General features: G+C 45.1%; 93 protein-coding genes, 3 tRNA genes, 1 other RNA gene and 2 pseudogenes (2 of these 99 cut by a window edge). 71 read left to right on the top strand and 28 right to left on the bottom strand.

The window, feature by feature from the left end; all coding sequences use genetic code 11:
* The 18 genes from prfB to AC6RGY_RS08430 form a co-directional block, all read left to right on the top strand.
* Positions 1 to 431 (top strand): peptide chain release factor 2 gene (gene prfB, locus AC6RGY_RS08515; protein WP_499861788.1); it begins 677 nt to the left of the window's first position. Within the gene, positions 1 to 431 belong to an annotated coding region that runs on past the window's edge; the region does not span the whole gene.
* A gap of 33 nt (positions 432 to 464) precedes the next feature.
* Positions 465 to 1,250, top strand: a complete 786-nt coding sequence (locus tag AC6RGY_RS08510; RefSeq protein ID WP_499861786.1) for an enoyl-CoA hydratase-related protein — start codon at positions 465 to 467, stop codon at positions 1,248 to 1,250.
* Positions 1,251 to 1,608: 358 nt separating this feature from the next.
* Positions 1,609 to 1,935 carry a c-type cytochrome gene (locus AC6RGY_RS08505; RefSeq protein WP_499861783.1) on the top strand — a complete coding sequence of 109 codons (327 nt, stop codon included), beginning with the start codon at positions 1,609 to 1,611 and terminating at the stop codon, positions 1,933 to 1,935.
* 548 nt (positions 1,936 to 2,483) lie between these two features.
* Positions 2,484 to 3,170, top strand: a complete 687-nt coding sequence (gene ftsE, locus AC6RGY_RS08500; protein ID WP_499861781.1) for a cell division ATP-binding protein FtsE — start codon at positions 2,484 to 2,486, stop codon at positions 3,168 to 3,170.
* Entirely contained in the window at positions 3,160 to 4,062 is a 903-nt protein-coding gene (ftsX, locus tag AC6RGY_RS08495; RefSeq protein WP_499861779.1) for a permease-like cell division protein FtsX, read from the top strand. Before ftsE ends, ftsX begins: the two co-directional genes overlap by 11 nt.
* 89 nt (positions 4,063 to 4,151) lie before the next feature.
* Positions 4,152 to 5,264, top strand: coding sequence for a murein hydrolase activator EnvC family protein (locus AC6RGY_RS08490; RefSeq protein WP_499861777.1), 1,113 nt, complete (start codon positions 4,152 to 4,154; stop codon positions 5,262 to 5,264).
* Positions 5,265 to 5,454: 190 nt separating this feature from the next.
* Entirely contained in the window at positions 5,455 to 6,897 is a 1,443-nt protein-coding gene (locus tag AC6RGY_RS08485) for a S41 family peptidase (protein ID WP_499861774.1), read from the top strand.
* A 668-nt stretch (positions 6,898 to 7,565) separates the two neighbouring features.
* Entirely contained in the window at positions 7,566 to 9,545 is a 1,980-nt protein-coding gene (gene uvrB / locus AC6RGY_RS08480; RefSeq protein WP_499861772.1) for an excinuclease ABC subunit UvrB, read from the top strand.
* A gap of 4 nt (positions 9,546 to 9,549) precedes the next feature.
* The gene (uvrA, locus tag AC6RGY_RS08475) at positions 9,550 to 12,420 is read left to right on the top strand and encodes an excinuclease ABC subunit UvrA (protein WP_499861770.1); all 2,871 of its coding nucleotides are present in this window, start codon (positions 9,550 to 9,552) and stop codon (positions 12,418 to 12,420) included.
* Between the two features lie 56 nt (positions 12,421 to 12,476).
* Positions 12,477 to 12,827 (top strand): phage holin family protein, encoded by a 351-nt coding sequence (locus AC6RGY_RS08470; protein WP_499861767.1) that lies wholly within the window; start codon positions 12,477 to 12,479, stop codon positions 12,825 to 12,827.
* 72 nt (positions 12,828 to 12,899) lie between these two features.
* Positions 12,900 to 13,835 carry an HPr(Ser) kinase/phosphatase gene (hprK, locus tag AC6RGY_RS08465; RefSeq protein WP_499861765.1) on the top strand — a complete coding sequence of 312 codons (936 nt, stop codon included), beginning with the start codon at positions 12,900 to 12,902 and terminating at the stop codon, positions 13,833 to 13,835.
* 76 nt (positions 13,836 to 13,911) lie between these two features.
* Entirely contained in the window at positions 13,912 to 14,838 is a 927-nt protein-coding gene (lgt, locus tag AC6RGY_RS08460; RefSeq protein WP_499861762.1) for a prolipoprotein diacylglyceryl transferase, read from the top strand.
* A gap of 17 nt (positions 14,839 to 14,855) precedes the next feature.
* Positions 14,856 to 15,503, top strand: a complete 648-nt coding sequence (gene ppaX, locus AC6RGY_RS08455) for a pyrophosphatase PpaX (RefSeq protein ID WP_499861759.1) — start codon at positions 14,856 to 14,858, stop codon at positions 15,501 to 15,503.
* On the top strand, positions 15,500 to 15,994 hold the full coding sequence (locus AC6RGY_RS08450) for an acyltransferase (protein WP_499861757.1): 495 nt from the start codon (positions 15,500 to 15,502) through the stop codon (positions 15,992 to 15,994). The genes ppaX and AC6RGY_RS08450 overlap by 4 nt, the downstream gene beginning before the upstream one ends.
* A gap of 114 nt (positions 15,995 to 16,108) precedes the next feature.
* Positions 16,109 to 16,729, top strand: coding sequence for a TetR/AcrR family transcriptional regulator (locus AC6RGY_RS08445; RefSeq protein ID WP_499861755.1), 621 nt, complete (start codon positions 16,109 to 16,111; stop codon positions 16,727 to 16,729).
* Positions 16,730 to 16,889: 160 nt separating this feature from the next.
* The gene (locus AC6RGY_RS08440) at positions 16,890 to 18,734 is read left to right on the top strand and encodes a tetratricopeptide repeat-containing glycosyltransferase family 2 protein (RefSeq protein WP_499861753.1); all 1,845 of its coding nucleotides are present in this window, start codon (positions 16,890 to 16,892) and stop codon (positions 18,732 to 18,734) included.
* A gap of 92 nt (positions 18,735 to 18,826) precedes the next feature.
* The gene (locus AC6RGY_RS08435; RefSeq protein WP_499861752.1) at positions 18,827 to 20,668 is read left to right on the top strand and encodes a glycosyltransferase family 2 protein; all 1,842 of its coding nucleotides are present in this window, start codon (positions 18,827 to 18,829) and stop codon (positions 20,666 to 20,668) included.
* 94 nt (positions 20,669 to 20,762) lie between these two features.
* Complete coding sequence (locus tag AC6RGY_RS08430; RefSeq protein ID WP_499861751.1) at positions 20,763 to 21,473, top strand: class I SAM-dependent methyltransferase; 711 nt, start codon at positions 20,763 to 20,765, stop codon at positions 21,471 to 21,473.
* 42 nt (positions 21,474 to 21,515) lie between these two features.
* Here AC6RGY_RS08430 and AC6RGY_RS08425 read toward each other — a convergent pair whose 3' ends face one another.
* Entirely contained in the window at positions 21,516 to 22,601 is a 1,086-nt protein-coding gene (locus tag AC6RGY_RS08425; RefSeq protein ID WP_499861749.1) for a quinone-dependent dihydroorotate dehydrogenase, read from the bottom strand.
* A 60-nt stretch (positions 22,602 to 22,661) separates the two neighbouring features.
* A complete protein-coding gene (locus AC6RGY_RS08420) occupies positions 22,662 to 22,796 on the bottom strand; it encodes a hypothetical protein (protein ID WP_499861747.1) in 135 nt (44 codons plus the stop codon).
* 172 nt (positions 22,797 to 22,968) lie between these two features.
* Between AC6RGY_RS08420 and AC6RGY_RS08415 the strand changes: the two genes are divergently transcribed.
* The 12 genes from AC6RGY_RS08415 to AC6RGY_RS08360 all read left to right on the top strand — a co-directional run bounded on the left by AC6RGY_RS08415 (position 22,969) and on the right by AC6RGY_RS08360 (position 35,441).
* Positions 22,969 to 23,547 carry a non-canonical purine NTP pyrophosphatase gene (locus AC6RGY_RS08415; RefSeq protein WP_499861745.1) on the top strand — a complete coding sequence of 193 codons (579 nt, stop codon included), beginning with the start codon at positions 22,969 to 22,971 and terminating at the stop codon, positions 23,545 to 23,547.
* Positions 23,548 to 23,643: 96 nt separating this feature from the next.
* Positions 23,644 to 24,594 (top strand): ribose-phosphate diphosphokinase, encoded by a 951-nt coding sequence (locus tag AC6RGY_RS08410; RefSeq protein ID WP_499861743.1) that lies wholly within the window; start codon positions 23,644 to 23,646, stop codon positions 24,592 to 24,594.
* Between the two features lie 64 nt (positions 24,595 to 24,658).
* On the top strand, positions 24,659 to 26,350 hold the full coding sequence (locus AC6RGY_RS08405; protein WP_499861741.1) for a tetratricopeptide repeat protein: 1,692 nt from the start codon (positions 24,659 to 24,661) through the stop codon (positions 26,348 to 26,350).
* A 14-nt stretch (positions 26,351 to 26,364) separates the two neighbouring features.
* Positions 26,365 to 26,685: a thioredoxin family protein gene (locus AC6RGY_RS08400; protein ID WP_499861740.1), complete on the top strand. Its 321-nt coding sequence runs from the start codon at positions 26,365 to 26,367 to the stop codon at positions 26,683 to 26,685.
* 133 nt (positions 26,686 to 26,818) lie between these two features.
* On the top strand, positions 26,819 to 27,784 hold the full coding sequence (trxB, locus tag AC6RGY_RS08395; protein ID WP_499861738.1) for a thioredoxin-disulfide reductase: 966 nt from the start codon (positions 26,819 to 26,821) through the stop codon (positions 27,782 to 27,784).
* Between the two features lie 57 nt (positions 27,785 to 27,841).
* Positions 27,842 to 28,327, top strand: coding sequence for a CBS domain-containing protein (locus AC6RGY_RS08390; protein ID WP_499861736.1), 486 nt, complete (start codon positions 27,842 to 27,844; stop codon positions 28,325 to 28,327).
* 85 nt (positions 28,328 to 28,412) lie between these two features.
* A complete protein-coding gene (gene rapZ, locus AC6RGY_RS08385; RefSeq protein WP_499861734.1) occupies positions 28,413 to 29,285 on the top strand; it encodes an RNase adapter RapZ in 873 nt (290 codons plus the stop codon).
* A gap of 33 nt (positions 29,286 to 29,318) precedes the next feature.
* Positions 29,319 to 30,281 (top strand): gluconeogenesis morphogenetic factor MgfK, encoded by a 963-nt coding sequence (gene mgfK, locus AC6RGY_RS08380; protein WP_499861730.1) that lies wholly within the window; start codon positions 29,319 to 29,321, stop codon positions 30,279 to 30,281.
* A gap of 33 nt (positions 30,282 to 30,314) precedes the next feature.
* The gene (gene whiA, locus AC6RGY_RS08375) at positions 30,315 to 31,289 is read left to right on the top strand and encodes a DNA-binding protein WhiA (protein WP_499861726.1); all 975 of its coding nucleotides are present in this window, start codon (positions 30,315 to 30,317) and stop codon (positions 31,287 to 31,289) included.
* A 17-nt stretch (positions 31,290 to 31,306) separates the two neighbouring features.
* Positions 31,307 to 31,570, top strand: a complete 264-nt coding sequence (locus AC6RGY_RS08370; protein ID WP_499861724.1) for an HPr family phosphocarrier protein — start codon at positions 31,307 to 31,309, stop codon at positions 31,568 to 31,570.
* A gap of 157 nt (positions 31,571 to 31,727) precedes the next feature.
* On the top strand, positions 31,728 to 33,560 hold the full coding sequence (locus AC6RGY_RS08365; RefSeq protein WP_499861721.1) for a monovalent cation:proton antiporter family protein: 1,833 nt from the start codon (positions 31,728 to 31,730) through the stop codon (positions 33,558 to 33,560).
* A gap of 231 nt (positions 33,561 to 33,791) precedes the next feature.
* Positions 33,792 to 35,441, top strand: coding sequence for an NTTRR-F1 domain (locus tag AC6RGY_RS08360; protein ID WP_499861719.1), 1,650 nt, complete (start codon positions 33,792 to 33,794; stop codon positions 35,439 to 35,441).
* Between the two features lie 158 nt (positions 35,442 to 35,599).
* On the opposite strand, the gene clpP is transcribed toward AC6RGY_RS08360, so the two are convergent.
* Together clpP and AC6RGY_RS08350 are read right to left on the bottom strand one after the other, a co-directional pair.
* Positions 35,600 to 36,196 carry an ATP-dependent Clp endopeptidase proteolytic subunit ClpP gene (gene clpP / locus AC6RGY_RS08355; protein ID WP_499861717.1) on the bottom strand — a complete coding sequence of 199 codons (597 nt, stop codon included), beginning with the start codon at positions 36,194 to 36,196 and terminating at the stop codon, positions 35,600 to 35,602.
* A 168-nt stretch (positions 36,197 to 36,364) separates the two neighbouring features.
* Positions 36,365 to 36,439 (bottom strand) — tRNA-Arg (locus AC6RGY_RS08350).
* A 245-nt stretch (positions 36,440 to 36,684) separates the two neighbouring features.
* Here AC6RGY_RS08350 and rpoN point away from each other — a divergent pair.
* The 7 genes from rpoN to eno all read left to right on the top strand — a co-directional run bounded on the left by rpoN (position 36,685) and on the right by eno (position 45,342).
* Positions 36,685 to 38,046, top strand: a complete 1,362-nt coding sequence (rpoN, locus tag AC6RGY_RS08345) for an RNA polymerase factor sigma-54 (protein WP_499861715.1) — start codon at positions 36,685 to 36,687, stop codon at positions 38,044 to 38,046.
* A 113-nt stretch (positions 38,047 to 38,159) separates the two neighbouring features.
* Entirely contained in the window at positions 38,160 to 39,191 is a 1,032-nt protein-coding gene (locus AC6RGY_RS08340) for a sugar-binding transcriptional regulator (RefSeq protein WP_499861713.1), read from the top strand.
* A gap of 42 nt (positions 39,192 to 39,233) precedes the next feature.
* Complete coding sequence (gene gap, locus AC6RGY_RS08335; RefSeq protein WP_499861710.1) at positions 39,234 to 40,244, top strand: type I glyceraldehyde-3-phosphate dehydrogenase; 1,011 nt, start codon at positions 39,234 to 39,236, stop codon at positions 40,242 to 40,244.
* 281 nt (positions 40,245 to 40,525) lie between these two features.
* Complete coding sequence (locus AC6RGY_RS08330; RefSeq protein ID WP_499861707.1) at positions 40,526 to 41,713, top strand: phosphoglycerate kinase; 1,188 nt, start codon at positions 40,526 to 40,528, stop codon at positions 41,711 to 41,713.
* An 18-nt stretch (positions 41,714 to 41,731) separates the two neighbouring features.
* A complete protein-coding gene (gene tpiA, locus AC6RGY_RS08325) occupies positions 41,732 to 42,499 on the top strand; it encodes a triose-phosphate isomerase (RefSeq protein ID WP_499861703.1) in 768 nt (255 codons plus the stop codon).
* Positions 42,496 to 44,040: a 2,3-bisphosphoglycerate-independent phosphoglycerate mutase gene (gene gpmI, locus AC6RGY_RS08320; protein WP_499861700.1), complete on the top strand. Its 1,545-nt coding sequence runs from the start codon at positions 42,496 to 42,498 to the stop codon at positions 44,038 to 44,040. The genes tpiA and gpmI overlap by 4 nt, the downstream gene beginning before the upstream one ends.
* 12 nt (positions 44,041 to 44,052) lie before the next feature.
* A complete protein-coding gene (gene eno, locus AC6RGY_RS08315; protein ID WP_499861698.1) occupies positions 44,053 to 45,342 on the top strand; it encodes a phosphopyruvate hydratase in 1,290 nt (429 codons plus the stop codon).
* Between the two features lie 132 nt (positions 45,343 to 45,474).
* Here eno and AC6RGY_RS08310 read toward each other — a convergent pair whose 3' ends face one another.
* Positions 45,475 to 48,603 carry an efflux RND transporter permease subunit gene (locus AC6RGY_RS08310; protein ID WP_499861696.1) on the bottom strand — a complete coding sequence of 1,043 codons (3,129 nt, stop codon included), beginning with the start codon at positions 48,601 to 48,603 and terminating at the stop codon, positions 45,475 to 45,477.
* Positions 48,604 to 48,954: 351 nt separating this feature from the next.
* Between AC6RGY_RS08310 and AC6RGY_RS08305 the strand changes: the two genes are divergently transcribed.
* The 7 genes from AC6RGY_RS08305 to AC6RGY_RS08275 all read left to right on the top strand — a co-directional run bounded on the left by AC6RGY_RS08305 (position 48,955) and on the right by AC6RGY_RS08275 (position 54,638).
* Positions 48,955 to 49,854, top strand: coding sequence for a TetR/AcrR family transcriptional regulator (locus AC6RGY_RS08305; RefSeq protein ID WP_499861694.1), 900 nt, complete (start codon positions 48,955 to 48,957; stop codon positions 49,852 to 49,854).
* Between the two features lie 132 nt (positions 49,855 to 49,986).
* Positions 49,987 to 50,217 (top strand): preprotein translocase subunit SecG, encoded by a 231-nt coding sequence (gene secG / locus AC6RGY_RS08300; protein WP_499861691.1) that lies wholly within the window; start codon positions 49,987 to 49,989, stop codon positions 50,215 to 50,217.
* 98 nt (positions 50,218 to 50,315) lie between these two features.
* Positions 50,316 to 51,110, top strand: a complete 795-nt coding sequence (locus AC6RGY_RS08295) for an alpha/beta hydrolase (RefSeq protein ID WP_499861687.1) — start codon at positions 50,316 to 50,318, stop codon at positions 51,108 to 51,110.
* Complete coding sequence (rnr, locus tag AC6RGY_RS08290; protein ID WP_499861682.1) at positions 51,110 to 53,464, top strand: ribonuclease R; 2,355 nt, start codon at positions 51,110 to 51,112, stop codon at positions 53,462 to 53,464. The genes AC6RGY_RS08295 and rnr overlap by 1 nt, the downstream gene beginning before the upstream one ends.
* Before the next feature lie 65 nt (positions 53,465 to 53,529).
* Positions 53,530 to 53,997, top strand: a complete 468-nt coding sequence (smpB, locus tag AC6RGY_RS08285; RefSeq protein WP_499861676.1) for an SsrA-binding protein SmpB — start codon at positions 53,530 to 53,532, stop codon at positions 53,995 to 53,997.
* Positions 53,998 to 54,168: 171 nt separating this feature from the next.
* Positions 54,169 to 54,536: a transfer-messenger RNA gene (gene ssrA, locus AC6RGY_RS08280) on the top strand.
* A gap of 26 nt (positions 54,537 to 54,562) precedes the next feature.
* Positions 54,563 to 54,638 (top strand) — tRNA-Thr (locus AC6RGY_RS08275).
* Between the two features lie 217 nt (positions 54,639 to 54,855).
* On the opposite strand, the gene asnB is transcribed toward AC6RGY_RS08275, so the two are convergent.
* Complete coding sequence (gene asnB, locus AC6RGY_RS08270) at positions 54,856 to 56,751, bottom strand: asparagine synthase (glutamine-hydrolyzing) (protein ID WP_499861672.1); 1,896 nt, start codon at positions 56,749 to 56,751, stop codon at positions 54,856 to 54,858.
* 831 nt (positions 56,752 to 57,582) lie between these two features.
* Here asnB and AC6RGY_RS08265 point away from each other — a divergent pair.
* The gene (locus tag AC6RGY_RS08265) at positions 57,583 to 58,026 is read left to right on the top strand and encodes a DUF2834 domain-containing protein (protein ID WP_499861669.1); all 444 of its coding nucleotides are present in this window, start codon (positions 57,583 to 57,585) and stop codon (positions 58,024 to 58,026) included.
* Between the two features lie 361 nt (positions 58,027 to 58,387).
* Positions 58,388 to 58,463: transfer RNA gene (locus AC6RGY_RS08260), tRNA-Ala, on the top strand.
* A 291-nt stretch (positions 58,464 to 58,754) separates the two neighbouring features.
* On the opposite strand, the gene AC6RGY_RS08255 is transcribed toward AC6RGY_RS08260, so the two are convergent.
* The gene (locus tag AC6RGY_RS08255; protein ID WP_499861664.1) at positions 58,755 to 59,081 is read right to left on the bottom strand and encodes a hypothetical protein; all 327 of its coding nucleotides are present in this window, start codon (positions 59,079 to 59,081) and stop codon (positions 58,755 to 58,757) included.
* Between the two features lie 506 nt (positions 59,082 to 59,587).
* Here AC6RGY_RS08255 and AC6RGY_RS08250 point away from each other — a divergent pair.
* The 5 genes from AC6RGY_RS08250 (at position 59,588) to AC6RGY_RS08230 (ending at position 66,665) form a co-directional block, all read left to right on the top strand.
* Entirely contained in the window at positions 59,588 to 61,705 is a 2,118-nt protein-coding gene (locus AC6RGY_RS08250; protein WP_499861660.1) for an SBBP repeat-containing protein, read from the top strand.
* A 186-nt stretch (positions 61,706 to 61,891) separates the two neighbouring features.
* The gene (locus AC6RGY_RS08245; protein WP_499861657.1) at positions 61,892 to 63,382 is read left to right on the top strand and encodes a spore germination protein; all 1,491 of its coding nucleotides are present in this window, start codon (positions 61,892 to 61,894) and stop codon (positions 63,380 to 63,382) included.
* A 16-nt stretch (positions 63,383 to 63,398) separates the two neighbouring features.
* Positions 63,399 to 64,496: a GerAB/ArcD/ProY family transporter gene (locus tag AC6RGY_RS08240; protein WP_499861654.1), complete on the top strand. Its 1,098-nt coding sequence runs from the start codon at positions 63,399 to 63,401 to the stop codon at positions 64,494 to 64,496.
* Positions 64,493 to 65,584, top strand: a complete 1,092-nt coding sequence (locus AC6RGY_RS08235) for a Ger(x)C family spore germination protein (RefSeq protein ID WP_499861652.1) — start codon at positions 64,493 to 64,495, stop codon at positions 65,582 to 65,584. The genes AC6RGY_RS08240 and AC6RGY_RS08235 overlap by 4 nt, the downstream gene beginning before the upstream one ends.
* A 109-nt stretch (positions 65,585 to 65,693) precedes the next feature.
* Positions 65,694 to 66,665, top strand: a complete 972-nt coding sequence (locus tag AC6RGY_RS08230; RefSeq protein ID WP_499861649.1) for an NlpC/P60 family protein — start codon at positions 65,694 to 65,696, stop codon at positions 66,663 to 66,665.
* A 65-nt stretch (positions 66,666 to 66,730) separates the two neighbouring features.
* Here AC6RGY_RS08230 and AC6RGY_RS08225 read toward each other — a convergent pair whose 3' ends face one another.
* Positions 66,731 to 67,342: a hypothetical protein gene (locus AC6RGY_RS08225; protein WP_499861646.1), complete on the bottom strand. Its 612-nt coding sequence runs from the start codon at positions 67,340 to 67,342 to the stop codon at positions 66,731 to 66,733.
* A 194-nt stretch (positions 67,343 to 67,536) separates the two neighbouring features.
* On the opposite strand from AC6RGY_RS08225, the gene AC6RGY_RS08220 reads away from it, so the two are divergent.
* Positions 67,537 to 68,505, top strand: coding sequence for a 4-hydroxy-3-methylbut-2-enyl diphosphate reductase (locus AC6RGY_RS08220; protein WP_499861644.1), 969 nt, complete (start codon positions 67,537 to 67,539; stop codon positions 68,503 to 68,505).
* Positions 68,506 to 68,618: 113 nt separating this feature from the next.
* On the opposite strand, the gene AC6RGY_RS08215 is transcribed toward AC6RGY_RS08220, so the two are convergent.
* The gene (locus AC6RGY_RS08215) at positions 68,619 to 68,789 is read right to left on the bottom strand and encodes a hypothetical protein (protein WP_499861642.1); all 171 of its coding nucleotides are present in this window, start codon (positions 68,787 to 68,789) and stop codon (positions 68,619 to 68,621) included.
* A gap of 165 nt (positions 68,790 to 68,954) precedes the next feature.
* Positions 68,955 to 69,266: a DUF1811 family protein gene (locus AC6RGY_RS08210; RefSeq protein WP_499861640.1), complete on the bottom strand. Its 312-nt coding sequence runs from the start codon at positions 69,264 to 69,266 to the stop codon at positions 68,955 to 68,957.
* A 151-nt stretch (positions 69,267 to 69,417) separates the two neighbouring features.
* Between AC6RGY_RS08210 and AC6RGY_RS08205 the strand changes: the two genes are divergently transcribed.
* The 4 genes from AC6RGY_RS08205 (at position 69,418) to speD (ending at position 71,999) form a co-directional block, all read left to right on the top strand.
* Complete coding sequence (locus tag AC6RGY_RS08205; RefSeq protein WP_499861637.1) at positions 69,418 to 69,807, top strand: hypothetical protein; 390 nt, start codon at positions 69,418 to 69,420, stop codon at positions 69,805 to 69,807.
* A gap of 138 nt (positions 69,808 to 69,945) precedes the next feature.
* Complete coding sequence (locus tag AC6RGY_RS08200) at positions 69,946 to 70,311, top strand: DUF2512 family protein (RefSeq protein ID WP_499861633.1); 366 nt, start codon at positions 69,946 to 69,948, stop codon at positions 70,309 to 70,311.
* A 76-nt stretch (positions 70,312 to 70,387) separates the two neighbouring features.
* Positions 70,388 to 71,158, top strand: a complete 771-nt coding sequence (gene fabI / locus AC6RGY_RS08195; protein ID WP_499861628.1) for an enoyl-ACP reductase FabI — start codon at positions 70,388 to 70,390, stop codon at positions 71,156 to 71,158.
* Positions 71,159 to 71,585: 427 nt separating this feature from the next.
* Positions 71,586 to 71,999 carry an adenosylmethionine decarboxylase gene (gene speD / locus AC6RGY_RS08190; protein WP_499861624.1) on the top strand — a complete coding sequence of 138 codons (414 nt, stop codon included), beginning with the start codon at positions 71,586 to 71,588 and terminating at the stop codon, positions 71,997 to 71,999.
* A gap of 97 nt (positions 72,000 to 72,096) precedes the next feature.
* On the opposite strand, the gene AC6RGY_RS08185 is transcribed toward speD, so the two are convergent.
* Positions 72,097 to 73,467, bottom strand: a complete 1,371-nt coding sequence (locus AC6RGY_RS08185) for a DUF1254 domain-containing protein (RefSeq protein ID WP_499861620.1) — start codon at positions 73,465 to 73,467, stop codon at positions 72,097 to 72,099.
* Positions 73,468 to 73,669: 202 nt separating this feature from the next.
* Between AC6RGY_RS08185 and AC6RGY_RS08180 the strand changes: the two genes are divergently transcribed.
* Complete coding sequence (locus AC6RGY_RS08180) at positions 73,670 to 74,203, top strand: hypothetical protein (protein WP_499861617.1); 534 nt, start codon at positions 73,670 to 73,672, stop codon at positions 74,201 to 74,203.
* A 188-nt stretch (positions 74,204 to 74,391) separates the two neighbouring features.
* Here the strand turns inward: AC6RGY_RS08180 and AC6RGY_RS08175 are convergent, their stop codons facing one another.
* Positions 74,392 to 76,239 carry a M14 family metallopeptidase gene (locus AC6RGY_RS08175; protein WP_499861613.1) on the bottom strand — a complete coding sequence of 616 codons (1,848 nt, stop codon included), beginning with the start codon at positions 76,237 to 76,239 and terminating at the stop codon, positions 74,392 to 74,394.
* 506 nt (positions 76,240 to 76,745) lie between these two features.
* Here AC6RGY_RS08175 and AC6RGY_RS08170 point away from each other — a divergent pair.
* The 4 genes from AC6RGY_RS08170 to AC6RGY_RS08155 all read left to right on the top strand — a co-directional run bounded on the left by AC6RGY_RS08170 (position 76,746) and on the right by AC6RGY_RS08155 (position 83,402).
* Positions 76,746 to 77,465: a response regulator transcription factor gene (locus tag AC6RGY_RS08170; RefSeq protein ID WP_499861609.1), complete on the top strand. Its 720-nt coding sequence runs from the start codon at positions 76,746 to 76,748 to the stop codon at positions 77,463 to 77,465.
* On the top strand, positions 77,462 to 78,802 hold the full coding sequence (locus AC6RGY_RS08165) for a sensor histidine kinase (protein WP_499861606.1): 1,341 nt from the start codon (positions 77,462 to 77,464) through the stop codon (positions 78,800 to 78,802). The genes AC6RGY_RS08170 and AC6RGY_RS08165 overlap by 4 nt, the downstream gene beginning before the upstream one ends.
* A 253-nt stretch (positions 78,803 to 79,055) precedes the next feature.
* On the top strand, positions 79,056 to 82,091 hold the full coding sequence (locus tag AC6RGY_RS08160) for an MMPL family transporter (protein WP_499861604.1): 3,036 nt from the start codon (positions 79,056 to 79,058) through the stop codon (positions 82,089 to 82,091).
* A gap of 216 nt (positions 82,092 to 82,307) precedes the next feature.
* Positions 82,308 to 83,402 carry an SDR family oxidoreductase gene (locus AC6RGY_RS08155; RefSeq protein WP_499861602.1) on the top strand — a complete coding sequence of 365 codons (1,095 nt, stop codon included), beginning with the start codon at positions 82,308 to 82,310 and terminating at the stop codon, positions 83,400 to 83,402.
* A 68-nt stretch (positions 83,403 to 83,470) separates the two neighbouring features.
* Here AC6RGY_RS08155 and AC6RGY_RS08150 read toward each other — a convergent pair whose 3' ends face one another.
* The 9 genes from AC6RGY_RS08150 to AC6RGY_RS08110 all read right to left on the bottom strand — a co-directional run bounded on the left by AC6RGY_RS08150 (position 83,471) and on the right by AC6RGY_RS08110 (position 98,743).
* On the bottom strand, positions 83,471 to 85,570 hold the full coding sequence (locus tag AC6RGY_RS08150; RefSeq protein WP_499861597.1) for an SBBP repeat-containing protein: 2,100 nt from the start codon (positions 85,568 to 85,570) through the stop codon (positions 83,471 to 83,473).
* A 291-nt stretch (positions 85,571 to 85,861) separates the two neighbouring features.
* Entirely contained in the window at positions 85,862 to 87,994 is a 2,133-nt protein-coding gene (locus tag AC6RGY_RS08145) for an SBBP repeat-containing protein (RefSeq protein ID WP_499861594.1), read from the bottom strand.
* A gap of 87 nt (positions 87,995 to 88,081) precedes the next feature.
* Positions 88,082 to 90,130 (bottom strand): SBBP repeat-containing protein, encoded by a 2,049-nt coding sequence (locus tag AC6RGY_RS08140; RefSeq protein ID WP_499861590.1) that lies wholly within the window; start codon positions 90,128 to 90,130, stop codon positions 88,082 to 88,084.
* 70 nt (positions 90,131 to 90,200) lie between these two features.
* Positions 90,201 to 92,252, bottom strand: coding sequence for an SBBP repeat-containing protein (locus AC6RGY_RS08135; RefSeq protein ID WP_499861585.1), 2,052 nt, complete (start codon positions 92,250 to 92,252; stop codon positions 90,201 to 90,203).
* A 76-nt stretch (positions 92,253 to 92,328) separates the two neighbouring features.
* Positions 92,329 to 94,440, bottom strand: a complete 2,112-nt coding sequence (locus tag AC6RGY_RS08130) for an SBBP repeat-containing protein (protein ID WP_499861581.1) — start codon at positions 94,438 to 94,440, stop codon at positions 92,329 to 92,331.
* Positions 94,441 to 94,484: 44 nt separating this feature from the next.
* On the bottom strand, positions 94,485 to 95,987 hold the full coding sequence (locus AC6RGY_RS08125) for an SBBP repeat-containing protein (RefSeq protein ID WP_499861577.1): 1,503 nt from the start codon (positions 95,985 to 95,987) through the stop codon (positions 94,485 to 94,487).
* 178 nt (positions 95,988 to 96,165) lie between these two features.
* Positions 96,166 to 97,752 (bottom strand): GMC family oxidoreductase, encoded by a 1,587-nt coding sequence (locus AC6RGY_RS08120; protein ID WP_499861573.1) that lies wholly within the window; start codon positions 97,750 to 97,752, stop codon positions 96,166 to 96,168.
* Positions 97,749 to 98,345, bottom strand: a complete 597-nt coding sequence (locus tag AC6RGY_RS08115) for a gluconate 2-dehydrogenase subunit 3 family protein (protein ID WP_499861568.1) — start codon at positions 98,343 to 98,345, stop codon at positions 97,749 to 97,751. Before AC6RGY_RS08115 ends, AC6RGY_RS08120 begins: the two co-directional genes overlap by 4 nt.
* Positions 98,346 to 98,350: 5 nt before the next feature.
* The gene (locus AC6RGY_RS08110; protein WP_499861564.1) at positions 98,351 to 98,743 is read right to left on the bottom strand and encodes a hypothetical protein; all 393 of its coding nucleotides are present in this window, start codon (positions 98,741 to 98,743) and stop codon (positions 98,351 to 98,353) included.
* Positions 98,744 to 99,029: 286 nt separating this feature from the next.
* Between AC6RGY_RS08110 and AC6RGY_RS08105 the strand changes: the two genes are divergently transcribed.
* Entirely contained in the window at positions 99,030 to 100,151 is a 1,122-nt protein-coding gene (locus AC6RGY_RS08105) for a mandelate racemase/muconate lactonizing enzyme family protein (RefSeq protein WP_499861558.1), read from the top strand.
* Positions 100,152 to 100,200: 49 nt separating this feature from the next.
* Here AC6RGY_RS08105 and AC6RGY_RS08100 read toward each other — a convergent pair whose 3' ends face one another.
* The 3 genes and pseudogenes from AC6RGY_RS08100 to AC6RGY_RS08090 all read right to left on the bottom strand — a co-directional run.
* Entirely contained in the window at positions 100,201 to 100,572 is a 372-nt protein-coding gene (locus AC6RGY_RS08100; protein ID WP_499861554.1) for a DUF423 domain-containing protein, read from the bottom strand.
* Positions 100,573 to 100,864: 292 nt separating this feature from the next.
* Positions 100,865 to 101,614, bottom strand: a pseudogene (locus AC6RGY_RS08095) (sulfotransferase family protein); the annotation flags it as partial.
* Positions 101,615 to 101,689: 75 nt separating this feature from the next.
* Positions 101,690 to 102,766 (bottom strand): annotated as a pseudogene (locus AC6RGY_RS08090) (glycosyltransferase family 2 protein); the annotation flags it as partial.
* Positions 102,767 to 102,946: 180 nt separating this feature from the next.
* Here AC6RGY_RS08090 and AC6RGY_RS08085 point away from each other — a divergent pair.
* The 4 genes from AC6RGY_RS08085 to AC6RGY_RS08070 all read left to right on the top strand — a co-directional run bounded on the left by AC6RGY_RS08085 (position 102,947) and on the right by AC6RGY_RS08070 (position 107,063).
* Entirely contained in the window at positions 102,947 to 103,582 is a 636-nt protein-coding gene (locus AC6RGY_RS08085; protein ID WP_499861551.1) for an ArsR/SmtB family transcription factor, read from the top strand.
* 100 nt (positions 103,583 to 103,682) lie between these two features.
* A complete protein-coding gene (locus AC6RGY_RS08080) occupies positions 103,683 to 104,948 on the top strand; it encodes an MFS transporter (RefSeq protein WP_499861548.1) in 1,266 nt (421 codons plus the stop codon).
* Positions 104,949 to 105,214: 266 nt separating this feature from the next.
* The gene (locus tag AC6RGY_RS08075) at positions 105,215 to 106,483 is read left to right on the top strand and encodes an MFS transporter (RefSeq protein WP_499861545.1); all 1,269 of its coding nucleotides are present in this window, start codon (positions 105,215 to 105,217) and stop codon (positions 106,481 to 106,483) included.
* 115 nt (positions 106,484 to 106,598) lie between these two features.
* The gene (locus tag AC6RGY_RS08070) at positions 106,599 to 107,063 is read left to right on the top strand and encodes a CBO0543 family protein (RefSeq protein WP_499861544.1); all 465 of its coding nucleotides are present in this window, start codon (positions 106,599 to 106,601) and stop codon (positions 107,061 to 107,063) included.
* A gap of 57 nt (positions 107,064 to 107,120) precedes the next feature.
* On the opposite strand, the gene AC6RGY_RS08065 is transcribed toward AC6RGY_RS08070, so the two are convergent.
* From AC6RGY_RS08065 to AC6RGY_RS08050, 4 genes are all read right to left on the bottom strand, one after another.
* The gene (locus AC6RGY_RS08065) at positions 107,121 to 107,576 is read right to left on the bottom strand and encodes a hypothetical protein (RefSeq protein ID WP_499861543.1); all 456 of its coding nucleotides are present in this window, start codon (positions 107,574 to 107,576) and stop codon (positions 107,121 to 107,123) included.
* Between the two features lie 27 nt (positions 107,577 to 107,603).
* Positions 107,604 to 107,891 (bottom strand): antibiotic biosynthesis monooxygenase family protein, encoded by a 288-nt coding sequence (locus AC6RGY_RS08060; protein ID WP_499861542.1) that lies wholly within the window; start codon positions 107,889 to 107,891, stop codon positions 107,604 to 107,606.
* A 139-nt stretch (positions 107,892 to 108,030) separates the two neighbouring features.
* On the bottom strand, positions 108,031 to 108,867 hold the full coding sequence (locus AC6RGY_RS08055) for a cupin domain-containing protein (RefSeq protein ID WP_499861541.1): 837 nt from the start codon (positions 108,865 to 108,867) through the stop codon (positions 108,031 to 108,033).
* Positions 108,868 to 109,127: 260 nt separating this feature from the next.
* Positions 109,128 to 109,715: a hypothetical protein gene (locus AC6RGY_RS08050; RefSeq protein WP_499861540.1), complete on the bottom strand. Its 588-nt coding sequence runs from the start codon at positions 109,713 to 109,715 to the stop codon at positions 109,128 to 109,130.
* Positions 109,716 to 110,230: 515 nt separating this feature from the next.
* Between AC6RGY_RS08050 and AC6RGY_RS08045 the strand changes: the two genes are divergently transcribed.
* From AC6RGY_RS08045 to AC6RGY_RS08025, 5 genes are all read left to right on the top strand, one after another.
* Positions 110,231 to 111,145, top strand: coding sequence for an ABC transporter ATP-binding protein (locus AC6RGY_RS08045; RefSeq protein WP_499861539.1), 915 nt, complete (start codon positions 110,231 to 110,233; stop codon positions 111,143 to 111,145).
* Entirely contained in the window at positions 111,142 to 112,260 is a 1,119-nt protein-coding gene (locus AC6RGY_RS08040) for an ABC transporter permease (RefSeq protein WP_499861538.1), read from the top strand. The genes AC6RGY_RS08045 and AC6RGY_RS08040 overlap by 4 nt, the downstream gene beginning before the upstream one ends.
* A 160-nt stretch (positions 112,261 to 112,420) precedes the next feature.
* Positions 112,421 to 112,801, top strand: coding sequence for a holo-ACP synthase (acpS, locus tag AC6RGY_RS08035; protein ID WP_499861537.1), 381 nt, complete (start codon positions 112,421 to 112,423; stop codon positions 112,799 to 112,801).
* A gap of 106 nt (positions 112,802 to 112,907) precedes the next feature.
* Entirely contained in the window at positions 112,908 to 114,491 is a 1,584-nt protein-coding gene (locus AC6RGY_RS08030; protein ID WP_499861536.1) for an NAD(P)H-hydrate dehydratase, read from the top strand.
* 16 nt (positions 114,492 to 114,507) lie between these two features.
* On the top strand, positions 114,508 to 115,343 hold the 5' portion of the coding sequence (locus AC6RGY_RS08025; protein WP_499861535.1) for an outer membrane lipoprotein-sorting protein. The gene runs 178 nt beyond the window's last position; the window shows 836 of its 1,014 coding nt (coding positions 1-836); it begins with the start codon at positions 114,508 to 114,510; its stop codon lies beyond the right edge, outside the window.

Here is a 115,343-nt window from a genome sequence, read left to right as displayed (position 1 = left end):
CGGATGATGTTGGCGTGGAAATCAAGTCAGACGATTTGAAGGTGGATACGTACCGTTCCAGTGGTGCAGGCGGTCAGCACGTGAACACGACGGATTCTGCGGTTCGTATTACTCATTTGCCGACCAATATTGTGGTGACATGCCAATCGGAACGGTCGCAAATCAAAAACAGAGAGAGGGCCATGAAGATCTTAAAAGCACGTATTCTAGAAAAACAATTGGAAGAACGCCAGAAAAAATTGGCCGAAATCCAAGGAGAACAGGCTGAGATTGGCTGGGGGAGTCAAATCCGTTCCTATGTGTTTCACCCCTATTCGTTAGCAAAAGATCATCGTACAAACCAAGAGGTGGGCAATATTCAAGCCGTAATGGATGGGGAGATTAATTCATTTATCGATGCCTATCTTCGCTGGAAAATGAACCAGAAATAAAAAGGAAAAAACCATTTTCGAGGAGGACTTACCATGAAGGGCAACTGTGTTCATGTTGAGAAGAAAGATGAGTTTGCACTACTGACGATTTCCCGCCCCCAAGCATTAAACGCTTTGAACCAGGAAACACTTTCGGAACTGGATCGAGCCATTGACTGGATCGAGCAAGCCGATGATGTGCGTGCTTTGGTCGTCACCGGTGCGGGTGAAAAAGCATTTGTAGCGGGGGCAGATATTAAAGAGATGCGTGACCTGGCTTCTGCTGGGGCAGCGGAACGTTTAGCAGGAAGAGGGCAAAAATTGTTCTCTCGCTTGGAAGAGCTACCGATTCCCGTAATCATGGCGGTAAATGGTTTTGCACTGGGTGGCGGATGTGAGCTTGCCATGAGTGGTGATATTATCCTCGCATCCAACCAAGCAAAATTTGGGCAACCAGAAGTAAACCTAGGGATCATCCCTGGCTATGGAGGTACGCAACGCCTAACACGACGTGTGGGGGCAGGACGAGCCAAGTTGTTGTGTCTAACAGGTGAGGTTATTGAAGCGGAGCAAGCGTTAGCCATTGGATTGGTGGAAAAGGTGGTCCCTCATGCAGACTTGCTGGATGAAGCAGCAAAGTTAGCGCGCATCTTGACGAAAAAAGCTCCTATTGCGATGAACTATATTAAAAAAGCGGTTAATCAAGGGGCGGAAACAGACCTGAATCACGCTCTCCAATTAGAAGCTTCCTATTTTGGTCTTGCCTTTGACACCAAAGATCGGGTCGAAGGAATGGGAGCGTTTGTCGAAAAGCGGAAACCTCACTTCCGCGGAGAATAAAGGTACAATAGATCGACAAAATAAAGAACGAAAAAAGCGTCGGTAGATACCGGCGCTTTTTATTTAAGAAGAATGTGTCGTTTCCCGGGAAATAATGATCGGGGAAATCGAATGAAGGCAGTTAATCCTGGATAAGGTCGACAGAAACAAAAAATGATCAACCCTTGACAAATTGTCTTATCTCTTGCGAGTGGGTTACTCGTTAAGGTAAAGTATGGAGGAAGTGAGAGAAGGGATGTTCTGCGAGCGTGGATGTAGCTAAACAGAATAAAACCAGATTACTACGTCCAGGTTGACATGGACACCATCCATGGCTTGATTTATAGAATAGGGTTGATCGAAAGGGTCGGTGATTGGAATGCGTAAGGGTTGGAGTGGATTACTGGGGTTTGTCTTGTTGGTTTCTTTGCTCGCAGGATGTGGCAGTGAAACAGCATCTGAAAATGGAGACAAAGAAGCGGTGGATCCAGCTAAGGAAGTTTACTTAAATAATTGTGCCTCTTGTCATGGGAGAAGTTTCGGTGGTGGATTTGGACCGAGCTTACAGAATGTAGGATTAACCTATAACGAAGAGGATGTAATCAAAGTGATAGAAGAGGGAATTGGGCAGATGCCAGCACAGAAGCAGGTGAATGCTTCTGATCGCGAATTGCTGGCGAAATGGCTTGTTGAAGAAACAAAGTAATGAAATAGAGAGAGGGACAACCCTGCAAGTGGCTAGATAACTTTCAGAGCTGTCCCTCTTTTGATGCGAGACAGGATTGCCGCTATCGATTGGTTTTCTTTTTTGTTCTTAACATTTATCATTTATTTAAGGGGGCTACGTTCAGGAAGTGATCGTCACCTGGGATGTGGAATTACATGAAACTCGACATGCTTTATTCTCGTTGAATAGTTACAACTAGGCCTCCTACACCGATAGGGATTTGAGGATGGAGAACGGCGAAAAGCAGGAAACATTAGAGGGACTTGGATAGGGGCAAGAATCGTCCAGGGATGAAGCGTTGTATCGGAAAGAATGTAGCTACCTGTCAGATTATCGACATTTTCCGTTAATTATATTGGGAAATCCACTTTTGACATGATATAATAGTAATGCAAGTTTGGCAATGTTTTATACTATGCTCTTCCTGATGTGAGGTATGAGCTTCACGATATCTATTTTGCTATGAAAGAGGTTCCTTTTTCATATCTTTTACTATAAATATAGTTGGACGGGTGGAGGTTGATGATATGATTGAGATGCACGATGTAAGTAAAGTGTATAACAATGGTGTGGAAGCGCTACGAAGCGTGGATGTTAAAATTGAACAAGGCGAATTTGTGTATGTTGTTGGCCCGAGTGGGGCGGGAAAAAGTACGTTTATTAAATTGATGTACCGAGAGGAGAAGCCAACGAGTGGCATTATCCTAATCAATGGTGTAAACGTGAAGCGTGTACGAGATTGGAAGATTCCTTATTTACGACGGACAATCGGTATCATCTTTCAGGATTATAAATTATTACCCAATATGACTGCGTATGAGAATGTTGCGTTTGCCATGGAGGCAATTGAAGAAACACCCCGCAAAATTCAGCGTCGTGTCCAGGAGGTACTGGAACTAGTGGGACTTCATGATCGGATGCATTCCTATCCGCGTCAGCTCTCCGGTGGTGAGCAACAGCGCGTGTCCATTGCACGTGCGATTGTAAATAACCCAAACTTCATCATCGCGGACGAGCCTACGGGAAACTTAGACCCTGAAAACTCGTGGGATATTATGTACCTGCTTGAAGAGATCAACGCGCGTGGGACAACAGTTGTGATGGCGACGCATGATAAAGAGATCGTGAACAATATGAGAAAACGAGTCCTTCAAGTGGAGCGTGGGACGATCGTGCGCGATCAAGAGCAGGGGGAATATCTCTATGAAAATTAATGTCATCTCTCGCCATTTTAAAGAGGCATTTAAGAGTTTAAAACGGAACACATGGATGTCATTTGCTGCAACGAGCGCAGTAGGTGTCACTCTTCTTATATTTGGTATTTTCCTCTTATTTGGATTTAACATTCTTTATTTAGCAGAAGAATTGGATGAACAGATGTCTATTCGTGTGGCTTTACGTGCAGAAGCAACCGATGATGCGATCGAAGACATGCAGAAGCAACTCAAGGAAAGATCGGATATAGAAGAGGTTATTTTCACCTCAAAGGAAGAAGGATTGAGAGAATTTAAAGGAAAACTGGGCGGAGAAGATTCTGAGCTCTTAGAGGGACTGGAGGAAGGAGAGAATCCTTTACCGGATCTCTTTCAAATTGTGCCGAAGGACCCACAAAAAACTCCTGAGCTAGCGAAAGAGCTAGAAACCTTCCCGTTAGCAGATGGAGTCGAGTATGGGCAGGGAGTTTCGGACCAAATCTTGAAATTCTCTTCATGGATGTCCGTCGTCGTTCTATTCTTTGGTATCGGCTTGGCGGTGCTAGCAGCCTTCCTTATTTCCAATACGATTAAATTGACCGTATTTGCTCGGCGGAGTGAAATTGAAATCATGCGTTTAGTAGGGGCAAGTAACTGGTTTATTCGCTGGCCGTTCTTAATCGAAGGTGCCGTCATCGGACTGGTTGGTGCCATCTTCCCATTGGCGATTGTGCTAATCAGTTACGCGGCAGTGATCGATATCTTGGATGTAGGCTCATCCTCGTTTAGCTTATTTAAACTCTTAGGTATGTGGCCCTTGGCACTTTATGTATCCTCCATCACGTTGTTGTTGGGAGCGTTCATTGGAGTGTGGGGAAGTGTCATGTCTATCCGTCGTTTCTTGCGCGTGTAAATCTATAAGAGGTTGATAGAGGGGTGGAAGAGCCCCTCCAACCCTCTTAACATAAAGATAAAGAAAAAACACTTGAGGAGGAGCGATTTGTGATCAAGAGAAACTCGGTGGTTTTATTTCTCACAACAGTACTTATGCTTTCGCTGATGGGCCCTCTTCCCCAGATCCAGGCGGAAGGGACAGTGGATGAAAAGAAAGAAGATATTAAAAATCGGGATAAAGATATTCAAGAAAAGGAAAAAGCAGAAGAAGCGGCGAAAGAAGAGCTAGACGATGTAAAGAAAGATTTGGAAGCAAAAAAGGTGGAACTGTCAAAACTAGAAGAAACCATTCACAAGCAGTCAGAAGAAATTGAGAAGAAGCAAGAAAAGAAAGAGCTATTGGAATCTTCTCTTCTTAAAAAGAAAGAGGCTTACAAAAACCGTATCCAGCGGCTTTATCAAAAAGGGGATATGTTTTACTTACGTACGCTCTTGCAATCAGACAGTCTCAATGAATTTTTTGCTATATTAGAAGGAGTGCAGGCTCTTTCGCAGAGTGACAAGAAATTAATTGAAGGATACCAAGCTGATCAAGAAGAGCTGACGACGGTAATCGAAGAACTGAAACCTCAGTTGAAAGCCAATAAGGAAAAGAAAGAAGAATCGGATAAGAAATATAAAGATCTAACGTCTCTCTATCAAGAGCATGAAAAAGAACTGAACGAAATCAAAGAAGAAAAAGAACATCTAGAAGAGCTGAACGAAAAAGAACAAGAAGAGATTCAGGCGATTATTGATCGAGAGACGGCAAAAGATGATTACCAGGGGACTCCTTCCGCTAGCGGTTGGGTATGGCCCGTGCCGGGGGAAGAGATCAATTCCAACTATCGTACGCCAACACGTCCCAATCATGAGGGCCTTGACATTGATGGGGAGGTTGGAAGTCCCATCTTGGCAGCGAAGTCAGGCAAAGTGATTGCTACGAAACCGATGTCTGGTTACGGTTATGTCGTTATTCTCTCACACGGGGGTGGTTTGACCACACTTTACGCTCATATGTGGTCCAATACCGTTACTGTCAACGTAGGGGATACGGTAAATGCGGGACAGCAGATTGCTCAAGTGGGGATGAATGGTAGAACGAGTGGCCCACACTTACATTTCGAAGTCTCAAAAAACGGGGTACCCGTCAATCCTTTAGGTTATGTAAAACCTGACTAAGAAAAGAGGTCGAAAGGGACTATCCCTCGCTGTGGATTCCCTTTCGGCGTTTCTTTTTATTCCAGTGGCATGGTCACCGTCCCTTGTGTTTCGGTTGTCCATTTGCTAGAGTGTGCTTAAGGAAAAAGAAGACTATCTAGCGAAAGCCTGTCATATATATGATGAACAGTTGGTGAAGGTGGTGTCGAAGATGTATATACGTGGACGAACAGTTTCCCTAATCGTTGTCGTCGCTGTTTTATTTAGCAGTCTCACGACAGCCGTGCTGGCTGGAGATCAAGGTCTCATTGCCCGAGTAGCCGATGTGGCGACAGGACAAGAAGCAGATGTGGAACTTTCTAAGCAGCAGAAGTTTAACGAAGCTTACTCGATGATTCAATCCCAGTACATTGGTGAAGTGAGTCAAGAGCAGCTGATCGATGGAGCGATCCAAGGGATGGTGGATTCACTTGAAGATCCCTTTTCTGCGTATATGAACAAAGAAGCAGCGGAGCAATTTCACTCCAGTTTGGACTCCTCTTTTGAGGGGATAGGCGCGGAAGTAACGATGAAGAACGGACTGGTTACCATCGTTTCTCCGATTAAGGACTCCCCAGCAGAAAAAGCGGGCTTGCGGCCAGAAGATCAAATTTTAAAAGTGAATGGTGAGAGTCTGGAAGGATTAGACTTGCGGGAATCCGTGGAAAAAATCCGTGGTCCGAAGGGGAGCGAAGCGAAGCTGGCGATTATGCGCCCGGGACAGTCGGAATTGATGGAAGTTACGGTTGTCCGAGATGAAATCCCGATTGAGACAATACACTCAGAGATGATGTCTGGTCAAGTGGGTCGAATCGAAATTACTCAGTTTGCTCATGAGACGGGAACGGACTTTACCAAATCACTTAAGGAGTTGGAGAGCCAAGGCCTTAAAGGATTGGTGATTGATGTTCGAGGAAACCCAGGTGGCTTGCTCAATGTCGTGGAGGAGATTGCTAGCCAATTGATACCTGAGGAAGAGACCATTGTTATTAAACAAGACAAGACAGGAGCATCGCAAAAGAGCGTTTCTAGTCTTAGTGGGAAGAAAGAATACCCGATTGCGATCTTGACGGATAAGGGAAGCGCGAGCGCATCCGAGATTTTAGCAGCCGCCATGCAGGAGTCAGGTGGATACCCTGTTGTTGGTGAAAAGTCTTATGGAAAAGGGACCGTACAAACTGCGAAGGACTTCCAAGATGGCAGTAATTTGAAACTGACGATTGCGAAGTGGCTAACACCGAACGGGAACTGGATTCATGAAAAGGGAGTGGAGCCGGATATTAAAGTGGAGCGACCGGACTACTACCAAGCGGTGCCTCCACAGGCGGAAAAACCACTAAAGAAAGATATGGCTTCTACCGAAGTGAAGAACTTGCAAATGATTTTAAAAGCTCTTGGATTCTCCCCAGATCGAGTGGATGGGTACTTTAGTGAGCAGACCGAAACAGCGGTCAAAGCATTCCAAAAGCTACATGACCTTGATATGACAGGTGTGGTAGATGATCAAACTGCAGCCAAGATCCAAGAGAAGTTCATCGAACATCTGAAGGAACCAAAGAACGATGTACAGTTACAAACAGCAATTGAAACCTTGAAAAAACAAGCAAAAGAATGACCTGCATAGATGCAAGACAACCCCCTTTCTCAACTGAGAAAGGGGGTTGTCTTTATTTCGAAGTGGCGAGAGAACCTGATGCTCTTATGTAGTCTGTTTTTATCCGTTGACATATGGTGCAGACCATGGCATGGCAGATTACTAGGAAAGTCCCCACTTGGTGAAACAGTAATTCGCTCACCCTAAGAATGGTTGGAAGATGGGCGAGCGGTTTCTCCTTGAGAGACTCTGAGCCGTGGATCAGGCAGCGATAGGAGATGCCGCCGCCATCAACCAGGCTACGAGGGAACCTGACGTTCCCATGCAGTATATTATCACCTGATGGTTTATGATGTAGATCTTGCAAATTAACACGCAAGTCCCTATTTGAAGTAACAAAAATTTTTTAGGTGTGATCATAATCCTGCTGGTGGCTGAGGTGCCTTCGAAGGCATTATTTTTGATAAAAGGAGTAGAAGAGAGAATATAAGGAGAAAAAGAAGGTAAGGACGATGAATAGGCAATCATGATCATTAGATTATTCTTTTGACATAAAAGGCTTTCGAATGAGCAATATCGAGAGAAAAGAAGAAAGAGAAATTTAGTAGACTAGAAAACAAGTGTTCGTTTTCCGCATTTGCCTGTGTTATAATCAATAAGAAGATCGAAGAAGCGTGGGGTGATCACGAATGGATCGATTTCATTTAGTGTCGGAATATCAACCGCAAGGGGATCAGCCAAAAGCAATTACCCAATTGGTGGAAGGAATTGAATCAGGCAAGCGTATGCAGACGTTGCTTGGAGCTACGGGTACGGGCAAAACCTTTACCATTGCTCAAACGATTTCCAAAGTGAAAAAACCAACTTTGGTTATTGCCCCAAACAAAACGTTGGCAGCGCAATTATGTGGAGAGCTAAAAGAGTTTTTTCCAGAAAACGCTGTGGAATACTTTGTGAGTTACTATGATTATTATCAGCCAGAGGCGTATTTGCCTCAGTCAGATACTTTTATCGAGAAAGATGCTTCGATCAATGATGAGATTGATAAGCTACGTCACTCTGCTACGAGTGCGTTGTTTGAACGCGAAGACGTGATTGTGGTTGCAAGTGTCTCTTGTATTTATGGATTGGGTTCACCCAATGAATATCGTGATTTAGTGTTATCCCTGCGTGTGGGAATGGAGAAAGAGCGAAATGAGATCTTGCGTAAATTGGTGGATATCCAATATGAACGCAATGATATTAACTTTGTGCGCGGAACCTTTCGCGTACGTGGCGACGTCGTCGAGATTTTCCCAGTATCACGCAGTGAACAGGCGGTACGGGTAGAGTTCTTTGGTGACGAGATTGAGCGGATTCGTGAGATCGATACCGTTACAGGAGAGATCTTAGGCGACCGAGACCATGTAGCTGTCTTTCCTGCTTCTCACTATGTGACGCGTGAGTCCGTACTACAACGGGCGCTAAAAGATATCGAAACCGAACTGCAGGAACGATTGGCGGAACTGAATGCGGAGAACAAATTGGTAGAAGCGCAGCGCTTAGAACAGCGCACACGTTATGACATGGAGATGATGCGCGAGGTTGGTTTCTGTTCGGGCATTGAAAACTACTCTCGTCATTTGGTAGGCAACAAAGAAGGGGACCCTCCCTTTACATTGATTGACTATTTTCCTGATGATTTTATCATGGTAGTAGATGAATCACACATTACCATTCCTCAGATAGGTGCCATGTATAATGGGGATCGCGCTCGTAAAAATGTTCTGGTTGAACACGGTTTTCGTCTGCCATCGGCGAAGGACAATCGGCCATTAAAATTTGAAGAGTTTGAAGAGCGGGTTTCTCAGCTGATTGCCGTATCCGCTACCCCGGGTCCATATGAAATCGAGCATGCGCCTGATGTGGTAGAACAAATTATTCGTCCCACAGGCTTAATTGACCCCAAAATTTCTGTGCGTCCCATCCAAGGACAGATTGATGATCTTATTGGAGAGATCAATGAACGGATTACGCGTGATGAGCGGGTGTTGGTGACCACACTAACAAAAAAGATGTCAGAAGACTTGACGGACTACCTAAAAGAAGTGGGTATTCGTGTTCGTTATCTGCATTCTGATATTAAGACGTTCGAACGGATGCAGATTCTGCGTGATTTACGCTTGGGTGAGTTTGATGTGTTGATCGGGATCAACCTGTTACGTGAAGGCTTAGACTTACCGGAAGTTTCATTAGTAGCCATACTGGATGCGGATAAAGAAGGCTTTTTACGTGCGGAACGATCGCTTGTACAAACCATTGGTCGTGCGGCCCGTAATGCCCGCGGTGAAGTCGTCATGTACGCTGATAACATGACGAAGTCGATGCAGAAGGCGATCGACGAAACGGAACGGCGCCGAGCCATCCAGGTGGCGTACAATGAAAAGCATGGAATTGTTCCGCAAACGGTGAAAAAAGCAGTGCGTGAAGTGATTGAAGCAACCAAAGTAGCGGAAGAAGCAGAAGCATATGGAGTGAAAGAAGATGTGAAGGCGATGGGGGCAAAAGAACGCAAAGCCTTTATTGCCAAGATGGAAAAAGAGATGAAAGAGGCAGCCAAGGAATTGGATTTCGAACGAGCGGCACAATTACGCGATATGATTATCGAGCTGAAAGCAGAAGGAGCCTAATGATATGTCGCAAAATCATATTGTCATTCGAGGAGCACGTGTTCATAATCTGAAAGAAATAGACGTCACCATTCCCCGTGACCAATTTGTCGTTCTCACGGGACTCTCTGGTTCAGGGAAATCTTCATTGGCGTTTGATACGATCTATGCGGAGGGACAAAGGCGATATGTGGAATCTCTGTCTGCCTACGCTCGTCAGTTCCTCGGTCAAATGGATAAGCCAGATGTCGATAGTATCGATGGCTTATCGCCGGCTATTTCGATCGATCAGAAGACGACGAGTCGCAATCCACGCTCCACTGTTGGAACCGTGACGGAGATTTATGATTATCTTCGTTTGTTGTATGCACGAGTGGGGCAGGCATATTGTCCGACACACGGTATTGAGATCGCAGCACAAACGGTTCAGCAGATGACGGATCATCTATTGCAACTACCCGAACGGACGAGGATTCAAGTGTTGGCCCCACTGGTTCGTGGGCGGAAGGGGACGCATGCGAAGACCCTGGCGGAAATTCATCAGCAAGGGTATGTGCGTGTACGCATCGATGGCGAAATGCAGGAGCTTGGCGATGAGATTCAATTGGAGAAGAATAAGAAGCATACCATTGAAGTGATTGTGGATCGTTTGGTGGTAAAGGAGGGAATGGAAGCACGTCTGACGGACTCGCTGGAAACGGCACTCTCACTTGCAGATGGAAACGTCCTCATTGATGTCATCGGTAAGGAAGAATTATTGTTTAGCCAGAACTTGGCTTGTCCTGAATGTGGCTTTAGCATCGATGAACTTTCTCCACGGATGTTTTCGTTTAACAGTCCGTTTGGTGCTTGTCCCTCCTGTGATGGCTTGGGAAGTCGGCAGGAAGTAGATCCGCAACTGGTTGTTCCGGATCAATCCCGTAGTTTGCGAGAAGGAGCGATCGAGCCTTGGTCGAGTGCGACCTCCAATTACTACAGGCAATTACTAGAATCTGTTTGTTCCCACTTTGGTATCGATCAGGATGTGCCTTTTCAGAAGTTGACCAAGAAAGAGCAAGATAGTCTGCTGTTTGGAAGTAAGGAGCGTATTCCTTTCCGTTACACAAGTGATTTGGGCCATGTACGGGAGACCCTCACACAATATGGGGGTGTCGTCAATAACTTGGCGCGGCGCTATCATGAGACCACTTCGGATGCGGTGCGCGATCAAATTGAGTCGTATATGACGACAAAGGCTTGTCCGAAATGTAAAGGAGCTCGTCTACGAGAAGAGTGCCTTCACGTGAAAGTAAGTGGCAATAACATTGACCATGTAACGCGGCTTTCCATTCGGGAAGCATTGGCGTTGTTTGAGGGAATGCAACTGAGTAAAAAGGATATGACCATCGCGAGTCAGGTGTTAAAAGAAATTCGTGAGCGTCTCGGTTTTCTAGTTAATGTTGGTTTGGACTATCTTACGTTAAACCGTTCTGCAGGAACGTTATCGGGTGGCGAAGCGCAACGGATTCGATTGGCCACACAAGTGGGCTCTAGTTTGATGGGCGTCTTATATATCTTAGATGAACCCAGTATTGGGCTTCATCAGCGAGATAATAATCGGCTGATTGAAACCTTGAAGCGCATGCGCAATCTGGGTAATACGCTCATCGTGGTTGAGCACGATGAGGATACGATGTTGGCTGCCGACTACTTGATCGACATCGGACCAGGAGCAGGAATTCACGGTGGTGAGATTGTGGCAGCGGGTACCCCTGCGGCAATTATGAAAGATGAGCATTCACTTACAGGTCAATATTTGAGTGGCCGCAAAATGATCCCCCTTCCCACAGAGCGACGAGCACCAAATGAACATTGGCTCAAGTTGAAGGGTGCAGACGAGAATAATCTGCAAAAGTTGAATGTAGAGATTCCCTTAGGTGTATTAACCTGCGTGACGGGTGTTTCCGGGTCTGGGAAAAGTACCTTGGTTAATGAAGTACTACACAAAGCATTGGCGCGCGAATTAAATAAAAGTAAAGTAGTGCCAGGTTCCCATCAAAGTTTAACTGGGACGGACAGCTTGAAAAAAGTGATTGATATCGATCAATCCCCAATCGGGCGTACGCCACGGTCCAATCCTGCTACGTATACAGGTGTGTTTGACGATATTCGTGATGTGTTTGCTACCGTCCCTGAAGCCAAAGTGCGCGGATACAAGAAAGGACGCTTTAGCTTTAATGTGAAAGGAGGGCGTTGTGAAGCGTGTCGCGGGGACGGTATCATCAAAATCGAGATGCATTTCCTTCCCGATGTATATGTTCCGTGTGAAGAGTGTGAGGGCAAGCGGTATAATCGTGAAACCTTGGAGATTCAGTACAAAGGAAAAACCATCTCGGATATATTGGAAATGACAGTGGAAGATGGGTGTACCTTCTTTAAGAACATTCCCCGGATTAAGCGAAAGCTAGATACCCTCTATGACGTTGGTTTGGGATATGTACGCTTGGGACAACCTGCCACTACCTTGTCAGGTGGGGAAGCGCAACGAGTGAAGCTAGCTTCCGAACTGTACAAAAGGAGTCGAGGACGTACCCTTTATATCTTGGATGAACCGACGACTGGTTTACACATGGAAGATGTAGCGCGTCTCCTACGTGTGCTCACTCGATTGGTGGATAATGGTGACTCTGTTTTGGTGATCGAGCATAATTTAGATGTCATTAAAACATCGGATTACATTGTTGATCTTGGCCCTGAAGGGGGCGATGGTGGTGGTTCTTTGGTTGCTAGTGGAACGCCTGAAGAAGTGGCAACCGTTGAAGAATCACATACCGGCTATTTCCTGCAACAGGTGCTGCAACGTGATCGAAAGCGAATGGACAAATGGTTGAATCAGGTGGAGCAAGTGGTAGAATAGAAAGGAATGTTTCACTTTTATACGATTTATATTTAGAGAGGAAGGGAGAGGGAAATATGCTCGGTTGGATAGTAAAGCTACTTTTGTATGGACTTTCTGTTTTGTTGGCATCAACGTTGATTCCTGGAATCGAAGTGGAAGGGTATGGTACAGCTATTTTGGTGGCTATTGTTTTGGGTTTAATTAACGTCTTCATTCGCCCGATCATCAAGTTGCTTACTTTACCCATTACCATTCTGACGCTTGGACTCTTTTCATTAGTGATCAATGCTTTACTCTTTTGGTTAACAGGGGCATTGGTAAGCGGTTTTGAAGTGGATGGCTTCTTTGCTGCCCTGCTAGGGTCTATTGTGGTTAGCTTGATCGCATGGTTGTTGGAAGGCATTTGGAGTCGGATTGCTGATTAATGTTTACCGTGAAATTTTCACAAGGGCGACCGCGAAGTCGCCTTTTTTTCATCATCGAGTGGAGGGGTGAGCATGAACCCACAGGTAACGGTGAAGGAACTCGTGCATCAGTTTGATTTGGAGATTGTACGAGGTCATGCAGGGTTGGAGCGTGAATTAACGGTAAGTGACCTATATCGACCAGCCATAGAGATGTCAGGATTTTTTACTTATTATCCCTCGGAGCGATTGCAGATGATGGGGCGAACGGAACTCACATATGCAAGTCAATTGTCCGCAGGCGTTCGTCGGGAGCGCCTGGAACGATTATGTCAAGAGAAGACTCCTTGTATTTGCATAACACGTGGATTGGATGTTCCGATAGAATTGTTGGATGCGGTAGAGGAGAAAGGGATTCCTCTTTTACGAACTCCTCTTGCATCCACTAAATTTGGTAGCAAGGTAACCAACTTTTTAGAAAAACGTTTAGCGCCACGTACTACCATGCATGGTGTATTGGTGGATATCTATGGAGTAGGGGTCTTAATTTTTGGCGCAAGTGGGATCGGTAAGAGTGAAACCGCGCTGGAATTAGTGAAACGAGGGCATCGATTAATCGCTGATGATGCCGTCGAGTTAAGGCAAACCGAGGAAGAAACGTTGATTGGGAGTGCGCCTGAGCTCATCCGTCATCTTCTGGAAATTCGTGGTGTAGGGATCATCAACGTGATGACCCTATTTGGGGCGGGGGCCGTGCGGGATCACAAAAAAGTCTCGTTGGCGATGCGACTCGAACTATGGGAAGAAAAGCGATCCTATGATCGGCTTGGCTTGGATGAAGAACGTATCCCCATTATTGATACAACGTTGCCACAACTCACGATACCAGTAAGACCCGGCCGTAACCTGGCGGTCATTATTGAAGTGGCAGCCATGAATTTTCGTTTGAAACGGATGGGCTTTGATGCTGCCCATGATTTCACTTCGAAATTAGGAGAAGCGTTAGATGATCATGACGATTGGGACTAGTAATGGTCGAACGTTTCTTTTCACCCTCTGATCATGTAAGATGAAAGAATAAAAAGTGAGAATGGAGGCGAATTTATTGTACTATTTACTAGCGCTGGACCCCGTCGCTTTTTCGCTGGGGCCGATTCAAGTTCACTGGTACGGTATTATCTTAGGAACAGCGGCTCTCGTCGGGTTATGGTTAGCGACACGTGAGGGTAGAAAGCATGGTATTGAATCCGATCTTTTTCTCGATATGATGATTTGGGTACTCCCAGCCGCCATTGTGGGAGCACGTCTTTATTATGTTCTTTTCCAGTGGGAGTGGTACGCACAAGAACCTTGGAAGATCATTGCTGTCTGGGAAGGAGGTTTGGCCATTCATGGAGGATTGATTGGAGCTGTGCTCGCTGGTTATTGGTTTGTGCGCCGGAAGGGCATTCCTTTCTTGCAGGTGGCTGATATTGTTGCTCCTAGTATTATTTTGGGACAAGCCATTGGACGTTGGGGCAATTTTATGAACCAAGAGGCCCATGGTTCCGAAGTGAGTCGCTCTTTCTTGGAGGGCCTTCACTTACCAGGCTGGATTATAGAGCAGATGAATATTCAGGGGACCTACTTTCACCCAACCTTTTTATATGAATCTCTCTGGAACCTTCTTGGGTTTGTGCTTTTGCTCGCTATTCGCTATTATAACCCAAAACGTGGAGAAATCTTTCTCAGCTACATCATCTGGTATTCGTTGGGTCGTTTCTTTATCGAAGGCTTGCGGACAGACAGTTTGGCTTTTACGGGGCCAGATTGGCTGGAAAAAGGAATGGAAGTATTATGGCTCCCGATGAAAGCCCTCTTTGAAGCTGGAGCAGTATCAGGAGGCAATATTCGCATTGCGCAATTGATGAGTCTCATGCTTGTCATCACCGGTTTGGTGATCATTATCGTGAGAAGATGGAAGGGAAAAGAAGTGGCTTCCTATCGAGAGAAAGAGGCTCAGCCATCATCAGAGGAAAGCACTCAAGGTTAAATTGAGGAGGAAAAGGATTGTTAGTAGAGGCCATATTATTCGACTTGGATGGAACATTAATTAATACCAATGATCTTATTCTCTCTTCTTTTCGTTATACATTAGCCAAGCACGGCCTGGATGACATAAAGGAAGAGGAAATTCTCGCTCATATGGGAGAGCCCCTGTATGAGCAGATGAACCGCTTTGATGAGAGTCAAGCCGACGCCATGGTGGAGACATACCGAGCCTATAACTTGGATCGTCATGATGAGATGGTGACCCTCTTTCCTCACATGGAAGAAGTGGTATCTACACTGGTGCAACAAGGGATTCAATTGGCCGTGGTAACAAACAAACACCGTACTTCCGCTGAAAAGGGAATTCGCCTATTTAATCTGGATCAACATTTTACTACAGCGGTTTATCTGGGAGATGCGGAGTGGGCGAAGCCAGATCCAGCACCCCTTCATTTGGCACTTGAGCGCTTAGGAGTGGAGCCACAACGAGCCATCATGGTTGGAGATAGTCGGGCGGATATTGAGGCCGCAAAGCGAGCAGGTGTACAAGCTGTCGGAGTATCCTGGAGCTTACATGACATCAAGGCTTATCAGCCCGATTTCGTTATCGATGACGCACGAGAGTTAGTTCAGATCGTGGATACTTTGAGGGGGGAGTCGGAGTGAGAAACACCGAGCGTTATCCTGTAGAGAATAGTAACTCCTTATGGCAAATGTATCGATTGTTTCCCTTCTGGAAATTGTTTCGAAATGTATTGGTCAACTTGATCGCTCGTTTCACTCCATCTCTTCGCTTGAAAAACACGCTGTATCGAAAGTTTTTAGGCATGCAGATAGGCGATCAGACTGCGGTGGCCTTGATGGTGATGATGGATGTGCTCTACCCTGAGCGCATTTCGATTGGCAAGAATACGGTTATTGGTTATCAAACAACGATTTTAACGCATGAATATCTCATTGATGAGTACCGCCTTGGCGATGTTGTAATTGGTGATGAAGTGATGATTGGTGCCAATAGTACCATCTTACCAGGCGTCACAATTGGTGATCATGCGGTGATTGGAGCGGGCTCACTTGTCAATCGTGATGTCCCTCCGCATACATTTGTTGCAGGAAACCCCATTCGTGTGATACGGAAAAACAAGCCTCAGCAGTAGTTTTTGTGTCACGCGCGCAAGCAGTCGCTAGGCGGCATTTGATTCTGAAGTAGGTTAAATATAAAATGAGAGATAAAAAGGTTATACAGGAAACCATGGAAAGGTGGGGAAGGGATGCCTCGGTCACCAGAGCAAAATAAAAAGATACGCTCGAACAGAAAGGTTCAGATCCTAGAGGCGGCCATGCGTGTGTATCGCGAGTGGGGATTTTCTAATACCGAGATGGGTAAGATCGCGGAGGAAGCGGGTCTGGGTCGTGGCTTGATTTACTATTACTTTAAAAACAAACAAAACTTATTCTTGGAGCTAGTAGACTACCGCATCGCCTTATGGAAGGAGCGCTCCCTCCCTATATTAGAGATGAACGGTTCGGTCGCCGATAAATTAGGTGCCTATTTACGTGAAATAGGGCAGATGGCTGTCGAACATCCAGATGTTGTTCACTTCCATCAAACGATTTCGCAAGACTTAGGACGGCTTTTTCCCGACAGAGAAGACTGGGTAACACAAAAGTATGATCAAGGGATGTGGGAACCTGTACGAAGATTGATTCATCAGGGAATCGAATCTGGAGAATTGCGACCCATGAACCCTGAAATAGCAGAAAACCTGTATATTAGTGTCTTGCTTGGCTCACTTGGCATGGAAAAAGAGTATCTGATTCACCATATGGATCAGCTTGTTGATGGTGTGCTTTATGGATTGGTGAAAGAGGGGAATGGAATCTCCAAGTAAAGGAAGCCCTCTAAGAAAAAACGCTGTGAGTGCTTTTCTTGCGCTGTGGGTAACGGGGCAAGGGATTTCTTTTTTTCGATGAATGCATTGCATACCTCCACTTGTTCCCTCATACAATGGGGCATTGAAACCCTGTTGGATGAAGGGAGGAAGAATAACGATGCAGACAAAAGTATTAATTGCTGCAGTGGTGCGTCAACAAGCGGAAGTCTTGCAGGAGTATTTGCAATCATTGTTTGAATTGGAGAAGGCAGGATTGATGTGCGAATACCTTTTCATCGATGATAATATTGAACTGGATGCACAACGTGTCTTGAAAATGAGTGAACGAAAAGCGGATTGCCCTCTTCAACTAATACAACCGGTCCCCCTTTCATACGGTCGTCTCCTCTACACCCATATAAGTCAGAGAGAAGAACGAAAAAGAACGGCTCGTCTAAAAGATCGTTTGCTCCAATATGCTCGCGTAGAAGGGTTTGATTATCTTTTCCTCTCTCACACCAATTTTATTTTTCCAACACAGCTCTTAATCGAATTAATCGGAACAGGAAAAAAAATCATCTCCCCCCTCTTTTGGATCGAAAGCGACTTGTCCTCCTTACCCATTGCTCAGGCGTGGTTGAAAGGTCAAAACCAGCTTCATGAAGCAGATGATTTGCTCAAACGACCTGGGATTTATGAAGCGACAGAGGTGAAGGGATGCTTTTTACTCCAGCGAGAAGTACTTGAAGCAAAAGTCTGTTTTTATCATGAGAGGGCAGAATGGCAACAGGGAGAAGAGTCCCTCTTTTGCTTGCATGCTCAAAGTCTTCATTTTTCCCTCCATGTGGATACGCGCCTCCCCTTACTCCACTTGCAACGACTAGCGCAATTACAACAAATCCCTTCTTTTAAACAAGAAAACCAACAACCAACAGTCATCCATAAACGCTCCGTTACGATTAGTTTGTGTATGATTGTTAAAAATGAAGAGCAGGTTTTAAAGCGATGCCTTCAATCACTAATGGGAATACCAGATGAATGGATTATTGTAGATACGGGTTCAACGGATCGCACGAAAGAAATTGCGCGCCAATTTACGGATAAAGTATACGACTTTGAATGGATCGATGATTTTTCTGCCGCACGCAATGCTGCTTTTCAAAAAGCGACCCAAGAGTACATCCTATGGGTAGATGCAGATGATGTTTTAACGGAGGACGGTCGCAAACGTCTCTTAACCTTAAAAGAGGAGATGGACCCGACAATTGATAGTGTCAGCATGCTCTATCGCTCGACACCCTACACCGTGATTCGACGCAATCGTCTATTGCGACGTGCGAAAGGGTTTTATTGGGAAGGTTATGTTCATGAATACGTACGCGTCAACGGAAAGTGTATTCACAGTGACATTATGATTGTGCATGAAAAAGAAAAAGAGATGAGTAAACGAAATCTGGGAATCTATCAGAAACAGCTAGCCAAGAGGGGCAGTCTTCCACAAAGAGATTGGTATTACTATGGGAACGAATTAAAATCACATCACCATTATGAAGAAGCGATAAGTGCATTTAAACACTATTTAAGTTTGTATGGTCCAGAAGAAGATAGCATTGCCGCCTGCCTCCGATTGGCGGAGTGTTATGGTCGTTTGCATGAATGGGAAGCAGTGAGACACTATGTGGTGAGATCCTTTTCATACGATCGGCCACGGGCAGAAGCATGTTGCTACCTTGGGGAATTAGCTATGGATAACGAAGAAAATGAGCAAGCACTCTTTTGGTTTCAAACCGCTTTGCAGGTACCGCGTCCTGCCAATCCGTATGCCAATGTGGAGGAGAATTTATGGACATGGTATCCGGCTCTACAGCTAGGGATTCTCCATTATAAACAAGGGAATGTAGAGTTGGCTAAATCTTATTTTGATCGCGCTTACGAATGGAATCCGGATCATCCACAAATTAAGAATAATAAAAAAGCGCTAGAGAAAGCAGGCATATCTTCACATGTACCTCCCTCCTGCTAGAACCTCTTCTTACCTAACAGGTGCACCTATACATATTTGGAGTCAATCATTCATACGATGGTGGTTGAGACTGCAGTGATGGGGGAGTGAAAATGAAAACACCGCATATCATCGTAGCCAGTCCAATCGATCAACAGGTGGATGTGACACGTGAGTTCTTATTGTCTTTAATGGAATTGGATCAGTCCGGAATGAAAGTGGAGTACCTTTTCTATGATCACAATCGAGATCGGGAAGCGAGTCAACTACTTTGGGAGTTCTATAAAAAGCATGGGAATCGTGTGCGAATCCTTAAGGATTCTTTTCCACTAGTAGAGCAAAATTTACTGGGAAGCAGGAAGAGCAAGGAAGAACAGATAGTAACGATAGCCAAAATGAAAAACGATTTAATGGATGTGGCACGTACAGACCAGGTGGAGTACTTGTTGCTGGTCAATCCCAACTTGATCCTTCATCCGAAGACATTAGAACAACTGGTTGCTACTGACAAGGAGATTGTTTCACCCGTCTTTTGGATCGATTGGAATTTGGGGGCTGAGCGTGTCCCGCAAGTATGGCGAGACACACCTGCTTCAGATTTTCATGCACAATTGCACACAGCGGGTCTCTATGAAGTAGATGGAATAGGAGGCTGTTTATTAATCCGTCGTGACGCATTGGAGAAGGGAGTGAAGTTCCCTGAGGATGGGAGCGTCTCCCAAGGAGAAGACCTCGCTTTTAGTCGGATGGCGAAAGCATTGGGCTTTTCCCTCTATGTAGATACAACTTATCCGTTGTACCACATCCATCGTCTCACGGATCTACATGGAATTTTAGATTATAAGCGCAAGAGCAGGATGACCGATCGAGCAGAACAAGAACAGATTTCGATCAGCCTCTGCATGATTGTCAAAAATGAAGAGGAAGTCTTGGCGCGTTGTCTTTCTTCTGTTGCAGGAATTGTGGATGAGATCAATATTGTGGATACCGGTTCTACTGACCGTACCAAAGAGGTTGCAGCACAGTTTACCGACCGTATTTTCGATTTTGAATGGATCGATGATTTTGCGGCCGCTCGTAATGAATCGTTTCGCCATGCTACCAAGGAATACATTATGTGGATGGATGCTGATGATGTTTTACGCGAGGAAGACCTTGAAAAGTTTATGCAACTGAAGAAGAATCTCGATCGATCTGTGGACAGTGTCAGCATGGCGTATCATCTTTACTTCGATGATCATGGACAAGTGAACACCATTCTAAGACGCAATCGATTGGTAAGGCGTTCGTGTGGGTTTCAATGGGAAGGCCTGGTTCACGAAAATTTATTGGTAGCAGGAAATGTTTACCACAGTGATATTGCACTCGTGCATAAAAAAGAGAAAGAGCGAACAGATCGGAACCTAAACATTTTTCACATACAGATGGAGAAGGGGAAAGATTTATCTGCTCGTGATCTGTTCTTCTATGCGAATGAACTGCGAGACAAGGAGCGCTATGAAGAAGCCGTAACGTGTTACAAACGCTATCTAAGCTATAAGGATGGTGATCGCTCCAATCAAGTTTATGCTTGCTTGCGCATGGCTGAAAGCTATTACCTCATGCATGAGCGCGATCAGGCTCTCTATTATGCACTCAAAACGCTGGAATATGATCTACCTCAAGGGGAAGCTTGCAGTCGTATCGCTCATTTCTTCTTTGTTGAAGGTCGCTTTGCGGAAGCTGCTTATTGGTATGAAATGGTTACAGAACTACCGAAACCAGAAGACAGCTATGCGAACGTTGAGATTGACCTTTGGACTTGGTACCCTCATCTTCAATTGTGCTGTTGTTACGAACGACTAGGTGATCTACAAAAAGCGAAGTACCATAATGATCAAGCCTTTTCCTATCATCCGAATCACCCTTCTATCCAACAAAACAAGGCGGCGTTTGACAGACTGGGTATACAATAATTTTGCCAGCGAAGATATACGGAGTTGTCTGTGAGACAGAGTGGAATAAACTCTCTGTTTTTGCAAATCCATAGAAAGGGAAGGTGTTCGCAAGATGTTAATTAAAGAAATTGAGCCCATTATCAGTCGTTTTGAACAACTGAATTGGGCCAAAGATGACTCCCAACTGAGCCAAAGTGCGCTTGTGCATATCTGTCGGAGGTTAGAAAAGGAGCGCGAGGCACCGTACCAACTCCTTGAATTGGGTGGAGGAGCCTCTACGCTTTTTTGGAAGACATTTTGCGAAGAGAAAGTCATCCCTCTTTCCATCACTACCGTGGATCATCGACCGGATTGGTCTAACTTACTTTCGCAAAATACGGAGTATTTGCAAGAGATGAACTTGCATTGTTGCTCATTAAAACAAGTGAGTCAAGAGGAGTGGGAAGCGCTCTTTACGAAGCCGAGAGAGGCTTACTCTTATTGGAAGGAATGTGGGAAGCCTCTCCCTGCCTCGAGGTCTGATTTTATTACTATTTCGCACACCTTTTATGATCAGCTCGATTGCTTACAACTAGAAGAAGAGTCGATTGATATCTTGGTGGTAGACGGTCCGCACGGCAATGGCCGTTCTCTTGCTTTTCCACTGTTTTACAAACATTTGAAGCCCGATGGGCTCATTCTGATCGATGACTTTGATCGATATTCTCACTTAGAGGATCTCAGTCGCTTGTTTACTTACGAAGAGCTTTATCGCGATGTACGTCGTTTTCACCGCTGGATCCTTCTTCGCTTAACAGGTCGAAAGGAGAAGCTTCTTTCCTAAAGACGTCCTATAAAAAAGCCATCCACATCGATGTGGATGGCTTTACTTGATATCGGCGCCTACAGCGGCAGTGATCGAAGAGAAGCCGTCTCGTTCTAGAAGTGAGAGCAACTCTTGGTTGATCGAACGAGCGATGAGAGGTCCGCGATAGATCATTCCTGTGTACACTTGAATGAGCCTGGCACCTGCTCGGATCTTCTCATAGGCATCTACACCAGAAAAGACGCCACCGACTCCAATGATTGGTACTTTCCCTTTACTGAGGGTAGCTATCGTACGAATCATATCTGTGGATCGAGCGGTGAGAGGTGAACCGCTTAGTCCTCCTGCTTCGTCCTTGTGGATGCCCGTTAGTCCACGGCGATCCAAAGTGGTATTGGTAGCGATAAAACCATCTAACCCGAGTGTGAGGGTGGTATCGATGATGGCTTCCAAGTGCTCTTGCGCAATGTCGGGAGACAATTTCAACAAGATGGGCCGTTTCTCTCCACAGGTTTCCATTAAATGTTCGCGTTCCTTAACGACTGCAGAGAGCAATTGCTCCAATGCCTCCGCCTGTTGTAGATCCCTGAGCCCCTTTGTATTGGGTGAACTGATGTTGATCACAAAATAATCGCCATAACGGTAGAGAGTACGGAGGCCAAGGCAATAATCCTGAGCTGCCTCTTCGTTAGGAGTATCTTTGTTTTTTCCCAGGTTGATACCAATAGGAACATTGGGTCGAGGGAGTTGTTCGAAGGAGGTGACAGCTTGCTCTACACCATGATTATTAAACCCCATTCGGTTGATGATTGCCTGATCTTCTACTAGCCGAAACAGACGAGGAGTGGGATTACCACTTTGTGGTCGCGGGGTTAAGGTTCCCACTTCGACAAACCCAAACCCCATGGCGGCAAGAGCTGGATAGATGGCTGCATGTTTGTCAAAGCCAGCAGCTAGACCGACAGGGTTAGGAAACGACTGATTAAAACACGATGTTTCTAGACGTGCGTCCTCTAGCGATAAGGTGCGGTGCATAGAAGAAAGCGCGAACGAAGAAGCTTGTAAACGCGTGAGATTTTTAACGGTCCAATGATGAGCTTGTTCTGGATCAAGCCGAAACAACCATTTTTTTAAAGATGCATACACCAATTTAGATTCCTTTCGTGAATCATTCAAGTTCATTCTTAGTAAGTAGCATACCACAATTTACAGTAAAAAGCCGACAAGGAGGCAAAGTGTACCGAGTACGGTGCATTCGATAACTCCGCTTCTTTTGCGGATTACCAGCAAAAGGGAAAAGAAAAAGAAGAGAGCACCTACGGTGAGAAAAAGTTTGTCCATGCCTGTCCCTCCTCGAACGTCGTCAGGGGAAGCCCTCTATTCAGCTAAAGTTTTGTTGGGTTACTCGTCCGTGCTCATGAACATCATATCATGCGCTCCTAGTGGAGACGAGAGGGGAAGGACGTTTTTACTTAAGCGGGTAGTGCTATAATGAGAAGAGGGAGGATTAGCCATGAAAATTCCATTTGTTACACAAAATGAAGGGAAATTAGAAGAGGCAACAACCGTATTAGAAAACTACGGATGGGAAGTGATTCCTTACTCTCTTCCATTAGCCGAGCCGGATCTAGAGACAGTTGAAGCGGTTGCAAAGGAGAAGTTGCGGCAAATTCGCGCGGAAGGTTTTACGCGTGCCATTGTGGATGATGCAGGTATTTTCTTTGTCGCCTATCACCAGTTTCCAGGTGTTTTAACCAAACGTATCTTTCAGCGAATCGGCTATAAGGGCGTAATGAAACTTTTACAGGGAGAAACACGTAAGGCCTACTTTTTAGGGACGATTGCCGCTGTATGGGACAATGATACGGCGATTTTTACAGCAAAAACACCGGGGACTGTGATTGAGGCAAAACCAGAGGAGATTACACCTGTACCAGGGCTTCCTTTTGATCCGATCTTTGTACCGGAAGGGGAAGAAAAGGTTTTTGCGGATTTGGATCCGAAAAGGCGCTTTGCCCATTCTTATCGTCGCAAAGCACTGGACTGCTTTGCCGAATGGATGATAGAGAAAGAGAGGGGGGCACAAAGCTGAGAACTCCGCTCTATGCTTAGAATTGAAGAAAAGGGAAGACAAGGATGCGCCATTAATGATAAAATGTTATAAATATTTGGTTTCGGAGGGTTCATCATGGATGGTCATCGGGCAATGATATTTACGGGAACCTCTCATCCTGAACTGGCGCGTAACATTGCCGATCAACTAGGAACAAGATTAGGAAGTGCTCGTGTCGATCGCTTCCAGAGTGGGGAAGTGTATGTCCATTATGAAGAAAGTGTTCGAAATGCGGATGTATACCTGATTCAGACGATGTCCCATCCCATTAATGATATCTTGATGGAATTATTAATAATGGCAGATGCAGCGAGGCGTGCATCTGCCGGAAGCGTGAACGCTGTTATTCCCTACTTTGGTTATGCACGCCAGGAAAAAAAAGATGCTCCGCGCGAACCGATTTCTGCTAAGGTTGTGGCTGATCTTTTACAGACTGTGGGTATTAATCGTGTGATTACCATCGACCTCCATGCGCCAGCTATCCAAGGCTTCTTTCATATTCCAGTCGATCATTTAACTGCATTGGATCGGATAACGGAGTACTTACGCAAGCAGGATATTCAGCATCCCGTGGTCGTCTCTCCAGATGCGGGCAGAGTGAAGATGGCGGAAAAGTTAGCAACTTATTTGGATGCTCCCTTTGCGGTCATGTTAAAGAAGCGTCCGAACCGTCATGTAGCCAGTATTACGCATATCGTAGGAGAAGTAAGCGGACATACTCCGATCATTATTGAAGATATGATCGATACGGGAGGGACGATTATCAATGTGGTGGATCATCTGCGGGAGAAAGGGGCCAATAAAGCATACATATGTGCTACTCACCCTATCTTTTCGGGTCCTGCTCTGCAGCGACTAGAGCACGATTGGATCGAACGTGTATTGATTACTGACACTTTGCCCCTGCAAAAACCACTCTCTCAACCTTCTTATGAAGTGTTGCCCATCGCCCCGCTTTTAAGCGAAGCCATCCGTTTAATTCAAACAGGTGGTTCCATCAGTACGATGTTCCGTTCTGGGATGTGATTCAAAAAAAAGTGTGGTATACTTTTGCAAAGTACTTTACCACCGATAGGGTGGGATGATGAATATGAAGAGACAATCCATTACATGGGAAGAAGATAAAACGAATGTGGTACGTCTACGTTTGGATGCGGCCTTCTTTTTTGAAAGAGCTGTGCGTTCTCTAGACAAACACCATTACGATAAAGCACTCAAATACTTTCGGATTGCAGCAGAGAAAGAGCCACAAAATGCTGTGAATCACTGCAATTTAGCAGGAATACTTTCCGAAATGGGCAGATACGAAGAATCGAACGAGGTTCTCCATACGGTGATTACCGAGGTAGACTCTTCTCTTTACGAGTGCCATTTTTATATGGCGAACAATGCTGCCAACATGGAGGATTTTGAACAAGCAGAAGCTTTTCTCCTTCTTTATCTACAGGATGATCCTGATGGGGAATTTGCAGATGAAGCAGAAGAGATGCTGGAGATGTTGGCCTTTGAATTAGGACGTGAGGTGCGCAAACCTGCTGAGCGAGAGGACTGGTTGCGTCGGCATGAAGAGGCGCGAACGGATCTAGAAGAGAACCGCTTTGGCAAAGCCATCTCTGTATTAAGTGAAATTATTGCCGATTATCCTGATTTTTTGGCTGCACGAAATAACTTATCATTAGCATATTATTATATAGGGAAGTTAGAAAAGGCGATCGAAACAGTACGAGAAGTATTAGAACGTGACCCTTCCAACCTGCATGCACTTTGCAATTTAACGGTTTTTTATGAGCAGACGAAGGAGTATACGAAAAAAGCAACATTAGTAGCCGTTTTGAAGAAGGTTGTGCCTCTTCAACCGGAGCATATGTATAAATTGGCGACGACGATGGGGGTATTGGGAGAGCATGAAGTGGCTTATCGTGAATTTTCTCGCCTAGTGATATTGGAGAGTGACCCTGAACCGAGTTTGTATCACTATGCAGCTGTGGCCTCTCTTCATGTGGGGAGATTCCAAAAAGCTCGCCATTATTGGGCACATCTTCATTCGCTTGATAAGAGAGACAAGGTAGCTTCTTTTTATCTCGATCTCCTTCCGATCTTGATTAGGAAGGATAAAGACGCGCGAATCGAGATTGACTATCATTACCAGCTTCCTTATATGGATTTATTGCATAAGCCGTTTGATGCCCTACCACTCTTCATTGGTCAGGTACCGCTTTTCCGTGCAATGCTGGATTGGCTCCTTTATCACGGAGAAGAAGCCGATCGCCTGCGCGTCATTCGTCTATGGGGATGGATAGCAGATGAAGAGGCTGAAGCGCAACTACGTGCATTTCTCGTGGTTAAGGAAGAGATGATGTTGCTCAAACAAGCGGCACTGTTGGCACTCTGCCAGATGGAAGCAACCCCTCCTTATCGATTGTGGTTTCAGGGGAAAGAGCAAGAGCTGGACTCGCTTCCATTAGGAAAAGCATCTGATCAGTGGCAACGTGTCCTTCACTGCTGTTTAGAACGAATGCAGCAGGATTACTCAAAAAAACAAATAAGGGACGCTCAAGCAATCTGGTTTTCCTTTATTCAACAGCCAGATCCACTTCCTCCGCTACGTAAAGAAGAAGGATGGGCGGCTGCGATTGAGTATATGGTTGCCAAGAAACACGGTATTCCCGTGACGCAAATTCATCTGGCACAAAAGTACCGCATTTCAACCTCCACCATTCGGAGTAAGATTCAAGTCATTGAAACGAAGATCTCAGCCAACAATGGAGGGGTATTCACTTAAGAGGGATGTGGCGAATGATGAAAAAACTAGATGGACAAACGATGGCAAGTTTCATCGCATCGGAAGCAGTCGTCGTAGAATTTCAAGCGGATTGGTGCGTAGATTGTAAGCGGGTTGCTTCGGCGGTAGAGAGTGCAGAGAAAGATTTTCGAGCGGACTATCAGTTTGGCGTGATTGATGTGGATGAATCGCGTCAAATAGCAGAAAAATACCAAGTGAAAGGCATACCTACCTTTATTCTTTTTCGAGCTGGAGAAGAGGTAGGGAGGCTCCCTAGCCGTGAGGCGAAAACACAGGAACAGATCGAAAATTTCTTAGGAAAATATCGAAAATAAAAGGGGAGCCTTGCGCTTCCTTTTATTTTCGTGAGGGTAGATAGACAGGATTGAATAACTTTTTATTGGGGAAGAAAGAAAGAGGGCAACTTTGCCTTAAGAAACGAACGATTGTGGAAAGGTGACTGATACCATGACGGAAGAACAAATTTACGATTGTATTATTATTGGTGCAGGCCCTGCTGGCATGACAGCCGCTGTATACACTGCCCGCGCTAATTTGCATACGATGATGTTGGAACGAGGAGTACCAGGGGGACAGATGGCCAATACCGAAGATATTGAGAACTACCCTGGCTTTGATCATATACTGGGTCCAGACCTTTCGAATAAGATGATGGAGCATGCGAAGAAGTTTGGTGCGAAGTATCAATACGGTGCAGTCTCAGGCATTGAGGAAGAAGGTCCTTATAAACGAGTGCACGCGGGGAAGAAAAGTTATTTAACGAAGGCGGTTATTATTAGTTCCGGGGCCGAACACAAAAAATTGGGCGTGGAGGGCGAAGACCGGCTATCTGGTAGAGGGGTTTCCTACTGTGCTGTCTGTGATGGTGCCTTTTTCAAGGATAAGAAGGTTTACGTAATCGGTGGCGGTGATTCTGCTGTTGAAGAAGGATCTTTCCTCACGAAATTTGCTTCCAGCGTTACGGTTATCCATCGCCGTGGCGAATTACGTGCACAACAAATCCTTCAGGAACGCGCTTTCCAGAATGAGAAAATGGACTTTATCTGGGATACCGCTTTGGAAGAGATCCAAGGAGAAGACAAAGTAGAATCAATTAAAATACGCAATCGCAAGACGGATGAAGTAAAGGAACTGTCCGCAGATGGCGTCTTTATCTATATTGGGATGGACCCGCTAACGGATTGGGCAAGTGACCTCGGAATCACCAATGAAGCAGGTTACATTGAAACAAATGAACGTATGCATACGCGCATGAAAGGTGTTTTTGCCGCTGGGGATGTGCGAGAAAAAACCTTGCGTCAAGTCGTGACGGCAACCGGGGACGGTAGTATCGCTGCGATGGAACTGCAACAATATGTGGAAGAGCTTGAAGAGCAATTGAAAGAGGGGTCTCATTCTACATCTAAAAGTTAGATAATAACCCAAAGAGTAAAGGCCTCCATTTGCTCGTAAGAAAAGGGGTATGAGAACATGTTGGAAGATGCGCGTTACTTATTTTCTCAAGAAATTGCTCCTCTGATCACAAACAAAGAAAAGGCAGTTACGGTTAGACCAGAGTGGAGCCTAGATCGTGCGCTTTTGGTATTGACGCGTAAAGGATACTCTTCTGTTCCAGTCATTAGTGAAACAAGTGTGGTAGAAGGCATCATCAGTAAGACGGATATTCTGGATTATATGATGACGAGTCACGAAATTGACTTCTCTCAATTAAAACAACATCAAGTACGTGATGCGATGGATGAGAATCATGGCGCCATCTTGCCTAATTCCATTTTCTCCTTTGCGTTTGAGGTGTTGACTGATCGCTCCTATATTCCTGTGGTGGATTTGCAACATCAGTTTATTGGGGTGCTCACCCGAAAAGCAGTAATGCAGCAGGTTACGAAGTATTTCCAGCAGGAGTTTATGCAAGCGATAACACAAGAAAGACAAGAGAAAGTAACGGGATCGCTTTGACCATAATCGAACGAATCTACTGGGAATGAAGCATCGAATCAACGACACTTCTGATGGAGTGCGAAAAGGGGGGATAGATGGAAATATGAAAGAAAAACAGCGTGAAATTCAATTAGTCGTTATCACAGGAATGTCAGGAGCAGGGAAAACCGTTGCTGTGCAAAGCCTGGAAGACCTTGGTTTTTTCTGTATTGACAACTTACCATCCGTTTTGCTACCCAAGTTTGTGGATCTGATTGAACAATCGGGAGGACAACTAAGAAGAGCCGCCCTTGTGATCGATATAAGGGGACGTGATTTCTTCTCTTCCCTCGTCAGCACCTTAGATAAATTGGGAGATCATGGGATAAAATATCAAATCCTTTTTCTTGATGCAGATGATGCAACCCTGGTACGACGGTATAAGGAAACACGTCGCCATCATCCCCTATCTCCAGATGGAACACCACTCGAAGGGATCCATCGTGAACGAAAATTGTTGGATGAGATTAAAGGTCGGGCGCATGATGTGGTGAATACGAGTCGATTGAAACCGGGAGAGTTAAAGGAGAAACTTATCCATCAATTTAGTCAAGAACAGCCTCAACTGTCTGTCATGTTCCTCTCCTTTGGCTTCAAACATGGATTGCCACTCGATGTAGATTTGGTGTTTGATGTCCGCTTTCTTCCAAACCCTCATTACGTCCAGTCCCTTCGACCTCGTACGGGGAAAGACGAAGAGGTATATGATTACGTGATGAAGTGGCCAGAAACACAGTTATTTCTGAGCAAGCTGGAAGATCTTCTTACCTTTCTAATCCCACATTATCATCGTGAAGGAAAGTCACAATTGGTGATTGGGATTGGGTGTACCGGTGGAAAGCATCGTTCTGTTGCGATTGCTGAGTACCTTCACCACCAGTTCCGCGAGCATGAGCGCTGTCAAGTTGCTCATCGGGACGCAGAGAAAGACCGGTAAGTTAGGTTGGCAAGAAAGAGAGGTGAATGGAAGATGGGAGGAAAGCATGAGTCCCACGTGGTGGTGATTGGTGGTGGTACGGGGCTAGGTGTTTTATTACGCGGGTTAAAACAGCATCCGTTGGAGCTGACAGCGATTGTAACGGTCGCTGATGATGGAGGGAGCTCTGGTCGACTACGAAATGATCTACAAATGCCTCCACCTGGGGATATCCGTAATGTCTTGCTCGCTTTAGCTGATGCGGAGCCCCTGTTGAAATCGATATTTGAACATCGTTTTCAAAATGGCAATGGTTTGCGGGGACATGCACTAGGCAACTTGATTTTAGCGGCGATGAAGGAAATTACAGGGGATTTCACGCAAGCGATTAAAGAATTGAGTCAGGTGTTGGCGGTCCGTGGTCGTGTTCTTCCAGCTAGTGAACAAGATGTCGTCTTGTCAGCAGAAATGGAGGACGGGACCATTGTGCGGGGGGAATCACAAATTCCGAAGGCTGGGAAAAAAATTCGGAAAGTTTTTTTAGAACCGCCTGAACCACGTCCGCTAGAAGAAGCTCTCGTGGCGATTGCGGAAGCGGATGTTATTGTTATCGGACCCGGAAGCCTTTTTACCAGCGTGCTTCCCAACCTGTTAGTAAAAGAGATGGCAATCTCTCTTCAGCAGGCGCGTGCAAGTAAAGTTTACATCGGGAATGTCATGACACAACCCGGAGAAACGGACGGTTACTCGATGTATGACCACCTCGCCGCGATCGATCGACATATCGGTATGCGTATCGTGGATACTGTGTTGGTTAATAACAAAATCGCTGCTCCTTCCCTGTTGAAGCCTTATGTTGAAGAGGGTGCTGAGCCGGTTTATCCTGATGTGGATCGGCTAAGACAGAGCGGATATCGCGTGATTGAAGACAATTTTATTCAATATCACGACCAGGTTATTCGCCATAATATGGAGCGTTTAAGTCAACATATTTTACGGCTAGTACAAGAGATGTAAATTCTAGCGGGTGAACGAGAGAAGGAATGAGCCATGTCCTTTACGGGTAGGATGAAAAACGAACTGAGCCGAATTGCACTTTCTCCTTGTTGTGCACGTGCAGAACTGTCTGCGATTGTCCGTGTCATTGGATCGCTGTCGATCTATGACAAGAGGTTAGTATTGGATCTATATACAGAGAACGCATCCATTGCACGTAGGATCTTTAGTCTATTTAAGCAGTTGTATGAAGTACAACCCGAAGTCATGGTGCGTAAAAAAGCCAGACTAAAAAAGAACAATGTGTATAACGTGCGGGTAGTGGAAAAAGCCAGTGCAATTTTGGAGCACTTGAGAATCATGAAAACAGGTGTAGAGCGGTTGCGGGGCATCCAAACCGAATTGATCCAAGACGAGTGTTGCCGTCGCTCGTATCTGCGTGGTGCATTTTTAGCGGGTGGATCCGTCAATAACCCGGATAGTGGCTCTTATCACCTTGAAATCATTTCGACGTACTATGACCATGCTGATTCCTTGTGCGAATTAATGGAAATTTATCATTTGCACGCAAAAGTGATTGAACGGAAAAAAGGATATGTGGTTTACTTGAAAGAAGCAGATAAGATTGGTGAGTTAGTAAACTTGATTGGTGCTCATCAGTCTCTACTTCAGTTTGAAGATGTACGCATCATGAAGGATATGCGTAACTCTGTCAACCGATTGGTCAATTGCGAAACGGCTAACTTGAACAAAACAATTCAAGCCAGTATGCGTCAAGTGGAAAATATTCGTCTGATTGAACGTGAGATGGGTCTGGAAGAGTTGCCGGAGCGATTGCGGGAGGTTGCGGAAGCGCGTATCCGTTATCCGGATGTTAGTTTGACGGAATTGGGGAAGCTTTTGCCGATCCAAGTGAGCAAGTCGGCTGTTAATCATCGTTTGCGTAAAATTAATGACATCGCCGACCGGGTGAAAAAAATGAATGGAGAGGGTTACACCGGCTCGGACGAAATGGATGCACATAAATAAAGAAAGGGGTGTGGGTGATGGTGGACAAGGTAGTGACGGTGCAACTGGATACCGGCTTACATGCACGCCCTGCGGCTCGATTTGTACAAGAGGCCAATAGATTTGCTTCAGAGATATTCATCGAGAAGGACGGGAAAAAAGTAAATGCTAAGAGTATTATGGGCGTGATGAGCTTAGCTGTGGCAAAGGGTGCAAAGATGAAAATTACGGCGAGTGGAACAGATGAAGTGGAAGCGGTTGAGCGGTTGTCGCAACTGATTGAACACGAGCGCATGCAATAGGAAAGCATCCCTTATGAGCTGCCATCCTGTGTGGTAGCTTTTTGATTCTTAAGCTTAGCTCATCTTCATCTAGATGAAATTTGGGCGTGTTGCTAAGACGTTTGTATTTATCTAAAAACGGTTATAACAACTACAGGTTGTGATACAGGAGGCGCATATGGAGGGACATCATTCAGTTACATCACTTATGATCGTGGTGACTGCCGCTTTTCTCATCCCGATCATCTTGCACCGCTTTAAGCTAAGATTTATCCCGGTGGTTGTAGCTGAGATCATCATTGGGATTGTCTTGGGGAAAAGTGGGTTTCAAGTTATTCATGAAGATCAATTTCTTGAATTGCTTTCTACCCTTGGTATTATCTATTTGATGTTTTTAAGTGGCTTGGAGATCGACTTTGATCTCATTCAGAAAAGTAATAAGAAGAAGGATAAAAAAGCAGGAAATCCCATTGTGATCAGCGTGGTTAGCTTCCTCACCATTCTGGTGCTCTCTTTTGGTATGGCTTGGATCATTCATGCACTCGGATTTGTGGATGATGTCTTCTTTATGACATTAATCATCTCGACGATCTCGGTAAGTATAGCCCTGCCGATTCTAAAAGATAAAGGTTTTTTGGAGACCACCTATGGTCAGTCCATCTTGCTAACAGCCGTGATCGCCGACTTTGTTACTATGCTGTTGTTAGCCGTTCATGTTTCACTTATTCGCTCTGGAGAAAGTGTTGCCAGCACTTTGTGGCTGTTGTTGCTCTTTGTTGCTTTCTTTGTGGTCTATCGCTTAATTCAGATTTTCAAACCTTTTAACCTTACGGAACGCCTGAAGGTGGAGACGATCTCGATCGGAACACGGGGTGTGTTTGCTCTCATCTTGTTCTTCGTTGCCTTATCGGAAGGGGTAGGTGCGGAGAATATCTTAGGCTCTTTCCTTGCAGGTGTCATTCTCTCGCTGATGTATCCAAGCAAACCGTTTTTACAACAACTAAATGCATTTGGATATGGGTTTCTGATTCCCATTTTCTTCGTGATGGTGGGAGCGGAACTGGATTTAGGAGGGTTACTTCAAGAGCCAAAAGCATTGTTGATGCTACCGCTCTTACTCTTCGCGGCGTATTTTTCTCGGTCTATAACTGTACTCGTTTTTCGTCGCTGGTTTTCGTGGCGGCAGTCGCTGGGTTCTGGATTGCTATTAAGTTCCCAGTTAAGTTTGGTGATTGCTGCGGCGGCCATTGGGATTGAGATTGGTATCATTGACGATACGATGAATACGGCTCTGGTCTTAGCGGCTGTACTGACGACGCTCATTTCTCCCATTCTGTTTCAAAGGATGCTACCGGATCGACAGACCGAGTGCAAACAGCAAGTTTCCTTGGTAGGGATCAATATGGTCACCTTAACATTAGCCCAGGACTTGTATAACGATTGTTACCGAGTATCTGTTTATGGTTCGGATAAGTCAAACTTAGAGTCAAATAACGAGCGTCCTTACCCGATTATTCAATTGCCGACAATTAATCAGGAAGCATTAGAGAAGGAGCAGGTATTTGATAGCGATATTATTGTCTTCTTCACAAATGACGATGAAAAAAATGTAGAACTTGCCATCGCTGCTGAACAGGCGGGAGTAGAGCAAGTTGTTGCCAGAAGAGAGGATAAAGCCAGCTTGCAATTACCCAAGGACTCGAAAATCCACCTGTTCTCCTCTTTTCTTGCCAATAAAACGTTGCTCCTCTCTTTGATTGAGCATCCCTCTCTGGTGACGATGTTGTCGGAGAGCGAAGGATATATGCAGGAGATTCCGCTCTTGAACGAACGCTTTCATAACCGGAAGGTACGTGACTTACAATTCCTCGGCGATACCTTGATCATTCGCGTATTCCGAGGAGAAGAGGTGATCATTCCCCAGGGGGATACCATTCTTCTCTCGGGAGATCGTCTGATTATCAGTGGGACGCCAGAGCATGTTCAGCGTTTACGTGAGATGTTGATTTAGAGTGTGTCAGAAGAGCTCATACAAATGGATGGTGGAAAGTGGTGCCTTTCCATGCGGGCGTTGTTCTATAGAACAATAGACCAAAGGGAGGCACCGCTTGCCATTGTGACGTGGATAGAAGAGGGTTTAGCCACTCTTCTGTCATGCGATCAGATGACGAAATATTTGTACATAGATTGTTCATTCTCTTTGAAGTCTGAATATACTCTCCAAGAGAGGAGGAATGTCTTCATGACAAAAGCGAGGAACCGGTTGATAAACGGAGCTTTTCAAGACGGAGGACTCTTTCCTTGGAAAGAGAGCAATGCTGCGCTGATCTCTTTTGCTTCGAGAGAGGAGCAGAGTGATTATCGCGTTTACCTGTTTGGGGGTAGAGCGGAATCTTCCCTCTGCCAAGAGATTGCAATTGAGCCAGGGGAGTGCTTTCAACTGCGGCTGTCGATTGCGAAAAGCAACCCGAAACCAGAGCCGACGATTGAAATTCAATGGACGTATCTATCTGCTGAGGATGAGTGTGTGGGCATTGGCCTGGATGTGGTGTTGGATGATCATGAATTACCAGTAGGGAAAACAGGTGATTTCAAAACAATAGATTATAGAAGCTCTCCTGCGCCGGATCATGCGGTGAAAGCATGTTTCACCATCAGGAAGAAAGCTTTCGCACGGGGAGCGGGAATTTTGTTGGATGGGGTAGAGGTATGTTTACTCGAAAAGCCATCTATTCAGGCGGCGAGCAGTGGGGCTTTATTGGAACAAACAAAAGATAGCGTCTCCGTGGGAGATACGAACGTATTTGATATCGTTAAGTCTGGTTTCTCGGGTGAAGAAATTTTCAACTTTGTCTTAACACCGACTACACAGTCTACCGTTGACCATTCGTTGACGTTGGTTAATCAGGTCGTTGCAGGTGTTCCTGTGGGTGGGGTTTCCACTGAAAAACCGGTGTTTACTTCAGATGGAAAACTGGCCTATGTCATTCTCGATGACGAAAATCAAGTGGTGGTGATGGATGTAATCGCCTGTCAAGTGGTGGCTACAATCGATGTGGGTATGGGGCCTGCGGCCATCGTTATCAGTCCAGATGATCGATATGTTTATGTTTCTAACAAAACAGATAACTCTGTTTCCGTGATTGAGGTGGCAACACAGAGCATTTTAACGACGATCATAGATGGAATAGGGGAAAGCCCGGGTCCACTTGTTGCCACGCCAGATAACCAGGCCATCTATGTCTCCAATGAAGGATCAGATTATCTATCTGTGATTCGGGTCTCGGACAACAAGGTAAGCGTTCAGGTGGAAGTAGATGGATCTCCGAGAGATCTAGCCATGAATACCATGGGAACGACCATCTATGTTGCCTCTACTAGTAATGTGATTGATGTTGTCGATGTCGCTACCCATACCACTGTGGATAATGTGGTTATCTTTCAACCAGAGTTGATTGCGGTTACCCCAGACGATTCCTTGGTGTATGTATTGACGAATAAGATGGCTGATACGCAAGTGGGTCTTATTTCTGTAATTGATGCTTCTGACAACTCCCTAATTAAACAATTCGAACTCGAAGATCCGGTTGATTTTGTTATCCGACCAGATAATCAATTTATCTACATCACCAATAATCGGAGTGAGGAGCTAGCCGAACTGGTTGTGGTTCGTACGAAAGATCAATCGATACTGGCAGAAGATATTGTGGTGGAGGGACCTGTAGGATCGGTAGATATTACACCGAGTGGGACGTTTGTCTATTTTGTTGCTAATCATACCGTTGTGGTGGTCTATACAGAAAACAACACCTTTGCTCCCTCACAGCTTTCGATCGACCGTCCGCTTAATGTTGCGGTATCTCCTTACTTAGCACAGAATATTGAAGGATAAAGAAACAGCCTTGATAAATAGATATGGAGGATGGTGAGCAGGAACAGCGCCCGAGTTAGAAAACGCTCGTGTCTGTGTCATATGCCTTTAATCTTCTAAATAGAATAAGGACCTTCTCACGTTTCGTTGAGAAGGTCCTTGCTGTTTTAAGACGAAGTTTACGCTTTCGTTGATGGTGGACGAGCGATCACTTCATCAACCAGTCCATATTTTTTGGCTTCATCTGCTTCTAAAAAGAAGTCACGATCCGTATCTTTTGCGATTTTATCTAATTTTTGTCCCGTTTGTTCAGCTAACATCTTATTAATTTTATCGCGCATGGCCAGGATCCGCTTGGCACCGATTTCAATATCGGTCGCTTGACCACGTGCGCCTCCTAATGGCTGGTGAATCATTACTTCACTGTTAGGAAGAGCATAACGCTTACCGGGAGTTCCAGAGGAAAGGAGGAAAGCCCCCATCGATGCCGCCATCCCCACACAAATGGTTTGTACATCGCATTTGACCAACTTCATCGTATCATAGATGGCAAAGCCTGCGGTGATCGAGCCACCGGGCGAATTGATGTATAAGTGAATATCTTTTTCAGGATCATCGGCACTCAAGAAAAGCAATTGCGCCACGACGGTGTTCGCCACAGCATCGTTAATCTCACTTCCAATGAAGATGATCCGATCCTTTAACAGGCGGGAGTAAATATCGTAGGAACGTTCACCACGGTTGGTTTGTTCGACAACATAAGGGATTAAGTTCATGACAATGTTCCCTCCTTCATAGGTTTATCACGACTTAGTGTAATCATAAACTAAAAGGTCAATAAAGGTCAAATGTTTTTTTGCTCCTTCAAACAATATATACCCAAATATGAAAAAATACACTCCTAGAGAAGCTTCGAAGGAGTGTATTTTCATCCGTTATACGATTGGCGCGCCTACCAGGATTCGAACCTGGGCACCTGGTTCCGGAGACCAGTGCTCTATCCCCTGAGCTATAGGCGCATAGAATGTATCTTTTCTTAACAACAAAAATCATTATAACTCATTTGAAAGAGAAAGGCAAGAGGTGTTCCTTCTCTAACGATGGGGAGAAGGATTTTTTTGTAAATAGAAAGAAGAGCACCTTTTTCTCTCACTTTACTCTACTTATGATAAGATAAAGATACAAGTGAAAAACTGGTGGCATCCTTGAGGGGAGTTGCCACATACAATAAAGAAATGAATGAAGCGGAGGTGAGTATCAACCGATGACTCTCTCCATGGGGTATGGATTTCGCCAAGAACAGAAACTGAGTATGACGATGACTCCTCAACTGCGCCAAGCACTTCATATCTTACAGCTACCGGCGTATGATTTGCTCACTTTTCTGCACGAGAAGGTCGTGGATAATCCCTTATTAGAAGCGGAAGAACCATTTGAAGCGCGGGAGCGCGATGAGATGGAAGCGTGGCTTAAGGTGCAAACAGGAGGAAGCCCTGCCCTTGCACAAAAAAGTGTGCAGACAGAATCTCAGGTGGAGCGCTATCCTGAAGCGGCGGAATCATTGTCTAGTTACCTGGAGAATCAATTACGTGAGTTGGCATTGGATCCTGAGCAAGTGAAGGTATGTCAGCATCTGATTGGCAATCTCGATGAAAAAGGTTATCTTCAAGCAGAGAAGGAAAGAATATGTAAGCGCTTTCATCTAAGCGGAGCAACCTATGAAGGATGTTTGCAAATTGTACAATCGCTGGATCCTGCAGGAATTGGAGCTCGTACTTTAGCTGAATGTTTGGAGCTACAGTTATTACGCCAAGTAGTAGTAGATGACGTGGCACTATCGATTGTTCGTCATCACCTCAGTGATGTAGCCAAAAATCGTTTACAAAAGATCGCCAGTTCGCGAAATGTAACGTTGTCACGAGTGCAGCAGGCGATCGACCAAATTACGCTGTTGGATCCGCGTCCGGGGTCGGCTTATGTGACGGATCCACCTCGATACCTTATTCCTGATGTTATTGTGCATTGGAGCGAGGGTGAGTACGAGGTGTCTGTTCATGAACCGTATTTACCTCGTCTGCGTGTTAGTTCTTACTACGAACAACTCATGCGGACACAAGATGAGGCGGCACAGCAGGCCACTCGCTATTTAGAAAATCGTTTTCATGCTGCAAAGTGGCTTCTGAAAAATTTGGAACAACGTCGAATCACCCTTACACGGGTTAGCGATTGCATTGTGCGCAAGCAACGAGATTTCTTTGAAAATGGCAAAGGCTTGATTAAACCGCTTACGCTACAACAGGTGGCAAAAGAACTTTCCATTCACGAATCTACAGTGAGTCGGGCAACGCAACATAAGTATATGCAGACACCGTATGGGATTTATCCTTTTCGTTTCTTTTTCCCAGCTAGACTGGCAACGGATACTGGAGGAGATGCTTCCGCTTATCAAGTAAAAGAGTGGGTAGAGCGTATGATTGCTGAAGAGAATAAAGAAAAACCTCTATCGGATCAAAAGATTGCTTCCTTAATATCGGAGAAAGGGATTCAGATATCGAGAAGGACGGTGACCAAATACCGTGAAGAAATGCGAATTGCGTCTTCTACCCATAGACGGCGCTATGAATGATGGTGTAGAATAGAAGGTGAGAAAAGTAAGCAATATCCTGCCTTCTTTTTTTTGCTGATATCGGGACATATTTTGAACACCGGGACATTTTAGGTCCCTCTAGGGGGTGGATCATGAATATTAACGAGTTGATTGGTCTCCAACAAGTCTTGATTCCGGATGCATTAGAGAAGATGTCCCAACGATATGAGATTTTGCGCCATCTTCAATGGAAACAGCCAGTAGGGCGACGCGGACTTGCGCAAGCGATGAAGGTGAGTGAGCGTATCTTACGGGCGGAAGTGGAGCTCTTACGTGAGTTGGACTTGATTTCGATTCAAGCACAGGGAATGACGTTGGCTCCTCGTGGAAACCGAATCTTGGATAGGTTAGAACCAGTGATGAAGGAGTTAACTGGATTAACTGAGCTAGAGGATCAATTGTGTTTTCACTTGAATCTCGAAGAGGTGGTTGTTGTTCCAGGGAATGCTGACGAGATGGAGGCGACCAAGCAAGAGATGGGACAGGCGGGGGCGAAACTCGTGCAACAAACGGCCAGCGCAGATAGTGTGATTGCGGTTGCAGGCGGGACGGCGATGGCGGCGGTGGCAGAGCGTATGATCCCTTCTTCTACCTTGCGCACATGTACCTTCGTTCCTGCCCGTGGAGGATTGGGTGAAGCGGTTGAATTGGAGGCAGACTACATTGTATCCAACATGGCCAAACATTCAGGTGGGAAATATCAATTGATGCATTTACCCGATCAGTTGAGTGAGGATGCCTATGAAGTGATCGCGCGCGAGCCGCATGTGGAGAGAGTGTTAAAGGATATACGTTCTGCTAGCCTCGTTATTCATGGAATTGGAGAGGCGGAAGCGATGGCGATGCGTCGCAACCTTCCTGCGCGAGAGATGATGCAATTACGTAGCGCGGGAGCTGTCGGTGAAGCTTTTGGCTATTATGTGGATCGTGGCGGTGAAGTGGTATATAAAAGCCGCACGGTCGGACTTCAGATTGAGGATTTGCGACGCGTTCAAACAGTGATTGCGGTAGCAGGTGGTGCAAGTAAAGCCGAAGCGATTGCAGCGATCTGTGCCACAATGAAAACAAACCGGCTCATCACGGATGAAGCGGCCGCACGCGCAATGCTGGATCAACAGAAATAAGAAGGAACACATTAAGGAAGAATGATGGAGGAGGATGACAACATGCAAAAAACAAAAATTGGCATTAACGGATTTGGACGAATCGGACGCTGTGTCTTTCGGGCGATGTTAAATCACCCTGAGGTAGAAGTGGTGGCGATTAATGATTTAACGGATGCGGACAGTTTGGCTCATTTACTAAAGTACGATTCGATACATGGACGTTTAGATGTGTCAGTGGAAGCGACAGCCAATGGCATTATGGTAGATGGAAAGGCCATACATGTCTATGCAGAGCGTGACCCAGCACAACTTCCTTGGAGTGAGCAGGGCGTGGAAATTGTGATTGAATCTACGGGTCGCTTTACGCAAAGAGAAGATGCAGCGAAGCACCTACAAGGTGGGGCGAAGAAGGTGATTATCTCCGCTCCTGCTAAAGATGAGGATTTAACGATTGTGATGGGAGTAAACGAAGGTCAATATGATCCACATCAGCATCAGGTAGTCTCTAACGCTTCTTGTACGACCAACTGTATGGCACCTGTCGTTAAAGTACTTCATGAGTTGTACGGCATCCGGCGTGGTTTGATGACAACGGTTCATTCCTATACCAATGACCAACAAATATTGGATCTACCTCATAAAGATATGCGACGTGCTCGTGCGGCAGGGATGTCCATCATTCCTACAACGACGGGGGCGGCCAAAGCGGTAGGGAAAGTATTGCCTGAACTGGACGGGAAATTAAACGGTTTTGCTATGCGTGTTCCGACGCCCAATGTGTCCGTGGTCGATTTCGTGGCGGAGCTAGAGAAAGATGTAACCGTAGATGAGGTGAATGGAGCGTTGCAACAGGCAGCAGAAGGCGATCTAAAAGGAATTTTGGCTTTCTCGGATGAACCTTTGGTTTCGCGTGACTACTATGGTGATGCTCATTCTTCTATTGTAGATGGTCTGACGACGATGACGATGGAAGGGAACATGGTGAAGGTAGTTGCTTGGTACGATAACGAATGGGGTTATTCGAGTCGGGTAGTAGATCTAGCGGCATATATGGCGAAGCAAGGGTTATAAAATGATGGATTGGATCAAGACAAAAAGCTGAGGGCGGGAGAAAACAACTCTTCGCTTTCGGCTTTTTTGGAGGGGTTTATAACCATCTAATGAGGAATCGGATGATAGGATGGTTCCAGCGGTGTATATTGCCAAGTGGGGGCGATAAGAACTAAAATAAAGGAGAGTACGATGATAAAACATGGTTGAGTGTGGAAAAACGATGGCGAGCGATGTGAGGAGATACTCTCCTGTACGCTTCAATGAGACGCAACAAGAAAGGAAACCAGGAGGCTTTTAACATGAACAAGCAATCAATCACCGATGTGGATGTTCGAGGCAAGCGGGTATTTTGTCGCGTCGATTTTAATGTACCATTACAAGACGGGCGGGTCACGGATGATACACGAATCAAAGCTGCCGTGCCTACCATTGACTACTTACTTCAAAATGGGGCCAAGGTGATTCTAGCCAGTCACTTAGGGCGTCCGCATGGAAAAGTAGTGGAAGAGCTTCGCTTAGACCCCGTGGCCAAACGTTTATCTAACCTGATCGGCATTACGGTGGCGAAGGCAGATGAAGTGGTAAGCGAAGAAGTGGTTAAATATGTGGGCAACATGAAGGAAGGGGACGTTTTTCTTTTGGAAAACCTCCGTTTCCATCCAGGCGAAGAGGCAAATGATGCACAGTTAGCGAAGCAACTGGCTCAACTTGCCGATTTGTATGTAAATGATGCCTTTGGTGCGGCTCATCGTGCACACGCTTCCACGGAAGGTATTACGCATGACCTGCCTGCGGTAGCTGGATTTTTGATGCAGAAAGAGTTAGAAACACTCGGACGAGCACTCGTGAAACCAGAAAGGCCGTTTACGGCAATTATTGGCGGTGCCAAAGTAAAAGATAAGATTGATGTGATCGAACATCTGCTCGATTCTGTGGATCATCTGCTGATCGGTGGAGGTCTGGCCTATACTTTTATTCGAGCGCAAGGTTACGAGATCGGTCAATCTTTGTTGGAAGAGGATAAGGTGGAACTAGCCAAGCGTTTTATTCAGCAAGCGGAAGAAAAAGGTGTTCAACTTCTTCTGCCGACAGATACGGTAGTGGCTGATCGCTTTGCGGAAGATGCGGTTGCTGAGGTCGTATCCGTACGTGATATCCCTCATGATAAACAAGGGTTGGATATTGGACCCGACACCTGCGCGCGCTTTGCCGAAGTGATTGGGTCTTCCCAGCTGGTGATATGGAACGGGCCGATGGGGGTATTCGAGTTTGACCGCTTTGCGCAAGGAACGTTCGCAGTGGCGCAAGCGTTAGCAGATACCGATGCGCTCACCATCGTCGGCGGTGGCGACTCGGCAGCAGCCATCGAGAAGGCAGGATTGGCAGAGCGTGTCGATCACGTATCCACCGGTGGTGGAGCGTCGCTGGAGCTGATGGAAGGAAAAGATCTTCCTGGTGTGGTTGCACTATCTGACAAGATTGAATAACAACAGGGGTGAGAGCATATGCGCACACCAGTGATAGCTGGTAACTGGAAAATGCACAAAGACGAAGAAGAAGCAGTCCGTTTTTTACAAGCATTCGATGCAGCAGCGCTGCCATCCAATGTAACGGTGGTGCTCTGTGCCCCCTATCTCGCTTTAAGTGCACTGGTTAAGGCGTCAAATGGCAGTTCGGTGGGTATTGGCGCGCAAAATATGCATTGGGAAGCTGTAGGGGCTTATACAGGAGAAATTAGTGCGGGCATGCTCGTACAGGCTGGTGTTCAGTATGTGATCCTTGGTCATTCTGAACGTCGAGCGTATTTTGCTGAAACCGATGAAACGGTGAATCAAAAAGTGAAAACAGCGTTAGCGAATAACTTAACCCCTATCGTATGTGTAGGGGAGTCGCTGGCGGAGCGTGAAGCGGGACAGACGAATGAAGTCGTCACCCGCCAGGTGCTGCAAGCTTTAAAAGGAATATCTTCGGACAAGTTGAAGGGCATCATCCTTGCCTATGAACCCGTATGGGCGATTGGGACGGGGAAAGCTTCCTCGCCTGCACAGGCGGGCGAAGTGGTGTCTGCGATTCGGAATACGGTGGGCGAAGGACTGGGTGAGGAATCGAGGGACGCTGTTCGCATTTTGTACGGTGGAAGTGTGAAGGCGGAAAATATCGCTTCCTACATGTCAGAGACGGATATTGATGGCGCACTCGTCGGGGGTGCCAGCCTCGATCCGGAAAGCTTTTTGCAATTGGTCCAAGCCAGCCGAGGGAGGGATAATAGATGAAGCGACCCAAGCCTGTTGCTTTAATCATCCTCGATGGATTTGCGCTACGAGAAGAAGCTCATGGCAATGCGGTTGCGCAAGCAAATAAGCCTCGTTTTGATCAGCTGTGGAACGAATACCCACATACCAAGCTACAAGCGAGTGGGGAGGAAGTGGGACTTCCTGCTGGACAGATGGGCAACTCGGAAGTAGGCCATCTCAATATTGGTGCCGGTCGCGTAGTTTATCAGGATCTCACTCGGGTGAGCCATGCGATTGAGACAGGAGACTTCTTTCGCAATGAGGAGTTTTTGCTGGCGATGAAGCAGGTGAAGGAGAAGCAGAGTCAACTTCACCTGTGGGGGCTACTCTCCGACGGCGGGGTTCATAGTCATATGGATCACCTCTATGCGTTGCTCCGCTTGGCGGCGCAAGAGGGACTGGAAGAAGTTTATATCCATGCTTTTATGGATGGGCGTGATGTCGCCCCCACCAGTGGTGCGAATTACTTACAGGAATTACAAACGGAGATCGAAAAAATTGGTGTGGGTAAAATCGCTACCATACATGGTCGCTATTATGCGATGGATCGTGATCAACGCTGGGAGCGAGTAGAGAAATCATACCGCGCACTCGTTTCAGGTGAAGGAGAGACTACATACGATCCTGTGAATGCGATGAGAAAAGCTTATGACGAAGGGATTTATGACGAGTTTTTGGAACCGACCGTCGTGGTGGATGAAGCCGGCCAACCACTTACCCATGTGAAAGACAATGATGCGGTCATTTTCTTTAACTTCCGTCCCGATCGAGCGATCCAGCTCTCACAAGCTTTTACTTCTCCTTCCTTTACGGGATTTGATCGAGGAGAAAACCATCCGCAGTCGCTCTACTATGTTTGCTTGACGCATTATAGTGAAACAGTACAAGGAAGAGTGGCGTTTGCACCAGAAGAGCTGTCCAATACCTTTGGTGCAGTGGTCTCTCAAGCAGGATTGACGCAGCTTCGCATTGCAGAGACTGAGAAATATCCGCATGTCACTTTCTTTTATAACGGAGGAAGAGAAAAACCATTTCCCCATGAGGAGCGCATCTTAATTCCTTCGCCGAAAGTGGCTACTTATGATCTTCAGCCAGAGATGAGCGCATACGAAGTAACGGCTCGTTTGGTAGAGGAGATTGAAGCAGAGAATCACGATGTGATTATCTTAAACTTTGCCAATCCGGATATGGTGGGTCATTCAGGCAAGCTGGAACCGACAATTGCAGCCGTCGAAGTGGTGGATGAGTGCCTAGGGAACGTGGTGGATGCACTTATTGCTAAAGAAGGGGTTGCCATGATTATCGCTGATCACGGCAATGCTGATCAGGTGTTGGATGACGATAATCAGCCGGTCACTTCCCATACGACTTTTCCCGTCCCTTGTATTGTGACAGATCAATCGGTTCGCTTACGAGAGGGTGGGATTTTAGCAGATGTTTCTCCTACTTTACTTCAGCTATTAATGATTGAACAACCCAAAGAAATGACAGGAAAATCGATGATCAAACCAAGAGTATAGGGGGCTTTAATAGTGACAACTATTATCGATGTATACGCACGCGAAGTGATTGATTCACGTGGAAATCCAACTGTTGAGGTCGAAGTGATTCTGGAATCGGGTGCCATGGGTCGAGCGATTGTTCCTTCTGGAGCCTCTACGGGTGCCTATGAAGCGGTCGAATTACGTGATCAAGGGGATCGCTATCTGGGTAAAGGGGTCCTACAAGCAGTACAAAATGTAAATGATGTGATCGCGCCTGTGCTCGTTGGTTTGGATGCGGTAGAACAAGTTCAGATCGATCATGTTTTAATCCAATTAGATGGAACGGATAACAAGGGGAAACTAGGAGCGAACGCGATTTTGGGTGTCTCGATGGCGGTTGCTCGTGCCGCAGCAGATGCACTGGAGATTCCTTTATACCGGCATGTTGGAGGAATCAATGCCAAGATGCTACCTGTACCGATGATGAACATCTTAAATGGCGGGGAACACGCCGATAACAATGTGGATATTCAAGAATTTATGGTGATGCCAGTGGGAGCCGAAACCTTTCGCGAGGGGCTCCGCATGGGCGTTGAAGTTTTTCACCATCTAAAGAAAGTACTATCGGAACAAGGATTGGCCACAGCGGTAGGAGATGAAGGAGGGTTCGCGCCAAATCTTTCTTCCAACGAAGAGGCTTTGCAAACGATTGTCACCGCCATTGAACGTGCGGGCTATACCCCAGGAGAAGAGATTTTACTCGCGTTGGACGTGGCAGCGACCGAGCTTTATACAGATGGGAACTATCATTTTGCTGGAGAAGGGATTCAGCGCACCACGGATGAGATGGTTACTTTCTATGAAGATTTGGTATCTAAATACCCGATCGTTTCCATTGAAGATGGATTATCCGAAGACGATTGGGAAGGGTGGCAAGCACTTACCGCTCGACTGGGTCATAAAGTACAGTTGGTAGGCGATGACCTCTTTGTGACCAACACAGAGCGACTGGCACAGGGAATTGAAAAAGGCGCCGGCAATTCTATCCTCGTCAAAGTAAATCAGATCGGTACGCTGACTGAAACGATGGAAGCAATTGAAATGGCGAAGAAAGCGGGTTACACGGCGGTCATCTCTCATCGCTCGGGCGAGACGGAAGATACCACGATTGCGGACCTGGCTGTTGCGGTTGGAGCTGGTCAAATCAAGACAGGGGCACCATCACGTACGGATCGGGTGGCAAAATATAATCAGCTCCTGCGGATTGAAGAAGAATTGGATGTGTCGAGTGAGTTTCCAGGAAAAGCAGCTTTTTATCAGCTACAGGGGCTAGAATAACACGACCATTTATAGAGATAAATGCTACAAGAAAGAGCCGTCTGCTTTTTAGCAGACGGCTCTTTCGTTCTTTATTTATCTTTGTACAGTCCATGCGATTTTTCTCTTTTGGACACTTATTTTAGGATAGTGTTAGCTTTGCTGCTTGTTTTTCTTTCTACCCATCAATACTTCATACACAATCGGTACGATAACCAGGGTGAGCAAGGTGGAGCTGGTTAATCCGCCAATAACGGTAACGGCTAAGTTTTTCGAGATAAGCCCGCTTCCTTCCAAGCCAAACGCCAAAGGCAGTAAGGCACCAACGGTAGCGATTGCGGTCATGAGGATGGGGCGTAGACGTGTGATTCCTGCTTCGATGAGTGCCTCGCGTGTAGAGAGTCCTTCTTTTTCTTTGTGAATGACACGGTCAATCAAGACAATGGCGTTGGTTACCACAATCCCGATGAGCATCAAGGAACCGATCAGAGTAGAGACACTAATGGTCTCTCCAGCAATCCAAAGGCCAATTAATCCACCGATAATGGCAAATGGAAGGGAGAACAAGATAGCGAAGGGTGCTTTCCCACCACCAAACGTGATCACCAGAATCAAGTAGATGATAGCGATGGCGGCCAGCATGGCTAGCGCTAGTTGGGAAAAGGATTCCTCAATGTCTTCTGTTACTCCACCATAGCCAACCGAGATGCCGTCAGCCAATTCCAGCTCATCAATCGCCGTACGAATTTTTGTGGAGCTTCCAGAGACATCATTGCTCTTGGCTTCCATCGTGACAGTCGCACTTAATTTTCCGTCCTGACGAGTGATGGTATCAACCGCTTTCCCCTCTTTAATTTCTACTACATCTTTTAAGGGTACTTCTACACCAAGTGGAGAAAGGATCTTGGTATTTTCCAAGTCTTTCTTTTTATCATACGTTTGGTTCTCAATAGCAATGTAGACATTCATCTGCTCCTCCCCTTGTGTATAGGTGAGCAGTGGCGTATTCTCTTGCATGGGACGTAAGGTCATGGCAACCTGACCGGCTGTTAACCCATATTGACTTAGTTTCTCACGATCGGGTATCAATGTGTATTGATCATACGACTCGGATAAACTGGAATCTACATTTTGTACAGCATCTGTATCTTTGACGGTTTTCATAATCTCTGATACTGCCGTACGGATATCCGACATTTCTTCTCCAAATACATCAACTTGAAGCTGATTGCTGTTGCCCGTGGCGCCAGCAGATTCTTGCGATTCCCATGTTCCGGGATCTTCTCGTTCTTCCAATTGCTCGAGGACCGTCTCTTTTTCTTCGCTGAATTTTTCTACATCGTCCTCGTAACTGACAAAAAACATCGCCTGATTATTGGCTGCAGGGTTCATTGGGTTTTCTCCACCGACAGAGTACTGAATGAACTCTACTCCTGCCCGTTTATCAAAGAACTCTTGTGCAGACTCTGCTATTTCTTCGACACGGTCGATGGTTTGTCCGGGATCGGGATCAAAGGTAACAATGATCATTTTTTCTTCATCGGGTGGTAGGAAGCTGACACCGATGACGGGAACCAGACTAAAGCTACTAGCTAATAAAACGACTGCTAACCCTACTGTGATCCACTTATGATTTAGTGTCCAGGTAAGCAACTTTTTATAGCCATTAGTTCCCCTGCCTATTTTCTTTTTCTTACTCTTGGCAGGTTGATGGGTAGGGTTAGCTAAATCCTTTTTAAATAAGGAGTGTGCAAACATGGGGACTACCGTAAGAGCAACGATAAGAGAAGCGGTTAAAGCAAAGACAACAGTGAGCGCGAACGGTAGGAAGATTTCGCCCACGGGTCCTTCTACCAAACCGAGCGGAATAAAGACAGCTCCAGTAACAATAGTAGAAGATAAAACAGGTGTGAGCATTTCCCTTGTTGCTTCCTGTACCAACGCTTTTCCGGTCAGCTTCTCGCTAGGGTCTGTCATTCTGCGGAAGATATTTTCGATGACCACAATCGAATCATCGACGACGCGACCGATTGCGACGGTCATCGCGCCCAAGGTCATGATGTTGAGTGTGATATCCATCTGCTTCAAGATGAGTAATGCCATAACCAATGAGAGTGGAATGGAAATGACGGAAATGAGTGTTGCTCGTACATTGCGCAAGAAGAGCATAATGATAAGGAAAGCAAACACGGCGCCAACCAAGGCCTTGCTGAGCATGGTGCCGATTGACTCTTCTACCGGCTCTCCCTGATCAAAAACATTAAAGGTTTCTAGTCCATCAATTTCTTGCTCCAGTTGTTTCAGTTCTTCTTTTAAGGCGTTAACCACATCGACCGTATTAGCATCCGCTGTTTTCATCACTTGGATGCTAACGGACTCTTTGCCATTGATACGAGAGATCGATTCGGCTTCCGCTACTTCTTCCACTGAGGCAATCTCTTTTAATTGGATAACTGGTAGTTGAGGTGGTCCTTCGGTCGGTTGTGTAGTCATCTGGCTACTACTTGGACTCGTGGTAGAGGGGCTTGTCCCTTCGGATGGAATGACAGGGATTTTTAGTTCCTTTAGCTCATCCAGATTGTGAACCTCGCCGCTCACTTCAACAACTTTTTCGCTGTCCCCAAATTGAGTGATGCCAAGGGGATAGCTGTTAGCGGAGGATTGAATGAGTTGATTAACACTTTCTTTATCTAGCCCATATGCTTGTAGTTTCTCTTGATCATAGGTGATTTCTACCTTTTTAATCTGTTGCCCTGCGATCTCAACGGAGGAAACGCCATCGATACCAGCTAAATCTGGGACGATGTCTTCCTCGACAATCTGGGTCAACTCTGCGGTGGAAGCCTCATCGTTGGCCACGCTTAAGGCCATGATGGGGAACATATTGGTACTTATGCGGCCCACTTCAGGCTCTTCTACTCCAGTAGGTAAGGAGAAGTTATCCACTGCTTCCTGTACTTCCTCTTCTGCTTCATCCATGTCTTTATCAAAGTTGTATTGTATTTGAATGACAGAAACACTGGAATATGTAGAGGATGTAACCATCTCCACGCCGGCTTGTTGGGAGACCCTTTCTTCAAGTGGTTCGGTAACCGTGGTGGCGACTTCGTCGGGAGAAGCGCCGGGAGCCATCGTTTGAATGGTGACGATGGGGGCATTGATATTTGGAATCATTTCCATCTTCATTGTAAAGCCGGAATACAATCCGGCGATCGTAACAATGATCGTCATGAGCCATAAGGCAAACTTATTGTTCAAACAGAAATCAATAATTTTCTTCAAAAGATGTCGACCTCCTTTATTTAACTGCTTCATTACGAAGGATGAAACGATGTGAAGACAAAAAGTTTTTCTAAAGAGTAAGAGAGATCCCTGATGGAAGGAATTTCTTCTTTCGAACCAAATCGGTTATGACTGACTGGTCATATAATGATTAATCTATCGGATTGCTGGACAAACTTCAACCCTAGAACCGGGAAGTTCAATTTTTAGTCATAATAGAAGAATGCAAGAGTTGAAATCTTTATATAGATAGGTGACTGAGACAATGCTCAAAAAATCGATCCCATCCTGACGTTTTGATATGATAGAATAATAAAAAGTGACCGGTCGTTCAGAAAGAAGGTGGATAACATGAGTAAAAATCAAGAAAAAAAACAGCAAATCATTGAGAAAGCAATGAAGCTGTTTGCGCAGAACGGGTTTGAATCGACCTCAATCAGAGAAATAGCAGAAGCAAGTAGTATTTCTAAAGGAAGCTTTTATCTATATTTCCTCTCTAAAGAAGATTTGATGCTGTCCATTCTTAAACATTACTCGGAGATTATTGAGCAAAATATGGAGCAATGTATGGATGATACACTATCTGCGCGGGAAGTCTTTCGCAGGCAGTTGCAGGTGCAGTTTGAGGAACTGTATGCCCACAAAGACTTCATTGTTCTTCATATTAGGGAACACAGCTTCCCTGTCCACAATGATGCTGTCAAGACCTACTTGATTAAATTGGCATATGAAGTTCATGATTGGTTCCGTTCTTCTCTATTAAACATTTATGGTGAGAGTACGAAGCCGTACGTGTTTGATTTGGTTTTGATCACCAATGGAATGATAGAGGCCTATATGAAGGCAATGGTAGTAGAGGGGAATCACTTCGATTTGGAAAAGCTATCCCAGTTCCTGGTTCAACGGATTGACGATATTGTGGCTGGGCTTGTGCAGAAACAAGATGAGCCTATGATGGATGAAGGGAAATTTCGAGGAATATTTGGCGGATGTCAAGAATTTGCTGACCAGAAGAAACGGCAAGCATGGGAGTGTTTGCTTTCGATGAAAACACATATTCAACAGGCAGAGTGGGATCCACTTGTGAAGGAAGAACACCTGGAGTCTATTCATTTTCTGCTATCAGAATGGGAGAAAAAGGAGCCGCGCAAAGTCATCTTGCGGGGGATGCTGAGTAGTTTGCATCGTGTAAAGGAACTGCGAAAAGATTGTGAAAGTATTGCAGAAAGTCTGCAAATCGACTTATATTAAATGGCCTTTAAGAAATGAGCATAGAAACGTAAAAGCTGATAGCGCGCGTGCAAGCAACCTGTCTGTCTATATTGCAAAATGCCTGAAATTGTGTTAGATTAAGCAGTATGAGTATGTCTGGGGGTGGAACGGTTGGCATTAGCAGCAAAGATTGTGTTAACGATTGTTAGTATCGCATTAATCGTCGCCGTTTTGTTACAATCAGGGAAAAGCGCTGGGTTATCCGGTGCGATAGCCGGTGGAGCAGAACACCTGATGGGGAAAAGCAAGGCACGAGGCATTGATGCGCTTCTTAACAAAGTGACGATTGCTTTAGCTACTATATTTATGTTGATGGCGATTGTCGTAGGTTTCTTTGTGTAACCATATACCGTGGATGGGAAACAGCGGGAGAGATCCGGCTGTTTTTTTGTATCGGAAGAAGTTTACGTACTTAAAAATAGTGGAAGGAAGAGAAGAAGATGAAGACAGTGACACGTTCGACGGAACCTTTTTTTTATTCTGGTGGGAAAACGGGTATCCTATTGGTACATGGTTTTACGGGTTCCCCTTCAGAATTGCGTCCCTTGGGAGAGTATCTGCACCGTGCAGGGTATACCGTTCACGCTCCATTGTTGGCTGGACACGGTGTATCGCCGGAAGAGATGGCGAAAACCGGTTGGCAGGATTGGCGACAAAGTGTAATCGAGGGATATGAGCGATTGTGGGAACAAGGCGTGGAGCAAGTAATCGCATGTGGGTTATCGATGGGAGGAGCTCTTGTGCTTAACCTCGCCCGCGAAAAGCCGATCGACGGTGTGGTTTCGATGTGCGCGCCCGTATGGGTGCAGGATCGGCGTGCCCCATTGGCGACCCTTTTTCACCGGTTGGTTCCATTTCAGCCCCGTGGAGGAGGGAAGCCTGCGCATATTGAACGCCATCTAGTCCCATACGATCGGACACCTCTGAAATGTGTCGCAAGTTTACGGAAGTTCATTCGCCATGTACGTCGCCATCTACCTGAGGTGGAGGTACCTGCATTGGTGGTACAAGCACGTCAGGATGAAACGGTGAGACCGGAGAGTGGCCAGTATATATATGATCATATTCGTTCGCAGAATAAAACATTAAGCTGGTATGAAAAATCTTCTCATATTATTACTGTTGACCGTGAACGTAAAGAATTATTTCAGGAGATAGAAAGCTTCATCCAAGAGGTTTTAAATACAAAAAGTAAACATCAAAAAGAAGACGAAAAGAAAGAAAGGAGAGAATGATGATTACAGAACAAGAGTTGTTAGAGTTTATGCGTAAACAAGCGTATAAACCGATGTCCTTTTCCGAGTTAGCGGAGAGATTAGTGGAGGAAGATGAACAAACGGGTTTTCAAGAATTACTTGATCATTTGGAGCAAGAGGGCTTGATCGTCAAAACACGGGCCCAGCGTTACGGTGTGCCCGAAAGGCTTAACTTGGTACGTGGTACTTTGCAAGGGAACTCGAAAGGGTTTGGCTTTGTCTTACCCGATCTTCCGCAGTTTACGGATGTGTTTATTCATGCGAATGACCTAGGGGGTGCCATGGATGGTGACCTGGTATTAGCGCGATTACACGGAAAGAGCAAGCAAGGAAGACGTGCTGAGGGGGAAATCGTGCGTGTCGTGAAACGTGCACGTGAAGAAGTAGTGGGCACATTTTATCAAGCGTCCAAGTACTTTGGGTTTGTAGTGCCGGATGATAAGCGCCTGTCCTCTGACGTTTTTATCCCGCACGAGTCACAAAAAGGGGCTACCGATCGGCAAAAAGTAGTGGCTCGCCTCACCTTTTACCCACAGGGGAGAAAAAGTGCGGAAGGGGTTATCACAGAGATTATCGGTCACAAGGATGACCCAGGAGTAGACATTTTATCGATTGTCCGTAAGCATCAGTTGCCGGAATCTTTTCCGGAAGAAGTTTTGCGAGAGGCAGAGGACGCAGCCGATTCGATAGATGAGAGTCAATTGGAAGGACGACGAGACCTAAGAGAGCGAACCATGGTAACCATAGATGGTGCCGATGCGAAGGATTTAGATGATGCGGTATCGGTTGAGGCGCTGGAAAATGGACATGTGCGATTAGGTGTTCATATTGCAGACGTTAGTTTTTATGTACAGGAAGGAAGCGCGTTGGATGAAGAAGCGTCGAGACGAGGGTGTAGTGTCTATCTCGTTGATCGTGTCATTCCGATGTTGCCACCACGCCTGTCTAATGGCATTTGTAGCTTGAATCCACAAGTGGATCGCCTCACCATGTCGTGTGATATGGAGATCGACTCTAGTGGAGATGTGGTCGATTATGCGATCTATCCGAGCGTCATTCGGACAAATGAGCGGATGACCTACTCAGATGTGAAAAGCATCCTGGTAGATGGCGACCCGCAGCTGATTGAGCGCTACGCCTTTCTCATTGACGACTTTCGACGAATGGAGGAACTTGCCCTAACCTTGCGTGCAAAACGGATGAGACGTGGCGCCATTGATTTTGACTTTACAGAAGCCAAGATTCTCGTAGACGAAGCTGGCAGTCCGACCGATATCGTGCCACGTCCGCGCTCGATTGCTGAACGCATGATCGAAGAATTTATGCTAATTGCCAATGAAACGGTAGCGGAACACTTTTTTAAGCAGGAGGTTCCTTTTGTGTACCGTATTCATGAACAACCCAAGCAGGAGAAATTGCAGTCGTTAGCGGAGTTTGTTACTCACTTCGGATATCAACTGAGAGGGAAAACAGACGATATTAGTCCGCGTGCCCTGCAGGACTTGTTAGAAGAAGTGGCACATACACCAGAAGAACCTGTGATTAGTAAGGTGATGCTGCGCTCGATGCAACAAGCCAAATACTCGCCAGACTGCGTAGGACACTTTGGTTTAGCGGCAAAGTATTATTCTCACTTTACTTCGCCGATCCGTCGTTATCCAGATTTGATGATCCATCGCATCATTCGTGAAGTCGTGACAGGAAATGGTCTGTCTCCGCAAAGAAAAGCCCAATATCATGGGGTATTACCAGAGATGACGGAACAATCGTCACGGCGCGAGCGGATTGCCATCGATGCGGAACGGGAGACGGATGACTTAAAGAAGACGGAGTTTATGATGGACAAGGTTGGTGAAGAGTTTGATGGAGTGATTAGCAGTGTCACCTCCTTTGGCCTGTTCGTTGAACTTCCCAATACGATTGAGGGTTTAATCCATGTTAGTTACATGACCGACGATTACTACCATTACAATGAACAAAACTATTCTCTCATGGGAGAACAATCTGGAAAGGCGTTCCATATGGGGGATGACGTTCGAGTGCGTGTCATGGGCGTCGACTTAGAAGAACGGAAAATTAACTTTGAATTGGTAGAAAGTGAGAGTGGACAGCCGCCACAAAAAAGACAGCGGAAGCCGAGACAGGAAGGAAGAGGATCCAATTCAAACCGGCGTAAGTCGAGGGCAAAGTCCGAAGGAGGAGCCAAGGCGTCCACAGAGAAGTCGAAAACGAAGTCTGGTAAGCGGGCGCAAGGAAAGCCTCACAAACAGAAACCGCATAAGAAAAAGAAAAAGCGGACGAAAAAGGTGAAAAGCTCTTCGCTCAAGCATTGACGTTTATCAGCACTCCTTGATATAATGGGTTTCCATATCCACAAATCTTGGAAGGGGTGAGAACAATGGCAAAAAGAGGACAAAAAGTGATCGCTCAAAATCGCAAGGCCAGACATGATTTTCATATCGAGGAAACCTTCGAGGCGGGGCTTGTTCTCACCGGCACCGAGATTAAGTCGATTCGTCAAGGTAAGGTCAATTTAAAAGATAGCCATGCGTTGGTCAGTAATGGCGAAGTGAAACTGGTCAACATGCATATTAGTCCCTTTGAACAGGGAAACCGCTTTAATCATGACCCGACCCGCACACGCAAGTTGTTACTTCATAAAAAAGAGATATCCAAGTTGATTGGACTGATTCAACAAAAGGGATATACATTAATCCCAGTCGATTTGCACTTGCGCAACGGATACGCCAAGATTCAGTTGGCACTTGCTAAAGGGAAGAAAGTGCATGACAAGAGGCAGGCTATCGCCAAACGGGATGCGGATCGTGAAATCAGACGACAGTTGAAAGAACGGCAGTACCAATAAGGTCGTTCTTCCTTCTTGTCTTAGCCCTGTTTGTAAGGAAAGAAAACTTCTTTGATGAAGCGATTTTCCTATGGTTTCCGAAAAAAATGGTGCAACTTGTGAATTTTTCTCTTTACAGCAATCTAGAGCTGTGCTAGAATAAGTAATCGTAACGGTCATTTGTTTCCCCGCGGGGGCGTTTATTGGATTCGACGGGGACAGATCGAGCGTTAGTAGCGAGTCGAGGGGCTGTGTCCTCGTTAAACACGCGGAAAGCCAAAAGTAACTGGCAAACAAGAAAATTTCGCTCTAGCTGCTTAATTTAAGCTTAGCTAGGATCCGTTTCACCATTGTTCGCGTGGTGTCTTCGGGTCTCATAACTTAGCGGACTAGTTCACTGAGATTGCCGTCGATCAGTGAGCGAATCGAAGATGGCTGGTCTGATGAATAGCCTGTCGTTGGGCAGTTCAGAAGACGAGATTCTAATACAACGACTGCACTCGGAGAAGCTAACGTGGCGATGTCTTCGGACAGCGGTTCGACTCCGCTCGCCTCCACCAAACATACGTAGAGGATTTATGAATACGCTGATGTAGCTCAGCTGGCAGAGCACTTCACTCGTAATGAAGGGGTCGCAGGTTCGAATCCTGTCATCAGCACCAGAACAGAACAGGAGGAACCCTGTTCTTTTTTGTAATTAAAACAGAACAGGATTTCTCCTGTTCTGTTTTTTATATAAAAGGGCGAAGTATAGCCATGAAAGAGAAAAGATGTTATTTTACTGCTTATATTTGTGATGGTATACATATTAAATGAGTCTTTAAGCTATGCTGAGGAACCGTTTGAGGATCAACTCACTCAATCTTTGTCAGCTTAGACTTAACTTTTTACTGTCTCACTTATTGACTCAAGTCCCACTTCATTCAGGTCTCGATTAATTACATAGTTTTTCATCCATATACTAAAGCATAAAACAGTCCATATTTTACGGCTATTATCCCTTTTTCCGCTACGATGATCTTTAAGGAGTTCCATTACATAATTTTTATTAATAAATGCATCAATCGGTGATTGATCAATTATTTCTTTGACCCAATTGTACCACTTATCTTCTTTAAACCACTTTCTAATTGGAACAGGAAAACCTAATTTTCTACGATTCACTACATGCTTTGGAATAACATCAGCGAAAGCTTCCCGCAAAATTTGTTTCGTTCCCACTTTTGAAACCTTATCTTCTAGTGATAACTTAGAGGCTAATTTCCAAACTTCAATATCTAGGAAAGGTACACGCAACTCAATAGAATGCGCCATAGACATCTTATCCGCTTTCATTAATATATCTCCGCGCAACCATGTTTTCATGTCAATATACTGCATTTTAGTTGTATCATCTAGATAGTGTACTTCTTCAAATAAAGAATGGGTAACATCCATTGCAATAGTAGATAATTCACCCTTGAGTAATTGTGCTTTCTCTACCTGATCATAGATCTTTGCATTCCCAATATATCGTTCTTCAATAGGTGTACACCCGCGAATAATATAATTTTTCCCTTTTATCCCCTCAGGAATGATCGTTGCTACCTTTTTCAATTCGTTTTTCAAGCGTCCTGGAATATGTTCAAAATATGATAAGCTAAATGGTTCTTTATAAATATTATACCCGCCGAACAGCTCATCTGCTCCTTCGCCAGACAATACAACTTTTACATGTTTACTCGCTTCTTTGGAGACAAAGTACAATGGAATAGCAGCTGGATCAGCTACGGGGTCATCCATATGCCATATGACATTAGGAAGGGCATCAAAAAATTCTTCATCACTTATGGTGTAAGGAATATGTTCGACATCGATTTGCTTAGCAGTCTCTTTTGCTACATCCATCTCACTATAACCTTCATGCGCAAAATCTACACTAAACGCTTTAATTGATGGTGCGAATTTACTAGCAACAGTTGCAACAATTGTAGAATCGACACCACCAGAAAGAAAGCTGCCCACTGGAACATCACTTCTCATATGATGAAAAATAGAGTCCTCCATCACTTCTCTCACTTGATGTTTCAGCTTGTTGTAGTCAGATTTAGTCGGTTGAAATAACGGCTCAAAATACTTATGCATAACTAAAGATGTAGATGGTGTCCAAGTAAAGTAATGTCCTGGTTCTACTTTTTTAATATCTTCTAACAGCGTATGAGGTTCAGGTACATATTGAAAGGTTGTATAATGCTCTAAAGATGTTTTTTGGACATTATATTCAGTTAAAAACGGAAATAGGCTTTTTGATTCAGATGCAAATCCAAGACCATCTTTATTTTTAATTATGTATAACGGTTTTATACCAAAATAGTCTCTTGCCCCGAACAATTTCTTTTCAACACGGTCCCAAATTAAAAAAGCGAACATACCTCTTAGTTTGTCTACTACTTTTTCACCTATCTTCGCATATAAGGCAACAATTACTTCTGTATCACTATCAGTATTTAATTCAATACCATTACTTTTTAGCTCTTCTTGAAGGGCTTTATGATTATAAATTTCACCGTTGAAAACAATCTGGTACCGAGAGTCCTCATAAGGTAATGGTTGGTGCCCTTTTGATATATCAACAATACTTAAACGCCTAAAAAACATGGATGCGTTTTCATCATAGTAGTTTCCGTGATCATCAGGACCACGATGAACCATTCGTCTTCCACCTTCTTCAACCCAATTTCTGATATCTGCATTCTCTACACCATCTTTATTAAAAAAACCAATAAATCCACACATTTAGAAATCACTCACTTTCGATATTTTAAGTTATATAGCTTACTAATAACATGTTCGAACAGTATCAAACTATAATCTACCATAAAACACACGAACATAATACATTGACTAACATTTAAGCACTCTAAAAGATAACGTATATTTCAATAGAGACTCATTATCGATCCACTTAATCAAGTATATTACATATTACATATAAAATTTAAAATAATAATTCTATTCTTCGCAGACTAGATAATGACATATCATTTAAACAACGTTACTCACACCATTATTATACCATAACCTATCCAGTTCAACTTCAATCGCGCTAAAATATACTCTTTACTTAATATTCTCTCAAGTATTACAGCAGTTGATCACTCCAGATAGAGCATATGAAAAACCTTCATAGTAATACTACCCTTCCATTATACCAGTAAAACCTCTTTAACATATAGTTTAATTTACCCGTGGTGCTAGTAGCCTCTCTCATATAAGAATTCTCCTTAAACAAATCATCATTGCTTCCCATATAGCCTTTAAGCATGTGCACTGCATGATCACTGATGTAGTGTGCCGTGAGCATAACTAAGTAATCTATTACCTTCTTGTCAATGGCAGTTTTCTTGGGCAAAGGTTCATATCAATATTGATGCATAAGTTGATTCGGAAGGACAAAGTGCGCACCTTAACTGACGACAGATTCCTATGGAAAGTACGATCCTCTTCTCGGCACAGAAGGCACGTATCTGATGATGGACGATAGGGAGTACATTAAATGTTTTTTTAGAAAATTACACCAAGTACCTTGCTTATCGGTCTTCTCATGTATAAAATGGATAAGAAGCAATGGATAAGCTAAGAAAGCCGACATCGAATAAGGGCTACTATATCCACTTGGGTAATGTAAATATAACTACGTATGTTAGAAAAACAATTTGGATGGGGAATGAGGAGATTACACTGAAAAAGTTATACCTATTCCTAGCGCTAATTGGGACGATTCTTCCATACTATTTTTTTATTCAATTTCTAGGGAGTAATGGATTGAACTTAGCTTTATTCTTTGATCTGTTATTTGCTAACAAGATATCGTCCTTTTTTGCGGCTGATTTCTTTGTCTCCTGTGTTGTTTTCTTGTTCTTCATGATTAACGAATCACGGAAGTATAACATTAATGGGAAATGGATTTTGCTTTGTCTATTGTCCTTGATTAGTGTGGGCTTATCCCTTGCCCTTCCTTTATTTTTGTTTTTCAGACATTCTTATGTTCATGCCAAAGATGAAGAATAAATTTTAAAACCCGATTTTTGGTTCATTCTCTTCAATGAAATAAATGTTCTAATTTTTTACTATTCATAACAAAGTAGTCGACTGAGACATTCATATTCCTTCGTCAAAGAAACGGATGGAACACTATTCCTAGTGAAATGACGGAAATACCACTTAAAAAATTGCGGTAGGAGTAGATCCTATTCCTGCCGCTATGGTTTGTCAGGCAGGTGATGTGCAGAGCCATATAAATTACCAAGATAGCTGTTAAACTTATCACACGCCCAGAAGGAGTTGACTTTAGCGCACTCGTTTTAGTTCTTGACTTTCTATCAATAATAGCGTAAAATGAAATCATTGTTTTGAGGCGAAAACATAATATGGGGCATTAGCTCAGCTGGGAGAGCGCTACACTGGCAGTGTAGAGGTCAGCGGTTCGAGCCCGCTATGCTCCACCAACCAAACCCTTGATAATTCAGGGTTTTTTTCGTTTGAAGGACGGCACTGTTGAAGTGTCGGACAGCGAGTTGGGGCCGAATTATAGGAAGCTTCAAATGAAGTAGAAGGGTATGAGGGATATCATATCCTGTTTGGATTAACGGAGTATGACGAGATGCTCAAATCTTGGAGTTGCGTATGCCAAACAACAAGGCTGGGACTCAGTCAAGAAGGCGATTATGGGAGGGACGAAAAAATATATATCACCGAATCCCTCTTCAACATTGAGGAATTCGGTGAAGTTCTAGTCCCTAACCTTCATCATTGCAAGACAGCGGAATGAGCTTTCCATCAAAAATGACTTCAGAGGCAGATCCATCTTGTGGGATGCAGAGGAATTGTTCTGGTGGTAAAAGCTTAATTAAAAGCAAGAACGTTTTTAAGTTGTTCTTACCATCCGGTTGCACGGAGAGCGTCTGAACAAATTCTGGTGTGTTGCCGGGGAATTCTTTTGTCTGAAATTTCTTTGCTAACTCAGCATAACAATCGAGAATGCATGCAAAGCGCAGGGATGACCCTGGGTCTGTTGTGGTAATGGCTGTTTGAACACAGAGCAAGGCTTCTTTAAAGATATTCATTTTTTCACCTCCTAATTAATAGAATATGTAGATTAATAGATTTGGTATGAGTATACGTCTGATTAGTCCGAAATTAGACAAGCGAAATAGAGAATAGAAGAGGTTTTACCGGAATAGGTAGAAAAATAAATGGGTTCGGTATAAACGACTTGCTCGGATTCACCGTTCCAGCAGGAGCCACGGGACCGAGAGGACCGCGGGGTGCAAGCGGAGAAAAGTTTGACAGGGAATAGAAGTATCGTAGGCATAGATGTAGTATGACGAGAGTAAGCGATCAAATGAATAGAGCAACCACACTCAACTTATTTGGGTGGAGGTTGCTCTTTGTTTTGATTAAATTCGAATTCCCAATGACCATCGCAGGGTTTATATATATCCTGGAGCTAATTCTTAATCTAAACGAAGCTAAACGGTAGATCTTTCGCATTTTTCGGACTAACCCCTTATATTCACTCTCTAAATTCCATGAGCATAAAGTAATTATCATGCATAGAGAGGTGATTTACATGAAGCGATCAATTTATTCGCCATGTGATAGGGGAGAATTGTCAACCGAGAGTCCATCTAAATGGAATGGTCAGGTGGCATGTGGACAAGAGTTCCATCCCACTTTTCTACCAGATGGTGTCTGTTTTGAGTTGAATAAAACGTTGAAAAGAGGGGTTTCTCCACTTTTTTTACGATTCCACAATCCTTGTAAGGGAGTAGTAATGCAGGAATTTAAGGAGACGCTGGGTTCAATGATCAAACACGAGAACGAAGCAGAAATGTCTCACAAAGTGATCTATCAAGGAATATGGCCTGGGATAGACCTCTACTTTTCTCATTGTGGTAAACGATTAAAGTATGATGTGGTCGTTCATCCAGGAGCTTGTGTGGAGGATGTTCGCTTTCGCTATGAAGGAGGAGAAAAGCCTACTTGTAACGAGGAGGGGGATCTGTTCATTTATACACCCTATGGCTTACTTTGTGAGGAACGCCCTCTCAGTTATCAAGCAGGAGAGCAAGGACAACAAATCTCTGTTGAGAGTTCATTCCGACTCTATAAGGACGGGTCCATTGGTTTTGATATTGGAGATACCTATGATCGCACAAAGATGCTTATTATTGATCCTTTGGTTATTTTCTCCACTTTTTTAGGGGGGACGAGTAGAAATGATTCATGTGGGATTGCGGTAGATTCCATGGGTAACTCCTATGTGACAGGGGGCACACGTTCCGCAACGAATTTTCCTGTTACCACAGGCGCTTTTCAAACCATGAATACCGGAATTGAAAGCGTATTTATTACAAAATTCAATCCAAAAGGAAGTTCACTCATCTACTCAACCCTGTTGGGCGGGAACCAATTTGACGAAGGCAATTCGATTGCGGTGGATAATGAGAGGAATGCATATGTAACGGGAGTAACCACATCTCCTGACTTTCCTGTGACTTCTGGGAGCTTTCAAACCCAATTTCAGAATGCAGACAATCAATCTTTTGTGACGAAATTAAATGCTACAGGAACTTCTCTTATTTACTCTACATTCATAGGCGGTTCAGGAATTGCCAGTATGACGGCTAGTCGCGGCATTGCCTTGGACGCGTCTAATAATGCGTACATTACCGGTAGTACAGACTCAGCTAATTTCCCTACAACCAGAGGTGCATTTCAGACGATTTTTAAGGGAGTAGGTCCTACGCTAACCCAGAGCGATGCTTTTATTACGAAATTTGATGATAGAGGATCTACGTTGATTTACTCCACTTTCTTGGGAGGAACCAATACGGATCAAAGTGGGGGTATCGTTTTGGATGAGGATAATCAAGCGTATGTTGTGGGAAGCACATTGTCGCTCGATTTCCCGGTAACACCGAACGCCTTTCAGACTGTGGCAATGGTAGGGAATGTTTATGCGTTTGTGACGAAACTGAATGCTACTGGAAGTGCGCTTGTCTACTCTACTCTCTTAGGAAATGGAAATACAAGCGGTTGTGCGATTGATTTGGATGGTGCAAAAAATGCATATGTAACAGGCTTTACAAACTCTGCTTCATTTCCAGTTACAAAAGGTGCGTTTCAAACCCAGTTGTCTCTAGATAGTTTGGATGCCTTTGTTACGAAATTTAATGACGAAGGAAGTCGTTTGCTCTACTCCACTTATTTAGGTGGGTCACTAGATGATGAAGGGTTTGGTATCGCCGTAGATTCTCTTGGAAGTGCTTGGGTTACCGGCTGTACTTGTTCAACCAATTTCCCCATTACCTCGGATGCATTTCAAAAACGAATGGGTGGGGTGTCGGACGCTTTTACTACACAAGTAAGTTATTCTGGACGGGGACTTACTTTCTCTTCGTATTTAGGAGGGAATGATGCGGATGAAGGCTTGGCTGCAGCCATAGACGAAAATCAAAATGCCTACTTCACGGGCTTCACCCTTTCTACCGATTTTCCTGTTAGCTTTGGTGCATTTCAATTATCGTTTGGGCCGGTAAGTGTTCTTAGTTCACAAGGGTTTGTTTTTAAATTAGGATCATCCATTGAGCCAGGTCCTACAGGACCCACTGGACCCAGAGGAGTACGAGGACCGCGAGGAGCACGAGGACCCCGAGGAACAAGTGGAGGAGAAGTGGGAAAATAGGAGGACAAGGGCGTATCATTTCCCATCTCTATTGAGTCGGCTGAACGAAGTAAATGAAGGGATAAGCTAACTCCAACCCTCGATCTTTCGAGGGTTTTTTATTTTCTATAAATGTTTTACCAAATTTGGGACACTCTATAGAAGAGGAGAAGCATCTATGAATCGTACCCAAAAGGGGGAAGTGCAGTGTGGTCTCGAAAGAAGCGAAGTGGTGGAACGAAGTTACACGGACATCTGAAGCAGCTGGCGAAATCCTCTGATTTTATCCACTATCATCAGGCGCAAGATCCCTTTCCCTATTGGATTTCCTACTTCAAAACATTGGTTGATCCCAACCAGTTACATCGTGATATTCTCCCCTACTTGAATAAGGGGATTGCAAGGAATCTAAAAGAGCTACAGCGAGCGCTCCCTATCGAGAACACGCAAATCCTTGATGATCCAAAACTTATTGAAGAAAAATTGCTATGTGGATTTGTCTTAATTCAGCTCCACGAAAAAGATGAACACGGATTGTTGGTTCACTCACAGTTGTGTAAATCACGTGCAGTTGCGCCACCGGAAATTGAATTTAGTGTGACCGGACCCAAGGATGGATTTGTAGAGGAATTGGAGACGAATATAAATCTTATTCGACGTCGGGTGCCCAATCCCAAACTATGTATAGAAGAATTAACAGTGGGTTCTTATTCAAATACGAAAGTGGTCCTTCTACACATTGAAGGAGTGACGAACAAAGAGTATGTAGAAACATTACGACAGCGCATTGATGATCAAAATTATGATATTTTTACTGATTCTAGTTTGTTAGGAGAAGTTATTGAAGATAATTCATTGTCCATCTTCCCTCAAGTGTTAGAAACAGAACGACCGGACCGTGTTGCTGCTATTTTGGGTTACGGAGGGCTGGTGTTCATGGTGAACGGATCGCCCAATGCGATGTCCGTTCCCGCAACATTGGGATGGTTCCTTACTTCCTTTGATGATTACTATCTCCCTTGGATAGTAGGGTCCTTCTTTCGAATCATACGCGTGATCTCGGTGGTCTTTTCGATCGTGGCGACCCCTTTGTATGTGGCTGTCCTCACTTATCACTATGAGATGATCCCGACCGACTTGTTGGCGACATTGGTTTCTTCCCGCTCAAACATCCCTTTCAATCCTTTTATGGAATCGCTCTTTTTAGAGATTACAATCGAGCTGTTACGTGAAGCGGGGGCACGTATGCCGACGAAGATTGGACAAACACTGGGTATTGTGGGTGGGATTGTTATTGGAACAGCTTCTGTTGAGGCTTCACTTACGAGTAATGTCTTACTGATTATTGTTTCCTTATCCGCATTGGCTTCTTTTACTTCGCCGATGTATCGTATGACGAATACGATTCGCGTGCTCCGGTATCCTTTGCTGATCTTTGCGGCTGCTTGGGGCATGATAGGGATGATGATCTGTCTGTTATTTTATCTTGTCCACCTTATCCGTCTCACCTCGCTTGGGATTCCGTATTTGGCCCCTCTATACCCTCCACGCTGGCATGATCTCATAAATCAAACCATTTTTCGTCCTTCTTATGCACGAGATTATTTGCGTCCCAGCTATATGCGTGCGCAAGAACCCAAGCGATTTGATCCCAAACCCGATCCGACAGGGAAGAACTTACTCGATATTGATGAATAACACCTTTTGCTAGGGGGTGTGTAGACTGATCAAAGTGAAGGATAAAAATAAAATCTCACCCGGTCTGGTCTTTTTTCTGGTGATATCAAACCAATTAGGGGTAGGGGTTTTGGGATTTGAGCAAGTGTTAGCTAAGTCGGCTGGTAATGATTCATGGATAGTGGTATTAATAGGGGGCCTTTCGGTCCATGTGTTGATATGGATGATCTTTTACATCTGTGATCGAGAAAAAAGCGATGTTATGGGAATTCACGAACGCCTTCTCGGGAGATGGTTAGGTAGCTTTTTTAATCTTCTTTGGTTGATTTATTGCTTCTTTATCTCCTTGGTTGTCTTGCGTACCTATTTAGAAGTAATCCAAGTTTGGGTGTTTCCAAACTTAAATGTGTGGGTCTTCGCAGCAGTATTTCTTATCTTAGCTTATTATGTGATCTCTGGTGGCTTTCGCACCGTGACGGGGATCGCTTATTTCTCCATCCTTCTATCCGTTTGGGTTGTATTTACGACGATCTATACTTATGAGTTTGCACATCCCAATAACTTGCTTCCAGTGTTGAACCATACGTTCGCAGAGTTTTATCAAGGGATTCGAGATAATACCCTCAGTTTCTTAGGGTTCGAGTTGATTCTAATATATTATCCCTTTATTAAAAATCCACAAGAATCAAGGAAGTGGGCTCATTTGGCTAATGGAACCACGATCTTTTTCTATCTCTTTGCGGTGACGGCTTCAACGATGTATTACAGTCAGGGTGAATTAGCGGAGACGGTTTGGTCTTCGATTAATAAATTAAAAATGGTGGAACTCCCCTTTATTGAACGCTTTGAATACTTAGCAGTAGCGACTTGGATCAGTGGAATATTACCCAATATCTGTACGTCCTTATGGTCTGCAAGTCGGATTGGAAAGAAAGTGCTGGGGATAAAACAACGCAATACATTGATCGTGTTGCTACTTGTCTGCTTGTTCTTGACAGGATGGGCGAAAGATCGTACGACGATCAATAATTTAAATATGTGGCTGGACTATATTGGGTTTTACCTTATTTACATTTATATCCCTTTGTTGTTTGTTTGGGTGATAGGGAAAAAGGGATGGAGGAGGAAGGAATGAGAAAAACGGCCATTTGGATCTCCATCATCTTACTTCTTCTCTTCATTGGTAGGGTCAAGATGGAAATCGTGGATGAAGTTCAACTCCTCTTTGCGATTGGGTATGATGTGGCGGAGAAGAAGGAGGGGGGGCAATACGAGGCTACCATTTCTGCCCCAACGTTTGAACCGGATCAATCACTCAACCGGAAGGTCATCACAGCAACAGCCGACACGAGTAAAGGACTTCGCCACAAACTTAGTAGCGAATTGGAGCGCCCCTTTGCTATTGGGAAGCTGACGATGATTCTTTTTAGTGAAAGATTAGCCAAGAAGGGCTTGAACAACTTGTTGGATAGTTTTCTGCGAGAGCCTAGTGTGGGTAGCCGTGCACACCTGGCAATCGTAGAAGGAGATATGAAAGAACTGCTTAGTGGGGAATACGCCAGATCAGAAGATATTGGAATGTACTTAGATAAAGTGGTTTTGCAAAACATGGAGGTTGGCTATCTGCCACGGAGTAATATTCATACGTTTGGCTATGCGTACCATGAAGATGGGGCAGATCCGTTCTTGCCAATCTTAACTACGGTTGAAGAGAGTGCCAAAATCATAGGATTGGCTCTCTTTCAGGATGATAAATACGTAGGTAAATTGGATTCAGAGTCTTTGTATCTGTTTAGTTTGCTATACGAAGGAGTAAATAATGGGACCTATGAATTCGCTCTTAGTGACCAGGGGCATGCGACCATTCAAAACAATGGATCATCGATCCGTTATCAGATTGAAAAAGCCAATCACCCTGATCACAAGCCGAAAATTAGAGGGGAACTGGCAATAAAAGCAACTCTGATTGAATATGCAGATGGAGAATTGAACGATCAGTTACAAGAAGAAATGACCTCAGAGCTGGAAAAACAATTAAAAGAGGGGGGCGAGTCCATGATTCAATCCTTTATAGAGAAGGGAATAGACCCTCTCGGCTTCGGAGAAAAAGCGCGAAATCAATGGAATGGATGGGAAGTGAAGAAGTGGTATAAGCAGTATGCCCAGGCGGAAATAGAACTAGATGTGAAAGTCGATATCATGAGCACGGGTGCGATTGAATAAAGAAAATGAACAAACGAATCATGGATGTAAGAGATCATCGTGAAACAAGGTGAACGGGAGAGGGAAAGGAATAAAAAAAAGTAACCTGCATACATAAGAAGGAGGGTCATTGTTTTCATTTAACAAGGGCGAAGGGAATGATGGACACTTGCGGAAGAAAGTAGGGGTGGTTACCGGAGCGCTTGTAGCGGCGACTATGACGCTACCAGATGGAGCAGAAGCAACGGAAAATGTCCATACAGTGACCGAGGATGATACTCTCTGGAGGATTGCCAGTAAGAATCATTTATCTGTAGAAGAACTCATGGAACAGAATCAGTTAGCAACGACGCTGATTTTCCCCGGAGATCAATTGTTTGTTGGTGAACCTAACCAAGAAGGGGACCAGACCAAGAATGCCATTTCGCAAGAGAAAAACACGATATGGAAGCTAGCTCGTGAGAAAAATTTTAGCCTAAATCACTTGATAGAGATGAATCCTCATATGGAAAGTGCGAACCTGATCTACGTTGGCCATGCGATTAATTTGATTCCCAAACCGAAAGAGACCGTATTAGCAGAAGCGACAGATTCCCTTTCAAACAAGACAGAGAACAAAACGGGTGTGACACTAGCCTCTTCTGATAAGAAAGAAAAAAGTAAAGATGACGAGGCACGTCTGGAGGGGTCAGATACTCCATCGTCAGAAGAAAAAGCGGCTAGTGACGGAAATTGGAAATCAACTGCTGAGCGTGTGGTTGCGAATGCTAAAAAATATTTAGGTACTCCTTACCAGCATGGAGCAGAGGGCCCTCATTCGTTTGATTGTTCCGGCTTTACGCAATATGTATACAGAAATGTGGGGATCACGCTTCCGCGTTCTTCCTCTGCACAAAAGAATGTAGGAACTTATGTTTCTTATGATCAATTGCGTATAGGAGATATCATATACTTTGGGAAGGGTATTTCCCATGTGGGAATTTATATTGGGGATGGGAATATGATTTCTGCGCAAAACTACGGATCAGGTGTCAAGATTGCTACCATTGCCAGTGGCTACTGGAATAAACACTACGTGAGTGGTCGTCGAGTCATTCACTAAATTATCGCCAAAAAAGAAAAAAAGGTGAGAAAACCTCCTGCACGTGGGGAGGTTTTCTTTGTACCTTAGCGAGGACCTTCCCAGCCACCCCATCTGGTTCCATCCCAGTCGCCACCTTGCCAGTTTCCTATTCGCTTCATGTTATATTCCATAACGAGTTGTTCCATGCTGTGGCACATTTTCATATAGCGATACATGTATTTCACAGATTCTGGGTCCATTTGTGGCATCATCATTTGTTGCTGATCCATGAAGGGCATCATTTGATTCTGATCCATGAAAGGCATCATCTGTTCCTGATCTGAGTGATCCGTAGGTCTTTGCGGGGCACCTTGCCACTGATCTTGATAAGGTTGCATAGGCATTGGTTGCATAGGCATCGGCTGCATAGACATCGGTGGCATAGGCATCGGCGGCATGGCACACGGGTCATGCATGCACGGATCATACATACATGGATCATACATGCACGGATCTTGCATCATAGGAGGCATCGGAGGACATTCCATGCGCTCTTCTTGTGGCATTTCACGTGGTTTCTCGGCTGGTGGTGGTGGACAAGGCGGACAAGGAGGGCACGGCTGAGGCTGAGGTTGGGGTTGGTAAGGATATTGCATAGGAGGTTCTTTTTCTGGTTTCTTTGGCATCGGGTATTTTTTCTTTTTTTCTCTTTCCATATTTTCACTCCCGTTCGGTTTTCGTAGGTGAACACACTGTATCTTATGATGAGAGCCTGTAGGTAGGTGCGAGATAAACTAGCCTAAAAGAAGGTCAGGCGATTACCTAGTAAAGATGAGGATGGTTTGTGATGAACCCCCCAGATGATATATAATGAAAGAGAATGTCTCCGGATAGGATGGGGGAAGTTTGAATGGAAGTAGTAAAAATCGCCCCACGTGGGTATTGTTACGGTGTGGTAGATGCCATGGTGATTGCCCGGCAAGCGGCAGACAATCCAGATCTTCCTCGCCCGATATATATCTTGGGAATGATTGTGCATAATCGACATGTTACGGATGCATTTGAGGAGTTAGGGATTGTTACGTTAGATGGGCCGAATCGCCTAGAGATATTGGAAAAAATCGAGCAAGGGACAGTCATCTTTACAGCACACGGAGTCTCACCGGAAGTTCGTCAACGTGCGGAAGAAAAAGGGCTGGTATGTATTGATGCCACTTGTCCGGATGTAACGAACACACATGATTTGATTTTGGACAAAGTAAATCAAGGGTATGAAGTGGTCTATATTGGAAAAAAAGGACACCCGGAACCGGAAGGCGCTTTGGGAGTGGCACCTGGAAAAGTACATCTGGTGGAATCGGAAGCGGATGTAGATGCCCTTGACATCAAAGCGGACAAAATCATGATCACCAATCAAACGACGATGAGTCAATGGGATACGATGGATTTAATGATCAAGATCCGTGAAAAATATCCCTTTGCAGATCCGCATAAGGAAATTTGTATGGCGACACAGGAGCGACAGGAGGCCGTGGCTGAACAGGCAACGGGCAATGACCTCGTCATTGTCGTGGGTGATCCACGTAGCAATAACTCCAATCGCCTAGCACAAGTTTCGCAACAGATTGCAGATGTAGAGGCTTATCGCGTTGCTGATGTGACAGAAATCCAGCCGGAATGGTTACGGGGAAAAACGAAAGTGGCTGTAACAGCTGGTGCTTCTACTCCGACACCTGTTACAAGAGAAGTCATTCAATTTATCGAGCAATTTGATGAGGAAGATCCCAGCACATGGGAACCAGAGCGGACGATCAATAAGAAAAAGCTCCTTCCGCCAGTACGGAAGAAAAACATGGAACGAAGAACGGCGCGTAAATAACCAGGAACACCCTAGGTTATGTCAGCCAAAAAGCCATCCTGTATCCGAGCGGGATGGCTTTTTTTATTAGTGGTATACAATTCTGAAAGTATGAACAAAGAAAGAAACTCCATTTATTGAGCCGCAGTGGGATAGCGGATGGATACATAGTCATAACACTGATTCATCGAACCACGAAACTCGACACGATGATCTTTTTTCATCGGGTTATACCATTCGAAGTAATGATCTTCATGAAGAATGGTGGGCTTAATCTGTTCTGAGTCACGGATGACGTAGTACATGTGTGACACCTCCTGCTGTTCAGTATTGTCCAAAAACATATTCTCTATTCTTTTTGGCCTGCGATTGTCCAATGGAGGAGGAGAACTTGGCCACATATAGTAGCGTACATGGCAAGACAAAAAGGCCAGCATCGCTGACCTTGGACTCATAGTGTAGGAAGAAATCTATTGGTTATCGGTTGTTTCTAGTCTACCGAGGGGAATCGCCTGCAGTTGGTTCTCTCCCTCCCAGTAACCCCAAGCCATGATTCCATTGAGGTACTGAACAGTAAAAAGACGTTCATCGTCTTTCAAGTGATAAGGAGTTTGAAGTCGAATGGTTGTCTGATCGATTAAATAAGAGAGAGCGAAGTAGCGTTGTTGTCGAATCACTTCTGCTTGTCCGGGGTTTTGTTTACGCATGGAGCATTCTTCTTGTTTCAATCGATTCACTTCTTCTTTTAATTCTTTATGTGGCATTTGTCCATAAAATTGCATGCTTTCACTCTCCACGACGAGGTTGATTCTGTATGTTCCTATCTGTAGTTTACCACGAAGGTTTTGGAGATACATCTCTCTTTCAGCGCCCCTGTTTCGCAAGGGGCTTGTGTTACAATGAGAGACAGGAAGAAACGTGAGGGGGATGAGCATGTCAAACCGATATATACCACAGGTAAAAGAAGCATATGTTCCAGAAGATGGCGCTTGGGCTGAATTGTCGGAGGAGAATGTCCTTATTTTATCCTTGCCTGAGTGGAAGGATCAATTTCATTGGGGAGCAGACGGCTTTGAGTTTGCTTGGTTGTACGACCATGAATCGGACGCCTATTTGTTTTGCTTTCGCCTGTCAGATGAGACTGAATGGGCAATTGCCTTTCCAAAAGATCATGCGGGGAGATTATTGCAAGATGGACGGGCATATGAAAAGTTTTGTTTCTTATTACTAGCTGGAGAGATTCAGGAAATGGAAAAAGAGGAAGGAGAAATGATGTTGTTACGGGATATCTCTCTTCGACGACATCCGCAAGCTGGTTGGTAATCCACCAAAATAGAAAATTCATTAATTTACATAATGTAGTAATAAACATACACATATTAGAAGCTACTCGGGTGGCTTCTTTTTTGTGTGCTTTCCTCCTTTTGGGGCAACTTAAGGGAGAATCGTAAGGAGGGATGAATGGTGAATGGATGGATGAAGTGGATTGTATTCTCCAGTATACTCCTTCTCTTCTCCAGGAGAAGTCAAGGAGTACGATTTATGGGATGGAAAGAGCCAGTGGCCATCGGTGGCTTGTTTGCTATTGTGGGTCACTATGCTGATCAATGGATTTTACCGGCTTTGGGAAATCGACGTGCCACCCTTTTCGGTACACTGTTTATGATTACAATCATCTGGCTTTCGCAGTTTTTCTTTACCAATGCACGGGTTCGCTTTTCTTCTGCTTGTATGCTAGGTGTGCTTTTTGGGTGCTTTGAGATGGTGGTTCATCGCTTTCTCCTTCGCGATCACTCCTCCAAAATGAAGTTTGTTAGTATCTTCTGATTGACAATTTCGATTGGTTTCGCTACGCTTGAGATAATTAGTATCAGGTACTAACTTTCGAGAGAGGGGTTTTTCCATGTTTAAGATAGAAGGAAAGCATTACCTCATTATGGGAGTGGCGAACAAACGGAGCATCGCATGGGCAATAGCCAAAGCATTGCATGGAGCTGGAGCAAATGTTGCTTTTACGTACCAAGGTGAACGACTGGGGAAAAATGTGAAGCGCTTAGTGGATGACGAGATGCCAGGCGCCCCCTTGATTGAGTGTGATGTAACATCAGACGAGCAGGTTACAGCTGCCTTTGCTGAAGTCAAGGAAATGTGGGGTCGCTTGGATGGGTTGCTTCATAGTATTGCTTTTGCCAAGGGAGAGGATTTAGAAGGAAACTTTCTAGACACTTCACGAGAAGGGTATGCTCTTGCACAAGATATTAGTGCGTATTCCCTCATTGCGGTATCACGCGCAGCGAAGCCTCTTATGGTAGATGGAGGCAGCATCATCACCATGACGTATTTGGGAGCGGAACGGGTTATTCCTAATTATAAAGTGATGGGCATTGCGAAAGCTGCCTTGGAAACGAACGTGCGCTATTTGGCAGAAGACTTGGGGAGAGAGAACATCCGCGTAAACGCCATTTCGGCTGGACCACTGCGTACGCTAGCGGCGCGTGGAGTGAAGGACTTCAACAGCATATTAAAAATTATGGAAGAAAAAGCACCTCTTAGACGACCGACAGAGGTGGAAGAGGTGGCGGATACAGCTCTGTTCTTAGCTAGTCCACTTTCACGTGGTATTACGGGAGAAGTGATTCATGTAGATAATGGTTTTAATCTGGTAGGGCTGTAGGATAGAATGAATGGTACGTTGCAGGGGTTTTGTGAGAGAACAGGTGGTGGAGGATCACGCCTCTTGTTCTTAGCATGATCCCTTTTTTTTATAAGATCTCTTTCTACGGTTTGACGAGCATTATAATTAAGAGATGACGATTATAGCGGGGTTGCTCATACTCATAGCATGGTTGGGAATTACAGTTGATCTTTCTATGAAAATATGATAAGTTGGACTGCGTGAGCTTTTGTATGAGATTATAAGAAACAGACTGCAATCATACTAAAAAAGGAATGCACCTACTGCATTCTATCATCAAAAAGGATCCAAGATTCACTTAAAGGGTTGGGACCTCACCGGACTAACCTTCCCCCGTGGTGAACGAGCAGATTCTAGAGGAATATTGGCTCACTCCAAATATTTCCTAGGAAGGGGGCCGAAAGCGATGGAATTTTCCACTTTCGGACGTCATGTGGCCCTGGATGCATGGGGTGTCGATTTTGATCTGCTCAACGATGCCTCATTTTTAGAGAAGCATATGCGAGTAGCAGCAGAGAAATGTGGAGCGACGGTTTTGTCCGCTCAAGCTCAGCAATTTGATCCACAGGGAGCGACGGTTTTGCTCTTATTATCAGAGAGCCATGTCTCCATTCATACGTATCCGGAGCGAGGGTTTGCCGCGTTAGATTGCTACACCTGTGGGTATGATGTTGATCCCGCTGTTGCCATTAAGTATATGGTTGATATTTTACGGCCTAAACAAATTTTTGAAAAAAGCATGCGTCGAGGACAAGGGCCGATTGAGCTGGTCCAACCAGAATTGGATAACCGACAAGAACGTATGATTGAATTAGCATAAAGAACCATAAATAGATAGTAGAAATAGAAGAAAACCGCCTAAGAACCTCTATGCTCTTAGGCGGTTTTTACATTTTATATAGTAAAAGCAGGTCCGTTTACCCTTGTTTTTCGATTGGAGGAAAAGTGAGGTCTTCCAGCAGGGAGAGCGAGGGTTTGAAAAGGCGAACAATAAGATTAAATCTGCCCTCAGGAGCAGGGAGCCAATTGGATTGTTGGCCTGGAGGAGAGGTTTGACCAATGTAGATATCCAGTGAACCATCGGCATTGTATTGAAGTTCCTCTGTGTTGCTACCGATGGAGTATCGATTGAGCTCGTTAGGAACGAGGTACATGCTTTCATCATACATATTGATTGTCCAAAAGCCTTCTACTTTGGGTAGCTCATCTGCATCGAAGTGAATGACATAAGCGTTTTTCCCTTCCAAGAACCGATAACGTTCGTCGATATAGGTGCGCAGATAGGTCTCTTCTTCTGGGACATTGGCAGCTAGGCCAGAGTAGGTAATGTAAGCTCGTGCCAGATAATGCTCTCCATAAGTACCGATGATACCGGAGTATCCCCAGTTGTTTGTCGATTCTAGAAAGAGAGGAAAACTATATTGAATAACTGTGGGAGCAGTGTTGATTGCTCGTTCTAACCCTGTGCGTGTCGCATCGCTTAATTGATCGGGATCAAATCCTTCCTCTAGATTGATGCCGATCTTCTCGAACGTTGTAATCAAGGAATCTTGTGAAGCCGGGGGTGGATTTTGTGCCATGACCTCGGTCATCACCTCAAAAAAGGAGAGGGAACTGAGCACATTATCAGGCACCTCGATCACTGGGGCAGTTCCCCAATATTTTTCTAGTGGATGAACGGTGATCTGTTCACTAAAGGTAACCGCATCAGCGAGATCCTCTTGTCCACGTACTTCTGTTCGTCCCCATAGCCAGGTAGAATTTGTAGGTGATTGAATGACGGGTATCCCTTCAGGAAGGTCACCCTGCCAATCAGGACCAGTGATCACATACGCTTTTTCTGAAGGAGTGGCTTTGATTTCAGGAACATTTCGAAAGGTATTGGTGTACATATCCATCATTTGCACAGTGAAATAGCGGTCACTTGGATTTGCCGGAATCGTTAATAGGACAGGTGTTTCGGAGAGGTCTAGCCAGGCGGAGGAGTAGAGGGTATCTGCATTTGGAGAAATAATGTCATCATATCCTGGCCGTGCTAATTGTTTGGAGTGATAAAACTGATTGATCGGGGCACGTGTTTCTACTAGCTTTTGTTTGGTTTGCTCCATAATCACAAGGGGATAGCCATAGATATAAGCTTGTACACCCAGGAGAAAGGCGCTTGCTTCCTCTGTGTATTCCACTAGGTCTTCTGCTGCTGGCTCCGCTACTCCAGTGGGAAAAGGGAGAGCAGTCATCATGAACCAGATGAAGAGAAGGAACGTATAGGTTGTTTTGCGTACCATCATGAAGGTCCTCCTGTGAGCGTCTCCTACCGTGTAGATTTTGAACTCCTACCACTCTTCCTTTGAAAAGTGAAGTTGCTTAGAATCGGATGAGATGTCTCTTTCTTTCCAAATCGAGGTCTGATGACACGATAGGTGGCATCTGCATAAAGCGGCATGGTATGATGTTGGCATCCTGTAAAAAGTCTGAAAAGAGTGATCTCTATTGAATTTTATCGCTTGGATTATTGTCACATGCGAAGTCTTATTCTGGGTTTTTATCGCAGGAGGACTGGTGACGCGTTACTTATTGAAGAAAAAAAAGCTAGGAATGATCTTGCTAGCAATTACACCCTTAATTGATCTCTTTTTGCTCATCATCACAAGCATCGATCTTTATCGCGGAGCCACGGCCACAGTCGCCCATGCCATCGCTGCGGTCTATATCGGTATTTCGATCGCCTATGGAAAACAAATGATTGCATGGGCTGATGAACACTTTCAATATTACGTGATGAAAACAGGAGAGCGACCCAAAAAAAGAGCTGGTATGGAGTATGCTACTCATTATTTTAAGGGATGGATCCGGCATCTCATAGCTTTCCTGATCGGTGGAGGGCTATTTTATGGTGCCATTCTTCTTGTAAATGATACTATCCGTACAGAGGCGATGCTCGCTACCCTGAAGCTGTGGGCTGTTGTACTCATGATTGATCTTGCTATCACCATCAGCTATTTCCTCTTTCCCAGGAGAGCCTAAGAAAATTATAGAAAATCTTAACCTGATTCCTCGATGTCCCAGCAGAAGTTGAAACGAGTTAATGCGAGCATCCTTAGATTATCCTGAATGGTGGAAAGGTATGTGGCGACCAGTATTCATCTTCAGTCATGAAAAAGCCCTACAGTATGGAGCACACTGTAGGGCGCTAAGTTTCTTTTATTAAGAGACTATTTTTTCTCGATTTTCATGTCATCGAAAGCAGCTTCGACCAAGCTGGGACTTCCAGCATCGGAAGCTTCGATTTGAATCTGAATTGTTTTTCCTGCAAAGTCGTTGAGGTCGATGGATTGATTGGACCACGCAGCGTCTTGGTCGCGTGATTCTCCCTTTTCTTCAAAGATGGTGGTAAGGTTATTTCCATCCTTGACTCGAACACGGAAGTAGTCATCGCTACTTGAATTGGAGTAATGACTGAGATAGTAGGCAAAAGACAAAGTGAGATCCCCATCTGCAGGTAGCGTGATTTCAGGTGAGCGAATGGAAGTATCACCATTGTCAATATCGTAGCTACCGACAGAAGAGCCTCCATCTGCACCTGTGACGAGGTCATTATTCCCGCTGTAGGCCTTCAGTTGTTTGGGACCGCTGTAGCTGGTCGTATCTGGATTGGCACGTTCCCAATTTCCTGTTGTAGCCGTATCCTCACCATCGGGATTGGTTGTCCACCCTTTATTGGATTCAAAATCATCTTCGTAGACGACTTCAGAATCACCGCCTCCATCATCTCCACAATACTGATTTTCTTTCCCGATGACGCGGTAAGGACAATCTGCTTGTTCGGTCAGATAGAGAATCGCTTCACGGTTGCGCTCCGTTTCTTCATCGATAACCTCATCATCTGGATAAAATCCGGGGTTGGAGCTGGTGGGATACATTTCAAAGGTATAGGCAAAGATCCCTTGATCCCCGTAGGCCCAGTCTGTCATATCCCCATCGGTGACATAGAGGTCGCTACTTTGTTGTGGATCGTAGCCGTTGGTATCCGCCATTGCTTCGGCCATCGTGACAAATACATTATGGTCATCTTGACTCATGTCGCTGGGGACATCCGTGTAGGTGTAACCATAGGGATACAAGATAAGCTCACTGTAGGTGTGGAAACTAACCAAGGATGTGATCTGTTGCTCGCCATCGATCACCCGACCTTCAATAAAGTCACGTATAGCGGCTGTTTCGGGAGCGGAGAAGGCACTTGTTCCGCGGTAGGTATCACTCCACGGGCTGCCACTTGACCCCCCGCAACATCCCCACTTGTAACCATAGTTTCGATTGAGGTCGGTTCCTACATAGGAAGAGCCAGAGTTGGGCTGACGATTTTTACGCCACATTTCATAACTGCCGTCGGCAATATCATATTCTCCTCCGTCGGGGTTGAGATTGAAGACAATGTAGATCTCACGGGAGTCAACCAGGTTCGTGATCTCGCTATCGGAGCCGTAATTATCCGTGAATAGTTCCAATAGATAAAGTGTCATCTCAACGGTCAAATGTTCACGAGCATGGTGTAAGCCTGTATAGAGAACTTCAGCTTCGTCTTCATCTTGCGACGGGTTGTCACTAATCTTGACGGCCCAGAGTTCACGTCCTTCGTGGGACTGGCCAATGCTAAACTTTTCTACGATGTCCGGATGATTGCTTGCTGCGGCGTTGATTTCACTGACCATTTCATCATAGTTGTGAAAATCGGAATCAGATGGGGGGAAATCAAACGCATCCATGAGTTCGCTCGCTGAGAATTGAAGTTCCTGAATTTGTTGATATTCAAGTGGGTGAGCAAAGATGATCACATAATCTTTACCAATTTCTTCGATCACTGCCCCTGTCTGTGCAATCGCACTTCGCTGTTCTTTGGTACTAACTCCATCCACACGGTACATTTTTCGTTCATCTTTTGCTTCTTTCGTGTCTGTTGGAGCTGTCTTTGTCTTTTCTGCGATCAGGTTATTGGATAGCAGTGGAACACTGAGTAGTGTCAACATGACGATCATCGCAATGAGCCAACGCGCTTTTCCCAAACGATTCGCCTCCCATACAAGATTCGGGCTTGGATGAGGGCTAGATTCATAACTATGAATAAAAAAGTTTACTAGTCTGATATTTTCAAAATATAAATCAATTATAGGGGAACTTTTTTATAATTTCAAGTGCTAGATTAGATAATCTGGATAAAGAGAGAAAAAGTAGGTTTAATATAGCCAACTGCTTCTAATTTTCAACAGAAAAAACAAGGTTATAAATAATACATTTAAGTACAGGGATTAGACTGTCATCACTTAAATAGATAATATTATGTGAGGAGGGTTACGACTATAAATGAAAACAAAAGGTTGCTTACATTGGCGTGTACGATCGATAAAAAGATGTAAAATAGAGAAAAGGCAAGAAAGATGTTCAGATGCTCATCTAATTGATTGAAGGGTGACCTATCACCAGGTTGAAAAGAGTTCAGTAGGATTGTGGTGAATCATTGGCTTATCTGGTGATTAAGTAAATAGCAACACACGCTTGGAGGGAGAAAGCTGTGAAACAACGCACCATCTTAGTTGTCGATGATGACAAAGATATTGTTCGTCTCATCACAGACACGTTGAAATATGAACAATTTCTCGTCATTCCTGCTTATTCGGGGCAAGAAGCTCTAGAGAAAATTCATCATCATCCCGAGGTAGGTTTTTTGATCTTGGATATTATGATGCCAGGTGTAGATGGGTTAGAGGTGTGTCGTCGTGTGCGAGCAGAAAAACATATTCCGATCCTCCTCTTAAGTGCCAGGGATCGTGAGATGGATAAGGTGATTGGTCTGGAGATCGGTGCAGATGATTACATGACCAAACCATTTAGCGTGCAGGAATTAGCGGCGAGGGTAAAGGCTCATTTTCGTAAAACAGATCGCATTGAGCAAAATATGTATAATAGTCACCGCTTATCAGGGCGAATTGACCTGCCAGAAGATACCGGCGTACGCACCAATGCCAACACCTATGAAGCTTTTCTCGATGGCGTCAAGTTAGAACTCTCAACAAAAGAGTTTCAAATTCTACATTTCCTTGTGCGAAATGCGAACCAAGTACTTACGAGGGAACAAGTTTATGAAAATGTATGGGGGGATGACTTAGGAGAGGTTCACACGGTTACGGTTCATATAAAGAATTTACGTAAAAAATTAGGGAAGAAACAACATGTTATTAAGACCATCTGGGGAGTAGGGTATAAATTTGTGGATGAGGACATTAATAGATGAAACTAAAACTTAAAATTCCACTCATCTTTTTATCCATTACAACCATGGTGTTTTTTTTGCTGTCGTTATTTGTAGAAGAGATTGTGGTAGATGGCATTCTGGAAAGAGGAAATCTTCAGATTGCAGAACTTAAGCCAGAGGAACTGGCATTAGCCAATCAATTGGGGGAACTGCCACAAGAGGAGAAAGTGTTACGAAATTTTATTCGTAAGCAGGCGAGGGAGAGGGAACTGATATTGACGCTTTATGAAGCGGATGCGCAAACGATTGCTTACAAAGCCGATTTTTTGACTGAGGTGGGTCGCTATATAGGTCCGCGTTCTTACCCCGTTTGGCATGAAGGAGAACTAGTAGGTGTGCTGGCGGTCGAGCGCAAGATCAAGTTTCAAGACAAGCAGGCCTTAACCGACATTATGTTGGTGCTCACCGCGATTCTAGCCATATTTTTTATTTTGCTGACCTTTCTCTTTCATAAAATGATCACCAGCCCTTTAACCCATCTAAACGAGCGACTGGAACAAGTTCACTTTCGTCGGCAGCACAGAGAGCACGAACCGCTTACCACTCGTCGTACAGACGAAATTGGCTCGCTGTATCGCCAATTTAGCAAGATGGAAGAACGTATCCTGCGTTCCCATCGTGAACAAGTGGATATGATTGCGGCTATAGCCCATGATCTCAAGACACCGCTAACCACGATCAATGGCTTTCTTGAACTGATCTTGGCCCATCCAGACCTCTCAAATGAGCAAAAGCAGGAATACATACAGCTGATCCAGCGAAAATCAAAGTTTATTACCGATTTGGTAGATGAATTCTCCATGTATGCTCATGATGAAGTTACCTTGCATCAAATGCCGATCCAACCGGTTCTTTTTGTCCCTTTCTTTACCTCCATCTCTCGGGAATACGAAGTAGAATTATCTGGATTGGGGCACACTTTAACTATTGAGAATGATCTACCGGATAGTTTGCAGGTTATGATGAATGAAGCCATGGTTCGACGTGTGTTTGCTAATCTCTTCAGCAATGCCGTTCGCTATGGGGGAAAAGAACATTTAACGATTGCGCTTTCGGGGAAGGTAGAAGGCAAGGAAGTTCGTATTTGTGTGGAAGACAATGGCATAGGGGTGGCGGAAGAAGATCAACCTCGCCTCTTTCAGTTGCTTTTTACTGTCGATCAATCGAGACAGCGAGAAACCGGGGGCACTGGTTTAGGTTTAGCTTCTAGTCGGGCAATTGTGGAACAGCATGGGGGAAGAATCGATGCGTATACTTCTTCTATGGGAGGACTAGGGGTAACATTCACATTACCGATGTACCATGAACCTTTCTAATATCAAGAGGGTGTAAGTGTAGGATCATATCACCATGGAATGTTTGACGTGATTTACGGCAAAGTTGTACGGGCTCAGCTTTTCAGAGCAGGTGGAGTTCAGCCACCTGCTTCACAATGGTTAAGTATGGGTTGAAAAAAGAGTTTGATCATCCTTATGATTCTCTTTATCACTTTTTAGGATTGCTTCACTTTCAGTTTAGATTTCATTGATAAGATAATGAGGACGAATGAGATGGAGGAGATGCATGACCATGCAGAGAATATTAAAGATTCGAGTGGCTTTGTTCGTCGCTTGGATTGTTGTGACGGCATCAGCCCTTTTATTTATGCCGAACTTAGAAGAACTGGTGAAGGAGAAGGGAGATCCCGAAATTCCTTCCGACTATTCTTCTCAAGTGGCAGCGGATTTACAGCAAGAGATGAATGATGGCTCAACATCTGGGAAGGACATGAGCATTACAGTCGTGTTTGACTCAGAAGACAAATTGACTGAGGCTCAGATGAAGGAGATTGAAGATGGGCTTTCGTTGTTAAAACAAGAAGAAAGTAGCTTGGGCATTACCGACATGCTTTCTCATTTGGACAGTGAAGAGTTAAAAGAAGAATTGATCTCGGAAGATGGCTCGACGGTCTTAGCTTCTCTTAAGGTGGGAAGAGGGGATCGTAGTGTCAAAGAGACGAGTGATGATATAGAGGAAGCGCTTTCTGAGGTTGAGGTGACTCATTATCTTACCGGGCCGGAATTAATTACAGAAAGTATGGCGGAGACCTCTCTAGAAGGTGTTGAGAAAACAGAAATCTTTACGGTTATCTTTATCATTTTGGTTCTTATTGTGATTTTTCGATCACCAGTGACACCGGTTATTTCCCTTTTGACAGTAGGAGTTTCCTACTTGGTGTCCTTATCGATTATCGCCAATATGGTGGAATACATCGATTTTCCTTTCGCGAATTTTACTCAGGTGTTCCTTGTACTGGTGCTATTCGGTATTGGAACGGACTATAATATTCTCCTCTTCTCCCGTTACAAAGAAGAGTTAGGAAAGCATCGTTCGACTACGCGAGCAGTCTTGGAGACGTATCGCACAGCAGGAAAAACGGTGTTATATAGTGGATTGGCTGTCATGATTGGCTTTAGTGGACTGTACTTTGCGCAGTTTTCTATTTATAAAGCGGGAGCAGCTGTAGCCATTGGGGTTCTTACGCTGATATTGGTTCTCTTCACCATACTTCCCTTCTTCTTCATTCTTTTAGGGGCAAAGTTATTTTGGCCTCTTAAAAAAGTGGGTGGACATGGCGAATCTCGCTCTTGGAAGTGGATGTCATCTACCTCCGTGAAGCGACCGGTCATTGCTATTCTTATCGTGGCCCTTCTCAGCAGTCCGGTTCTGTTCTTTTATGACGGCGCGCTGTCTTACAATAGCTTGGATGAAGTAGGCGAAGGGTATGAATCAGTGAAAGGGTTCGAAGCAGTTTCGGAAAGTTTTGGCCCAGGTGAATCGATGCCTACCAGCATTGTATTAAAATCCGACAAACCATTGGATTCGGATGAATCTTTGGCACTCATCGATGAGATTACGGGCTCGTTGGAACGGGTAGACGGTGTGAAAAGTGTGTTCTCACCTACGCGTCCGAAGGGCGAACGGATTGAAGATTTGTATGTGCAAAAACAAACAGGTGAAACGGAAAAAGGGTTAGAAGAAGCACAAAAAGGGGTCGACGAGATTGAAAGTGGCCTTAGTGAAGCCGGTGGCTTTGACAGTGTAGGCGAGTTGATCCGAGCGACCGATCAAGTAGAAAATGGTCTGGCTCAGATGCGAAAAGGGATAGAGGCTGAGTATGATCCGAATGGTGGAGCAAAAGCGCGACAGTTGAGTACAGGGATGACGCAACTCAGACAGAGCTTGGAAGAGACCAACAAAGCAATCTCTAACCTGAATGGGCAATACAATCAGGTGTACGAGGGTTACGCTAAGCTTGGAGAACCGCTAACAAAAATAAATGAGGATCTGCAAAAAGTAGAAACATGGCTTGACCAATTAGAAGTGGAGTATCCAGAGATTAAAGATAGCGACGTTTATAAAAATGCAAGAGGTCAATTGGAACAAATAAGTCAGCCTGTTGCAGGATTTTTAGAGCTCAATCAGAACTTTAATAAACTTAATACGGGGTTAGGACAGATAGGAGAAGGCCTTTCCCAACAGATTGCAGGCGCCAAAAAACTAGAAAGTGGCGCCAATGAGATTGCCAATGAAATTGAGCAAGGAACGAAAGGCCAAGCAACCATGATTGCTAGCTTGAAAAAAATGGAGCAAGCATTGAGTCAAATCAACGATGGGCAACGCAAGTTAAGTGATGGTTTGACGCAGTTGGAAGAGGGTCTTGAGAAAAGTACAGAAGGTTTGGGAGAGGTCTCTGCTGGCTTGGAAGGTGCACAAGGATTATTAGCCCAATTGGCTAATACAGAAGCCACAGAAAGGTACTTCGTCCCAGAAGAAGCGAAGGAAAGTGAGGATTATCAAAAAGCATTGGATGGCTATATGTCGGATGATCGTAAGATCATGGAATGGCGAATCATTCTTGCAGAAGACCCCTACTCAGAAGAGGCCATTGATACGGTGGGGAGCATACGAGAGATGATGGATGCCAAGACAAATGGAACCCTTTTTGAAGAGGCAACGTATGGAGTGGGCGGCATTTCTTCGATGAATAGAGACTTGAATCAAATTTCCACAGATGATCTTGGACGAACAGCCATGTTCATGTTTGCCGGCATTGCCTTGATGCTACTTTGGATTTTGCGTTCATTCTGGAATACGGTGTTTATTCTTGGCTCACTCGCTCTGGCCTATATTATTGCCTTAACAGTAGGCGAACAGGTATTTACTGCTATTCTCGGCTACCCAGGCTTAGCATGGACGATTCCTTTCTTCTCACTTATCATGATTGTGTCACTGGGTGTGGACTACAGTATTTTCTTGATGATGAGATACAAGGAACATGCGCATCTTTCACCGAGTCAGTCCATTGTGGAAGCCTCGAAGCATATCGGAACAGTCGTTATTTCGGCGGCAGTGATTTTATGTGGAACCTTTGCCGCACTTTATCCCTCTCAAGTCCTTTCCTTGATGGAGATCGCAACGGTTGTTATCGTCGGCTTGGCTCTACTGGCCGTATTCTTCTTACCTGTATTAATGCCCGCGCTGATCTCCATCCAAGAACGAATTAATCGTCCCCTTGTCCATGAAAAAGACAGAGACGACTCAATGATTGAGGGAGACCAGTAAGGAAGAAAAGATTGTGGAACATCTTCTGTAAGAAGGTTTTACTTGGATTGACCAAGCGTAGTAGGGGAAAGAGGCGGATCAATCAAATCCGCCTCTGGCTCTACCTGCTAGGGACTGATGAAGTTTGAAAGGATCCATTGTACAATGATTTTAGTGAATGATTAAAAAAGTATTTCCTGCACTTGTTTGTATAATGAGACAAGGAAGGTGAAGAATATGGGGAATAGCTACTTTTTCACCGGTTTTCCGGGATTTATTGCTACGCGCTTAATAGACGGAATTATGAGCAAACAAGAAGTTGAACAGGTGTTTCTGTTGGTGTTGCCTGAAATGAAGGAGAAAGCGGAGCAGGAAGTTAGCGAATGGATTCGTGAAGGAGTGCTTGCCCCGGCTCAGGTGACTGTAATCGAAGGAGATATTACCCACCCACATTTAGGTTTAACAGAAGATATTCAGAAGCAATTACAAGAGAGTGTAACCCATGTTTTTCACTTGGCGGCGATTTATGATCTCGCGGTTACTGCTGACATAGCCACGAAGGTAAATGTTGAAGGAACAAAGCAAGTGAATCAATGGGTACAGGAGCTTCCCCTTTTAAAGCGGTACATCTATTTTAGCACCGCTTATGTTTCAGGAAAGCGTGAAGGGACGATCCTAGAGACTGAGCTAGAGCATCACCAAGGGTTTAAAAATTACTATGAGCAGACGAAGTTTGAAGCGGAGTTAGATGTACGAAAAGTTCAGGAACACATACCAACAACGATTATCCGTCCTGGGATTGTGATAGGTGATGCTCAGACAGGAGAAACAGCAAAATTTGATGGTCCGTATTTCCTTCTTAATTTGTTGGATCGACTCTCTTTTCTCCCTTTTCTCCCCAACTTTGTTGAAGAAAGCGCTGAGGCTAATTTGGTGCCGGTGAATTATCTCGTCGATGCGACCCTTTATCTCGCTCATCTGGACGAGGGAAAAGGGAAGACCTATCACCTAACCAGTTCGAACCCGTATCACTGGAAAGAAATATATGTCCTCCTTCATGAGAAGATTTTTAGTCGAAGTCCAAAAACAGAAGCTTCAATTAAATGGACGGAGCGGTTATTAAGGATCAAGTCTTTTCGTAAATGGTTACGCGCAGAGCAAAAATCCCTGGATTATTTCAGTTGCTTTGCTCACTACGATTGTACACAGGCAGAAAGGGATCTAGCAGGGTCAGGGATTGTCTGTCCTGACTTTAAAGAGGTACTGGAGAGTATGGTGGCGTATTATCAACAACATAAAGATGACGAAACAAAACAATTGAAGACTGTTTAAGTCAAAGATGAGCGCCCCAACCATGGGGTGCTCATCTTTTTTTACGGAAATTTCACAGAAATCTCCGATCAAACACTTTCCTCTCCTGCGGATGCCCCTTTGGGCCCGCGAGCTCCACGTGGACCACGTGGGCCTGGAGGTCCCGTGGCACCCGTTGCCCCAGTAGGGCCGGTGGGAAGATTAAATCCTATGCTGACGACGAAGGCATCTTCTGTTCCTGGTGAGGTGTTTAACTCCGTCTGAAAAGCTCCAGGGGTTATCGGGAAATTGGTGGAATTGGTGGCCCCTGTCGCGAAAATTTGTTGTTTACGATTAATGGATAGGGCGAAGGCTTGATCGATCGCCCGCCCTCCATAATAAGAGGAGAAAAGGATCCCTGTACCTGCAAAACTGAGAAGAGTAAAAAAGGCATTTGTTATTCCGCGTTGTCGATCTTGAAAGGCGTTGGAGGTGGTAGGGAAATTGGACGACTCCGTATCTCCACCTATCCATGCATTTCCAAATGGATCGAGCACAATGCCGTTGCCTGAATCGACAAGATTGCCACCCAGGAAAGTGGAATAAACAAGTTCAGAGCCTCTTGGGTTAATTTTGCTGACGAAGGCATTTTGTACGCCAAGTAGTGCCGATTGAAAAGCTCCAGGTGTTACAGGAAAGTTGACTGAACCAGTTGATCCAGTTACATAGGCAGCTCCAACAGAATCAACGGTGATTCCTATACCGAGGTCTTGGCTGAGTCCACCGAGATAGGTGGAATAAAATAGGCTAGAGCCGGTGACATTTAGTTTAGCGACAAAGGCATCCTCAGAACCACCCCCAAATACTGTTTGAATCGTTCCCGAGGTTACAGGGAAGTTATTGGAGGATGTTAAACCCGTCACGAAGGCGTTTTGCGAAGTATCAAGAGCGATGGAGAAACCCACATCCATATCTGCTCCACCAAGGTAGGTAGAGTAAATCAGTGTGGTGGCATCAGGGCTTACTTTGCTGATGAATGCATTAAAGCTTCCCGCCAATTGGGATTGGAACGCGTTACTTGTTACCGGAAAATTGTTGGAAGCAGTTGATCCGGTAACATAGGCGAAATTAGCTTCATCAAGAGTAATGGCATTGGCTGAATCGAAGTTCGTGCCACCTAGAAAAGAAGAGTACACCAAAGAAGAGCCAGAGGGAGCAAGTTTGGTGACAAAAGCGTCAATTCCACTCCCAAACTGAGATTGGAATACGCCTGATGTTGTGGGGAAGTTGGTCGAACTCGTAATGCCAGAGATGTAGGCGGCCCCATTTGGATCGATAGCAATCCCTTGTCCAATGTCGCTTGTATTTCCACCAATATAAGTGGAGTAAACGATGGAAGAACCGATGGGATTCATTTTTGTGACGAATACGCTGAACTCTCCTCCAGGGTAAGAAGTTTGGAAGGAATTCGAAGTAATTGGGAAATTAGTCGAGTTCGTACTCCCCGTTATATAGGAAAATCCTTGGTCATCTACTGCAATTCCGAAACCGCAATCGTCGGTCATTCCTCCAAGGAAGGTAGAGAAAAAAACGATGGGATCAATTACAAGAGGAAGAGAAGGATTTACTTTTCCCTCTATCCGGAATCCGAAGCTATTGTCGTCGTGTGAGACAAAGCTTGTCGCAATGGGGCTTTCTGTATCGGTCTGAAAACTGACGGGTTTTCCTTCGATGAGAAGGCCCCTAGATGTTTGAATATGAAGATTGCCTGATTCGGCAATGGTGACGGAATCGGCTCCTTGATAGGTAAAGCGGATGTCATCTACGTTGGCATGAGGGGAAACGATAAATTCATATTTCAATTGGGATTCTGTCCCAAGAAACCGGGCAGAAATCCCAGGCCAGAGGTTTTTGTAAAGGAGCTGTTGATAGGAAGGTTCTCCTTCTATGGTGGGTTGAGTGCCTTGGATTTGGACACAAGGGTTCGATTGGATAAAGTGGAGAGCCAGTTCACTGAGGGAAGATCCATCATTTAAAGAAGAGAGTTGAATATGCATTCGGTCAGCGAAAAATATGAGCTGAAATCCTTCACCCTGCGTACAATAGGTCTGCTTTTTATCTATTTGGTAAAGGGGCTGAAATAGAAGAGAAGACGTCATTCCTATGTGAGAAGGATTCAAATTTCGTTTCGCCTGTATTTCTTTTAACATCGAGTACACCTCTGCATCATGATTTTATGAGACTGTCTACGATGAACTTTGTATAGATGAATCTCTATCTGTTGAAACTTGATTTCACCAGTTGGAAAAACTGTCGTTGAAGATAAGGGTGAAAGCCCACCCTAAGAAAATGGCTGAAAGGTGGGTGAGTGGCTTCTCCTTGAGAGACACTGAGCTTCTAGATCAGGTAGCGATAGGAGATGCCACCGCCCATCAATCACGTTCTGAGAGAACGTGAAGCTCCTGAGCTACTAATCAACTCCATTGCATCAAGCAAGTACGTTAGGCACCCTCCCCTTCGCCTGTTCTGCCTCTTGGTCCCCGTGCTCCACGAGGTCCACGGGGACCGGTAGCTCCGCGGGGACCAGTCGGTCCAGTAGGACCCAAAGGAGTGTCCGGTCCGAAGCTGACGACAAAAGAATCACTGAAGAGAAATGTATTTAATTGTGATTGGAACGCTCCAGGAGTGACAGGGAAATCTCGTGAGAGTGTGGCCCCTGTCGCGAAAAGTCGCTCTTTGGAGTTGATCGCGATAGCAAACGATTGATCGGTATTGGTGCCACCATAATAGGTGGAAAAAAGAAGTCCCGTGCCTGCGAAGCTCACTTGAGTGAAGAAAGCATCTGTTATACCTAGTAGTTGGTCTTGAAAAGCATCATCTGTTATGGGGAAATCATTCGATTCGGTATCACCAGCTACCCAGGCATTCCCAAAGGAATCGACGACAATGCCGTTTCCTTGTTGCGTCTGGCTACCACCTAGTAGAGTGGAGTAAGAAAGCTTGGTACCAGTAGGGTTCAATTTGGTAACGAAGGCAGTTTCACCACCTTTGTTGATTGTTTGAAAGGCTCCCGACGTCACGGGGAAGTTGTCCGATTCTGTCCCCCCAGTCACATAAGCAAAGCCTTTGGCGTCAAGTGCAATGCCTACCCCAAGATCACGGCTGTCCCCACCTAGGTAGGTGGAATAGAGAAGGCCGGTTCCGCCCTCATTTAGTTTCGTTACAAAGGCATCTTCAGGTCCACCTGCAAACATGGTTTGGAAGGCGCCAGATGTAACAGGGAAATCGAGGGAACAGGTTTCTCCGGTGACATAAGCCAGTCCTGAATCGTCTACTGCAATGGCAAATCCTTCATCTACGTCACTCCCACTCAGGTATGTGGAGTAAATAAGGGAGGAACCGCTGGGATTTAGTTTAGAGACGAATACACTAAAAAGGCCACTGGATACGGTTTGAAAAGCTCCCGAAGTTACAGGGAAATTATTGGAAGCGGTGACGCCTGTAGTATAGGAAAATCCTTGTGCATCGACCGCAATTCCTTCACCCAGATCTTCACTATCCCCTCCGAGGAATGTGGAAAAGATCAAAGTAGATCCGGAAGGGGCAAGTCGGGTCACAAAAGCATCGCTTAGTTGATTTGGTTGTGTTTGAAAGGCATTGGATGTAATAGGGAAATCCGTCGATTCCGTTACGCCTGTGACGAAAGCCGTTCCTGTTTGGTCGATCGCTATCGCGTTCACAATGTCCGATCCATTTCCACCGAGATAGGTGGAGTAGACGAGGGAGGTTCCGGATGGATTCATCTTAGTGATAAAGGAGCTAAATAGCCCTCCGGGAAAAGTGGATTGAAAAGCGCCACTTGTAACAGGGAAATTAGCCGATTGGGTACACCCAGTTACATAAGAGAAACCGTCTTTATCGGCAGCGATTCCCGTTCCATTATCATTACTTAGACCACCCAGATAAGTGGAAAAAAAGACCACGGGGTCAATCGTGAGGGGGAGGGTGGGATCAATCCAATCATCTAGCATAAAGCCGATGGATTGATGTCGATCCAAGGTGAATTGGGTAGAGATCTTCCTCCTACCACTTTGAAAACTGATGGGTTTTTCTTCGATGAGGGCACCACAAGGTGTATGAATATGAAGGTCTCCGTTTTTCGCAATGGTAAGGCTATCTGCACCAGTGTAGGTGAAGCGGATATCTTTCAAATTGGCATGAGGTTGGACAATAAATTCATATTTTAACTCGCTTGCAGTGCCATAAAAGCGAGCGTCAATTCCAGGCCACAGTTGGCGGTAGTAAATTTCTTGATAATGGGTCTTGCCATTTTTATCAGAGGCGAAGGCTTTTCTTCCCTCCGGTTGAACAGAGTGGTTGCTATGGAGAAAGTGCAGCTCAAGCTTAACTGCGGATGCATTTTTTTCTGAGTCATCTTCATTCCATCTTTGTGGGAACAGGTTTATAGCGACATGGTTGGAATAGAAGGAGAAGGAATAGGTTGTTCCTTCTGTAAGAAAAATTGGAAGGTAGTTATCTCCTGCGTAAGGTGAGTGAAAAAGTAGCTTTGGTAGGACGATGAGCTCTTCCCTGTTGCGGTCTTGCGTTGAATTTTTCTTGTCTGTGCGTATCATGCCAGAATGACCTCCTTTATTTCTCTCCTATATAGTCAGTTTATGTGTACTGAGAGAAGAAGTGAGTCAATTTTCTTTTTCTTTCTCTTACACCTGCTTCCCGTTGGCTTTTCCTTTGGGTCCTCTTGCCCCTCGAGACCCTCTACTTCCTTGAAAGCCTGTCGCCCCCTTTGCCCCTCTTCCTCCTCTAGGTAAAAGAGGACCTACTTTTACGATAAAAGCATCTCCTGCTCCTACTCCCGAGAGATTTTGACTTTGAAAGGCGCCAGGGGTAATGGGAAAATCTTTCGAAGTCGTACACCCTGTGACATAGATTCGTTCTCGCGTATCGATGGCAATGGTAGAGCCACCGCCTGCGGCATCCCCCCCATAATACGTAGAAAATAACACCCCTGTACCAGGAAAGCTGAGTTGAGTGAGAAACATGTTGGCAAGCCCTAATAATCGATCTTGAAAGGCGTCGCGGGTAGTAGGGAAGTCCTGCGCGGAGGTGGATCCAACAATCCAGGCATTGTCGAAAGAATCAAGGACGATTCCTGAACCAGAACTGTCATCATTTCCACCCAGAGCAGTGGAATAAATGAGGTTAGAACCATTCGGAGAAAATTTTGTGACAAATGCGGAGCCAGAAGGGCCGACAACACTTTGAAATGCCCCTGCTGTGAAAGGGAAATTATTTGAATTGGTAATACCCGTCACATAGGCCGATCCCCATAAGTCTATAGCAATATCTTCTCCGACATCGTCGCTTTCTCCGCCGAGATAGGTGGAATACACAAGCGAGGTGCCTGTGGGATTTAATTTGGTGACAAAGGCGCTCTCAACGTTTCGACCAGCTGGATTTAGCGTTTGAAAAGCTCCGCCGGTAACGGGAAAGAGTGTAGAGCAGGTAAATCCAGTGACATAAGCGAAACCCTCTGTATCGATGGCGATCGCAGAACCTTCATTTATCGTATTCTGGAATCCGCCTCCGCCAAGAAAAGTGGAATAGACGAGGGAGGTGCCGAAGGGGTTGATCTTTGTTATGAAGGCATCCCTATTCCCAGCGGGAATGGTTTGAAACGCGCCTCTTGTGACGGGAAATCCACCACCACTGGTTGTGCCGACGACATAGGCAAACCCGGAGGTGTCTACTTTAATTCCTTCCCCAGAATGGGCCCCATCGCTTCCTAAATAGGTGGAGTAGAGGAGTGAAGATCCTGTAGGAGATAATTTGGTGACGAAAGCACCGCCAAAGACAGCCGTTGTTTGAAAGGCACCCGAGGTAACAGGGAAATTGGTGGAACTGGTTCCCCCAGTAATAAAAGCTGCCCCCTTCTGGTCAACGGCAATACCGTTTCCCGCGTCGCTAACACTTCCCCCGAGATAGGTAGAGTAGAGGAGCGAGCTTCCTGTTTGGTTCAATTTCGTAACAAACGCACTACAGAGCCCACCGGGGAGACGAGTTTGGAAGGCTCCTGAAGTAACAGGGAAGTTTGGGGATTCTGTTAAACCGGTAACGTAAGCACATTCTGTGGTATCGACTGCAATATCGAATCCTTGGTCAATTCTGGTGCCTCCTAAATACGTAGAATAAAAGACGATTGGATCGATGATGAGTGGGAGGGTGGAATCATATGGATCTTGAATGACAAATCCAGTTGTGGCATGGTCGAGTGGTTTGAAATGGGTAGACAGGGTGTGAAGCTTTCCCTCTCTATCAATTTGAAAGCTAATCGGTTTCTTCTCAACCCAAATCCCCATAGGTGTCTGAATCTCTAAATCACCCTGTTCATTAATGGAAATCTCACGAGCTTCCCGATAAAAGAGACGAATATCATCGATGGAAGCTCCAGGAGAAACAGTAAATTCGTATTTAAGGTAATCGTCTTGGAGATAGAAGTGTGCATCGATATTTTCCCATATATCTTTGTAAACCAAGGGATTACATAGCGAAGAAGATGGATGATTTCTCTTTTCGATGTGGATGGGTTGGCAAGGGTTCGCTCCTGAAAATTGAAGGGTGAGATGGAGTTGCTTTTTCAAACATGAAATCATCACTTCATTGGAATAACATGTGAGTGTCAAATGGGAGCTTTTTATATATAGGGGGTGTTGATGCTGTTGTGAGAGCGATTTTTGTCTTGTGGGAGACAACCATATTCCTCCTTTTTGGTCGAGATAGTACGTTCACTTGCTAACCGATCGAACTGCATAGGGCGGATGCCTATCGTTCTTCTCCTTCTCCCTGACTACCGCGTACTCCCCTTGCTCCGCGAAGGCCTCTTTTCCCCTGTGACCCTCTTGCCCCCCTTACGCCACTTTTTCCTCGAGGTAAAAGGGGACCTACTTTGACGATAAAAGCATCTGCTCCCCCTACTTCCGAGAGATTTTGACTTTGAAATGCACCAGGGGTAATCGGAAAATCTTTCGAAGTTGTATCCCCTGTAACATAGATCCGCTCTTGCATATCGATCGCAATCGATGAGCCACCTCCTGCAGAATCCCCTCCATAATACGTAGAAAATAAAACCCCTGTGCCAGCAAAGCTGAGTTGAGTGAGAAACATGTTGGCAACTCCTAGTAATCGATCTTGGAAGGCGTCGCGGGTAGTAGGAAAATCCTGCGCGAGGGTGGAGCCAACAATCCAGGCATTATCAAAGGAATCAAGGACGATACCTTGTCCGAAACTGGCATTATTTCCACCAAGAACGGTGGAATAAATGAGATTAGACCCGTTCGGAGACAATTTTGTGGAAAAGGCGGCTCCAAATGGGCCGACGATACTCTGGAAGGCACCTGCTGTGATAGGGAAATTATTTGAATTGGTACAGCCGGTCACATAGGCCGATCCCCAGTAATCGATCGCAATAGCTACTCCGCTATCGTCGCTTTCTCCACCGAGGTAGGTGGAATAAACGAGTGAGGTTCCTGTGGGATTTAATTTCGTGACAAAGGCATTCTCTACAGTGAGCCCACCAGGATTCAAAGTTTGGAAGGCTCCACTGGTAACGGGAAAGAGCGCCGAGCAGGTAAATCCAGTGACATAAGCGAAACCCTCTGTATCGATGGCGATTGCCGAACCTTCATTTAATGTGTTTTCAAATCCGCCTCCACCAAGAAAAGTAGAATAGATAAGTGAGGTGCCGAAGGGATTGATCTTCGTAATGAAAGCATCCCTTCCCCCAGCCGGAAGGGTTTGAAACGCACCACTTGTAACGGGAAATCCGCTTCCGCCGGTTGTCCCCACAACATAGGCAAATCCAGAGTTGTCAATTGCTATGTCCTCACCCGAATCCGATCCGCTCTTTCCTAAGTAGGTGGAATAAAGGAGAGTAGAACCGGATGGAGATAGTTTGGTAACAAAGGCACTAATAAAATTTACTGTTGTTTGAAAAGCGCCAGACGTTACGGGGAAATCAGTGGAACTTGTGACTCCAGTAATATAAGTGGCACCCTTCTCATCAACGACAATGCCATTTCCTCCATCGCTAATATTTCCCCCGAGATAGGTGGAGTAGAGAATAGATCGTCCCCCTGGGCTCACCTTCGTGATAAATGCACTACAGATTCCGCCGGGGAGGAGAGTTTGAAAGGCTCCGGTAGTAACGGGGAAAGTAGGGGAATCCGTTAATCCCGTGACATAAGAACATCCTATGGAATCGACTGTGATACTAAATCCCTGGTCAATTCTTCTTGCTCCCAGATAGGTAGAATAAAAGACGATGGGATCGATGATGAGTGGGAGGGTAGAATCATATGGATCGCGAACGATGAAGCCAACCGTACGATGATCGATCCGTTTGAAGTGGGTAGTAATCGTGTGTAATTCTCCCTTTCTATCGTACTGAAAGCTAATCGGTTTCTTCTCAATCCAAACCCCCATAGGTGTCTGAATCTCTAAATCGCCCTGTTCATTGAGGGAAATCTCACGAGCTTCCCGATAAAAGAGGCGAATATCATCGATGGAAGCTCCAGGAGAAACAGTAAATTCATATTTAAGGTAATCGTCTTGGAGATAGAAGTGGGCATCGATACCTTCCCATAAGTTTTTGTAAACCAAGGGATTACATAGAGAAGAAGAGGGGTGATTTCTCTTTTCGATGTGGATGGGCTGGCAAGGGTTCGCTCCAGAAAAGCGAAGAGTGAGACGGAGTTGCTTTTTCAAACATGAAATCATCACTTCATTGGAATAACATGTGAGTGTCAAATAGGATTTTTTTATATATAGGGGGTGTTGATGCTGTTGTGAGAGCGATTTTTGTCTTGTGGGAGACAACCGTATTCCTCCTTTTTGGTATGAGATAGTACGTTCACTTGCTAATCGATCGATCTTCCTAGAGCGATGGCCTTACCTATCGTTCTTCCCCTTCTCCCTGACTACCGCGTACGCCCCTTGCTCCGCGAAGGCCTCTTTGCCCCTGTGAGCCTCTTGCCCCCATTGCTCCGCTTCTTCCTCTAGGTAAAAGGGGCCCTACTTTTACGATAAAAGCATCCCCTGCTGCTGGTCTCGAGCGATTTTGACTTTGAAATGCACCTGGAGTAATCGGAAAATCGTTCGAAAGCGTATCTCCTGTAACATAGATCCGCTCTTGCGGATCGATTGCAATCGAAGAGGCACCTCCTGCAGCACCCCCTCCGTAATAAGTAGAAAATAAAACTCCTGTACCAGCAAAGTTGAGTTGAGTGAGAAACATGTTGGCAACTCCTCGTAATCGATCTTGAAAGGCGTCGCGGGTAGTAGGAAAGTCCTGTGCGCCGGTGGACCCAGCAATCCAGGCATTGTCAAAGGAATCAAGGACGATACCTTCTCCAAAACTGGCATCATTTCCACCAAGTACGGTGGAATAACTGAGTTTAGACCCGCTCGGAGAAAGTTTTGTGACAAAGGCAGAACCAGAAGGGCCGACAACACGCTGAAAGGCCCCTGCTGTGACAGGGAAATTATTGGAATTGGTACAGCCCGTCACATAAGCGGATCCCTTTGAATCGATTGCAATATCTTCTCCGCCATCGTCACTTTCTCCGCCGAGGTAGGTGGAATAAACAAGCGAGGTTCCTGTGGGATTTAATTTCGTGACAAAGGCATTTTCTATATTGCGACCGCCAGGATTCAAGGTTTGGAAGGCTCCGCTGGTAACGGGAAAGAGCGTCGAACAGGTAAATCCAGTGACATAAGCGAAACCCTCTGTATCGATGGCGATTGCAGAACCTTCATTTAATGTATTCTGAAATCCGCCTCCACCAAGAAAGGTGGAATAGATGAGAGAAGTGCCGAGAGGGTTGAACTTCGTTATGAAGGCATCCCTTCCTCCAGCGGGAATGGTTTGAAACGCACCACTTGTTACGGGAAATCCACCACCACTGGTTGTGCCGACGACATAAGCAAATCCGGAGGTGTCCACTTTAATTCCTTCTCCGGAATGGGCTCCATCGCTTCCTAAATAGGTGGAGTAGAGGAGTGAAGATCCTGTAGAAGATAATTTGGTGACAAAAGCACCGCCAAAGACAGCCGTTGTTTGAAAGGCCCCCGACGTAACAGGGAAGTTAGTGGAGCTGGTACCCCCAGTAACAAAAGCTGCCCCCTTTTGATCAACGGCAATACCGTTTCCTGCGTCGCTAACACTTCCCCCGAGAAAGGTAGAGTAGAGGAGCGAGCTTCCTGTTTGGTTCAGTTTCGTTACAAATGCACTGCAGAGCCCACCGGGAAGGAGAGTTTGAAAAGCTCCCGAAGTAACAGGAAAGTCAGCGGATTCGGTTAAGCCGGTAACGTAAGCACATTCTGTGGGATCGATTGCAATATCGAATCCTTGGTCAATCGTGTCGCCTCCTAAATAGGTAGAATAAAAGACGATGGGATCGATGATGAGTGGGAGGGTAGAATCATATGGATCGCGAACGATGAAGCCCACCGTACGATGATCGATCCGTTTGAAGTGAGTGGTGATGGTGTGTAATTCCCCTTTTTTATCAACTTGGAAACTAATTGGCATTTTCTCGATCCATGTACCGGTGGGTGTATAAATTTCTAATTTGTCTTTTTCATTGACCATAATCTCTTGTGCTTCCTGGTAAATCAGGCGAATATCTTCGATAGAAGCACCAGGATGAACGACAAATTCATATTTGAGATGCTTTTCATGAAGGAAGTAGTGAGCATCAATTCCACTCCAAATATTTTTATAAATCAGAGGATTTTTTCGTGAAGGAAGGAGTACGTCGGGAGAATCACTCCTATTGAAAGTGTAGACATCTGGACAAGGAGTCGCCTCGGCGAATTGAATCGTCAGTTGAGTAGAGGGAATAGTGGTTGATGTAAGAATAACCCGGTCAAAGTGAAAAGAGAGATGAATGCTAGCACTCTTCATATAGATGGGCATTTTCCGTTTTATTCTGCCCTCATCCACCTGTTCTCTTTTGATGGATGACCAGAAGGAGGGGGCGTGTCTCCACTTTTCTTGTAACATTTTATTCTTCCTCCTTTATCGATTTTTTATTGACAGAAATAAAGCTACCTTTCCCCTCCTTGTGCCCTCCCACGCCTTCCTCTTGGTCCCCTGGGTCCGCGCTGGCCTTGGGGTCCCGTTGCCCCTGTTGCTCCGGTACTTCCTAGGACTAGAGGTCCCAGTTTGATGATATAGGAATCTGTTGTATCTATCGCCGTCTGAGTGGATTCTTGAAAGGCTCCTGGTGTGACGGGGAAGTTGGTCGAGTTGGTGGCACCGGTGGCGTAGACCGCCTGGTTGACATCGATTCCGATACCAAATCCCATGGTGACTCGAGATCCACCCAGATAGGTTGAATATAAGAGGTTCTCCCCTGTGAAACTGATGTGGGTAAGATAGGCGTTTGTATCACCCTGCATCTTCAGTTGAAAGGCATCGGTTGTGACAGGAAAGTTGGTTGTCTCCGTGATGCCGACAGCCCAAGCTTGACCAAAAGGATCAACTGTAATCCCTGTACCTGTGTTCGCAAATGTACTTCCCCCTAGAAAGGTAGAGTAGAGGAGTCGAGTACCTTGAGGGTTGAATTTGGTTACAAAGGCATTGCTGAATGCATTTAATTTTGTTTGAAAAGCTCCTGGTGTAATGGGGAAATTTCCAGAAGAACTTTCCCCTGTTACGTAAGCAGCACCCATGGAGTCAACATGAATACCGAGTCCTAAATCACGGCCCCCACCGCCAAGATAGGAGGAATAAACAAGAGAAGATCCCTCTGGGTTAAATTTCGTCACAAAGGCGTCTGGATTGGAACCGCCGCTAAATTGAGTTTGAAAAGCTCCTGATGTAATGGGGAAATTGGTGGAAGATGTTAGCCCAGTTATATAGGCGGAGTCGAGAGAATCAAGAGCGATGGCGAAAGCTTGATCTTCATTTGTTCCCCCGAGAAAAGTGGAATAGAGAAGAGTGGATCCACTGGCGCTAAACTTCGTCACAAAAGCATCGAAGTTGCTACCAGCTAGACGGGTTTGAAAGGCGCCGGAGGTAACGGGGAAATCGCTTGAGCTCGTTACCCCTGTCACATAGGCAGCGGAAGCGTTGTCAACGGTGATGTCTTCAGCAGAGTCAATGTCACTTGCACCCAGATAGCTTGAATAAACGAGCGAAGTACCTGTCGTATTTAACTTGGTTACAAAGGAAGAGGTTAATCCTCCCGGTAAACGGGTTTGAAAAGCTCCAGGTGTAACAGGGAAATTGGTGGCACCAGTCTCTCCAGTAATGTAAGCGAATGCGCCTTGATCGACGGCAATTTTTTTCCCGATATTTGAAGCATTTGTGCCTCCGAGATAGGTGGAATAGATGATGGAGCTACCTGCTTGGTTCATCTTTGTGACAAATACACTACAAGCATTGGGAAAGCGGGTTTGGAAAGCCCCCGATGTGATAGGAAAGTTAGAGCTATCTGTGAAGCCGGTTATATAGGCAAAACCAGCATCATCAACGGCGATGCCGTTGCTACAATCAGCTGATCCACCCCCTAGATAAGTGGAGTAGAAAACCACAATGGGATTCAATGGTAGCACCTCTTTTTTAAACAATAAGAATAAAGGAAAAACATTTTTTCTTTTTCCTTTATTCTTATTGCAATATGTTACTGTAATGTATGTGAGGAAAGCTTTACATGGATCGGCACATGCAAAATTAATGAGAGTACCTATAGAGTTAGATGAGGGAGGAGCAAAGAGGGACCTGTTACTCCAAAGTCAATGCGAACAAGGATTTTTTTGCAACCTCCTTAATATAATCAGCAGAACGGGCGGCGAGTGCCATCACGGTTTCCGTCGGGTTACCTCCCCCCGATGTGACGAATGTGCTGGCGTCACAGATGAAGAGGTTAGGAATATCATGAGACTGCCCATAGGAATTCACAACGGAGGTGTCCGGATCATTTCCCATCCGACAGCCACCCATCAAATGAGCCGTGTCGGGGACGACAAACTGAGGCCATCCGCCGGCCGCTTGGATGATTTCTTTCATGTTGGTTACGGCATGGGCAATTAATTGTTGATCGTTTTCGCCATACTGAAAGGTGACTTTGGCTCGTGGTACGCCATTGTCATCGATATCATCTGTGAGTGTGACGGTATTCTTTTCATCGGGGAGCACTTCTCCTACTAAGGTGATTCGTCCGTATTGGTTATAATCCCTGAGTACCTTTCGTAGTTTCTCTCCCCAAAGGAAGCCACTCTGTGATTGCACAATGCCTGTGGCAAACTCTAATGGACGAGCACCATGTGCATGCAAGGTATATCCCCGTGCAAATGAATGGTTGGGACGGGTTGTATAAAAAGCTTGTGTGGTGGCTAAGACGGGTGTTCCTTTATAGATTCGCACCTCTTCTTCAAACTTTCCATATACATCATGGCTACTATGGGGCATAATCGCTTTTCCAACCCACCCACTGGAGTTGGCCAAACCGTCTGGAAACTGAGCATTGGCGGAGTGAAGCAATAGGCGTGGAGTTTCTACGACGAAAGCAGACAAGATTACCAACTTGGCTTTTTGCTGTTGAACTTTTCCGCAGTGAATAAATTCTACCCCAGTCGCTCTCCCTTCTTTATTCATCAGGACTTGGGTGACAGTAGCCTCCGGTACGATTTCTGCTCCTGCTTGGATGGCTTTCGGAATGTGCACAATGAGCGAACTATACTTGGAATTGGGCATGCACCCTTGATTACAAAAACCACGATTGATACAAGGTGGACGGCCTTCGAACGGAGCAGATAAGATGGCCAATGGTGTTACGACGGAGGGAATCCCCAACTTTTCGCACCCTTTTTGGAATAGCTCAGCATTCGGGCTAAGTGGTTCTCTTTCTGGAAAGGGATAAGGACCATGAAAGCTTCCCCAAGGAAAGTGTTTGGGTCCGGAAACGGCTATTTCTTTTTCGATTTTAGTGTAATAAGGGGCTAGTTCCTGATAGGTGAGAGGCCAATCTGCTCCCACCCCATCGCTAGAGTAGGTATGGAAATCGGACTCATGAAAACGTAAAAAGACCCCGGTGAAGTGTACTGTCCCGCCACCAACCCCGCGCCCACTGTTGTTTTCTCCCATGGTGAGTGGATTTAGTCCAGCGACGATGCGAGTCTCTTGCCAAGCTAGTTGTTTCATCGCGAGTTCATCACTGGCGAAATCCTTTTGTGGATCGCGCATGGGACCTGCATCCAAGATGACGACGGTCATACCGGCTTCGCTTAACTCTTTTGCCAATACTCCCCCTGCGGCCCCTGCCCCAACGATGACGACATCTACTTCTTCTTCTGCAAACCTTCGCTTCATGACTGTTCTGCCTCCCATGGATCGCGTTGTCCGAGATGAGTGCGTACATATCCTCGTGGATAAGCGGGACCTCCATACCCGATTTCTGACCAGACCAAAGGATGTGAAGTATAAGCTTCCACTGTGAGTGTAAGTAGTTTTTTGAAAAAGGGGATCGCAGGCGTTTTCCGCCATTCCAAATGGGTGGTGTACGTGCCTTCACTTAGTTGAGTGAGTAGTTCAGATAGGCTGGACGAAGGCAATTGTTCCAGAGGTTGATGAAACTGCTTATTTGCCGTTTTTTCTAGTGCTTTTAGTCCTTGGCGAATGAGGATACGCGCTTCTGGTACTCCTTCTTCTCTCTCTCCTTCGCCCATAGCAGAGGAGAGTGTTTCATCCATGTGAGCGAGGATAAAAGTGAGAATGTTCTCTTCCTTATCACCCACAAGCGTTTGACAAAGATCGCGGAGAAGCCGTACTTCATGTGGGGTGAGGAACTGATAATGGGTAGATGGTTTGAGTCGACTTGCCACGATCTTTTGTGTATGGGAATCCCAATGATCCTGCTGTTTCATAACATCATACGTAGGATAGTGTGAGGAAGGGGTGCTCACTTCATTTACCTCCAATACATAAGGATAAGACCCAGTCCGCTTAATGCGGAAAATAGCAAGGGCATCATAATCGGGGGACCGATGAGGAAATTGCGTAAATTGTAGCCTCCGACACGGAGTCCTACCCCTCTAAAATGATAGATGAAACCGATCAAACCATCGATGAGGCCCAGCCACATCAATAACAAAAAGAGAGTAGATAACCAGGAAGCATGATAAAAGGCATAAGCCAGACCAACAAGAAAAAAGAGGGGGGCTGCCAACACAGGAATCCACATCGCCTTTTTGTGAAAGTTTTGGCGGTAATGATACAGCGTCACCTGAATCGCGATCATCAAGAATGCAATACTAACGAATAATATTAAGATGCGCTCCAAGCTCCATCCAGACCAGTACATGGTTTACCTCCTTTATGTAAGGATGTATTTTTTACGATCATCCTGCTTGACGATTTGGTCAATCTGCAAGAGAACCTCTTTTCCTTGGTATGTTCCTTGATTAGATTATTGTTTGCCGGTGCCTATATTGCTTGCTTTTATCCTGTCCTGCTGTCCTGTTTTCATTCTTAAAGGTGGATAAGCTTAATAGATGAGTTTGAGAATAAAGGTAGAGGCGATAAGGAAAGATGCAAAGATGGAAATGATCGATTCTTTGTGTGGCAACAATGGAGAAAGGATGGTCTGAGTGAGAATCGTACGTGTAGATACCTATCCGCTATTTTATCCACTCTCCGAACCTTATGGAGATGCGAATGGATACAAGTCCTATCGAAGTTGCTTTCTCTTTCGTATAACAACGTCTTCTGGTATTGAGGGATGGGGAGAATGCGTAGGATGGCTTCCCCATCTGGAAAACAGTTTTCAGCAATGGGTGATTCCCTATTTACTCGGGAAAAATGCACTGCAGCGGGGAAAATGGATGCATGAGCTCAAAAAAAGAGACGCCCCTATTGCAGCGGGCGTGAGCCTGGCATTGACAGAAATCGTAGCCAACTATACTGGACTATCTATTGCAAACCTGTGGGGTGGGCTTCATCATGAGCGTGTTCCCATCTATGCGTCCTATCAATCCTACACAGAACGCATAGATTGGATGGAGCACTCCATTCAGATGGTGGAATCTGCTGTTCAGGAAGGATTCCGGCAGGTGAAAGTGAAGGTGGGTGGGCGAACTTTTTGTGAGGATAAAATCTATATTCGTTCTTTACAGGAACGACTGTGTGAAGAGTGCGAGGTGGCGATTGATGCCAATGAAAGCTACGATGTGGCGACGGCGCTGAAATGGAATGAAGTGTTCTCTGATCAGTGTCATTGGCTTTGGTTTGAGGAACCAATTCCCTTGTGTCATCGAGAGGAATATAAAGTCTTACGAAAGAATTGTCTCCTTCCTATTGCTGGAGGGGAAAAATTAGCGGGAGTAGAGGCGATCTTACCGTTTATTAAACATAACACGCTCGATATTCTCCAGTTGGATGTGCTGCATGTGAACGGGATCGATGATTTTCGTATTTGTCAGCAGTTGGCCCGCCATAGTGGACACCGCATTTCACCTCACGCATACGATGGTCCTCTCACCCGCTTGTATGCGCTAATTGCACAAGCGACACTTCCGGATTGGAGCAAAATGAAAGGGGAGACCATCGAACCGGTCGAATGGGACCGGATGGAGAATCCACTTTCGGACTTGTTTCCTTTGCAAATAAGAAAGGGGAGCGTGCTTATTCCACAGGGGAAGGGCATAGGGGTGGAAATCGATTATGATCGCATGCAAAAGCTTCGTTGGGATGGAGGGCACTACGCCCCTTAAACGTTATTTCATAGTAAAAACTCCCGTGACTGGTCCACGGGAGTTTTTATTAGAGGGCTCTTATAGCCGCAACGGCGATCAAGACCCATCCAATGAGAAAAGAGAGTCCGCCGAGCGGTGTAATCATCCCTAATTTGGTGATATTGGTAAGAGCCATCACATAAAGGCTTCCGGAGAAGAGGACGATTCCCGCCAAGATGAGCCAGCCACCTGTTGTGACGAGTGGCGAAGAACCCGTATATTTTACCAGTAGCCCAATAAACAGCAGGGCCAATGCATGCATCATTTGATAGTGTGCACCTGTCTGCCAATTGGATAGCATACGTGCCGATAGGCGACCTTCCAGTCCATGTGCTCCAAACGCTCCTAGTGCCACTGCCAGAAACATATTTACTGCCCCTAGGATAATCATTGCTTTCATTCTTTTCATTCACCTCAAACGCTGTATTAAAGGATGATCGTGCGATTTAATCAGGTTGATTGTATCATGAAGAAGAGCAGGAATGCGAAACGAAGTAGGTGCGATTATGTGAACAAGCATGGTTGCCTGTTACGCAGACTAAACATGGGGGGCGTGACACCGCCGCCCATTAACCAGGTAGCGAGAGGTCATGGTGCTCCCATGTTAACTGCTTTCATCCGGGGTATGTGGAGTAGATCATGAGTGTTTTCTATTCCTTATGAAAATCGTTCATGCCATGTAGGTGTGAATTTCAAACCTCATATCCCATCTCTTCCAATGTCTCGCGGGTGATTTCCATAAAAGAATGGATTTGCTCTTCCGTTAATTCCGTTTTCCAGCGACCGATCTTATGGGTATAAATCGGTTGGATGACTTGAGAGGCACTACTTTCAGCGGCAAAGACCTCACCCAGGTCATGTTCTTGCTGATGATGCTTCAATAGCGAATCGTCCCATGGCTCTTCTAGAAAAGCGATTACGGTGAGTAACGTTTCCTTAGGGAAGAGGACGAGATCTTCATATTTGACTTCCAAGTAATTGTCATGGAGTGAGCGATAAGACTTCCCTAGCTCCATTGTCCATTTCCAGTGTTTAGCAAACTGGATCACATCATCTGTTCCCCAATTGAGTGGTAGTTGGGAAGCAAATGCGTCCCGTCCGTCCCGTACGAGATGAATAAACTTCATATTGGGAAAACAGCGGTGAAGAAAGGCAATACGCGTGATGTTTCGTGGTGTTTTATCCGCCCATCGCAGCTTCCCCTTTTTCTGCATATAGGGGAGATGAAATTGCACCAAGAGTTGTGCGATGGTTCTGTCCATGATCTTGCGAGGAGCAGGATCGTATTCGAGTAGGCGGAGTCGGTACCTCTTAGCAAGATAGTTGGATAATTGCTCTACTTTCGGATCGGTAAAGAAGAAGGTTTCGGGACCGCAAGCGATATGTGGATGGCTGTCTAATATAATGCGCATAAGAGTGGTTCCCGATCGTCCCACTCCACCAATAAAGATTGGAGATTTTTCTTGTTCTTGCTCTGTGAGCGAATCATGGATGGAAGGAGTGTTAACCGGCATGGGTTTTTCGATGATGGATTCAAAGTATTTTTTATTGTGTAAGACGCTGGGATCGTCCGGACGATAGCGACGAGCCATCTCATTGTGATAGTAAGAGCGTTGTCGTTTTTCAAGCCGATCATAAGCCACGCATAATTGAATGTGAGGAAGCCATGTCCAATAACTATGATTGAGGTGACCCGTGTAATCTTGTGGTTTCTCCAGCTTGGTTGCTAACTCATACCAGTATATTGAATTTTCTACCTGATCTTTTTCGAGAAAGTAGTTTCCGAGCCAACAACAGGTCTCAGCTCGGGGGGAATCCATTTTAAGTGCGAGTAACGCCGCATTAGCCCCTTCTTCTGGTTGACCAAGATGGGAATAGCAATTGGCCAGTTTGATGGTGGCATTGATGCGATCTTCAATCCATCCTTTTTCCTGTGATAGAAATTTTTTGTAGTAATCCCGCGCATCTTGAAAACGCTTATGTTCGAATAATTCATTAGCATAATAGTAGAGCTCACGAGGGGTAAATTCCTTTCCTCTCTCTAAGTGTGTTTCGTAGATGCGAATGTTGCGGTTACTCTTTTCTTTTTTCTTAATGGGGCGGTGTGTGACGGCGATTTCACTATGAATGATCTCTCCTCCAATGGGAAGGCACTCATGCACGACTCCTTCCCAATCGTAACGTGTTTCGCGCTTGACTAAACGATACCGTTTCAGACTATACGTTACATTTCCGTTGGTGTCGAAGGAGAGATGATAATCCATAGAGACCGCATCAACGGAAGGAGAAAGCTCTTCTTTTACTTTGGCGAACTTTTCACGATCTTCTTCGAGTAAGATATCATCGGCATCTAGCCAGAAGATATATTCTTTGGTGGCCTGCTCAAAGGCATAATTGCGGGCGGCGGCAAAATTATCGATCCAGGCAAAGTCGAATATTCGATCGGTATACGCACTCACGATCTCTTTGGTCCGATCAGAAGAACCGGTATCCACAATGTTGATCTCATCAACGAGATCTTTGACCGAATCGAGACAACGGGCAATGGTTTCCTCTTCGTCTTTGACAATCATGCACAAACTGATCGTAATCATGGAAACACCTCTTTGTATATTTCCTGTCAAACTCAATGTATGCCTGAGAAAAAAAGTGATGAACAAAAAGCAAAGAGAAAAAAGATGAAAATTTCTCATAATAGACTTGACGGTTATATTGTTCATGTATACAATACGGTTAAAATAAACTGACCGATAGGGAAAAGGGGATTGGATGGTATGTCCAACTTGGAGCAGGAGCGTGTGTTTTACTTGGATCGTTTGGAACAATTGAAGGCTTTTGGTGATCCATTACGGAGTCGGATGTTGGTTCATTTGATTGAAAGACCACATACAGGGCAACAGCTAGCGACAAAATTAGAACAGTCTCGTTCTCGAATTCATTATCACTTAGGTGAGTTAGAGAAAAATGGATTGATCCGATTGGTACGAAAAGAAGAGAAGAAAGGGATTATGCAGAAATTTTACCAAGCAGTTGCTCTTCAATTCCATATTGCCGATCATTTACTGCCCCATCTAAAGGGAGGAGAAGAGACGAGAAGGCAGGTCCTTGTGGAGATTCTCAATCGTGCGAAACAGCGTGCGCTAACGGCACCCGATGAGTCTTTCGTGATCAGCGATACCAATGTAGAAGAATGGACGAGTTTATCCATGCAGGCAGAATACAAATTGCGTGAAGATCAATTTATCGATTGGGTGAAACGTTATCGAAAATTGGTAAGGGAACTACAGGCACTTCAAGATGAAGCCGGTGAAGAAGGAAAGTGGTACTACCTTAGCTCTGTTGGTTTTCAAATAGAAGAGATTTCAGCCATTTCGGGAGAAGAGGATGATGTGGATGACGATGACAGATAAGCGGGTGGACATTTCTTGAAATCTATCTAAATCAGTTTTAATATCTGGAAATCAGCTCACGTTCCATTTAGAGTGTAGAAGAGAAAAAGGAGGAAAATCAATGGGATTAGGCGTCGCACCCGCAGAAATACAACAAATAGATACTGCCTTGGAGAGGTCCCTCATAAAAAATAGGGAGTTCTTATTATTATGGATAGCGACAGTATTTTCTGGTTTATCGTTTTCCATGTATCTCGTCACAGAGGAATGGTATGTGATTAAGGCACTGGGACTTCCTACTGCATTAGGGATGGTGATGGTGGCAACGACCGTTCCACGCCTACTGTTAATTATAGTAGGTGGAGTGAGTGCCGATCGTTTTCGTCGCTCGCGAATCATGGCGCTTTCGGATGGTTCACGTGCCATTTTACTTGTGGTGATGGTTGGGATGCTTGTCAGCCAGCAATTAAATATCTGGGCGGTCATTCTTTTTGCGCTCTGTTTCGGTGTGCTGGATGCTTTCTTCTGGCCGGCTCAACAATCCTTTTTACCACAGATTGTAGCGAAAGAGCAGTTGATGCGAGCCAATTCCGTGATGCAGATGACGAAACAGTGTACGTTGGTTTTGGGCTTATTGATGGGTGGCTTCCTCATTTCTTTTGTGGGGTATGAAGGGACCTTTTCATCCATTGCTATTTTACTCTTCTTGGCTAGTATCGCGGTCTTGCTCATAAGAGAACGCAAAGAGAAAGAAAAAGTAAAAAAGGATCGCCAATCGATGCTACAGGATTTGCAGGAAGGATTAAGCTATGTGCGTTCTTCCCCCATTCTTCCCTTTTTTATGGGAGTCAGCATGGTGGTCAACTTCTTCTATATGGGTGCCCTTGCCGTATCTGTCCCACTGATTACGGAGTTGTTCCTTCATGGGGATTCGCTTGACTTAAGTTATATGCATAGTGCCTATGTTGGAGGGATGGTATTGGGAGCCATAGGGGTTGGCTGGTTAAATATTAGGAAAAAGCGTGGTTTGCTTTCGATACTATTTGTCGTGTTAGCTGGAATTTGGATGATGTTGTTAAGCCAGATTGGTGAACTGTGGGAAGGACTTCCTCTTCTATTTATTATGGGGATAACCTTTTCTTTTCTTGACATTCCAGTTATGAGTTTAATTATGGAAAAGACAGAACAAGAGAAGATTGGACGTGTGATGGGGGTACTCATGGTCGCCGCTGGTGGTTTAAAGCCGTTGGTATTCGCTATTATTCCCAGTTTACTTCAAGTGGGGGTATCATTGGCGTGGATTCTTGCTCTATGTGGAGGAGCGACGCTCTTATTTGCACTTTTTATTATAACTTCTAAATGGCGATGGCTAGGTGAGTTGGATTAGTAAAGGGGATAGAGCAAATTCCTCTCATTCCAGCTCCTGCTGAAACATCGAGGAGTTAGCAGGAAATTTCTCTACCTGACGTAAAAATCCTATTTTTAGAAGTGGGGCTTCCTCAGAAAGATCAAGACCGCTTTGCATGATGGAAATAAAAAGATCAGTCCGTAGATGGAGAAAAACCCCACCTCTCGAGAGTGGAAGAGCGATCATTCCTTAGCTAAGATGGAACATAGTTGAATAAAATCCCATTGAGAGAGGAGTATGTCCAAATGGCAGTTGGTGTAGCACAAGCAAACAATCCAGATGTTCGTGTGGACAAACCATTAATAAAAAACAAATCTTTTTTGTTGTTGTGGGTGGCAACGATCTTTTCTAGTTTTTCGGTCTCTATGTATTTGGTGTCAGAAGAGTGGTATGTGGTGAAGGCATTGGGACTTCATGCTTCATTGGCTATGGTTATGATCGCTACTACGATTCCTCGTCTCATTTTAATGATGGTAGGAGGAGTGATTGCTGATCGTTTTCGTCGTTCCACTGTGATGGCCGTCTCGGATGGTACGCGAGCTGTATTAATTATAGCGATGGTGTCTCTTCTTTTGGTTGATCAATTAAATATCTGGGTGTTGACGATATTCGCTCTGGGATTCGGAGTGTTAGATGCGTTCTTCTGGCCAGCGCAAAGCTCCATTTTGCCACAAATTGTTGCTACGGAGCAATTAACTCGCGCCAACTCGATTATGCAGATGACAATGAAAAGCTGTATGATGATTGGCCCAATAGGTGCTGGTCTCATTATTCAGTACTTTGACTATGAAGGTTCATTTGCTACGATTGCCCTTTTATTGATGATTGCTGGACTAGCTGTCTTGTTTGTAAAAGAAGGAGCGAAAAAGGAAGAAGAGGGCCAAGGACAAAAGGAAGGAGAATCTGTTCTTAAGGATTTAAAAGCAGGATATTCTTATGTGAGGAATTCATCTTATCTTTTGACACTCATGGGTATTAGTATGGTGATCAACTTCTTTTTCTCTGGCGCGATGGTTATGGGAATTCCGTTGATGGTAGATATCTATTTTGCAGGGGATGCGCTCGATCTGAGTTATATGGAGAGTGCGTTTGCAGCAGGAATGCTACTGGGTGCGCTCGGCGTGGGATGGTTTAATATTCGCAGAAAACGTGGGAGACTCGCATTAGGACTAGCGGTTACGGTTGGGATTTGGATGATCTGCTTGAGTCAGGTGGATCAATTGTGGCAAGGGGTTGTTCTTCTCTTCATCATGGGGGGGACGCTTGCGTTTTTGGATATTCCTGTTATGAGTTTTATTATGGAGAAAACGGATTCGGATAAGATCGGCCGTGTGATGGGCATTCTCGTCACTGCGTCAATGGGTTTGCAACCATTGTCTTTTGTCCTGCTGTCTCTTCTTTTGTGGATGAAGGTTCCACTTGTTTGGATTCTGATGATCTGCGGGGCAGCTGTACTCTTATTTAGTCTGTCTGTGCTCGTGTTTAGGCGAGATTTAGTGCGTGAAATTGATTGAAAAAGGAAGTCACGCTATGCACACAAAGGGTGCACAAGTCTCGCTATGTCGCTTTGCACCTAGTCTCGCTATGAATTCATTCTCCCTTTTTGATGCAGGTTAAGGAGAAGGGGGGATGGGGATGCCGTTTTTATTGATGGCTGTGATCTTTTGGGGACTAGGTTGGGCGGTTATCGATAAGAGGAGATGGCGAGTCGGTTATTCTACTGCGCTATTTGGTGCGCTCGTCTCTTTTTGTCTAGATGCCACTTTTGTAACAGCTGGTTTTTGGCACTACGTAGATCCACTGCTCCCCGATTTGTGGCCCAATATTTTGTTGAATATTAGTCTGTATCCAGTGGGTGTGTGGATCTTTAATCAGCAATATCCATACCGCAGAAACTGGCAATGGCTATGGGTTATCGGTGGGGTGGCAGGGTTGGATTGGATGGAGTGGGTTCTTTATCTACAAGGCCGCATCTACTATGATTATGGCTGGAATATTGGATATTCCACCCTAGCCAATATTGCTTTGTTGGTCCTCATGCGCATTCATTTTTTATGGGCGGAAAAGCCACTCCATGGGAAAGGGGTTACCTGATGAAAAATGGACCGAGCATTTCCAACACGGGAAATACTCAGCCCATTGGGTCAGGTACTATTGAACTTTGACCGTTACGAAGAAAATGATGACGAGCAAGACGAGCATGGAAATGTTTAAGAACATGGCATAGCGGTTCATGCCTTGGTCTACTGACTTCGTATCGGCTGTGGCTTTCTTTAATAAGCTTTTTCCATAGAAAGTAAAGAAGAGGATGTATGCGAGAATGGCGATACTAGCAAAACGCTCTTTTACGAGTAGCCACAAAGGTTTTGGATCCAATCCTATGGAAAAATAAAGAATAAACCCGGTGATTAACGCAACAGCCGCACTAGGGATGAGCATCGTTAGATTCACGCGGTGAATGGCTTGCAATGATTCTAGTTTCTGTTCTTGTGAGTGACTACCCTTTAGGGCTTTCCGTAACCAAATGGTCATCATGGACAAGCCACCGAACCAGGTAGCAACGAAGACAACATGAAAGAAAAGTGTAATTTTATATCCCCAATCCATTATCATCGAAACTCCTTTTGCTGTAGACTACCCGATCATTATATCATAGGCAGCTAGAGTGGCGGGGTCACTCTGTTTCCTTTTTCCTCCATGGGCACCCTTGAAATGGTCGCTTTCGGTCCACTGTTGAAAAGCTTCTTTGTTCTCAAAAGTGGTCTCAGCAATAAAATGAGACCCATCGGTTGCTTTGAGTAGTCGGAAAGAGACAAAACCGGGTACCTCTTTCATCGAGGTATTTGCTTGTCCAAAGCGTTCAACAAGGTGATTTGCTTGTTCTTCTGAAGTGATGGCTATTTTGTTGTTAACTAGGTACATGAATCGTATCCTCCTTCGCTTGTATAGACCTTCGTGATAGGAGTAGTCGGTTCCCCCTGTTAGGATCCAATGATCGGGAAATTGTCACATCTATTATGGTTGATGGGGAAGTGAAGCTTCAGATATTATTTGCACATTTTTATGGACCCTCTTCTGCTATGGCATCGGCCTTCGTTTCATGTACGGTACCAAAGGAATGCTCTGGAGGTGCATAAATGGCATAAAGTTTTAGTGGCTGCTCCCCCGTGTTGGTGACATTGTGCCAGGTTCCTGCAGGAACCATAATGGCGTAATCATCAAAGGCTGCCTTGCTGTAATCCAACTGATCTTTTCTTTTTCCCATTTGGACCAACCCTTGCCCCGATTCAATACGTATGAACTGGTCCACGTTGGGGTGTACTTCCAATCCGATATCATCCCCAACATCAATGCTCATAAGTGTGACTTGCAAGTGCTCCCCTGTCCATAAAGCAGTACGATACGTGTTATTTCTTTTGGTTGCTTGGTTGATATCGATGACAAATGGTTGGTTTCCGTAATCTCTTAACTTCGTATACCCCTCTTGCTCTAATGCCAAATAACAACATTGGCTAGCATGATAGGCTTCGTGCTGACAAGCTCTGGAGAATACAGAGCCAGTGGGGGAATACGGGGTGAGGAAATAACCATGACGAAATTCTTTGAAATTATTTGTGGCTAACTGGTATGCTTTTTGCAATCCCTCTTGATACGTTTTAAATGGAATTTCATCGATTTCGTACGCGGGCTGTTTTCGGGTAAGTGTGACGTACATTCTAGCAAATTGATTGAGGTCTGTCTTTTTGGCTTCTAATGCTTGTAGCATATCCGTCCGATGCTTTTGATTAGGTGCAAGCTTGCTTAATCGGTGGTATACCTGAATCATGGTTGCATTTCTTTTTACTCCAGCGAGTAGGGTATCCGCCACTTGATATTGGCCTTGATGGTTCTGAATCATCCTATCAGAGTATGGTTGGGACTGGTTTACATACGGAGGAAATGGATAAGGGTTCATTCTTTCGTACAATCTACTCATTCCCTTCTCACATTACATTTTAAGGATCGCAACGAATACCGTATGCCTATGATAAACGACACAAAAATATGCCGATGAACCTATTGTTATTTGGAGAAGAAATGAAGTTATATAAGAGTAACCGCGGGTAATCTGGGGTTGCGAGGATTGGTTGTTTTATTTACAGGAGAAGGGATAGTCACCTATTTAAGTAACCAAATAACGGGGAGGAGCAAAGCAAAACCCGTTAACACTAGAGCGAGCAATAGCGAGTGCGTTGCTTGTTTCTTTTGTAAGGGGATTTCTCGAAAGTGGACCACGCCAGGAAGAGAGTGATTGGAGCAGTCAGGTACAACGAGATGGACGCGTACATTTTTATTAACCTGTGACTGGATACGAACCTCGTAACGGATTTGTGTAGAGGTGAAGGGAATGGTCCACGACTCTCTGCTATGAGGCGCCAGACTAGCTTGTTGGACATGAGAGGGTGGCGCTTGTGGCTGGTCATCTGACCAGTCGAAAGCTTCAATGGTGACTGGGATCTCACAATCGTGAGGATTCTCTACCTTGACGATGACTTTGGTATAAGGAGGGCAGTCTAAGACACCCGTGCTATATGACGTGAGGGGTTTACGCTTAAAGGGCGGGTAGGGAGTCGCCTCCTTCTTTATTTTGCGTATGAGAGGAGGTTGATCTAGTGTGTTAGAGAGGGCGGAAGCTTCTCTCTTCTTTTTTCTGGCTGTATCCAAGTGAATAACCTTTGTATTGGATTTCACTTCTTTTTCAACCATGTATGTCCCACCTTGTCATGATGATGATTGTGTTTGCTAATAAAATAATGCTCTTATGTGTACCATACCCGAACCATGTTCAACCCATACTGTATTTCTATTAAAGCCATCACTTGGTGAAATAATATTTCGTGTATAAGGAGCAACTCACCTTTTGAAAAAGGGTGAAAGCTCAGCCTAAGATTGATTGGAAGATGGGCGAGCGGTTTCTCCTTGAGAGACTCTGAGCCGAGTGATCAGGAGGCGATAGGAGATGCCGCCGTCCATCAAACAAGCACCGAGAGAACATGGTGCTCTCAGGTAGTCCGCTTTCATCTGGGGAGTGTGGCACCAATCATGGGAGTTTTCTATATAAAGGTCAAAATATTAAAGGTCACAATAAGTTCTTCCTATATCCTTTCGCGTTATTCATCGAAAAGACCTGCGCATTTCGGTTATACTTGAAGGAAGAATGATTTTGAGCGAACTTAAAGAAGAGTCACCGTTGGAAGGAGAGAAGAAAGCTGACAAATAAAATGATTGTCGTCAATGAGTTGATGAAACGATATGGCAAGGAAGAAGTCGTCAAGGGAATTCAATTTGACGTACGTGCCGAAGAAGTATTTGGTTTACTCGGTCCGAATGGAGCGGGAAAAACAACTACCATGGAGATGATGGAAGGCCTCAGGAAGCCAGATGGAGGACAGATTCAGATTGCTGGTGTGGACGCAGTGAAGTATCCCAAGCAGGTGAAAGAGCTCATCGGTGTTCAGCTACAATCAACAGCACTTTTTGATCATTTAACGGTAAAGGAAATCCTCTCGTTGTATGCCAGTTTTTATACTCATGCGCGTGCGATAGAAGATTTACTGAAAGCTTTTCAGCTAGAAGAAAAGGCGAAGTCATTGGTGAAGCACTTATCTGGTGGGCAACGGCAACGATTGGCTATTGCATTAGCCGTTGTTCATGATCCCAAGGTCATTTTCCTAGATGAGCCGACCACTGGTTTAGACCCTAAAGCAAGAAGGGATTTATGGGAGATTGTCCTTCAATTGAAGGCAGAGGGACGAACCATTTTCTTATCTACACATTATATGGAAGAAGCGGAGAAGTTATGCGACCGCGTGGCCATTATGGATCAAGGGAAAGTGATGGCGATTGATACACCGGTTGGTCTGATTCGTAGCCTTGCTTCTGATAGTGTAATTGAATTTGAGATGCCATCGGACCCCTCCTTCCTTTCTTTCCATGAGGTTGAGGGCGTGAAAGAAGTACAGTATTCGGAGGAGGGTGTGGTGAAGCTCTCCACTGACACCTTACCGCAGACATTGCGCGATTTGATTGTGTTGGCAGATAAACATGATCTATCTCTATCAGGATTACGTACAAGAAGTGCAACATTAGAAGATGTCTTTCTAGAGCGCACAGGAAAGAGGTTGACAGCAGAATGAAATCATACTGGCAGCTAACCAAAGTCCAATTGCTCTTGTTTATTCGCAATAAAAATACGATCATCTTTTCATTAATCCTCCCCATCTTTATGATCTTGGCGTTAGGGACCCTGTTGGGAGGAAATGAAGGCGGAACGCCTTTCTCCTTGAAGGCGGTCGTATATGATCAAGATGGAACGAAGGCTTCTGAAGACTTCCGCACGCATCTAAAAGAGCGAGAAGGCTTTGATTGGGTGAAGATGGATAGTGATGAAGTGGATGCAGGGATACGTTCCTTAGAAGAAGGTAATGTCGATATAGTGATCGTGATTCCATCGGGATTTGCTGACCAATTAGAGCAAAAAGTCTCTTCTTCAGAGTCATCAGTCCTTCTCTATCTGGATGAGAGCAATCAAACATTGGCAGAGGTAGCTTCTACATTGGTTGAACAGGCGGTAGATGAAGAGAATAAAGAAGCCTTGGATTATACGCCCTTAATTAAAATGGAACAACAAGGGGTTCATTCAAAAGAGCTTACATATATCGATTTTCTCGTCCCTGGTATTTTGTCTTTGTTGATTATGACCAATAACTTAAATGGCGTAGCGGCAACCATCGCCTCTTGGCGGGAGCGAGGAATCTTACGTAGGATGCAGGGGACACCGCTATCTAGTGCAACCTTTATTGCTGCACAGATTACTGCTCGTATCCTTTTAAACGGATTGCAAGCCATCATTGTGGTTCTGGTGGCGACGCTTGTCTTCGGAGTGCATGTTTATGGTTCCTGGGCACTTTTGCTACTCTTTATCGTCCTCGGAACGCTTACCTTCTTATCAATTGGGTTTATTATCGCCAGTCTAGCGAAAACGCCAGAGAGCGCAGCGCCAATTGCTGGTTTGGTATCCTTTCCGATGATTTTTGTCGGCGGTATTTTCTTCCCAGTACGCGATCTACCAGGCTTCTTACAACCTTTGGTTAAGGCTATCCCGATTGGCTACTTAACAGATGCGTTGCGGGGTGTGATGAATACAGGTGCGACGCTGATCGATCTGTGGTTACCCGCAGTTGTGCTAACGGCCTGGTTGGTGGTTTCTTTCGCGATTGCCGCATGGACCTTCCGCTGGGATGTGGAATAAGGGAAAGCAGGAAGTGAAGAAATGATACAACTTAGCTTCTTCACTCCCCTGTGTTCATCGTGAGATAAACGATCAAGTTTGCAGAGGATAAGATCGGGTGGCTTCACTTGCGTCGCTCCCAATGTAGCTGGTTTCAGGTTTTTTGGACGGAGGGAATGGCATGATTATTGGCATCGGGACAGATTTGGTAGAGATCGCTCGTATTCGGCAAATAGGGGTAGAACGTTTAATGAAACGTATTCTTACCGACAAGGAGATTGAGAACCTCCCACCATATGAGCGCAGGCGACTGGAGATGGTAGCGGGGCGATTTGCTGCTAAAGAAGCAGTTGCTAAAGCGGCAGGAACGGGAATCGGGAGTGACCTTGGCTTTAAAGATATTGAGATTTTCAAGGATGGACGGGGCTGTCCGTTTATTCGTTTGTCAGAGCGCTCTCAAGAGAGATTAGGCTGGAGAGCTGATGTTTGTCTTCACCTCTCTATTTCTCACTCTGAATCCTATGCGACGGCTACCGTAGTGGCGGAACGTGCTGAAAAGTAGGGCCGTCTTCGAGGAAAGGATGCCTTACTCATAGAGCCTGTCAGTCTTGTCTGCATAACCTTGGATCGTCACACATATAGTTATAACGCGGTTAGGAGGGACAAAGGTGTATCTAGTTACCGCACAGGAAATGCGCGCGATAGATCAGTGCAGTATAGAGAGGTATTCTATACCCAGTGTTGTCCTTATGGAGCATGCTGGACTGGCAGTTGCTAATGAAGTAGAACGACGCTATGGAAAGGGTCAGCGAGTACTGGTTCTGGCTGGTGTTGGCAACAACGGTGGTGATGGATTGGTTACTGCGAGGCATTTGGCACATAGAGGGTGGAAGGTAGATATCTGGATTGTGGGTTTATTGGAAAAAATGAGCACCGACACAGCTACCTTTTTTGCTTCTTGTCAAGCGCTTGCGTTACCGATCAATGTGTACGATGAAAGCAAGCATTCAGCTTTTAAGAGTGCACTTCAAGCTGCTGACGGGATTGTTGACGCTCTTCTTGGCACGGGTTTGAAAGGAAAAGTCCGCTCTCCACTTGCTAAAGTGATAGAAGAGGTGAATACCCAGCGCATGAGTTGGGTGGTCGCTGTTGACCTCCCAACGGGTGTGGATGCAGATCAAGGCACATTGTTGCCTATATGCATCGAGGCGGATGTAACGGTAACCTTTGCATTCCCAAAATGGGCGCACTACCTATTGCCAGCTGTTGCTGCTTGTGGTGAGGTGATCGTAGCCGACATCGGTATTCCTGTAGAAGCAACCCATGATTGTTCTCCCCAAACGGTTGTGAATCAGCCATCTTTATGGCAGGATATGCTTTCTCCTCGGGGACGCTGGTCTCACAAGGGGACGCATGGTCACCTCTTGATAGTAGGAGGAGCCCGTGGAATGTTGGGCGCGTCAGAATTGGCGACAATCGGGGCATTGCGAGCAGGAGTGGGCAAAGTAACCGCCGCTGTGCCGATGTCTCAAGCCCCATTGATGGCGACGAAAGCGACAGATGCCATGGTATGGGGATGGGAAGAAGAAACAGGCCATTTTGCCCAGTGCCCTAGCCCGGAGGAGTGGAAACAGCGAGGAGTGACAGCTATCGCAGTAGGGCCGGGATTGGGCCGGTTTCCGAATGAGGGGGAGTGGCTCAAGCGACTCATTCAAACTTCTTCTGTCCCGCTCTTGTTGGATGCAGATGCGCTCAATATATTGGCCACTGCACCTGAGATGTTACGGATGCGTCAACAGGAGATTGTCCTTACACCGCACCCAGGAGAGATGGCTCGCCTGCTTGATTGCTCTGTAGAGGAAGTAGAATCCTCTCGTTCGCAAGTGGCTCGCCACTTTGCGAGGCAATTTGGGGTGACGGTTGTGCTCAAAGGAGCCCATACAGTGGTTGCCTATCCTGATGGGAAGCAAGTAGTCAATGCGACGGGAAGTGCCGCTTTGGCTAAAGGAGGATCTGGGGATATTCTAACCGGTTTGATGGGGGCTCTGTTAGCTCGCTCGCTTCCTTTTAAGAAGGCTGTGGCGATGAGTGTTTATCTTCATGGTCGAACGGCCGAGCTTGCCACTGAACATCAATCTGCCCATAGTGTTATTGCTTCTGAGGTAATGAATCAGTTTGGTCTACTGCTCAAGCAACTGGAAACTGCCTACGCGCCTGCACCTGTTCCCTCGACACATTTCCTGGGAAATTGATAAAGGGGCTGATGAAGTGCGTCGGATTACATGGTGGCTAGCCATTTCAGTTTGTTTGATGGTGGGGCTAACCGGCTGTGGCCCGAAGAGCTCAGATGAAGTTGTCCATGATCTCTCTAAGCGATTAGAGCAAATGGAGAGCTATAAAAGCCGGGCCAAGATGGTTGTCTCTTCAGGAAACGAGCCTCAGGAATATGAGATAGAAGTGTGGTACCAGCAACCACATTTCTACCGGGTCTCGTTGCAAAATAAGAAAAAAGAGATTACACAGGTGTTGTTACGAAATGATGAGGGTGTTTATGTGATTACCCCTCATTTAGATAAAAGCTTTCGTTTCCAGAGCGATTGGCCAGATTCCAATGGTCAGATCTATCTATATCAAACGTTGATGCAAAGCATTGTAGACGATAGTGCACGTCAATTCGAGGCGGGTGCAGAGGATTATCAATTTGAAGTGGCAGCCAGCTTTAAACAACATCAATCATTTGAATCACAGAAGATTTGGATTAATAGAGATTTAAGTCCGCAAAAAGTTGAAGTATACGATGAAAACCACGAAGCACTTGTAACCGTTACTTTTGATTCCTTTGAAGAAAATGCTAAATTTGATGCGGATGCTTTTGATCTAGAGAGAAATCGCTCTGCTTTTGCTTTAAACCAAAATCCTGTGCTCGAAAAAGATTCAGAAGCGGTCTTTAATGTGACGACACCGGGTTATATTCCAGATGGCAGTGAATTGACAGGAGAAGACACGGTGGAGTCATTAAATGGGAAAACAGTCGTTATGCGATATCAAGGGGATCGCCCTTTTACTTTATCGCAAAGCCATCCGAATGCCGTACATACAAGTAT

This window comes from Mechercharimyces mesophilus (genome assembly GCF_059818345.1).
Note: the sequence above shows the minus strand (reverse complement) of the source record. Positions and strands in the feature narration are given on the sequence as shown.

Bases quoted from the DNA above. Each gene is read 5' to 3' on its own strand.
- AC6RGY_RS08510 (WP_499861786.1), top strand. From the start codon at position 465: ATGAAGGGCAACTGTGTTCATGTTGAGAAGAAAGATGAGTTTGCACTA.
- AC6RGY_RS08505 (WP_499861783.1), top strand. From the start codon at position 1,609: ATGCGTAAGGGTTGGAGTGGATTACTGGGGTTTGTCTTGTTGGTTTCT.
- ftsE (WP_499861781.1), top strand. From the start codon at position 2,484: ATGATTGAGATGCACGATGTAAGTAAAGTGTATAACAATGGTGTGGAA.
- ftsX (WP_499861779.1), top strand. From the start codon at position 3,160: ATGAAAATTAATGTCATCTCTCGCCATTTTAAAGAGGCATTTAAGAGT.
- AC6RGY_RS08485 (WP_499861774.1), top strand. From the start codon at position 5,455: ATGTATATACGTGGACGAACAGTTTCCCTAATCGTTGTCGTCGCTGTT.
- uvrB (WP_499861772.1), top strand. From the start codon at position 7,566: ATGGATCGATTTCATTTAGTGTCGGAATATCAACCGCAAGGGGATCAG.
- uvrA (WP_499861770.1), top strand. From the start codon at position 9,550: ATGTCGCAAAATCATATTGTCATTCGAGGAGCACGTGTTCATAATCTG.
- AC6RGY_RS08470 (WP_499861767.1), top strand. From the start codon at position 12,477: ATGCTCGGTTGGATAGTAAAGCTACTTTTGTATGGACTTTCTGTTTTG.
- hprK (WP_499861765.1), top strand. From the start codon at position 12,900: ATGAACCCACAGGTAACGGTGAAGGAACTCGTGCATCAGTTTGATTTG.
- AC6RGY_RS08445 (WP_499861755.1), top strand. From the start codon at position 16,109: ATGCCTCGGTCACCAGAGCAAAATAAAAAGATACGCTCGAACAGAAAG.
- AC6RGY_RS08440 (WP_499861753.1), top strand. From the start codon at position 16,890: ATGCAGACAAAAGTATTAATTGCTGCAGTGGTGCGTCAACAAGCGGAA.
- AC6RGY_RS08435 (WP_499861752.1), top strand. From the start codon at position 18,827: ATGAAAACACCGCATATCATCGTAGCCAGTCCAATCGATCAACAGGTG.
- AC6RGY_RS08430 (WP_499861751.1), top strand. From the start codon at position 20,763: ATGTTAATTAAAGAAATTGAGCCCATTATCAGTCGTTTTGAACAACTG.
- AC6RGY_RS08420 (WP_499861747.1), bottom strand. From the start codon at position 22,796: ATGGACAAACTTTTTCTCACCGTAGGTGCTCTCTTCTTTTTCTTTTCC.
- AC6RGY_RS08415 (WP_499861745.1), top strand. From the start codon at position 22,969: ATGAAAATTCCATTTGTTACACAAAATGAAGGGAAATTAGAAGAGGCA.
- AC6RGY_RS08410 (WP_499861743.1), top strand. From the start codon at position 23,644: ATGGATGGTCATCGGGCAATGATATTTACGGGAACCTCTCATCCTGAA.
- AC6RGY_RS08405 (WP_499861741.1), top strand. From the start codon at position 24,659: ATGAAGAGACAATCCATTACATGGGAAGAAGATAAAACGAATGTGGTA.
- AC6RGY_RS08400 (WP_499861740.1), top strand. From the start codon at position 26,365: ATGATGAAAAAACTAGATGGACAAACGATGGCAAGTTTCATCGCATCG.
- trxB (WP_499861738.1), top strand. From the start codon at position 26,819: ATGACGGAAGAACAAATTTACGATTGTATTATTATTGGTGCAGGCCCT.
- AC6RGY_RS08390 (WP_499861736.1), top strand. From the start codon at position 27,842: ATGTTGGAAGATGCGCGTTACTTATTTTCTCAAGAAATTGCTCCTCTG.
- rapZ (WP_499861734.1), top strand. From the start codon at position 28,413: ATGAAAGAAAAACAGCGTGAAATTCAATTAGTCGTTATCACAGGAATG.
- mgfK (WP_499861730.1), top strand. From the start codon at position 29,319: ATGGGAGGAAAGCATGAGTCCCACGTGGTGGTGATTGGTGGTGGTACG.
- whiA (WP_499861726.1), top strand. From the start codon at position 30,315: ATGTCCTTTACGGGTAGGATGAAAAACGAACTGAGCCGAATTGCACTT.
- AC6RGY_RS08370 (WP_499861724.1), top strand. From the start codon at position 31,307: ATGGTGGACAAGGTAGTGACGGTGCAACTGGATACCGGCTTACATGCA.
- AC6RGY_RS08365 (WP_499861721.1), top strand. From the start codon at position 31,728: ATGGAGGGACATCATTCAGTTACATCACTTATGATCGTGGTGACTGCC.
- AC6RGY_RS08360 (WP_499861719.1), top strand. From the start codon at position 33,792: ATGACAAAAGCGAGGAACCGGTTGATAAACGGAGCTTTTCAAGACGGA.
- clpP (WP_499861717.1), bottom strand. From the start codon at position 36,196: ATGAACTTAATCCCTTATGTTGTCGAACAAACCAACCGTGGTGAACGT.
- rpoN (WP_499861715.1), top strand. From the start codon at position 36,685: ATGACTCTCTCCATGGGGTATGGATTTCGCCAAGAACAGAAACTGAGT.
- AC6RGY_RS08340 (WP_499861713.1), top strand. From the start codon at position 38,160: ATGAATATTAACGAGTTGATTGGTCTCCAACAAGTCTTGATTCCGGAT.
- gap (WP_499861710.1), top strand. From the start codon at position 39,234: ATGCAAAAAACAAAAATTGGCATTAACGGATTTGGACGAATCGGACGC.
- AC6RGY_RS08330 (WP_499861707.1), top strand. From the start codon at position 40,526: ATGAACAAGCAATCAATCACCGATGTGGATGTTCGAGGCAAGCGGGTA.
- tpiA (WP_499861703.1), top strand. From the start codon at position 41,732: ATGCGCACACCAGTGATAGCTGGTAACTGGAAAATGCACAAAGACGAA.
- gpmI (WP_499861700.1), top strand. From the start codon at position 42,496: ATGAAGCGACCCAAGCCTGTTGCTTTAATCATCCTCGATGGATTTGCG.
- AC6RGY_RS08305 (WP_499861694.1), top strand. From the start codon at position 48,955: ATGAGTAAAAATCAAGAAAAAAAACAGCAAATCATTGAGAAAGCAATG.
- AC6RGY_RS08295 (WP_499861687.1), top strand. From the start codon at position 50,316: ATGAAGACAGTGACACGTTCGACGGAACCTTTTTTTTATTCTGGTGGG.
- rnr (WP_499861682.1), top strand. From the start codon at position 51,110: ATGATTACAGAACAAGAGTTGTTAGAGTTTATGCGTAAACAAGCGTAT.
- smpB (WP_499861676.1), top strand. From the start codon at position 53,530: ATGGCAAAAAGAGGACAAAAAGTGATCGCTCAAAATCGCAAGGCCAGA.
- asnB (WP_499861672.1), bottom strand. From the start codon at position 56,751: ATGTGTGGATTTATTGGTTTTTTTAATAAAGATGGTGTAGAGAATGCA.
- AC6RGY_RS08265 (WP_499861669.1), top strand. From the start codon at position 57,583: ATGGATAAGCTAAGAAAGCCGACATCGAATAAGGGCTACTATATCCAC.
- AC6RGY_RS08255 (WP_499861664.1), bottom strand. From the start codon at position 59,081: ATGAATATCTTTAAAGAAGCCTTGCTCTGTGTTCAAACAGCCATTACC.
- AC6RGY_RS08250 (WP_499861660.1), top strand. From the start codon at position 59,588: ATGAAGCGATCAATTTATTCGCCATGTGATAGGGGAGAATTGTCAACC.
- AC6RGY_RS08235 (WP_499861652.1), top strand. From the start codon at position 64,493: ATGAGAAAAACGGCCATTTGGATCTCCATCATCTTACTTCTTCTCTTC.
- AC6RGY_RS08225 (WP_499861646.1), bottom strand. From the start codon at position 67,342: ATGGAAAGAGAAAAAAAGAAAAAATACCCGATGCCAAAGAAACCAGAA.
- AC6RGY_RS08220 (WP_499861644.1), top strand. From the start codon at position 67,537: ATGGAAGTAGTAAAAATCGCCCCACGTGGGTATTGTTACGGTGTGGTA.
- AC6RGY_RS08215 (WP_499861642.1), bottom strand. From the start codon at position 68,789: ATGTACTACGTCATCCGTGACTCAGAACAGATTAAGCCCACCATTCTT.
- AC6RGY_RS08210 (WP_499861640.1), bottom strand. From the start codon at position 69,266: ATGCAATTTTATGGACAAATGCCACATAAAGAATTAAAAGAAGAAGTG.
- AC6RGY_RS08205 (WP_499861637.1), top strand. From the start codon at position 69,418: ATGTCAAACCGATATATACCACAGGTAAAAGAAGCATATGTTCCAGAA.
- AC6RGY_RS08200 (WP_499861633.1), top strand. From the start codon at position 69,946: ATGGTGAATGGATGGATGAAGTGGATTGTATTCTCCAGTATACTCCTT.
- fabI (WP_499861628.1), top strand. From the start codon at position 70,388: ATGTTTAAGATAGAAGGAAAGCATTACCTCATTATGGGAGTGGCGAAC.
- speD (WP_499861624.1), top strand. From the start codon at position 71,586: ATGGAATTTTCCACTTTCGGACGTCATGTGGCCCTGGATGCATGGGGT.
- AC6RGY_RS08185 (WP_499861620.1), bottom strand. From the start codon at position 73,467: ATGATGGTACGCAAAACAACCTATACGTTCCTTCTCTTCATCTGGTTC.
- AC6RGY_RS08165 (WP_499861606.1), top strand. From the start codon at position 77,462: ATGAAACTAAAACTTAAAATTCCACTCATCTTTTTATCCATTACAACC.
- AC6RGY_RS08160 (WP_499861604.1), top strand. From the start codon at position 79,056: ATGCAGAGAATATTAAAGATTCGAGTGGCTTTGTTCGTCGCTTGGATT.
- AC6RGY_RS08155 (WP_499861602.1), top strand. From the start codon at position 82,308: ATGGGGAATAGCTACTTTTTCACCGGTTTTCCGGGATTTATTGCTACG.
- AC6RGY_RS08150 (WP_499861597.1), bottom strand. From the start codon at position 85,570: ATGTTAAAAGAAATACAGGCGAAACGAAATTTGAATCCTTCTCACATA.
- AC6RGY_RS08145 (WP_499861594.1), bottom strand. From the start codon at position 87,994: ATGATACGCACAGACAAGAAAAATTCAACGCAAGACCGCAACAGGGAA.
- AC6RGY_RS08130 (WP_499861581.1), bottom strand. From the start codon at position 94,440: ATGTTACAAGAAAAGTGGAGACACGCCCCCTCCTTCTGGTCATCCATC.
- AC6RGY_RS08120 (WP_499861573.1), bottom strand. From the start codon at position 97,752: ATGAAGCGAAGGTTTGCAGAAGAAGAAGTAGATGTCGTCATCGTTGGG.
- AC6RGY_RS08110 (WP_499861564.1), bottom strand. From the start codon at position 98,743: ATGTACTGGTCTGGATGGAGCTTGGAGCGCATCTTAATATTATTCGTT.
- AC6RGY_RS08100 (WP_499861554.1), bottom strand. From the start codon at position 100,572: ATGAAAGCAATGATTATCCTAGGGGCAGTAAATATGTTTCTGGCAGTG.
- AC6RGY_RS08085 (WP_499861551.1), top strand. From the start codon at position 102,947: ATGTCCAACTTGGAGCAGGAGCGTGTGTTTTACTTGGATCGTTTGGAA.
- AC6RGY_RS08080 (WP_499861548.1), top strand. From the start codon at position 103,683: ATGGGATTAGGCGTCGCACCCGCAGAAATACAACAAATAGATACTGCC.
- AC6RGY_RS08075 (WP_499861545.1), top strand. From the start codon at position 105,215: ATGGCAGTTGGTGTAGCACAAGCAAACAATCCAGATGTTCGTGTGGAC.
- AC6RGY_RS08070 (WP_499861544.1), top strand. From the start codon at position 106,599: ATGGGGATGCCGTTTTTATTGATGGCTGTGATCTTTTGGGGACTAGGT.
- AC6RGY_RS08065 (WP_499861543.1), bottom strand. From the start codon at position 107,576: ATGGATTGGGGATATAAAATTACACTTTTCTTTCATGTTGTCTTCGTT.
- AC6RGY_RS08060 (WP_499861542.1), bottom strand. From the start codon at position 107,891: ATGTACCTAGTTAACAACAAAATAGCCATCACTTCAGAAGAACAAGCA.
- AC6RGY_RS08055 (WP_499861541.1), bottom strand. From the start codon at position 108,867: ATGATTCAGAACCATCAAGGCCAATATCAAGTGGCGGATACCCTACTC.
- AC6RGY_RS08050 (WP_499861540.1), bottom strand. From the start codon at position 109,715: ATGGTTGAAAAAGAAGTGAAATCCAATACAAAGGTTATTCACTTGGAT.
- AC6RGY_RS08045 (WP_499861539.1), top strand. From the start codon at position 110,231: ATGATTGTCGTCAATGAGTTGATGAAACGATATGGCAAGGAAGAAGTC.
- AC6RGY_RS08040 (WP_499861538.1), top strand. From the start codon at position 111,142: ATGAAATCATACTGGCAGCTAACCAAAGTCCAATTGCTCTTGTTTATT.
- acpS (WP_499861537.1), top strand. From the start codon at position 112,421: ATGATTATTGGCATCGGGACAGATTTGGTAGAGATCGCTCGTATTCGG.